Source organism: uncultured Nocardioides sp. (assembly GCF_947488025.1).
Classification (GTDB): Bacteria; Actinomycetota; Actinomycetes; order Propionibacteriales; family Nocardioidaceae; genus Nocardioides.
On sequence record NZ_CANKYS010000005.1, the window covers coordinates 54,897 to 166,744 of the forward strand.

The 111,848-nt window shown below is 72.3% G+C and carries 111 protein-coding genes and 1 tRNA gene (2 of these 112 cut by a window edge); 47 read left to right on the top strand and 65 right to left on the bottom strand.

The window, feature by feature from the left end:
* The 4 genes from recO to Q1B24_RS10345 form a co-directional block, all read right to left on the bottom strand.
* Positions 1–119, bottom strand: partial view of a DNA repair protein RecO gene (gene recO / locus Q1B24_RS10330; protein ID WP_299927415.1) — the beginning only. 610 nt of this gene lie to the left of the window's left edge; 119 of the gene's 729 nt are visible here — the first part of the coding sequence; its start codon is at positions 117–119; its stop codon lies off the left edge, out of view.
* Positions 120–173: 54 nt separating this feature from the next.
* Positions 174–1,040 (bottom strand): alpha/beta fold hydrolase, encoded by an 867-nt coding sequence (locus Q1B24_RS10335; protein ID WP_299927418.1) that lies wholly within the window; start codon positions 1,038–1,040, stop codon positions 174–176.
* A 25-nt stretch (positions 1,041–1,065) separates the two neighbouring features.
* Entirely contained in the window at positions 1,066–2,835 is a 1,770-nt protein-coding gene (leuA, locus tag Q1B24_RS10340; RefSeq protein ID WP_299927421.1) for a 2-isopropylmalate synthase, read from the bottom strand.
* Positions 2,836–3,005: 170 nt separating this feature from the next.
* Positions 3,006–3,764, bottom strand: a complete 759-nt coding sequence (locus Q1B24_RS10345; protein WP_299927423.1) for a class I SAM-dependent methyltransferase — start codon at positions 3,762–3,764, stop codon at positions 3,006–3,008.
* 46 nt (positions 3,765–3,810) lie between these two features.
* On the opposite strand from Q1B24_RS10345, the gene Q1B24_RS10350 reads away from it, so the two are divergent.
* From Q1B24_RS10350 to Q1B24_RS10360, 3 genes are read left to right on the top strand one after another with little or no spacing between them, the layout of a single operon-like run.
* Entirely contained in the window at positions 3,811–4,296 is a 486-nt protein-coding gene (locus Q1B24_RS10350) for an NAD(P)H-dependent oxidoreductase (protein WP_299927426.1), read from the top strand.
* A complete protein-coding gene (locus tag Q1B24_RS10355; protein WP_299927429.1) occupies positions 4,293–5,102 on the top strand; it encodes a septum formation family protein in 810 nt (269 codons plus the stop codon). Before Q1B24_RS10350 ends, Q1B24_RS10355 begins: the two co-directional genes overlap by 4 nt.
* 24 nt (positions 5,103–5,126) lie before the next feature.
* Complete coding sequence (locus Q1B24_RS10360) at positions 5,127–6,065, top strand: L-lactate dehydrogenase (protein WP_299927432.1); 939 nt, start codon at positions 5,127–5,129, stop codon at positions 6,063–6,065.
* A 3-nt stretch (positions 6,066–6,068) separates the two neighbouring features.
* Here the strand turns inward: Q1B24_RS10360 and era are convergent, their stop codons facing one another.
* The 9 genes from era to Q1B24_RS10405 form a co-directional block, all read right to left on the bottom strand.
* The gene (era, locus tag Q1B24_RS10365) at positions 6,069–7,076 is read right to left on the bottom strand and encodes a GTPase Era (RefSeq protein ID WP_299927435.1); all 1,008 of its coding nucleotides are present in this window, start codon (positions 7,074–7,076) and stop codon (positions 6,069–6,071) included.
* Entirely contained in the window at positions 7,069–7,845 is a 777-nt protein-coding gene (locus Q1B24_RS10370; RefSeq protein WP_299927438.1) for a siderophore-interacting protein, read from the bottom strand. Before Q1B24_RS10370 ends, era begins: the two co-directional genes overlap by 8 nt.
* A gap of 20 nt (positions 7,846–7,865) precedes the next feature.
* Positions 7,866–9,173, bottom strand: coding sequence for a class I SAM-dependent methyltransferase (locus tag Q1B24_RS10375; RefSeq protein WP_299927441.1), 1,308 nt, complete (start codon positions 9,171–9,173; stop codon positions 7,866–7,868).
* A complete protein-coding gene (locus Q1B24_RS10380) occupies positions 9,170–10,543 on the bottom strand; it encodes an FAD-binding oxidoreductase (protein WP_299927444.1) in 1,374 nt (457 codons plus the stop codon). The genes Q1B24_RS10375 and Q1B24_RS10380 overlap by 4 nt, the downstream gene beginning before the upstream one ends.
* Before the next feature lie 60 nt (positions 10,544–10,603).
* On the bottom strand, positions 10,604–10,951 hold the full coding sequence (locus Q1B24_RS10385; RefSeq protein ID WP_299927447.1) for a cytidine deaminase: 348 nt from the start codon (positions 10,949–10,951) through the stop codon (positions 10,604–10,606).
* Positions 10,952–10,960: 9 nt separating this feature from the next.
* Complete coding sequence (locus Q1B24_RS10390) at positions 10,961–12,259, bottom strand: hemolysin family protein (protein WP_299927450.1); 1,299 nt, start codon at positions 12,257–12,259, stop codon at positions 10,961–10,963.
* A 1-nt stretch (position 12,260) separates the two neighbouring features.
* On the bottom strand, positions 12,261–12,722 hold the full coding sequence (gene ybeY / locus Q1B24_RS10395; protein ID WP_299927453.1) for an rRNA maturation RNase YbeY: 462 nt from the start codon (positions 12,720–12,722) through the stop codon (positions 12,261–12,263).
* Positions 12,719–13,750, bottom strand: a complete 1,032-nt coding sequence (locus tag Q1B24_RS10400) for a PhoH family protein (RefSeq protein ID WP_299927456.1) — start codon at positions 13,748–13,750, stop codon at positions 12,719–12,721. Before Q1B24_RS10400 ends, ybeY begins: the two co-directional genes overlap by 4 nt.
* Positions 13,751–13,957: 207 nt before the next feature.
* Entirely contained in the window at positions 13,958–14,311 is a 354-nt protein-coding gene (locus Q1B24_RS10405) for an HIT domain-containing protein (RefSeq protein ID WP_299927459.1), read from the bottom strand.
* Between the two features lie 74 nt (positions 14,312–14,385).
* On the opposite strand from Q1B24_RS10405, the gene Q1B24_RS10410 reads away from it, so the two are divergent.
* Positions 14,386–15,381 carry a Gmad2 immunoglobulin-like domain-containing protein gene (locus tag Q1B24_RS10410; RefSeq protein WP_299927462.1) on the top strand — a complete coding sequence of 332 codons (996 nt, stop codon included), beginning with the start codon at positions 14,386–14,388 and terminating at the stop codon, positions 15,379–15,381.
* 10 nt (positions 15,382–15,391) lie between these two features.
* Here Q1B24_RS10410 and Q1B24_RS10415 read toward each other — a convergent pair whose 3' ends face one another.
* Genes Q1B24_RS10415 through hrcA form a run of 3 tightly spaced genes read right to left on the bottom strand, consistent with a single transcriptional unit; the run spans position 15,392 to position 18,326 of the window.
* Complete coding sequence (locus Q1B24_RS10415; RefSeq protein ID WP_299927465.1) at positions 15,392–16,132, bottom strand: 16S rRNA (uracil(1498)-N(3))-methyltransferase; 741 nt, start codon at positions 16,130–16,132, stop codon at positions 15,392–15,394.
* Between the two features lie 5 nt (positions 16,133–16,137).
* A complete protein-coding gene (gene dnaJ / locus Q1B24_RS10420; protein WP_299927468.1) occupies positions 16,138–17,307 on the bottom strand; it encodes a molecular chaperone DnaJ in 1,170 nt (389 codons plus the stop codon).
* The gene (gene hrcA, locus Q1B24_RS10425; RefSeq protein WP_299927474.1) at positions 17,304–18,326 is read right to left on the bottom strand and encodes a heat-inducible transcriptional repressor HrcA; all 1,023 of its coding nucleotides are present in this window, start codon (positions 18,324–18,326) and stop codon (positions 17,304–17,306) included. The genes dnaJ and hrcA overlap by 4 nt, the downstream gene beginning before the upstream one ends.
* Positions 18,327–18,408: 82 nt before the next feature.
* On the opposite strand from hrcA, the gene Q1B24_RS10430 reads away from it, so the two are divergent.
* The 3 genes from Q1B24_RS10430 (at position 18,409) to Q1B24_RS10440 (ending at position 20,607) form a co-directional block, all read left to right on the top strand.
* On the top strand, positions 18,409–19,272 hold the full coding sequence (locus Q1B24_RS10430) for an MBL fold metallo-hydrolase (protein WP_299927477.1): 864 nt from the start codon (positions 18,409–18,411) through the stop codon (positions 19,270–19,272).
* Positions 19,273–19,353: 81 nt separating this feature from the next.
* A complete protein-coding gene (locus Q1B24_RS10435; protein ID WP_299927482.1) occupies positions 19,354–19,674 on the top strand; it encodes a hypothetical protein in 321 nt (106 codons plus the stop codon).
* Between the two features lie 84 nt (positions 19,675–19,758).
* Positions 19,759–20,607 (top strand): DUF3097 domain-containing protein, encoded by an 849-nt coding sequence (locus tag Q1B24_RS10440; RefSeq protein WP_299927485.1) that lies wholly within the window; start codon positions 19,759–19,761, stop codon positions 20,605–20,607.
* Between the two features lie 12 nt (positions 20,608–20,619).
* On the opposite strand, the gene hemW is transcribed toward Q1B24_RS10440, so the two are convergent.
* The 3 genes from hemW to Q1B24_RS10455 form a co-directional block, all read right to left on the bottom strand.
* On the bottom strand, positions 20,620–21,837 hold the full coding sequence (gene hemW, locus Q1B24_RS10445; protein WP_299927488.1) for a radical SAM family heme chaperone HemW: 1,218 nt from the start codon (positions 21,835–21,837) through the stop codon (positions 20,620–20,622).
* Between the two features lie 83 nt (positions 21,838–21,920).
* Positions 21,921–23,741, bottom strand: coding sequence for a long-chain fatty acid--CoA ligase (locus Q1B24_RS10450; RefSeq protein ID WP_299927491.1), 1,821 nt, complete (start codon positions 23,739–23,741; stop codon positions 21,921–21,923).
* A gap of 121 nt (positions 23,742–23,862) precedes the next feature.
* A complete protein-coding gene (locus Q1B24_RS10455) occupies positions 23,863–24,795 on the bottom strand; it encodes an aminoglycoside phosphotransferase family protein (protein WP_299927493.1) in 933 nt (310 codons plus the stop codon).
* A 23-nt stretch (positions 24,796–24,818) separates the two neighbouring features.
* Between Q1B24_RS10455 and Q1B24_RS10460 the strand changes: the two genes are divergently transcribed.
* Both Q1B24_RS10460 and Q1B24_RS10465 read left to right on the top strand, forming a co-directional pair.
* Positions 24,819–25,280, top strand: a complete 462-nt coding sequence (locus Q1B24_RS10460; protein WP_299927496.1) for an XdhC family protein — start codon at positions 24,819–24,821, stop codon at positions 25,278–25,280.
* 3 nt (positions 25,281–25,283) lie between these two features.
* The gene (locus Q1B24_RS10465; protein WP_299927499.1) at positions 25,284–26,375 is read left to right on the top strand and encodes a winged helix DNA-binding domain-containing protein; all 1,092 of its coding nucleotides are present in this window, start codon (positions 25,284–25,286) and stop codon (positions 26,373–26,375) included.
* On the opposite strand, the gene Q1B24_RS10470 is transcribed toward Q1B24_RS10465, so the two are convergent.
* On the bottom strand, positions 26,356–27,228 hold the full coding sequence (locus Q1B24_RS10470) for an AraC family transcriptional regulator (RefSeq protein WP_299927501.1): 873 nt from the start codon (positions 27,226–27,228) through the stop codon (positions 26,356–26,358). The genes Q1B24_RS10465 and Q1B24_RS10470 overlap by 20 nt on opposite strands.
* Positions 27,229–27,279: 51 nt before the next feature.
* Here Q1B24_RS10470 and Q1B24_RS10475 point away from each other — a divergent pair, with 51 nt between their 5' ends.
* Positions 27,280–27,873 carry a maleylpyruvate isomerase family mycothiol-dependent enzyme gene (locus tag Q1B24_RS10475; RefSeq protein ID WP_299927504.1) on the top strand — a complete coding sequence of 198 codons (594 nt, stop codon included), beginning with the start codon at positions 27,280–27,282 and terminating at the stop codon, positions 27,871–27,873.
* Here Q1B24_RS10475 and Q1B24_RS10480 read toward each other — a convergent pair.
* A complete protein-coding gene (locus tag Q1B24_RS10480; RefSeq protein ID WP_299927507.1) occupies positions 27,866–28,384 on the bottom strand; it encodes a HutD family protein in 519 nt (172 codons plus the stop codon). The two genes, Q1B24_RS10475 and Q1B24_RS10480, sit on opposite strands and share 8 nt — an antisense overlap.
* On the bottom strand, positions 28,381–30,255 hold the full coding sequence (lepA, locus tag Q1B24_RS10485) for a translation elongation factor 4 (protein WP_299927512.1): 1,875 nt from the start codon (positions 30,253–30,255) through the stop codon (positions 28,381–28,383). Before lepA ends, Q1B24_RS10480 begins: the two co-directional genes overlap by 4 nt.
* Positions 30,256–30,365: 110 nt before the next feature.
* On the opposite strand from lepA, the gene Q1B24_RS10490 reads away from it, so the two are divergent.
* Positions 30,366–31,304 carry a DMT family transporter gene (locus Q1B24_RS10490; RefSeq protein ID WP_299927515.1) on the top strand — a complete coding sequence of 313 codons (939 nt, stop codon included), beginning with the start codon at positions 30,366–30,368 and terminating at the stop codon, positions 31,302–31,304.
* Here Q1B24_RS10490 and Q1B24_RS10495 read toward each other — a convergent pair.
* A complete protein-coding gene (locus tag Q1B24_RS10495; protein WP_299927518.1) occupies positions 31,280–31,810 on the bottom strand; it encodes a GNAT family N-acetyltransferase in 531 nt (176 codons plus the stop codon). The genes Q1B24_RS10490 and Q1B24_RS10495 overlap by 25 nt on opposite strands.
* Before the next feature lie 84 nt (positions 31,811–31,894).
* Between Q1B24_RS10495 and Q1B24_RS10500 the strand changes: the two genes are divergently transcribed.
* From Q1B24_RS10500 to rpsT, 3 genes are all read left to right on the top strand, one after another.
* Entirely contained in the window at positions 31,895–32,857 is a 963-nt protein-coding gene (locus Q1B24_RS10500) for a phosphotransferase (protein ID WP_299927521.1), read from the top strand.
* A complete protein-coding gene (locus Q1B24_RS10505) occupies positions 32,854–33,798 on the top strand; it encodes a hypothetical protein (RefSeq protein ID WP_299927524.1) in 945 nt (314 codons plus the stop codon). Before Q1B24_RS10500 ends, Q1B24_RS10505 begins: the two co-directional genes overlap by 4 nt.
* Positions 33,799–33,978: 180 nt before the next feature.
* Entirely contained in the window at positions 33,979–34,239 is a 261-nt protein-coding gene (gene rpsT / locus Q1B24_RS10510) for a 30S ribosomal protein S20 (RefSeq protein WP_299927527.1), read from the top strand.
* Positions 34,240–34,314: 75 nt separating this feature from the next.
* On the opposite strand, the gene holA is transcribed toward rpsT, so the two are convergent.
* From holA to Q1B24_RS10530, 4 genes are all read right to left on the bottom strand, one after another.
* The gene (gene holA / locus Q1B24_RS10515) at positions 34,315–35,301 is read right to left on the bottom strand and encodes a DNA polymerase III subunit delta (RefSeq protein ID WP_299927530.1); all 987 of its coding nucleotides are present in this window, start codon (positions 35,299–35,301) and stop codon (positions 34,315–34,317) included.
* A gap of 12 nt (positions 35,302–35,313) precedes the next feature.
* Positions 35,314–37,581, bottom strand: coding sequence for a ComEC/Rec2 family competence protein (locus Q1B24_RS10520; RefSeq protein ID WP_299927533.1), 2,268 nt, complete (start codon positions 37,579–37,581; stop codon positions 35,314–35,316).
* Between the two features lie 9 nt (positions 37,582–37,590).
* Positions 37,591–38,493 (bottom strand): ComEA family DNA-binding protein, encoded by a 903-nt coding sequence (locus tag Q1B24_RS10525; RefSeq protein WP_299927535.1) that lies wholly within the window; start codon positions 38,491–38,493, stop codon positions 37,591–37,593.
* A 66-nt stretch (positions 38,494–38,559) separates the two neighbouring features.
* On the bottom strand, positions 38,560–39,417 hold the full coding sequence (locus Q1B24_RS10530) for a DegV family protein (protein WP_299927538.1): 858 nt from the start codon (positions 39,415–39,417) through the stop codon (positions 38,560–38,562).
* A 96-nt stretch (positions 39,418–39,513) separates the two neighbouring features.
* Here Q1B24_RS10530 and Q1B24_RS10535 point away from each other — a divergent pair, with 96 nt between their 5' ends.
* Together Q1B24_RS10535 and Q1B24_RS10540 are read left to right on the top strand one after the other, a co-directional pair.
* Positions 39,514–40,386, top strand: coding sequence for an XRE family transcriptional regulator (locus Q1B24_RS10535; RefSeq protein WP_299927541.1), 873 nt, complete (start codon positions 39,514–39,516; stop codon positions 40,384–40,386).
* A gap of 138 nt (positions 40,387–40,524) precedes the next feature.
* Positions 40,525–42,102: a S8 family peptidase gene (locus Q1B24_RS10540; protein ID WP_299927544.1), complete on the top strand. Its 1,578-nt coding sequence runs from the start codon at positions 40,525–40,527 to the stop codon at positions 42,100–42,102.
* Between the two features lie 52 nt (positions 42,103–42,154).
* On the opposite strand, the gene leuS is transcribed toward Q1B24_RS10540, so the two are convergent.
* Positions 42,155–44,632 (bottom strand): leucine--tRNA ligase, encoded by a 2,478-nt coding sequence (gene leuS / locus Q1B24_RS10545; protein WP_299927547.1) that lies wholly within the window; start codon positions 44,630–44,632, stop codon positions 42,155–42,157.
* A 285-nt stretch (positions 44,633–44,917) separates the two neighbouring features.
* Positions 44,918–45,391 carry a DUF4870 domain-containing protein gene (locus Q1B24_RS10550; RefSeq protein WP_299927550.1) on the bottom strand — a complete coding sequence of 158 codons (474 nt, stop codon included), beginning with the start codon at positions 45,389–45,391 and terminating at the stop codon, positions 44,918–44,920.
* A 338-nt stretch (positions 45,392–45,729) separates the two neighbouring features.
* On the opposite strand from Q1B24_RS10550, the gene Q1B24_RS10555 reads away from it, so the two are divergent.
* From Q1B24_RS10555 to Q1B24_RS10570, 4 genes are read left to right on the top strand one after another with little or no spacing between them, the layout of a single operon-like run.
* Positions 45,730–46,323 carry a helix-turn-helix domain-containing protein gene (locus Q1B24_RS10555; protein WP_299927553.1) on the top strand — a complete coding sequence of 198 codons (594 nt, stop codon included), beginning with the start codon at positions 45,730–45,732 and terminating at the stop codon, positions 46,321–46,323.
* Positions 46,320–47,567, top strand: a complete 1,248-nt coding sequence (locus Q1B24_RS10560) for an MFS transporter (RefSeq protein ID WP_299927556.1) — start codon at positions 46,320–46,322, stop codon at positions 47,565–47,567. Before Q1B24_RS10555 ends, Q1B24_RS10560 begins: the two co-directional genes overlap by 4 nt.
* 9 nt (positions 47,568–47,576) lie before the next feature.
* A complete protein-coding gene (locus tag Q1B24_RS10565) occupies positions 47,577–48,338 on the top strand; it encodes a 3-oxoacyl-ACP reductase family protein (protein ID WP_299927559.1) in 762 nt (253 codons plus the stop codon).
* Between the two features lie 10 nt (positions 48,339–48,348).
* Entirely contained in the window at positions 48,349–48,648 is a 300-nt protein-coding gene (locus Q1B24_RS10570; protein ID WP_299927564.1) for an ankyrin repeat domain-containing protein, read from the top strand.
* On the opposite strand, the gene Q1B24_RS10575 is transcribed toward Q1B24_RS10570, so the two are convergent.
* From Q1B24_RS10575 to Q1B24_RS10635, 13 genes are all read right to left on the bottom strand, one after another.
* Positions 48,623–49,345, bottom strand: a complete 723-nt coding sequence (locus Q1B24_RS10575) for a VOC family protein (protein ID WP_299927567.1) — start codon at positions 49,343–49,345, stop codon at positions 48,623–48,625. The two genes, Q1B24_RS10570 and Q1B24_RS10575, sit on opposite strands and share 26 nt — an antisense overlap.
* Before the next feature lie 4 nt (positions 49,346–49,349).
* Positions 49,350–50,603 carry an ornithine--oxo-acid transaminase gene (gene rocD, locus Q1B24_RS10580; protein WP_299927570.1) on the bottom strand — a complete coding sequence of 418 codons (1,254 nt, stop codon included), beginning with the start codon at positions 50,601–50,603 and terminating at the stop codon, positions 49,350–49,352.
* A gap of 231 nt (positions 50,604–50,834) precedes the next feature.
* Positions 50,835–50,910: transfer RNA gene (locus tag Q1B24_RS10585), tRNA-Ala, on the bottom strand.
* 84 nt (positions 50,911–50,994) lie between these two features.
* Positions 50,995–51,465, bottom strand: coding sequence for a DUF4112 domain-containing protein (locus tag Q1B24_RS10590; RefSeq protein WP_299927574.1), 471 nt, complete (start codon positions 51,463–51,465; stop codon positions 50,995–50,997).
* Positions 51,462–52,049, bottom strand: coding sequence for a histidine phosphatase family protein (locus tag Q1B24_RS10595; protein WP_299927577.1), 588 nt, complete (start codon positions 52,047–52,049; stop codon positions 51,462–51,464). The genes Q1B24_RS10590 and Q1B24_RS10595 overlap by 4 nt, the downstream gene beginning before the upstream one ends.
* Positions 52,046–52,405 carry a ribosome silencing factor gene (rsfS, locus tag Q1B24_RS10600; protein ID WP_299927580.1) on the bottom strand — a complete coding sequence of 120 codons (360 nt, stop codon included), beginning with the start codon at positions 52,403–52,405 and terminating at the stop codon, positions 52,046–52,048. Before rsfS ends, Q1B24_RS10595 begins: the two co-directional genes overlap by 4 nt.
* Positions 52,402–53,070, bottom strand: a complete 669-nt coding sequence (nadD, locus tag Q1B24_RS10605) for a nicotinate-nucleotide adenylyltransferase (RefSeq protein ID WP_299927583.1) — start codon at positions 53,068–53,070, stop codon at positions 52,402–52,404. Before nadD ends, rsfS begins: the two co-directional genes overlap by 4 nt.
* Before the next feature lie 4 nt (positions 53,071–53,074).
* Complete coding sequence (locus tag Q1B24_RS10610) at positions 53,075–53,221, bottom strand: hypothetical protein (protein WP_299927586.1); 147 nt, start codon at positions 53,219–53,221, stop codon at positions 53,075–53,077.
* 30 nt (positions 53,222–53,251) lie between these two features.
* Positions 53,252–54,502, bottom strand: a complete 1,251-nt coding sequence (locus Q1B24_RS10615; protein ID WP_299927589.1) for a glutamate-5-semialdehyde dehydrogenase — start codon at positions 54,500–54,502, stop codon at positions 53,252–53,254.
* Positions 54,503–54,672: 170 nt separating this feature from the next.
* Positions 54,673–55,638 (bottom strand): electron transfer flavoprotein subunit alpha/FixB family protein, encoded by a 966-nt coding sequence (locus Q1B24_RS10620; protein ID WP_299927594.1) that lies wholly within the window; start codon positions 55,636–55,638, stop codon positions 54,673–54,675.
* Between the two features lie 13 nt (positions 55,639–55,651).
* Positions 55,652–56,434, bottom strand: a complete 783-nt coding sequence (locus tag Q1B24_RS10625; protein ID WP_299927597.1) for an electron transfer flavoprotein subunit beta/FixA family protein — start codon at positions 56,432–56,434, stop codon at positions 55,652–55,654.
* Between the two features lie 146 nt (positions 56,435–56,580).
* Positions 56,581–56,883 (bottom strand): hypothetical protein, encoded by a 303-nt coding sequence (locus tag Q1B24_RS10630; RefSeq protein ID WP_299927601.1) that lies wholly within the window; start codon positions 56,881–56,883, stop codon positions 56,581–56,583.
* 27 nt (positions 56,884–56,910) lie between these two features.
* Positions 56,911–57,687 carry an enoyl-CoA hydratase-related protein gene (locus Q1B24_RS10635; RefSeq protein ID WP_299927604.1) on the bottom strand — a complete coding sequence of 259 codons (777 nt, stop codon included), beginning with the start codon at positions 57,685–57,687 and terminating at the stop codon, positions 56,911–56,913.
* A gap of 103 nt (positions 57,688–57,790) precedes the next feature.
* On the opposite strand from Q1B24_RS10635, the gene glgX reads away from it, so the two are divergent.
* A complete protein-coding gene (gene glgX, locus Q1B24_RS10640; protein ID WP_366916469.1) occupies positions 57,791–59,965 on the top strand; it encodes a glycogen debranching protein GlgX in 2,175 nt (724 codons plus the stop codon).
* Between the two features lie 9 nt (positions 59,966–59,974).
* Here glgX and Q1B24_RS10645 read toward each other — a convergent pair whose 3' ends face one another.
* Entirely contained in the window at positions 59,975–60,442 is a 468-nt protein-coding gene (locus Q1B24_RS10645; RefSeq protein WP_299927607.1) for a MarR family transcriptional regulator, read from the bottom strand.
* 51 nt (positions 60,443–60,493) lie between these two features.
* Here Q1B24_RS10645 and Q1B24_RS10650 point away from each other — a divergent pair, with 51 nt between their 5' ends.
* The gene (locus Q1B24_RS10650) at positions 60,494–60,862 is read left to right on the top strand and encodes a hypothetical protein (RefSeq protein ID WP_299927610.1); all 369 of its coding nucleotides are present in this window, start codon (positions 60,494–60,496) and stop codon (positions 60,860–60,862) included.
* Positions 60,863–60,891: 29 nt separating this feature from the next.
* Positions 60,892–61,047, top strand: coding sequence for a hypothetical protein (locus Q1B24_RS10655; RefSeq protein ID WP_299927613.1), 156 nt, complete (start codon positions 60,892–60,894; stop codon positions 61,045–61,047).
* 24 nt (positions 61,048–61,071) lie between these two features.
* On the opposite strand, the gene Q1B24_RS10660 is transcribed toward Q1B24_RS10655, so the two are convergent.
* Both Q1B24_RS10660 and glgP read right to left on the bottom strand, forming a co-directional pair.
* Positions 61,072–61,404 (bottom strand): hypothetical protein, encoded by a 333-nt coding sequence (locus tag Q1B24_RS10660; protein ID WP_299927616.1) that lies wholly within the window; start codon positions 61,402–61,404, stop codon positions 61,072–61,074.
* Positions 61,405–61,538: 134 nt separating this feature from the next.
* Complete coding sequence (gene glgP / locus Q1B24_RS10665) at positions 61,539–64,121, bottom strand: alpha-glucan family phosphorylase (RefSeq protein ID WP_299927619.1); 2,583 nt, start codon at positions 64,119–64,121, stop codon at positions 61,539–61,541.
* A 110-nt stretch (positions 64,122–64,231) separates the two neighbouring features.
* Here glgP and Q1B24_RS10670 point away from each other — a divergent pair, with 110 nt between their 5' ends.
* The 7 genes from Q1B24_RS10670 (at position 64,232) to ppdK (ending at position 75,723) form a co-directional block, all read left to right on the top strand.
* On the top strand, positions 64,232–66,226 hold the full coding sequence (locus Q1B24_RS10670) for an alpha-1,4-glucan--maltose-1-phosphate maltosyltransferase (RefSeq protein WP_299927628.1): 1,995 nt from the start codon (positions 64,232–64,234) through the stop codon (positions 66,224–66,226).
* Positions 66,227–66,249: 23 nt separating this feature from the next.
* Entirely contained in the window at positions 66,250–67,977 is a 1,728-nt protein-coding gene (gene treS, locus Q1B24_RS10675; RefSeq protein ID WP_299928073.1) for a maltose alpha-D-glucosyltransferase, read from the top strand.
* Entirely contained in the window at positions 67,974–69,377 is a 1,404-nt protein-coding gene (locus Q1B24_RS10680; RefSeq protein ID WP_299927631.1) for a hypothetical protein, read from the top strand. Before treS ends, Q1B24_RS10680 begins: the two co-directional genes overlap by 4 nt.
* Positions 69,374–71,320, top strand: a complete 1,947-nt coding sequence (glgB, locus tag Q1B24_RS10685) for a 1,4-alpha-glucan branching protein GlgB (protein WP_299927636.1) — start codon at positions 69,374–69,376, stop codon at positions 71,318–71,320. The genes Q1B24_RS10680 and glgB overlap by 4 nt, the downstream gene beginning before the upstream one ends.
* Positions 71,321–71,596: 276 nt before the next feature.
* Entirely contained in the window at positions 71,597–72,295 is a 699-nt protein-coding gene (locus tag Q1B24_RS10690; RefSeq protein ID WP_299927641.1) for a hypothetical protein, read from the top strand.
* Positions 72,296–72,304: 9 nt separating this feature from the next.
* The gene (locus Q1B24_RS10695; protein ID WP_299927645.1) at positions 72,305–73,045 is read left to right on the top strand and encodes an NUDIX hydrolase; all 741 of its coding nucleotides are present in this window, start codon (positions 72,305–72,307) and stop codon (positions 73,043–73,045) included.
* Positions 73,046–73,059: 14 nt separating this feature from the next.
* Entirely contained in the window at positions 73,060–75,723 is a 2,664-nt protein-coding gene (gene ppdK, locus Q1B24_RS10700) for a pyruvate, phosphate dikinase (RefSeq protein WP_299927648.1), read from the top strand.
* Between the two features lie 6 nt (positions 75,724–75,729).
* On the opposite strand, the gene Q1B24_RS10705 is transcribed toward ppdK, so the two are convergent.
* Positions 75,730–76,674 carry a tetratricopeptide repeat protein gene (locus Q1B24_RS10705; RefSeq protein WP_299927651.1) on the bottom strand — a complete coding sequence of 315 codons (945 nt, stop codon included), beginning with the start codon at positions 76,672–76,674 and terminating at the stop codon, positions 75,730–75,732.
* 57 nt (positions 76,675–76,731) lie between these two features.
* Here Q1B24_RS10705 and Q1B24_RS10710 point away from each other — a divergent pair, with 57 nt between their 5' ends.
* From Q1B24_RS10710 to Q1B24_RS10720, 3 genes are all read left to right on the top strand, one after another.
* Positions 76,732–77,307: a GtrA family protein gene (locus tag Q1B24_RS10710; protein WP_299927654.1), complete on the top strand. Its 576-nt coding sequence runs from the start codon at positions 76,732–76,734 to the stop codon at positions 77,305–77,307.
* Positions 77,308–77,384: 77 nt separating this feature from the next.
* Entirely contained in the window at positions 77,385–78,113 is a 729-nt protein-coding gene (locus Q1B24_RS10715; protein ID WP_299927657.1) for an SDR family oxidoreductase, read from the top strand.
* Positions 78,114–78,272: 159 nt separating this feature from the next.
* Complete coding sequence (locus tag Q1B24_RS10720) at positions 78,273–78,761, top strand: hypothetical protein (RefSeq protein ID WP_299927660.1); 489 nt, start codon at positions 78,273–78,275, stop codon at positions 78,759–78,761.
* On the opposite strand, the gene meaB is transcribed toward Q1B24_RS10720, so the two are convergent.
* Both meaB and Q1B24_RS10730 read right to left on the bottom strand, forming a co-directional pair.
* On the bottom strand, positions 78,758–79,744 hold the full coding sequence (gene meaB, locus Q1B24_RS10725) for a methylmalonyl Co-A mutase-associated GTPase MeaB (RefSeq protein ID WP_299927663.1): 987 nt from the start codon (positions 79,742–79,744) through the stop codon (positions 78,758–78,760). The two genes, Q1B24_RS10720 and meaB, sit on opposite strands and share 4 nt — an antisense overlap.
* 7 nt (positions 79,745–79,751) lie before the next feature.
* Positions 79,752–80,957 carry an acetyl-CoA C-acetyltransferase gene (locus Q1B24_RS10730; protein ID WP_299927666.1) on the bottom strand — a complete coding sequence of 402 codons (1,206 nt, stop codon included), beginning with the start codon at positions 80,955–80,957 and terminating at the stop codon, positions 79,752–79,754.
* Positions 80,958–81,218: 261 nt separating this feature from the next.
* On the opposite strand from Q1B24_RS10730, the gene Q1B24_RS10735 reads away from it, so the two are divergent.
* Together Q1B24_RS10735 and mce are read left to right on the top strand one after the other, a co-directional pair.
* A complete protein-coding gene (locus Q1B24_RS10735; RefSeq protein WP_299927669.1) occupies positions 81,219–81,977 on the top strand; it encodes a LamG domain-containing protein in 759 nt (252 codons plus the stop codon).
* An 87-nt stretch (positions 81,978–82,064) separates the two neighbouring features.
* Entirely contained in the window at positions 82,065–82,514 is a 450-nt protein-coding gene (gene mce / locus Q1B24_RS10740) for a methylmalonyl-CoA epimerase (protein WP_299927672.1), read from the top strand.
* 18 nt (positions 82,515–82,532) lie between these two features.
* Here mce and Q1B24_RS10745 read toward each other — a convergent pair whose 3' ends face one another.
* Genes Q1B24_RS10745 through Q1B24_RS10765 form a run of 5 tightly spaced genes read right to left on the bottom strand, consistent with a single transcriptional unit; the run spans position 82,533 to position 86,854 of the window.
* Positions 82,533–83,330: a putative hydro-lyase gene (locus Q1B24_RS10745; protein WP_299927674.1), complete on the bottom strand. Its 798-nt coding sequence runs from the start codon at positions 83,328–83,330 to the stop codon at positions 82,533–82,535.
* On the bottom strand, positions 83,327–84,190 hold the full coding sequence (locus Q1B24_RS10750; RefSeq protein WP_299927677.1) for a biotin-dependent carboxyltransferase family protein: 864 nt from the start codon (positions 84,188–84,190) through the stop codon (positions 83,327–83,329). Before Q1B24_RS10750 ends, Q1B24_RS10745 begins: the two co-directional genes overlap by 4 nt.
* Entirely contained in the window at positions 84,187–84,816 is a 630-nt protein-coding gene (locus Q1B24_RS10755) for an allophanate hydrolase subunit 1 (protein ID WP_299927680.1), read from the bottom strand. The genes Q1B24_RS10750 and Q1B24_RS10755 overlap by 4 nt, the downstream gene beginning before the upstream one ends.
* The gene (locus Q1B24_RS10760; RefSeq protein ID WP_299927683.1) at positions 84,813–85,577 is read right to left on the bottom strand and encodes a 5-oxoprolinase subunit PxpA; all 765 of its coding nucleotides are present in this window, start codon (positions 85,575–85,577) and stop codon (positions 84,813–84,815) included. Before Q1B24_RS10760 ends, Q1B24_RS10755 begins: the two co-directional genes overlap by 4 nt.
* Positions 85,574–86,854, bottom strand: a complete 1,281-nt coding sequence (locus tag Q1B24_RS10765) for an NRAMP family divalent metal transporter (RefSeq protein ID WP_299927686.1) — start codon at positions 86,852–86,854, stop codon at positions 85,574–85,576. Before Q1B24_RS10765 ends, Q1B24_RS10760 begins: the two co-directional genes overlap by 4 nt.
* A gap of 71 nt (positions 86,855–86,925) precedes the next feature.
* Between Q1B24_RS10765 and Q1B24_RS10770 the strand changes: the two genes are divergently transcribed.
* The 3 genes from Q1B24_RS10770 (at position 86,926) to Q1B24_RS10780 (ending at position 90,660) form a co-directional block, all read left to right on the top strand.
* Positions 86,926–87,666: a GntR family transcriptional regulator gene (locus tag Q1B24_RS10770; RefSeq protein ID WP_299927688.1), complete on the top strand. Its 741-nt coding sequence runs from the start codon at positions 86,926–86,928 to the stop codon at positions 87,664–87,666.
* 161 nt (positions 87,667–87,827) lie between these two features.
* Positions 87,828–89,168, top strand: coding sequence for a crotonyl-CoA carboxylase/reductase (gene ccrA / locus Q1B24_RS10775; protein WP_299927691.1), 1,341 nt, complete (start codon positions 87,828–87,830; stop codon positions 89,166–89,168).
* 160 nt (positions 89,169–89,328) lie between these two features.
* Positions 89,329–90,660 (top strand): hypothetical protein, encoded by a 1,332-nt coding sequence (locus Q1B24_RS10780; protein ID WP_299927694.1) that lies wholly within the window; start codon positions 89,329–89,331, stop codon positions 90,658–90,660.
* Positions 90,661–90,722: 62 nt separating this feature from the next.
* Here the strand turns inward: Q1B24_RS10780 and Q1B24_RS10785 are convergent, their stop codons facing one another.
* A complete protein-coding gene (locus tag Q1B24_RS10785; RefSeq protein WP_299927697.1) occupies positions 90,723–90,986 on the bottom strand; it encodes a hypothetical protein in 264 nt (87 codons plus the stop codon).
* Between the two features lie 42 nt (positions 90,987–91,028).
* On the opposite strand from Q1B24_RS10785, the gene Q1B24_RS10790 reads away from it, so the two are divergent.
* On the top strand, positions 91,029–92,003 hold the full coding sequence (locus tag Q1B24_RS10790; RefSeq protein WP_299928076.1) for an AI-2E family transporter: 975 nt from the start codon (positions 91,029–91,031) through the stop codon (positions 92,001–92,003).
* On the opposite strand, the gene Q1B24_RS10795 is transcribed toward Q1B24_RS10790, so the two are convergent.
* Positions 91,981–92,991: a DMT family transporter gene (locus Q1B24_RS10795; protein WP_299927700.1), complete on the bottom strand. Its 1,011-nt coding sequence runs from the start codon at positions 92,989–92,991 to the stop codon at positions 91,981–91,983. The genes Q1B24_RS10790 and Q1B24_RS10795 overlap by 23 nt on opposite strands.
* A 38-nt stretch (positions 92,992–93,029) precedes the next feature.
* Between Q1B24_RS10795 and Q1B24_RS10800 the strand changes: the two genes are divergently transcribed.
* Complete coding sequence (locus Q1B24_RS10800) at positions 93,030–93,566, top strand: CGNR zinc finger domain-containing protein (RefSeq protein ID WP_299927703.1); 537 nt, start codon at positions 93,030–93,032, stop codon at positions 93,564–93,566.
* Positions 93,567–93,585: 19 nt separating this feature from the next.
* Here the strand turns inward: Q1B24_RS10800 and Q1B24_RS10805 are convergent, their stop codons facing one another.
* Together Q1B24_RS10805 and Q1B24_RS10810 are read right to left on the bottom strand one after the other, a co-directional pair.
* Positions 93,586–94,353: an alpha/beta fold hydrolase gene (locus Q1B24_RS10805; protein WP_299927706.1), complete on the bottom strand. Its 768-nt coding sequence runs from the start codon at positions 94,351–94,353 to the stop codon at positions 93,586–93,588.
* 62 nt (positions 94,354–94,415) lie between these two features.
* Positions 94,416–95,186 (bottom strand): hypothetical protein, encoded by a 771-nt coding sequence (locus Q1B24_RS10810; protein WP_299927709.1) that lies wholly within the window; start codon positions 95,184–95,186, stop codon positions 94,416–94,418.
* A 238-nt stretch (positions 95,187–95,424) separates the two neighbouring features.
* Between Q1B24_RS10810 and Q1B24_RS10815 the strand changes: the two genes are divergently transcribed.
* Both Q1B24_RS10815 and Q1B24_RS10820 read left to right on the top strand, forming a co-directional pair.
* Positions 95,425–97,842, top strand: a complete 2,418-nt coding sequence (locus Q1B24_RS10815; protein ID WP_299927712.1) for a LuxR C-terminal-related transcriptional regulator — start codon at positions 95,425–95,427, stop codon at positions 97,840–97,842.
* Positions 97,843–97,939: 97 nt separating this feature from the next.
* Positions 97,940–98,401 (top strand): VOC family protein, encoded by a 462-nt coding sequence (locus Q1B24_RS10820; RefSeq protein WP_299927715.1) that lies wholly within the window; start codon positions 97,940–97,942, stop codon positions 98,399–98,401.
* Between the two features lie 215 nt (positions 98,402–98,616).
* On the opposite strand, the gene Q1B24_RS10825 is transcribed toward Q1B24_RS10820, so the two are convergent.
* Together Q1B24_RS10825 and Q1B24_RS10830 are read right to left on the bottom strand one after the other, a co-directional pair.
* Complete coding sequence (locus tag Q1B24_RS10825; protein ID WP_299927718.1) at positions 98,617–100,419, bottom strand: 3-hydroxyacyl-CoA dehydrogenase family protein; 1,803 nt, start codon at positions 100,417–100,419, stop codon at positions 98,617–98,619.
* Positions 100,420–100,465: 46 nt separating this feature from the next.
* The gene (locus Q1B24_RS10830) at positions 100,466–101,560 is read right to left on the bottom strand and encodes a GNAT family N-acetyltransferase (protein WP_299927721.1); all 1,095 of its coding nucleotides are present in this window, start codon (positions 101,558–101,560) and stop codon (positions 100,466–100,468) included.
* A 24-nt stretch (positions 101,561–101,584) separates the two neighbouring features.
* On the opposite strand from Q1B24_RS10830, the gene nucS reads away from it, so the two are divergent.
* Both nucS and Q1B24_RS10840 read left to right on the top strand, forming a co-directional pair.
* Positions 101,585–102,271 carry an endonuclease NucS gene (gene nucS, locus Q1B24_RS10835; protein WP_299927724.1) on the top strand — a complete coding sequence of 229 codons (687 nt, stop codon included), beginning with the start codon at positions 101,585–101,587 and terminating at the stop codon, positions 102,269–102,271.
* A complete protein-coding gene (locus Q1B24_RS10840) occupies positions 102,271–102,714 on the top strand; it encodes a DUF952 domain-containing protein (RefSeq protein ID WP_299927727.1) in 444 nt (147 codons plus the stop codon). The genes nucS and Q1B24_RS10840 overlap by 1 nt, the downstream gene beginning before the upstream one ends.
* Here Q1B24_RS10840 and Q1B24_RS10845 read toward each other — a convergent pair.
* The 6 genes from Q1B24_RS10845 to Q1B24_RS10870 form a co-directional block, all read right to left on the bottom strand.
* Positions 102,704–103,318: a histidine phosphatase family protein gene (locus tag Q1B24_RS10845; protein ID WP_299927730.1), complete on the bottom strand. Its 615-nt coding sequence runs from the start codon at positions 103,316–103,318 to the stop codon at positions 102,704–102,706. The two genes, Q1B24_RS10840 and Q1B24_RS10845, sit on opposite strands and share 11 nt — an antisense overlap.
* On the bottom strand, positions 103,311–104,222 hold the full coding sequence (locus tag Q1B24_RS10850) for an FAD-dependent oxidoreductase (RefSeq protein WP_299927733.1): 912 nt from the start codon (positions 104,220–104,222) through the stop codon (positions 103,311–103,313). The genes Q1B24_RS10845 and Q1B24_RS10850 overlap by 8 nt, the downstream gene beginning before the upstream one ends.
* 12 nt (positions 104,223–104,234) lie before the next feature.
* Positions 104,235–104,765, bottom strand: a complete 531-nt coding sequence (locus tag Q1B24_RS10855; protein ID WP_299927736.1) for a ferritin — start codon at positions 104,763–104,765, stop codon at positions 104,235–104,237.
* Between the two features lie 47 nt (positions 104,766–104,812).
* Positions 104,813–105,052 (bottom strand): hypothetical protein, encoded by a 240-nt coding sequence (locus Q1B24_RS10860; protein ID WP_299927739.1) that lies wholly within the window; start codon positions 105,050–105,052, stop codon positions 104,813–104,815.
* A 31-nt stretch (positions 105,053–105,083) separates the two neighbouring features.
* The gene (locus tag Q1B24_RS10865; protein WP_299927742.1) at positions 105,084–107,114 is read right to left on the bottom strand and encodes a protein meaA; all 2,031 of its coding nucleotides are present in this window, start codon (positions 107,112–107,114) and stop codon (positions 105,084–105,086) included.
* Between the two features lie 88 nt (positions 107,115–107,202).
* Entirely contained in the window at positions 107,203–107,523 is a 321-nt protein-coding gene (locus Q1B24_RS10870) for an STAS domain-containing protein (RefSeq protein WP_299927745.1), read from the bottom strand.
* Positions 107,524–107,655: 132 nt separating this feature from the next.
* Between Q1B24_RS10870 and Q1B24_RS10875 the strand changes: the two genes are divergently transcribed.
* The 3 genes from Q1B24_RS10875 to Q1B24_RS10885 all read left to right on the top strand — a co-directional run.
* The gene (locus Q1B24_RS10875; protein WP_299927748.1) at positions 107,656–108,228 is read left to right on the top strand and encodes a cob(I)yrinic acid a,c-diamide adenosyltransferase; all 573 of its coding nucleotides are present in this window, start codon (positions 107,656–107,658) and stop codon (positions 108,226–108,228) included.
* A 69-nt stretch (positions 108,229–108,297) separates the two neighbouring features.
* Complete coding sequence (locus tag Q1B24_RS10880; protein ID WP_299927751.1) at positions 108,298–111,474, top strand: DEAD/DEAH box helicase; 3,177 nt, start codon at positions 108,298–108,300, stop codon at positions 111,472–111,474.
* 93 nt (positions 111,475–111,567) lie between these two features.
* Positions 111,568–111,848: the start of a GGDEF domain-containing protein gene (locus Q1B24_RS10885; RefSeq protein ID WP_299927753.1), read on the top strand. 694 nt of this gene lie beyond the right edge of the window; 281 of the gene's 975 nt are visible here — the first part of the coding sequence; it begins with the start codon at positions 111,568–111,570; the stop codon falls past the right edge of the window.

A 111,848-nucleotide genomic window follows, 5' to 3' on the forward strand; every position in this document is an offset into this window, starting at 1 on the left:
ACGCCCTTGGCGACCGCGCGCACCCGCCCGTGCTGACGGGTCAGCAGGGTGATGATGCGATCGGCCTCGCCCAGCTTGTGGGTGCGGAGCACGACCGCCTCGTCGCGGTAGAGGGGCACGGCACCATTCTCCCCCACCGACCCCGCCCGGGCCTCGAACGGGCGGCCGCGGCGTCAGCGTTTCCGGGTGCGGACCGTCGACGTCGCCGGACGCTCGCGCCAGCAGTCGAGCGCGAAGTCGGCGGCGGCGGCCGTCAGGCGCTCCGGCCGGAAGCGCCACTCGAGGATCGAGGTGGCCCGCTCGAGCCGCACGTTGGGCAGCTCGGCGGCCAGCATGTCGGCGTCGACGAACGGGTGGATGGGGTCGATCGGGTGACCGACCAGGAAGACGGGCGCCTGGATCCGGCGCCGCTGGCTGCGCGAGGGGGCGAGCCTCCCGAAGATCACGCCGTGGAGCACCGAGGCGATGGACTCGGCCCGGTGGTCGACCGTGTCGAGGCCGATGCCGACCCAGAACGGGACGATCCCGCGGGGCACCGAGCGGGAGAGCCGCTGCAGGCTGTTGGCCGTCACGGGCACGTAGCGCGCGGCCAGCATGATCGGCACGAACGCGAGGATCCCGGCGACCAGCGCGTTGTTGAGGACCGGCATCTCCACGATGAGCCCCTTGACCCGCTCGGGGGCGATGACGGCCACCTCCAGCGAGACGTTGGCCCCGAGCGACGTGCCGCCGATGACGGCCTGCTCCGCGCCGAGGTGGTCGAGCAGCGCGACCACCTGCTCGCCGAACGACGTCATCGAGTAGACCAGCGGGTCGGCGGGCTGGTCGGAGCGGCCGTGGCCCAGCAGGTCGAGGGTGACCACGTGCAGCCCCTGCGCGGCCATCGCCCGGGCGAGCGGCTGCTGCATCCGGCGCGGCATGAGCAGGCCGTGCAGCAGCACGACCCAGTCGTCGCCGGAGCCGTACTCGGTGTACTCCAGCCGGTCACGCCCGCCGTCGGACTCGACGAAGAACTGTCCGATCCGCTCGCTGACCAGCATGATCGAAATGTAGCGCTGTTGCCCGTCAGCCGCGGTTGACCGCGCTGATGACCGCCTTGAGCGACGCGGTCACGATGTTGGCGTCGAGCCCCACGCCCCACAGGACCTTCTCCCCCACCGCGCACTCGACGTACGCCGCTGCGATCGCGTCGCCGCCCGACGACAGCGCGTGCTCGTGGTAGTCGAGCACGCGGACCTCCCCGCGGGAGGCGTAGGCCGGGTTGCCCGCCGCCTGCTCGGCCTCGACGAGCTCGTTGAGCGCGTTGGTGAAGGCGGCGATCGGGCCGTTGCCCTCACCGGTCAGCTCGCGCCGCTCGCCATCGACGTACACCCCGACGGTGAGCCGGTCCTTCTCGCCCGCCGCGCTCGAGGTGTGGACGGAGTTGAGCTTGAGCGGGGCCTCGCGGTCGAGGTACTCCGCGCGGAACACCGACCAGATCTCCTCGGGCGTGATCTCCCCGCCGTCGGTGTCGGTGCGCTGCTGGACGACGCGGCTGAACTCGATCTGCGCGCGACGCGGCAGGTCGAGCTTGTGCTCGGACTTGAGGACGTAGGCCACACCGCCCTTGCCGGACTGGCTGTTGACGCGGATGACCGCCTCGTAGGTGCGGCCGACGTCCTTGGGGTCGATGGGCAGGTAGGGCGCCTCCCAGGGCAGCTCGCCCACGGGCACGCCGAGGGCCGCGGCCTTCTTGTCGAGGTCCTCCAGGCCCTTCTTGATCGCGTCCTGGTGAGAGCCGGAGAAGGCGGTGTAGACGAGGTCGCCCGCGTAGGGGTGGCGCGGGTGGACCGGCAGGTTGGTGCAGTACTCGACGGTGCGACGGACCTCGTCGATGTCGGAGAAGTCGACCTGCGGGTCGATGCCCTGGCTGAAGAGGTTCATGCCCAGCGTGACCAGGTCGACGTTGCCGGTGCGCTCGCCGTGGCCGAACAGGCAGCCCTCCACCCGGTCGGCGCCGGCCATCAGGCCGAGCTCGGTGGCGGCGACGGCGGTGCCGCGGTCGTTGTGCGGGTGCAGGCTGATCGCGGAGTGCTCGCGCCGGGTCAGGCCGCGGCCGAAGTACTCGATCTGGTCGGCGTAGGTGTTGGGCGTCGACATCTCGACGGTGGCGGGCAGGTTGAGGACGATCTCGCGGCCGGCCTCGGGCTGCCAGACGTCGGAGACCGCCTCGCACACGCTCAGCGCGAAGTCGGTGTCGGACTGGGTGAAGATCTCCGGGCTGTACTGGTAGCCGAAGTCCCCGCTGCCGACGAGGCCGCCGAGGCGCTCCTCGGCGTACTTCATCACCATCTCGGTGCCGCGCACGGCGATGTTGCGGCACTCGTCGGGGGTGACGTTGAAGACGACGCGCTGGAACAGCGGAGCGGTCGCGTTGTAGAGGTGGACGGTCGCGCGGGGAGCCCCGACCAGCGAGTCCACGGTCCGCTCGATGAGGTCCTCACGGGCCTGCGTCAGCACGGAGATCTGTACGTCGTCGGGGATGCGGTCCTCGTCGATCAGCTTGCGCACGAAGTCGAAGTCGGTCTGGCTGGCGCTGGGGAAGCCGACCTCGATCTCCTTGTAGCCCATCGAGACCAGCAGCTCGAACATCGTGAGCTTGCGGGCCGGGGTCATCGGGTCGATGAGCGCCTGGTTGCCGTCGCGCAGGTCGGTGGACAGCCAGCGCGGCGCCTTCTCGACCTTCTTCGTCGGCCAGGTGCGGTCGGGCACGTCCACGGGCACGAACGGGGTGTAGCGGGCGAACGGCATCGGGCTCGTGCCCTGCTGGTTGGCGGTGTTGCTCAGGTTGGTCATGGTGTCCTCGGTCTGCAGAAGGGGCGACCGGCACGCACCACTCTCCGCAACGAGGGGGCCGGGTCTAGGCCTCGTTGCGGCAGCGAAGAAGGAGGCTGCGCATCATGACGAGACCACGATAACCCCGTTCCCCACGACCTGGTCCCGGGCTCCCGCGGGATGAGACGCCCTCAGGGGCGGCCGCGGGCCGCGTACGCCACCGCCGACAGGTCGAACGGCCCGTCGCCGAGGCGACGGCGCAGCACCTCCTCGAGCCGACGGCGCCCGTCGGGTCCCAGCGCGGCGACCGCGTCGCCGGCCGGGCCGACGCCGTGGAGGTAGGGCTCCCACCACTCCTCGAAGCTGGGGTGGGACACCGTCACCTCGACCTCCGCCGACTCCACGTCACGGAGGCCGGCGGCCTCGAGGATCTCGACGAGGCCGGTGCGTGAGCCACCCGGAAACCCCCGCTCGCCCGGGTGCTGGGGCTCGAGCTCGGCGACCGCTTCCCACAGAGGCCACATCGGCGCCCGCGACCCGGCGAGGTCCCACACGGTCGCGCCCACCCGGCCACCGGGTCGGGTGGGCCGCCTCATCTCACCGACGCCTGCGACGGGGTCGGTCATGAAGTGGACGACGAGGCACGCCGCCGCCACGTCGCAGGTCGCGTCCTCGAAGGGCAGCGACTCCGCCGCGCCCTGCCGCACGTCGACGCCGGGGAAGCGCTCGCGGCACGCCTCGACGAAGGGCGCCGAGGGGTCGACCGCGCGCACGCTGCCGGCGCCGAGCCGCTCGACGAGCACGCGGGTCAGGGCGCCCGGACCGCAGCCCACGTCGATCGCCTCCTGGCCGGGTGCCACCTCGAGCCAGTCGGCGAAGCGCGCGGCCAGGGGCCGCGAGTAGCGACCCATGAAACGGTCGTAGGCGTCGCCCGCCACGTCGAACGTCACGCATCGACGGTACGCCGCTCGCGGAGCGGTTAGTAGCCTCGGCTCCGTGCCGCGCCTGTTGATCGTCCACCACTCGCCGACGCCGTCGGTGGCCGCGCTGACCGAGGCCGTCGTCGCCGGTGCCTCGGACGAGGCGATCACGGGTGTCGAGGTGGTCGTCCGAGCCGCGCTCGAGGCCGACGCGGACGACGTGCTGGCCGCGGACGGCTACGTCCTGGGCACGCCCGCCAACTTCGGCTACATGAGCGGCGCCCTCAAGCACTTCTTCGACTCGATCTTCCTCCAGGCCGGGGGCGCGCTCACCGACGACGGCTCGGCCGCGAGCGTCGAAGGAGGCCGCAAGCCGTTCGGCCTCTACGTCCACGGGCGCTACGACACCACCGGCGCGGTGCGGTCGGTCCAGTCGATCGTCGGTGCGCTCGCCTGGCGCCAGAGCGCACCGGTCCTCGAGGTGCTGGGCGACGTGGGCGAGGCGGACCGCGAAGCGGCGTACGAGCTGGGCGGCACGCTCGCGGCGCTGGTGATGGGATGAGGCGGCTCCTCGCCGTGGTGGCCGCGGCCGCGGTGCTGTCGGCCTGCACCTCGGCTCCGGACGCACCCGCGGACGACCCGACCACGTCCCCCTCATCGACGCCCGTCCCGGCCGCGACCGCTCCCCCGGACCCGGGACCGACGCCGGAGGTGGGCGAGTGCCACGACCTGTCCCTGCGCCAGGCGGTCGCCGTGGTGGGCCGCACGGCACCGGTCGCGTGCCGCCGACCCCACACGGCCCAGACCTACTTCGTCGGCCGGCTCGACCTCACCACCAAGTCCGGCTTCACCCGTCGGGTGGACTCGCAGGCCGCGCAGCGGCAGATGAGCCGGGCCTGCACCACCCGGCTGACGAAGCACCTCGGACGTACGCCCCGCGAGCTGAGGCTCAGCATGGTGCGGGCCGTCTGGTTCAGCCCGAGCCCCGCGCGGGCGGAGGCCGGGGCCGACTGGTTCCGCTGCGACATCGTGGCCGTGGCTTCCCCTGGCACCCTGCTGCGGCTGCCGCGGCGGACGAAGGGATGGGGCGGCCCCGCGATGTGCGCGACCGCCGCGCCCGGCACCCCCGGGTTCCGGCGGGTGACGTGCGGCGCGAAGCACGCGTGGCGGGCGGCGGCGACCGTGGACATCCCGGGCCGCAGGCTGCCTGCCCGCGACGCGGTCGCGGCACGGATGGACCCGGTCTGCCGCGACGTCGCCGCGGACGCCACCGACGACCCGCTCGACTTCACCTGGTCGCAGGAGAGCCCGACGCGCGATCAGTGGGAGGCCGGGCAGCGCTACGGGATCTGCTGGGTGCCGGCCTGACCCTCGACCTGCCAGAGTGGGTCCATGTCGAAGGTCGCGATCGTCGGTGCAGGTGCCGTGGGAACGGCCATCGCCTACGCAGCCCAGATCCGTGGCGTGTGCCGCCAGCTCGCCCTGTTCGACCTCAACGCCCAGAAGGTGCGGGCCGAGGTGCTCGACCTCAACCACGGGATGCAGTTCACCCCGATGGCCGAGATCACCGGCAGCGACGACCTCGCCGTCTGCGCAGGCGCGGACGTCGTCGTCATCACGGCCGGCGCCAAGCAGGACCCCGGCCAGAGCCGACTCGACCTCGCCGCCGCCAACGTCGCGATGTGCCGCGACCTCGTGCCGGCGCTCGTCACCCTGGCTCCCGAGGCGCTGCTGCTCGTCGTGACCAACCCGGTCGACGTGGTGACCATGGCCGCCCTGGAGTTCTCCGGGTTGCCCAGCAACCGCGTGTTCGGGTCCGGCACGGTCCTCGACTCCTCGCGGCTGCGGTTCCTCATCGCCGAGCACACCCACGTGGCCGTGCAGAACGTCCACGCCTACATCGCCGGCGAGCACGGCGACTCCGAGGTGCCGCTCTGGTCCACCGCCACGATCGGTGGCGTGCCGGTCGAGGACTGGGAGGCGCCCGGCGTCGGCCGCCTCGATGCCGACGCCCGTGCCCGGATCCACGAACGGGTGGTCACCGCGGCGTACGAGATCATCGCGGGAAAGGGCGCCACCAGCCTGGCGATCGGCCTCTCGGTGTCCCGGATGCTCGAGGCGGTCCTCCACGACGAGCACCGCGTCCTGCCTGTCACCTCGCGACTCGACGGGGTGCACGGGCTCTCCGGGGTGTGCCTCTCGATGCCGTCGGTCGTCGGCCGGTCCGGGGTCGAGAGCGTGCTCGCCACGCCCCTCAGCCCGGACGAGCGGGACCGGCTGGCGGCGTCGGCGGAGGCGGTGCGCTCGACCGCGCGGAGCCTGGGCCTCTGAGCCTCAGAAACCGAGCTTGCGCAGCTGGCGCGGGTCGCGCTGCCAGTCCTTGGCGATCTTGACCTGCAGGTCGAGGTAGACCGGCGTGCCCAGCAGGGCCTCGATCTGCTTGCGGGCGGCGGTGCCGACCGAACGCAGGCGCGAGCCCTTGTGGCCGATCATGATGCCCTTCTGGGAGTCGCGCTCGACGTAGAGGTTGGCGACGATGTCGAGCAGGGGCTTGTCGTCGGGACGCCCCTCGCGCAGTCCCATCTCCTCGACCACCACGGCGATCGAGTGCGGCAGCTCGTCGCGGACGCCCTCGAGGGCGGCCTCGCGGATCAGGTCAGCAGCGAGCGCCTCCTCCGGCGCGTCGGTCAGGTCGCCGTCGGGGTAGAGCGGCGGCCCCTCCGGCAGCAGGCCGACGAGGAGGTCGGCGAGCAGGCCGACCTGGTCGCCCGCCACCGCGGACACGGGCACGATCTCGGCCCACTCGGTGCCGGTCTCCTCGCCGAGGGCGGCGATGTCCATGAGGTGGTTCGCCAGCTGTTCGGGGGTGACCAGGTCGGTCTTGGTGGCGACCGCGATGCGCACCGTGCGGCGCACCTTGCCGAGCTCGGTGACGATGAACCGGTCACCGGGACCGATCTTCTCGTTGGCCGGGAAGCAGACGGCGACGACGTCGACCTCGGCCCAGGTCGTCCGCACCAGGTCGTTGAGGCGCTCGCCCAGCAGCGTGCGCGGGCGGTGCAGGCCCGGGGTGTCGACCAGGATCAGCTGGGCGTCGTCGCGGTGCACGATGCCGCGCACCACGTTGCGGGTGGTCTGCGGCTTGGAGGACGTGATGACGATCTTCTGGCCCACGAGCGCGTTGGTCAGGGTCGACTTGCCGGCGTTCGGTCGGCCGACGAACGACGCGAACCCGCTGCGGTAGCCCTCGGGCGCCTCGTAGAAGGCGCCCGCCGGCGCGACTCCGGAGAGGTCGAAGTCCTCGTCGAGCTCGTCGTCAAGCTCGTCGTCGTGGTCAGCCATCGGTCGTCTCCCTGGCAGCGTCGTAGTCGGCCCAGATCTGCTCGTCAGTCTTGCCTGCCGCCTTGCCCGCGCGCCAGACCGGTCCGGGGTCGACGGCCCGGGGCTGCCGGGCGGCGGTGGCGCGCCAGTAGCCCATCACGTCGTAGTGGCTGGACGGCAGCCCGACCTCGCGCATGAGGTGCTTGCGGATCGCGCGCATCTGGGCGGACTCCCCCGCCATCCAGAAGTAGCCCTCACCCTCGGGCCACTCGATGCCCTCGACGACCGTGGCCAGCGCGCTCTGCCCGGGCGCGGGTGGGGCCAGCCAGGTCACGTCGACGCCGGACGGCAGGTAGCCGGTCAGGTCGTCGGGCACCTCCGCCATGACGTACGTCGTCAGGTCGGGGCGGGTCTCGGCGATGCGGGCCATCGCCGGCATGGCCGTCAGGTCGCCGACCAGCAGGAGCCAGCGCGCCCCGGGCGGCGGCGCGAAGGACGCCTTGGGCTCGGTGACGGTGACGGTGTCGCCGACGCAGTCGCGCGTCGCCCACTCGGTGACCAGGCCGACGTCGTGGACCACGACGTCGAGGGTCAGCTCGCCGTCCCGGAAGGACCGCACGGTGTAGTAACGGCTCTGGAACTGGCCGGGCACGACGAGGCCGACCCACTCGTCGGGGACGCCGGTCGAGGTGAAGCCGTCGAGGTCGTCGAGCACGAGGCGGACGAGGTGGTCCGAGAGCGGTTCGCGGCGACGCACGGTCGCCTGGAACTGGGCTGCACGGGTGCTCACCCGTCGAGGCTATCGGTGGCTCACCAGTCGGGACGCATCGGGAAGTCGGAACGGCCGTCGTCGTGGTTGCGGGTCGCGAGCACCTGGTGCAGCTCGACCTCGTCGCGCTCGAATCCGACGCGCGAGCCGGCGATGTAGAGCCCCCACACCCGCGCGGTCCCCTCGCCGACCTCGGCCACGCACTCGTCCCAGTGCTCGACCAGGTTGCGGTTCCAGTCGCGCAACGTGGCGGCGTAGTGCAGGCGCAGGTTCTCGCTGTGCTGCACCTCGAGGTCCTGGTCCTGCGCGGCGCCGATGATCGTGCCCGAGCCGGTGAGCTCCCCGTCGGGGAAGACGTAGCGGTCGATGAAGTGCCCCGTCTCCTGGCGCCGGTTGTGCCGCCGGGTGATGGAGTGGTTGAGCAGGCGACCGCCCGGCCTGAGCCGGTCGCGGAGGTGGCGGAAGTAGGCGGGGTAGTTGCGCACACCGATGTGCTCGGTGAGCCCGATCGAGCTGACGGCGTCGAAGCCGGACTCCGAGACGTCGCGGTAGTCGAGGTGGCGCACCTCGGCGAGGTGGGCGAGTCCCTCGCGCTCGATCGCCTCCGTGGCCCACTGGGCCTGCTCGAGCGACAGCGTCACGCCCAGCGCGCGTACGCCGTGCTCCCGGGCGGCGTGGCGCACCATCGTGCCCCAGCCGCAGCCGACGTCGAGCAGCCGCTGACCGGGGCGGAGGTCGAGCTTGCGGCACACCAGGTCGAACTTCGCGGCCTGGGCCTCCTCGAGCGTCAGGTCCGGGGCCTCGTAGAGCGCACAGGTGTAGGCCATCGACGGCCCGAGCACCAGCTCGTAGAACCGGTTGGACACGTCGTAGTGGTGGGAGATGACCTCGGCGTCGCGCGTCATCGAGTGCCGCAGTCCCTCCATCGCGCGCCGCCAGCGGGGCAGGTGCTCCTGGGGCGGCGGGGCGGGTGGGCGCAGGTGGGAGAGCCCGAGGCTGCGGGCGATGTTCACCACCTCGGACGGCGCCGGCACGCGGAACTTCGTGTGGTCCTTCAGCAGCACGAGGGCGTCGTAGGGGTCGCCGGGGTGGACCCCCGACAGGCTGAGGTCGCCGCGGACGTAGGCGCGCACCATGCCGAGGTCGCCGGGAGCCGTCATCAGGTAGGCGAGCCCGCGCGCGTTGTGCAGCTGCATCCCCACGGGCGCGTCGGGAGGGCCTGCGCTGCTGCCGTCGTAGGCCGAGAAGTGCAGCGGCAGTCCGCCCCTCACCAGCGAGTCCATCGCGGCGCCGATCGTCAGGCGTGCTGCCGCGCCGCGGCCGGAGCCGGGGTCCGTGTGGAGGGTCATCGTCGTTGCACCACCTTGTCGTAGAGGGACGTCAGCCGGTCGCCGGGGTCGTGGGCGGCCTTGACCCGCGCCAGGTGGGGGCCGCCGTAGAGCCGGTCGAACTCGTCGGGCGCGTAGAAGGCCTCCGAGTAGAGGCTCTTGTGTCCGCCGAGCTCGGACACCTTGGCCTCGATCGCGCGGTTGCGCGGCGACGTGGGTGCGTCCGGGCCGACGTTGACGATGCCCCAGAACCCGACGTTGACGTAGGTCGTCGCGGCGCTGAGCGGGTAGCCGGGCCACCGCCGGTCGCCGGGCGCGTCCCCCGCGCGGCGCAGCCGCAGTGGGCACAGCCACACCGGGCGCATGCCGACCTCGCGGTCGAACCAGGCCAGGAACTCCGGCATCCGCTCGACGGGCACCTCGACGTCCTGCACGACGCGCTCGCCCTGCGGGCGGCCGGCGCGGCGGTCGAGCCGGTCCGCGACGCCGAGGCGGCGGTCGAGGGCGACGAGCTTCCAGTAGACGTCGGAGCGACGCAGCCGTCGCGGCCAGATCCTCCGGACGAGGGGGTGCTGGGCCCCGAAGGCCCGCGAGCACCAGAACCAGTCGGTGTCCCAGCGCCAGAGGTAGTCGTGCATCGTGAGCCGGTCGGTGGCACGCTGCTGCAGCGAGCGGTAGAAGACCTGCTGCCCGGTGTAGTCGCTGGTCGGGCCCGGCTCGTCGGTCCAGCGGGCCAGCGTGAGGTAGAGCTCGTCGGGCGCGAAGGCGACGCCGTCCACCGCGTCGACCCGCTCCCCCGACCAGGACCGCTCCTCGACCACGCGGGTGACGGCCTCGGCGAGCGCGGCGGCGTCGGGGAGGCGGACGTGGCGGAGGGCGACGTACGACGGCACCTGCTCGAGCTCGATGCGCAGCCGGGTGGCGTAGCCGAGCGAGCCGTAGGAGTTGGGGAAGGCGTCGAAGAGGTCGTCGCCCGGTTTGGTCGTGACGATCTCGCCGGCCCCGGTGAGCACATCCATCTCGAGCACGGACTCGTGCGGCAGGCCGTTGCGGAAGCTGGTCGACTCGATGCCGAGCCCGCTGACCGCGCCGCCGAGCGTGATCGTCCTGAGCTGCGGCACGACGAGCGGGATCCGCCCGTGCGCGAGCGTCACCTCGACGAGGTGCTCGTAGGTGCACATCCCCTGCACCTCTGCGACGTCGCCGTCGACCTCGATGACGCCCGTCAGCCCGGAGACGTCGAGGCCGGCCGCGGAGGCCGCGCGGCCACGGAAGAGGTTGCTGGTGCGCTTGGCCAGCCGCACGGGGGCGTCGGCAGGTAGGGCGGCGTAGGACTCCCTGAGCCGTGCCTCCCCGACAGCATGCTGCTCTCGACCGACAGTCGTGCGCACCCCTCCACGCTAGCGATCCCGGCCCGCGCGCGCGAGCACATCACTGGACCAGTGGCGCCGTCAGGTCGTGGTCGAGCGGGTGATCGTGCCGCGCTGGTCGCCGACGTGCACCGGCACGCCGGATCCGGCGAAGTCGTGCACCGCGTCGAGGACGGGCTCGGTGTCGGTGAGCACCACGGCTGCCTCGAGGCCGGCCGAACCGGACGAGACGGCCATGGCCACGCACACCTCGAGCGCGGACAGGTCGAGGTGCGCCAGGCGCACGCTGGCGGCGGCGTAGGTGCGTCCGTCGAGGTCGCGCACCGCCGCCCCCTCGTCGGCGCGGGCGCGGGCGCGGGTCGCGCGGGCCAGGGTGACCAGCTTGGCGTCCTCGGCGCTGGGGCCGGCAGCGTCGTCGTGGGTGCTCATGCGAGAACCCTAGAGCGGGTCGTCGTGGGACTCGTCGGACGCCGGGTCGAGCACCGTCACCAGCACGGTCCCGATCTTGTTGCGGCGCCCGGTGGCGCGCTCGGCCTCCAGCCGCAGGCCGTGGCACTCCACGACGGAGCTGGGGATCGGGACCTTGCCGAGGTGCTTGGCCATCAGCCCGCCGACGCTGTCCACGTCGTCGTCCTCGACGTCGAAGCCCACCAGCTCGTCGAGGTCGTCGACCGGGTAGCGCGAGGACACCCGGATGGCGCCGCCGTCGAGGTGCTCGACCTCGACCTCCTCGGCGTCGTACTCGTCGGTGATCTCGCCGACGATCTCCTCCAGGACGTCCTCGATCGTCACCAACCCGGCGGTGCCGCCGTACTCGTCGACCACCACCGCGATGTGCTGGCGTCGGGCCTGCAGCTCGGTGAGCAGGGCGTCGACCGGCTTGGAGTCGGGGACGTAGTGCACCGGGCGCATCACCTCGTCGACGCGCTGGGTGAACTCGACGTCGGGGGCCTCGAAGTCGCGGCGCACGATGTCCTTGAGGTAGGCCATGCCGACGATGTCGTCGAGGTTCTCGTCGATCACCGGGATCCGGGAGTAGCCGCTGCGCAGGAAGAGCGACAGCGTCTGGCGCAGGTTCTTGTGGCGCTCGACGTAGACGACGTCGGGGCGCGGGACCATCACCTCGCGGGTGATCGTGTCGCCGAGCTCGAAGACCGAGTGGATCATCCGGCGCTCACCGGACTCGATGATCGCGCCCGCCTCGGCCATGTCGACGAGCTCGCGCAGCTCGGTCTCGGTGGAGAACGGGCCCTCGCTGAAGCCCTTGCCGGGCGTGATGGCGTTGCCGAGGAGGATGAGCAGCGCGGGGATCGGGCCGAGGACGGTCGTGACGAGGGAGATCGGGCCGGCCGACGCCAGCGCCACGCGTACGTCGTGCTGGCGGCCGATGGTGCGTGGCGCGACGCCGATCACGACGAACGACACCACCAGCATCACGCCGATGGTGGTCAGGAACGTCGGGACGGGCGAGCCCTGGTAGGCGTCGCGCGCCCACGTGGCGACCAGCACGATCGCGCTGATCTCGCACAGCAGGCGCATCAGGAGGGCGGTGTTGAGGTAGCGCGCGGGGTCGTCGAGCAGCTTCACCAGTCGCGCCGCTCCTGGGCGGCCCTCCGCCTTCAGCTCCTCCGCGCGGGCACGCGAGAAGCCACCCAGGGCGGCGTCGGCGGCCGAGAAGAGGCCGGCCAGGACGACCAGCAGAGCGGCTGAGCCGAGCTGCCAGATGTCAGCGGTCATGTCAGGCGGGACCGGCGTCGGCGCGCCACTTGTCGAGCAGCTCGCCCTGCAGCCCGAACATCACCGCGTGCTCCTCCGGCTCGGCGTGGTCGTACCCGAGGAGGTGGAGGATGCCGTGGACGGTCAGCAGGTCGATCTCGGCCTCCCGTCCGTGCCCGGCCTCCTCACCCTGCCGCTCGGCGACCGACGGGGCCAGCACGAGGTCGCCGAGGACGCCCTCCTCGGGCTCCTCGTTGACCTTGCCGGGACGGAGCTCGTCCATCGGGAAGGCGAGCACGTCGGTGGGGCCGTCCTTCTCCATCCACTGGCCGTTGAGCTCGGCGATGGTGTCCTCGTCGACGGCCTTGATGCACAGCTCGGCCTGCGGGTGGACGCGCATCTGCTCCATCACGAAGCGCGCGAGCCGGGAGAGACGGCGTACGTCGAGCTCGTGGCCCGACTCGTTGAGGACCTCGATGCTCATCGCGGGCTCCGGGGGCCGCTGCTCTTCGGGCGGGCGGCCTCGGCCTCGGCGTCGAAGACGTCGTAGGCCTCCACGATCCGACCGACGAGTCGGTGGCGCACGACGTCGGTGCCGGTGAGCCGGCAGAACGTGATGTCGTCGACGCCGTCGAGGATGCCCTCCACGACGCGGAGGCCCGACTTGGTGCCCGACGGCAGGTCGACCTGGCTGGTGTCGCCGGTGACGACGATGCGCGAGCCGAAGCCGAGGCGGGTGAGGAACATCTTCATCTGCTCCGGCGTGGTGTTCTGCGCCTCGTCGAGGATGATGAAGGAGTCGTTGAGCGAGCGGCCGCGCAGGAACGCCAGCGGGGCGACCTCGATCGTGCCGGCGGCCAGCAGCTTGGGGATCGTGTCGGGGTCGACCATGTCGTGCAGCGCGTCGTAGAGCGGGCGCAGGTAGGGGTCGATCTTCTCGCTGAGCGTCCCGGGCAGGAAGCCGAGCCGCTCCCCCGCCTCGACGGCCGGACGGCTCAGGATGATCCGGTTGACCTCCTTGGCCTGGAGGGCCTGCACGGCCTTCGCCATGGCCAGGTAGGTCTTGCCGGTGCCGGCGGGGCCGATGCCGAAGGTGATCGTGCTCTTGTCGATCGACTCGACGTAGCGCTTCTGGTTGAGCGTCTTGGGCCGGATCGTGCGACCGCGGTTGGACAGGATGTTGAGGCTCAGCACGTCGGCCGGCCGCTCCTGCGTCTCGGTGCGCAGCATCTGCATGATCCGCTCGACCGTCTCGCCCGTGACGCCCTGACCGGTGCGGACCAGGCTCACGACCTCGTCGAGGAGGCGCTCTGCCATGGCGACCTCGGCCGACTCCCCGGAGAGCGTGATGCGGTTGCCGCGGACGTGGACGGTGGCGTCGAAGGCCCGCTCGATCAACCGGAGGTGCTCGTCGCCCGGGCCCAGGACGGAGACCATGTCGATGCTGTTGGGGACGACCACGGTGTGGGTCGGTCGAACCTCTGGGGTGCCTGGCTGGTTGGTGGCAGTCATGGATGCCCGTGGGGGCGGCCTTCCGGGTCGGTGGCAGAGCCCCTCCATGCTACCGAGCGCACGGCGAGCGGCCCACCTGAGAGCGCGGAGGCCGGATCAGGGGCGGGTGACCTGCAGCATCCCGAAGCACATCTCGTCGGTCGGTGTCGGCAGCACCATGGTGCTCAGCGCCTGGAGGCAAGGGCGGTGCGGGTCATGGTGATCGGCTCAGACCAGCGTCTCGGTCATGCGGGACGAGCCGCCGAGCACGTGGAGGTGGGTGTGGAACACCGTCTGCCCGGCGCCCGCGCCGGTGTTCGCGATGAGCCGGTAGTCGTCGTTGCCCGACGCCTTCGCCACCTCGTCCGCTAGCGAGACCAGGTGGCCGACGGAGGCCGGGTCCGCGGCCGCGGACGCGGCGGCGTTGTCGTGGTGGTCCGCCGAGATGACCAGCGCGTGGAACGGCGCCTGCGGGTTGAGGTCCTTGATCGAGACGGCGTGGTCGTTGCGGCCGAGCACGTCGGCCGGGACCTCGCCGGCGACGATCTTGCAGAAGATGCAGTCGGGCGCCGTCTCGCTCATGGGCCAAGCCTAGGCTCTGGCGACGCGGCGTGGGACCGGAAGCGGCGCCCACGCGTCCCACTACCGTGATGAGCATGACCTTCCCCACCACCCCTCGACCGGCTTGGCCCCACGCCGTACGACGCTGGGCGGGCGCCGCCGCGGTCGTCGTGGCGAGCAGCCTGGCCCTCGCCGGGTGCAGTGACGACACGGCGCCGGTCTCCGACGGGACGGGCACGGCGACCGAGGACACGCAGCCCTCCGGCGAGGCCTCTCCGCCCGAGTCCCCGTCCGAGTCCCCGGCCGAGTCACCCACCGAGTCACCGTCGGAGCCGTCGGAGTCGCCCTCGGAGCCGCCGGTCGCGTCCGGCACCGCGGTCCCCGTCTACTTCGCCGGCGACGGCCCCGGCGGCCGGCCCGTCCTGTTCCGCGAGTTCCAGCGCGTCGAGGGCGACCCGCTGACCGAGGCGGCCCGCCTGGTCGCCGGCGGCGGGCAGCCCGTCGACCCCGACTACCGCACGCTCTGGCCCGGGGTCGAGATCGCCTCGGTGCAGGCGACCGACGGGGTGCTCCTGGTGGAGATCCCGTCCGATGGCTTCACCGACCGGCCGGACGGGATGACGAGGCGCGACGCCAAGCTCGCCGTCCAGCAGCTCGTCCGCACGCTCCAGGGCGTGCAGCAGGAGCGCGTGCCGGTGCAGGTGCAGCGCGAGGGCAGCGCCCCGCTCTTCGGGCTGCCGACCGACACGCCGTTCGAGGCGGCTCCCGTGCTGCGCACGCTCAACCTGGTCAACATCACGTCCCCCGCCGAGGGCGACACGGTCTCGGGCGACACCGTGACCGTGACCGGTGTTGCCAACTCCTTCGAGGCCAGCGGGCCGTGCCGGCTGCTCAGGGACGGCGAGGAGGTCGCGCTCGAGGGCTACCAGTCCGAGGGCTGGATGGAGGACCGGCTCTTCCCGTTCGAGGTCGAGCTGCCTCTCGACGGCGTGAGCGGCGAGGTCGTGGTGCAGTGCGAGACCGACGACCCCTCCGGCGGCGCGGAGGGCAACGGCCCGGCGATCGACACCAAGACGATCACGGTGCAGTAGCCGCGCAGGGTCAGGCCCAGCGGGAGGTGCGCGCCAGCACGGCGGCGACGGCGACGACACCGGCGGTGGACGTGCGGAGCACCTCGGCGCCGAGGCGTACGGCGTGGGCGCCGGCGTCGGTCAGCGCGGCGAGCTCGTCAGGGCTGATCCCGCCCTCGGGACCCACCACGAGGACGATCCGCCCGGCCTCCGGGACCTCCAGCGCCCCCAGCGGCAGCGTGGCGTCCTCGTGCAGGACGAGCGCGAGGTCGGCCTCCGCGACGACCGCCGCGAGGTCGGCGGTCGACGCCAGCGGGGTGACGGTCGGCAGCCACGAGCGTCGCGACTGCTTGGCCGCCTCGCGGGCGGTGGCCTGCCACTTCGCGTGCGACTTCGCTGCGCGCTCGCCCTTCCACACCGCCACCGAGCGCGAGGCCGCCCACGGCACGATGTGGTCGACGCCGACCTCGGTGAGCACCTCGACCGCGAGCTCGCCGCGATCGCCCTTGGGCAGGGCCTGCACCACCGTGATCGCCGGCTCGGGCCTGGGGTCCTGCGCGACGGATGCGACGGTCACGGAGAAGACCCGCTTGCCGGTCGAGGTCACCGACCCCGTGACCGAGGTGCCCCGGCCGTCGGTCAGCACGACCTGCTCACCCTCGCGGAGGCGTCGTACGGCGACGGCGTGGTGCGCCTCGTCACCCGTCACCTCGACGACGGACCCGGGCGCTGCTCCGGCCAGGGACTCGACGAGGTGGACCGGGAGCGACACCCGGCTCAGCCCTGGAAGGCGTCGCGGAGCCGGCCGAACATCGACTTGTGCGGTGCCTCGTTGTTGCCGTCGGGCTGCTCCTCGCCACGGATCGCCGCGAGCTCGCGCAGCAGCTCCTCCTGCCGCGGGTCGAGGCGGGTGGGCGTCTCGACGGCGATGCTGACGACGAGGTCGCCGCGACCGCCGCGCAGGCTCGGCACGCCGAAGCCGCGGACCACCTGTTCGCTGCCCGACTGCGTGCCGGGGCGGATGTCGAGGTCGTACGTCGTCACGGTCTCCGAGGACTCCTCGGACGAGGCGGGCAGGTCGGCCTCGAGCAGCGGCAGCGTGAGCTGGGTGCCGAGGGCGGCCGCCGACATCGGCAGCGAGATGGTGGTGTGGAGGTCGTTGCCGTGGCGGGTGAAGGTCGGGTGCGGCTCGACGTGGATCTCGACGTAGAGGTCGCCGGCCGGGCCACCGCCGGGGCCGACCTCGCCTTGGCCGGTGAGCTGGACGCGGGTGCCGTGGTCGACGCCGGCGGGGATCTTGACGGTCAGGGTCCGACGCGAGCGCACCCGGCCGTCGCCGGAGCACTCCCGGCAGGGGTCGGGGATGATCGAGCCGTAGCCGCGGCAGGCGGCGCACGGGCGCAGGGTGCGGATCTCGCCGAGGAACGAGCGCTGCACCACCGCGACCTCGCCCTGGCCGTGGCAGGTCTCGCAGGTCACCGGCTTGGTGCCGGGCGCCGTGCCCTGCCCCTCGCACGCCTCGCAGCGCAACGCCGTGTCGACCTTGAGGTCGCGGGTGACGCCGAAGGCGGCCTCGGCCAGCTCGACGTCGAGCCGGATGAGCGCGTCCTGGCCGCGGCGGGCGCGCGAGCGGGGGCCGCGGGTCTGCGCACCGCCGGCGGCTCCGCCACCGAAGAACGCGTCCATGATGTCGGTGAAGCTGAAGCCCTGCCCGGCGCCACCGAAGCCCTGGCTGAACGCGTCACCGCCGCGGTCGTAGGCGGCGCGCTTGCCGGGGTCGCTCAGCACCTCGTAGGCGCGCGAGACGTCCTTGAACCGCTCCTGGGTCTCCGGGTCGGGGTTGACGTCGGGGTGGAGCTGCCGCGCGAGCTTGCGGTAGGCCTTCTTGACGTCGTCTGCGCTGGCGTCGCGGGAGACGCCGAGGATCTCGTAGGGGTCCTGGGTCACTGGTTTCCTTCATCGAGGATCCGGGAGACGTAGCGCGCGACGGCGCGCACGGCTGCCATGGATCCGGGGTAGTCCATGCGGGTGGGGCCGACGACGCCGAGGGAGCCGAGGTGGAACTCCTGCGGGCCGTAGCCGGTGGCCACGACGCTCGTGGCCGCGAGCTCGGAGTAGGGGCCTTCGTGGCCGATGCGCACGGTGAGTGCGTCGGTCCCCGACTCCCCCAGCAGCTTGAGCAGCACGACGTGCTCCTCCAGCGCCTCCAGCAGTGGCCGGACGGCGGTGTCGAAGTCGCCGTAGCGGGCCAGGTTGGCGGTGCCGCCGACCGCGACCCGCTCGTCGCTGCGGTGGTCGGACATCGCCTCGGTGAGCACGCCCACGATCGCGCGGGCCGAGTCGGCCTGCTCGGGGCGTACGCCGTCGGGCAGGTCGGCGAGGGCAGCGGCCGCGGCGGCGATCTGCACGCCGGCGCTGGTCTGGTTGACCGCGACGCGCAGCTCGGCGAGGTCGGTGTCGACCACCGGGGCGTCGAGCTCGACGAGGCGCTGCTCGACCCGGCCGGTGCTGAGGATCAGGATCACCATCACCCGGGTCGGGGTCAGCGACACCAGCTCGATGTGGCGGACCGTCGAGCGGGAGAGCGTCGGGTACTGGACGATCGCGACCTGCCGGGTCAGCTGGCTGAGCAGGCGGACCGAGCGCTGCACGACGTCGTCGAGGTCCACGGCGCCGTCGAGCAGCGTCGCGATGGCCCGCCGCTCCGCCACGCTCATCGGCTTGAGCGTGGCGAGCTTGTCGACGAAGAGCCGGTAGCCCTTGTCGGTGGGCACGCGTCCGGCACTGGTGTGGGGCTGGTGGATGTAGCCCTCGTCCTCCAGCGCCGCCATGTCGTTGCGGACCGTCGCCGGGGAGACGCCGAGCCCGTGCCGCTCGACGAGGGCCTTCGAGCCGACCGGCTCCTCGGTCGCGACGTAGTCCTCCACGATCGCGCGCAGCACGTCGAGCTTGCGGTCGTCGACCACGTCAGCCCTCCTCTGCACGTCGGTTTCTGGCACTCGGATAATCGGAGTGCCAACTCTACTAGGAGTACGTAGGCTCGCCGACATGCCCGACACCGCCCCCCGCTTCACCGAGGTCGCACCCCAGGTCTGGGTGGCGCACTACGACTGGATGCACGTCAACATCACCCTGGTCGGCGGGTCCGACGGCCTGCTCATGATCGACACGCACGGGTCCGCCGCCGAGGCGCGGGTGGTCGCCGACGACGTACGCCGACTGGGCGCGGGTCCGCTGACCGGGCTGGTCAACACCCACGAGCACTGGGACCACCACTTCGGCAACGCCACCATGGTCGAGCAGTTCGGCGACCTGCCGGTCCACGCGACCGACTGGGCGGCGGAGCACATGGAGGAGTCCGCCCGTCACACCTTCGCCGGCTACGAGGCGGACACCGAGCACCCGCGGCGCGACGAGGTCCTCGCCACCACGCTCCACCTGCCCACCCGCACCTTCTCCTCCGCGGTCCAGCTCGACCTGGGCGACCGGGCCGTCGAGCTGATCCACCCCGGCCGCGGGCACACGGCCGGCGACCTCGTCGTACGCGTGCCGGACGCCGACGTGCTCGTGGGCGGCGACCTCGTCGAGGAGTCCGACCCGCCGTCCATCGGCGACGACTCGTGGCCGCTGGAGTGGCCGCTGACCCTCGACCTGGTCCTCGGCCTGATGAGCGACACCACGGTGGTCGTGCCCGGGCACGGGAAGGTCGTCGACAAGGAGTTCGTCCAGGACCAGCGTGCCGAGCTCGGTGTCATCGCCGAGACCATCCGCGACCTCGCCTCGCGCGGCGTACCGCAGTCCGAGGCCCTCGCCTCCGGCGAGTGGCCGTGGGACCCCGAGCTGCTCGAGAGCGCCGTCCGGCTGGGCTACGAGCACCTGCCCCGCAGCCAGAAGCGGCTGCCCCTGATCTAGGCGCCTTGCCGGCTTTCCTTCCTGGCTTCCCCCACCCCCCGGGGGCTGGTCCAGGAGAGGCCGGCCCAGTAGGACTGGGGCATGACCGAGAACAGCGAGTCCCAGACCGACAATCCCGAGTCGACCGACACGCCGAAGGCGGGCAGCGGCACGAGCCCGGCCGACTCCGACCACTCCGGCGGCACGGCCTCGCCCGACGACGCCACGCTGGGCGGCATCTCCGACGACCAGCTGCCCGAGGACCTGCAGCCCGGTGAGGACAACCCGCTGGCCGAGCCGCTCGACCCGGACGACGAGGCGACCAAGAGCCGCGAGGAGCTCGAGATGGACGCCACCCAGGACGAGGACCAGGACGAGGACAGCGGCGACGGCGCCGAGGGCGCCGGCATCACCGGGGGCTGACCTGCGGCAGGCCCCGGTCGGTGTGATCCGCGTCGCACGGCGTGCCACCGCGTCCGCGTGGAGTCGGACGCCTAACGTGGACCGGTGACCCGCGATCGCTACGGAACCGACGTCCTCTCCGGCGACTGGCGTGCGCCGAGGAACGGCCGCGCCACCGAGGTGCCGACCGAGATCGGGATGGTCGTCGAGGAGGTCACCACCGACTGGTGCGGCGAGGTCGTCGCCGTCGACCGTGACATCGACACGCTGACGCTGGAGGACCGCCGCGGCAAGCGGCGTACGTTCCCCCTCGGTCCGGGCTTCCTGCTCGAGGGCAGGCCGGTGATCCTCACCCGCCCGGTGCGCGCAGCCGCACCCGCGGCTCCCACGCGTACGGCGTCCGGGTCCGTCGCGTTGCCCAACGCGCGCGCCCGCGTGGCCCGCGCCAGCCGGATCTTCGTCGAGGGCCGGCACGACGCCGAGCTCGTCGAGAAGGTCTGGGGCGACGACCTCCGCATCGAGGGCGTGGTGGTCGAGTACCTCGGCGGCGTCGACGACCTCGCCGAGCACCTGCGCGACTTCAAGCCCGGCCCGCAGCGCCGGGTCGGCGTCCTGGTCGACCACCTGGTCGCCGGGTCGAAGGAGGCGCGCATCGCCCAGGGCATCGCCCGCTCCCCCATCGGCAAGCACGTCCTGGTCGTCGGGCACCCGTTCATCGACATCTGGCAGGCGGTCAAGCCCGACCGGCTGGGGATCGCCCGCTGGCCCCACGTCCCCAAGGGCATCGACTGGAAGACCGGCACCTGCCAGCAGCTCGGCTGGCCGCACCGCGACCAGGCCGACATCGCCCGGGCCTGGAAGCACATCCTCGGCCGGGTCACGTCCTTCGCCGACCTCGAGCCCGCCCTCCTCGGCCGGGTCGAGGAGCTGATCGACTTCACCACCGCCCCCTGAGCGCTGGTCGGGTCAGTCCACCAGGTCGCGGACGATCGCGTCGGCGAGCAGCCGACCGCGCTGAGTGAGCACGAGCCGCTCGGTGGCGAGCTCGACGAGGCCGTCGGCCACGAGGCGGGCGACGTGGGAGCGGCCGGTCGCCTCGAGGGCGGTGACCGGCAGCCCCTCGACCAGGCGGATCTCCAGCAGGATCCGCTCGACGCGCCGGTCGTGGTAGCCGAGCACCTCGCGGGCCAGCGCCGGTGAGACGCCGCGGGCGAGCCGCTCGGCGTACGCCGCCGGGTGCTTGACGTTCCACCAGCGCACGCCGCCGACGTGCGAGTGCGCGCCGGGGCCCACGCCCCACCAGTGCCCGCCGGTCCAGTAGAGCAGGTTGTGACGGCACCAGTGGTCGGGCGACGTCGCCCAGTTGGACACCTCGTACCAGCTCATCCCGGCGGCGGAGAGCTTCTCGTCGGCGAGGTGGTACTTGTCGGCCAGGTCGTCCTCGTCGGGCATCGGCAGCTCGCCGCGCCTGACCTGGCGGCCCATCGCGGTGCCCTCCTCCACGATGAGGGAGTAGGCCGACACATGGTCGGGCCGGCAGGCCAGCGCGACGTCGACCGAGGTCTCCCAGTCGGCCAGCGACTCCCCCGGCGTGCCGTAGATCAGGTCGAGGCTGACGTCGTCGAACCCGGCCTGGCGGGCCCACTCCACGGCCGCCGGCACCCGCATCGGGTCGTGCGTGCGGTCGAGGGTGCGCAGGACGTGGTCGACGGCGGACTGCATGCCGAAGCTGATCCGGTTGAAGCCGGCGGTGCGCAGCTCCTCGAGGTCCCACGCGGCGACGCTGTCGGGGTTGGCCTCGGTGGTGATCTCGACGTCGTCGACCAGCCCGAACTCGGCCGCGGCGCTGGCGACGATGGCGCCGAGGTCCGCCGGCTTCAGCAGCGTGGGGGTGCCCCCGCCGAAGAAGATCGTCTCGATGGGGACGTCACGGTGGCCCAGGACCTGGCGCGCGAAGCGGATCTCGCGGATCGCGGCCTCGGCGTACGACGAGCGGCTCGCGCCGACCTCGTCGCCGAGCTCCTGCGCGGTGTAGGTGTTGAAGTCGCAGTAGCCGCAGCGCACCGAGCAGAACGGGACGTGCACGTAGAGGCCGAACGGCTTGCTGCCGAACTCCGCCCACGCCTCGTCGGGCAGCAGGCCGTCCTCGGGGGCGACGTCGCCGTCGGGCTGGGCGGGGGGCACGCGGGTATCCAACCACGTGCCGGACGTGCGAACGGGTGCCAGTGGTCTCCCACCGGCACCCGTCCCGAAGCAGCCTCGCTGGGCTAGGCGTACATCTGGTCGATGAGCGCCTGGTTGTTCTCCTGAACGACGTTGCGCTTGACCTTCATCGAGGGGGTGAGCTCACCCGACTCGACGGTGAGGTCGTGGTCGAGGAGCTTCCACTTCTTGATGGTCTCCCAGCGGTTCAGGTGGCTGTTGAGCTCGTCGACGTAGTCGCCGACCATCTTCTGCACCTCGTCGGACTGCACGATCTCGGTGTAGGACCTGCCGCCCATGCCGTTCTCCTCGGCCCAGCCCGCCATCGCGTCGGGGTCGAGGGTGACCAGTGCGACGCAGTAGTTGCGCTCGTCGCCGAAGACCATGAACTGGCTGGCGTAGGGGCAGACGGCCTTGAACTTCGACTCGATCGCCGGCGGCGCGATGTACTTGCCGCCGGAGGTCTTGAACAGCTCCTTGATGCGGCCGGTGATGACCAGGTGGCCGTCCGCGTCGAGGGCGCCCTTGTCACCGGTGTGCAGCCAGCCGTCGGAGGTCAGCGTCTTGGCCGTCTCCTCGGGGAGGTTGTGGTAGCCGTCCATCACGCCGGGACCCTTGATCATGATCTCGTCGTTGTCGCCGAGCTTGACCTCGCTGCCCGGGAAGACCGGCCCCACGGTGCCGAACTTGTTGCGGTCGGGGTGGTTGACGAAGGAGCCCGCCGAGGTCTCGGTGAGGCCGTAGCCCTCGAGGATCTTGATGCCGGCCACGCCGAACCACTCGGCGATGTCGCGGTTGAGCGCCGCGGCACCGGAGATGAAGAAGCGGACGTTGCCACCGAAGCGGTCGCGGATCTTCGAGAAGACCAGCTTGTCGAAGAGGCCGTGCTGGACCTTGAGACCGATCGGCACGGACTGGCCCTCGCGCTTGCGGCGCTCGACCTCGAGGCCGACGTCGAAGGCCTTCTTGAAGATCTTCTCCTTGGCCCCGCCCTCGGCCGCCTGCATGGTGACGATCCGGCCGTGTGCCTTCTCGAAGATGCGCGGTGCGGCGCCCATGAAGGTCGGCTTGACCACGCCGAGGTTGTCGACGATCTTCTCGACGCGACCGTCGATCGCCGCGGCGAAGCCACAGGCCATCTGCGTCGACATCAGCACCTTGCCGAAGGAGTGCGCCATCGGCAGCCAGCGGAACTCGAGGTCGCTCTCGGAGAGGATGCCCTGCGCGCGGATGGCCTCGCCCTCGTAGACCCACGAGGAGTGCCGCAGCCGCACGCCCTTGGGGCGGCCGGTGGTGCCGGAGGTGTAGATGAGGGTGGCCAGCTGGTCGGGGCGGATCGCCTGCGACGTCGTACGCACCACGTCGGGCTGCTCGGCGAGCCTCTCGGCGCCCAGCGCGGCGAGGTCCTCCAGCGAGATGATCCAGTCGCCGTCGGTCGCTCCCTCGAAGGTGATGACCTTGCTCACGTGGGGCAGCTCGGAGCGGTGGGCGGTGAGCTTGGCGACCTGCTCGTCGTCCTCGGCGAAGACGATGCGGCTCTCGGAGTCGCCCAGGATGTAGACCGTGTCCTCGGCGTTGGTGGTCGGGTAGACGGTGGTGGTCGCACCGGCCGCACACATGATCGCGAGGTCGGCGAGGATCCACTCGTAGCGCGTGCCCGACGCGATGCCGACGCGCTGCTCGGGCTCGACCCCCAGCGCGATGAGACCCGCGGCGAGCGCCTCGACCTTGTCGCCGGCCTGCTTCCAGGTGACGGACTCCCACGCCTCGCCACGCGGGAATCGGAAGGCCTCGGCGTCGGGGGTGGCGGTGACGCGGTCGAAGAACTGGACGGCGACGTTGGGTGGCATGGTGTCGAGGAAGGTCGTGTCGATGGTGGTCGGCATCTGGTACCTGCTCATTCGTCGGGGCGGGGGCTGACTTGGGCTGTAACCTAGATCACTGGGTTTACCCAGCGGTAGCAAACACGGCGAATCTTCCGCCAGACGGCCGACTTTGCGACTTTCGTCAGTCCTGCACGGCCTTGGTGAGAGCGATGCAGCGCGTGATCCAGTCCTGCTCCTCGCCGGTCAGGCGGCGGCCGGCGCGCTGCGCGTCCTGCACCGCCCAGCCCGCGTTGAGCACCATCCGGACCACCACCCAGTCCCGGGCGCGCGCCTCGTCGAGCCCGGCGGCGTCGACGAGTGCGTGGAAGCGGCGGCGCAACCCGTCGCGCACCGAGCCGACCGCCCCCGGACCGCTGAGCTCCGCCATCCGGTTCCAGAGCATCGGCGCCGGCTCGTAGTGCGGGTCGCCGGCCATCGGCTTGGGGTCGATGGCCAGCCACTCCCCCGCCTCGTCGGCGAGCACGTTGGCGTAGTGGAGGTCGCCGTGCACGACCACGGGCGCCGTCTCGTCGGCCAGCAGGTCGGGCCCGAGCGAGAGGGCCTGCTCGACGTAGCGGCGCGGGACCGGGAGGTCGCGGCCCAGCTCGCCGAGCTCGCGCAGCCACTGCTCGACGTACGACGCCACGGTGGCGAGCTGCGGCATCGCTGGGACGTGGAGCCGGCCGTAGAGCGCCCCGACGGTCTCGCAGGCCTCGACGTCCCAGGCGTCGCCGAGGTCCGGCCCGGGCAGCCAGTCCAGCAGCAGCGCCCGCCTGCGCGGGTCGGCCCGCTGCAGTCGTACGGCGCCCCTCCCGCCCCAGTGCTGGAGCGCGAGTCCCTCGTGGAGCGACTCGTCGTCGCCGTCGAAGCCGACCTTCAGCGCACCGGCCGTGCCGTCGGCGTCGACGACCGGCAGCACCAGCGAGCAGAAGCCGTGCAGGGAGGGCCCGGTCGCGCGCAGCCCCCACTCGTCGAGCAGGTCAGCGGTCAGCCTCGGCAGCCGGTCGAGCCAGCGTCCCCAGTCGTCGCCGAGCGCCCGCTGGGAGAGCAGCCCCGCAGGGATGGTGACGGGCATGCCGCGAGCCTAGGGTGGTCGGCATGACGGAGAAGGCCGCGCGGCAGCAGCCGTGGTCGGACGACGAGGTCCGGCACGGCCGGATCCTGGTCCTCAGCGACAACCCGATCTCGCGGTCGATCGCCGCGATCGCGTCGACGGCCGGGCGCACCGTGGTGGTCGAGCCGGCCGACGACGGCGGGCCCGGTCTGGACCCGCAGCCGGGTGACGCCGTGGTCCTGTGCGACCACGACGCCCCGGACGCACCCGCCGTGCTGCGGGCCGCGCTGGCCTCGGACGCGGCCTACGTCGCGATGATGGCCAGCCGCGGGCGATCGGCCGGCCTCCTGGCGGACCTGACCGACGAGGGGGTCGACACCACCCGGCTCCACGTGCCGGCCGGCCTCGACCTCGGCGGCAAGGGGCCGGGCGAGATCGCCCTCTCCGTGGTGGCCGAGATCGTCGCCGGGTCCTACGGCCGTCCCGGCGGCCCGATGCGCGGCTGAGCGGTGGCGCTGACGTGGGACGACCTGTCCGCCGCGTCCGTGGCCCGGCAGTTCCCCGACACCCCGGGCACGGTGGCGGAGCGGGTGCATGCCATCGGTGACCTGCAGACCCAGACGGCCCGCTCCGCGTTCATCGGGCTCGGCGCTCGCTTCCCGGGCGTGAGCCGGGCAGAGATCGTCGCCGCCTACGAGGACGGTGGGATCGTCCGCGGCAGCACGGTCCGCGGCACCGTCCACACGGCCTCGCCCGAGGCGTACACCGTGCTGGCGGAGGCCACTCGCGTCGGACAGCACGGACGGTGGGCACGCCTGCTGGGCATCACCGAGGAACAGATGGCCGGTCTCTGGGCCTCCGTCGAGGACCATGCCCGCGAGTGGCGCACGCCCGACGAGCTGCGTGCCCATGTCGCCGACTGGCTGACCCGCCACGCGCCCGCCTCGCTGGAGGCCGCCGCCGCCGGCCCGGGCCGCTACCTCGGCTTCGCCCACGGTGCCCTCGTCCGCCGTCCGGCCTCGGGCAACCGCTGGGAGGGGCAGGGCAAGCCGGTCTACGCAACCTTCGAGCGCACCGGCCCGGCCACGATCGCCGACGTCGTACGCCTCCACCTCCGCGCCCACGGACCCTCGTCGCGGCAGGACGTCGCCTGGTGGGCCGGCATCCCGCTCGCGGCGGTCGAGGACGGGCTCGCCGAGCTGGACGTCGTCGAGCAGGCCGGGCCGGAGGGCAGGGCGTACGTCGACCTGCCGGACGCGCCGGCGCCGCGGGACCTGCCGGGCGTGCGCCTGCTGCCGGAGTTCGACGCGCTGCTGTGCGGCTACGACTCCCGGGCCCGCGACCGCTTCGTGACGTCCGAGCACCACCGGCGGCTCTGGAACGAGTCCAACGGGATGCTGCTCCCGCCGCTGCTCGTCGACGGTCGCATCACCGGCTTCTGGCGAGCGGCGGGGACCGCGCGCCGCCGACCGCTGGAGGTGACGTGGTTCGCGCGGACGAGGCGGCCGCGCCGGGCCGAGCTCGACGAGCCGGTGGCCGCGCTCGAGACCGCGCTCGACATCACCGTGACCGAGGTGACGCTCACCCGCGAGGCGGTCTGACGGTCCGGTCCCTCGGCTGGTCCCTGAGGTAGTCCCCCGGCGTCATCCCGGTGACGGTGCGGAAGTCGTGGGTGAAGTGGGCCTGGTCGGCGTAGCCCAGGTCGGCGGCCACCTCCGCCAGCGTGCCGCGTCCGGCCTTGAGGGCCTCGACCGCGTCGTGCAGGCGGCGTCGCTGCAGGAGCCACTTGGGGCTCAGCCCGATGCGCTGCTCCACCAGCCGCTGCAGGCTGCGCTCGGACAGTCCCGCCTCGCGGGCCAGCTCGTCGACCCGGGTGACCTCCGGGTGCTCGGCGAGCCAGGACACCAGCCGGTTGACCAGCAGGCCGGAGGCGTCCACGGGCAGGCGGGTGGCCAGCCACGACTCCATGCGTGCGATCGATGCGAGGTGGGCGGCGGGGTCGTGCGGGTCGTCCTGCATCGCGGCGCGCACGTCGTCGACCAGGGCACCCCCCGACCGACCGTCGGGCAGGAGGTCGGCCAGCTCGATCCACGTGTCGGTGACCTCGGCGACCGACCGGCCCAGCACCAGCCGGCCGGCGGCCGGGCTGAGCATCGTGCCGACCGCCCAGCCGTCACCCTCCAGCGTCACGCTCGACCGCCCGCGGGTGACGCCGTAGAAGCGGGCGTAGGTGTTGCTGACGACCACCAGGCAGACCGGGTGCTGGAGGGTGCTCTGCGTCGACGGCTCGGTCAACGACCAGACCGGGACCCAGTAGCGCTCGACCAGGTCGACGAGGTGGCTGCTCGGGGCGTAGCGGTGGATCGGCGGCGAGGGACGGCTCACCCCGGTCAGGTGGGCCCGGTCGATCGGGTCCACCGGCTGCGGTCCGCCCGCCCCCGTCCGGCTGGTCATGTGTCGGATTATCACAATCCCCACCGACACCCGCGCGGCGAGAGTGGAGCCATGACGCAGACGACCCTCACCACCGACCACCACCTCTCCCTCTTCCAGCAGCGCGCCGACCGGTTCGCCGAGGTCCTCGACGCCGTCGATGGCTCCGGCGGCCACTGGGACGTGCCCTCGCCGTGCGAGGGCTGGAGCGCCCGCGACGTCGTCGCCCACGTGCTGGAGACCCAGCGCGCCTTCCTGGACCGGCAGGGCCTGGACGCGGGCCCCGAGCCCGACCTCTCCGACCCGGCCGCCGCGTGGCGGGCGCAGCGCGCGCACGTCACCTCGGTCCTCGGGGACGACGGCGTGGCCGCCCGGGAGTACGACGGCTACTTCGGCCCGACGACGATCGCCGCCACGATCGCCGACTTCTACGGCTGGGACCTCGTCGTCCACGGGTCCGACGTCGCGCGTGCCACCGGCCAGGCGTGGTCCGTCAGCGAGGCCGAGGCCGCCGCCCTGCACGCCACGGCCGACGGCTGGGGACCGGCGTTGCACTCCGAGGGCGTGTGCGCCGACGCGGTCCAGGTCGGCGACGACGCCTCGGTGACCGACCGGCTGCTCGCCCGGCTCGGCCGCGACCCGCGCTGGCAGCCGCCGGTCAGCTGACCCGATCGAGCGTGACCACGGCGACGGTGCACCGGCCGGCGACCTCGCCGGGGCCCAGGACGAGGCTGCCGGTCTCGAGGCCGTCGCGGGCGCCGGAGACGACGTACGCCGCCTGGTCCGCCGCGACCGGGAGGGTCGAGGACCGCCCCAGCTCCAGGACGGTGACGTGGGGCCGGACGCGCGCCGGGTCGACGACGACGTTCAGCACGCGTACGGGCCCCTCCGGCACGGACGCCACGGTGGACGCGTCGCCCGAGAAGGCGAACGGCCGCTGCGGCTCGACGACCTGCGCGTCGCCGTCCACCTGCAGGTCCAGCACCGGACCTTCGACGACGGTCAGCAGGCGCTGCCGGCCGGCGAACGTCGAGAACGGCCCGTCGCGGTCGACGTCGGCGAGGCTGATCCGCCACGCGCCGTCGTCGGCGACCGCGAGCTCGCGCGTCGTGCCGCCGCCGTTGGCCCACGGCCGGGGACGCACGTCGGCGGCACGGACCGTCCGGGCGCCGGTCACTTCTTGCCGGACTTCTCCGCCGGCTGCGAGGTGGACAGCGCGGCGACGAACGCCTCCGGCGGCACCTCGACCGAGCCGATGTTCTTCATCCGCTTCTTGCCGGCCTTCTGCTTCTCGAGCAGCTTGCGCTTGCGGCTGATGTCACCGCCGTAGCACTTGGCCAGCACGTCCTTGCGGATCGCGCGGATGGTCTCGCGGGCGATCACGCGGGCGCCGATGGCGGCCTGGATCGGCACCTCGAACTGCTGGCGCGGGATCAGGTCCTTGAGCTTGCCGGCCATCATCACGCCGTAGGAGTAGGCGGCGTCGCGGTGGATGATCGCGCTGAAGGCGTCCACCGGCTCGCCCTGCAGCAGGATGTCGACCTTGACCAGGTCGGCGGCCTGCTCGCCGGAGCGCTCGTAGTCGAGGGAGGCGTAGCCCTTCGTCCGCGACTTGAGCTGGTCGAAGAAGTCGAAGACGATCTCGCCCATCGGCAGCGTGTAGCGCATCTCGACGCGGTCCTCGGAGAGGTAGTCCATCCCCTGCAGGCTGCCGCGCTTGAGCTGGCACAGCTCCATGATCGTGCCGATGTAGTCGGCCGGCGCGAGGATCGTGGCCTTCACGACGGGCTCGCGGACCTCGGCGACCTTGCCGTCGGGGTACTCGCTCGGGTTGGTCACCTCGACCTCGGTGCCGTCGTCGAGGGCGACCTCGTAGACCACGTTGGGCGCGGTCGAGATCAGGTCGAGGTCGAACTCGCGCTCGAGCCGGTCGCGGGTGATCTCCATGTGCAGCAGGCCGAGGAAGCCGCAGCGGAAGCCGAAGCCCAGCGCACCGGAGGTCTCGGGCTCGTAGGTCAGTGCCGCGTCGTTGAGCTGCAGCTTCTCCAGCGCGTCGCGCAGACCCGGGTAGTCGTCGCCGTCGATCGGGTAGAGACCGGCGTAGACCATCGGGTTGGGGTGCTTGTAGCCGCCGAGCGACTCGGTGGCGCCGTGGTGCTGCGAGGTGACCGTGTCACCGACGCGCGACTGGCGCACGTCCTTCACGCCGGTGATCAGGTAGCCGACCTCGCCGACCCCGATCTCGCGCGCCTTCACCGGCTCAGGGCTGATCACGCCGACCTCGAGCATCTCGTGGACCGCGTTGGTCGACATCATCTTGATCCGGTCGCGGTGGCTGAGCTTGCCGTCGACGACCCGGACGTAGGTGACCACGCCGCGGTAGGTGTCGTAGACCGAGTCGAAGATCAGGGCGCGTGCCGGGGCGTCCGCGTCGCCCACCGGTGCAGGGGTCTGCTTCACGATCTCGTTGAGCAGCGCCTCGACGCCGACGCCGGTCTTGGCGCTGGTGAGCAGCACCTCCTCGGGCTCGCAGCCGACCAGCCCGGCGAGCTCGGCGGCGTACTTCTCCACGTTGGCGCTCGGCAGGTCGATCTTGTTGAGCACCGGGATGATGTGGAGGTCGGCGCCCATCGCGAGGTAGAGGTTGGCCAGCGTCTGCGCCTCGATGCCCTGGGCGGCGTCGACCAGCAGGACCGCCGCCTCGCACGCCTCGAGCGAGCGGGACACCTCGTAGGTGAAGTCGACGTGGCCCGGGGTGTCGATCATGTTGAGCACGTAGGTGCCGGGCTCGGCGGCCTCGACGTTGCCGGCGGGGACGGTCCACGGCATCCGCACGGCCTGCGACTTGATGGTGATCCCGCGCTCGCGCTCGATGTCCATCCGGTCGAGGTACTGCGCGCGCGACGCCCGCTCGTCGACGACCCCGGTGAGCTGCAGCATGCGGTCGGCCAGCGTCGACTTGCCGTGGTCGATGTGCGCGATGATGCAGAAGTTGCGGATGATCGACGGGTCGGTCGAGCCAGGCTGCGGCGCGTTCTTGAGGCTCACGGACTGCTTTCAGGAGTACGACGGCGGGGTCGGGTCATTCTTCCACGCGGGCCGCGGCCCGCCGAACCGGCGACGTGGGAGCAGGTGCAGCCGGACGCTAGCGTGCAGCGGTGACCTCTCGGACCGGAACGACCCTTCCCCTGGTCCCGGCAGCGGCATTCGTGCTCGTGTGGTCGTCCGGCTACATCTCCGGACCCGCCGCTGTCGACGCGGCGGGCCCCTTCTCGGTGCTCGGGTGGCGGTTCGTCCTGGCGGCGCTCCTCGCCGCGGGACTGGCGGTGGCGCTGCGGAGGCCCACCCGGATGGACCGGGACACGCTGCGACGGGTCGCCGCCGTCGGCTTCGTGATGAACGCCGTCCAGTTCGGCCTGATGTACGTCGCGTTCGACCTCGGGCTCGGCGCGACACTGGCCTCGCTCCTCCACGCCCTCAGCCCCGTCCTGACCGCCCTGCTGGCGGCGGCGATCCTGGGCGAACGGGTCTCCCCGCTCCAGGTCGCCGGCTTCGCGATCGGCGTCGTGGGGGTGTTGCTCGTGCTCGGGGCGGACCTCGGCCACGCCGGTGGCCCGGTCGCGGTGCTCGTCGGGTGCCTCAGCATGCTCACCCTCAGCCTCGGCACCCTCGGCCAGCGCTGGATCGGTGCGCAGCCCGACCTGCTGTGGTCCGCCGCGGTGCAGTTCGCCGTGTCCGCTCCCCCGCTGCTGGCGCTCGGGTGGATCACCGAGGGCGTCTGGCCGGTCACCGACACCCGCCAGGCGGTGGTCTCGGTGCTGTACCTGGCGGTCGTGAACTCGATCGTCGGCCTGGTGCTGCTGGCCGTGCTCGTGCTGCGCGGCGGATCGGGCGCGGCGGCCAGCCTCTTCTTCCTGAGCCCGCCGGTCACCGCCGTCCTCGCCTGGCTGGTGCTCGACGAGACGCTCTCGCCCACCCAGCTCGTCGGCCTCGTGGTCGCGGTGGTGGGGGTGGGCGCGGCCACCCGCACCCGTCGTACGCCGGTGCCGGTCCCCGCGTCCCAGCAGGACCCTCAGGACCCGGTCGGCACCCAGTAGCGCCGCTTCACCCCGCGCACGTCCTCGAGCACGCCGCCCGCCGCCTCGATGACCCGGACCGAGCCGACGTTGTCGTCGTCGCAGGTGACCAGGGCCGGGTCGATGCCGAGCCCGCGCGCCCACGGCAGCGCGTGCTGCAGCATCGCGGTCGCGTGGCCCTCGCGCCGCCGCGTCGGGCGCACGTCGTAGCCGATGTGCCCGCCCACGTCGAGCAGGAAGTCGTTGAGCCGGTGCCGGATCGCGATCCGGCCCAGGTAGTCCTCGCCGTCGACCCACCACAGCGTCGTGCACGGCACGTGCCACTCGGGGCGCGGGGTGTCCTCGGCGGCGTCGGCGCGCACGGCCGCGGCGAAGGCGGCGAAGGCTTCGGGGTCCTTCCATCCGGGCGCGTGGTGCTCGATCCACGCGGCCGTCTGGGTGGACTCCGCACCCTCGGCGACGAACTCGTCCATCGCCTCCAGGAACGACTCGCGGACAGTGGTGGTCGGCAGCACGAGCTCAGGCATGGCACCAGTCTTGCGGGCCGCCCGCCCGGGCCTCCACCCGATATCCGGTCGTGGCGCGCAGCAGGCGTGAGGAAGGATGCCGCCATGGCCCGCTCCTCCTCGATCGCCCCCTACCCCGCCCCGCACGGGAAGACCGCCCGCCGGCTCGAGTGGTCCTTCCTGCCGCCCCACCTGCGGGCCTGGATCGAGCGCAGGTGCGGGTCGCCCGTCGTCTCGGCGATCTCCCAGACGAGCGGCTTCACGCCGGGCTTCGCGTCCGTGCTGGTGTGCGAGGACGGGTCGCGCCACTTCGTGAAGGCGGCCTCGGTCAAGGCGCAGCGGATGTTCGCCGACTCCTACCGCGAGGAGGCGCGCAAGCTCGCCGCCCTGCCGGCGGACGTCCCCGCCCCGCGCCTGCGGTGGCACCTCGACGACGACTGGGTGGTCCTCGGCATCGAGTACGTCGCCGCCCGCGCGCCGCACCGACCGTGGCGAGCCGACGACCTCGACGCGCTGCTCGACTCCCTCGAGGTCGTCGCCGACGTGGTGACGCCGCCCCCTGCGGGGCTGGAGCTCGACACCGCGGCGAAGGACTTCGCGCCGCTCCTCGAGGGCTGGCCGGCGCTGCGCGAACGGCGTACGGACCTCGGCGTGGAACGGCTCGCGGAGGCCGAGGCCCTGGCACACCGCTACGCCGACGTCGTCGGCGGGGACACCCTGGTCCACACCGACGTCCGCTCCGACAACGTCCTCATCGACCCCGAGGGCCGGGCCCTGGTCTGCGACTGGAACTGGCCGGTGCGCGGAGCCGCGTGGTTCGACTCCTTCGCCGCGCTGATCGGGCCGCGGGGCGAGGGACTCGACGTCGAGGCCGTGATCGCCGGGCGTCGGCTGCTGCGCGACGTCGACCCGGAGGCGTTCGACGTCAACCTCGCGCTCTACGTCGGCTACTTCCTCACCCAGTGCGAGCTGCCGGTGCCGCCGTCGTCGCCGCACATCCGCGACCACCAGCGCTGGCAGGGCGAGGTGTGCTGGGACTGGCTGGCCGAGCGGCGGGGCTGGGTGTGACCGCCCCGCGCGCGGTCGGCGTCCGCCTCACCTACGACGCCGTCCCCGCCGCGGTGCGCGCCTGGGTCGAGGACCGGCTCGGCTCGCCGGTCGTCGGCACGGCCGAGCAGGTCGGCGGGATGTCGCCGGGGTGTGCGACGCGGGTGACCTGCGCCGACGGCACCCGCGCCTTCGTCAAGGCGGTCGGCGCCGAGCTCAACCCCGACACGCCCGGCCTGTTCCGGCGGGAGATCGGCGTGCTCCGCCACCTCGGCGAGCACGAGCTGTGGGCGCGGCTGCTGGCGTCGTACGACGACGGAGCCTGGGTCGCGCTGCTGATCGAGGACGTCGAGGGGCGCCACCCCGACTTCACCGACGACGCGGAGCTCGAGGCCGTGCTCACCGGGGTCGACCGGCTCGCCGATGTGCTGCAGCACCGCGACGTCCCGTCGTCGGTGGACCTCGTCGACGTCGCACACGTCCTCGGGAAGTGGGCGGACTCCCTCGCCACGCTCGACAGTGCTCCACCCTCGACGCCGGTGCCGGACTGGTTGCGCGCCGACCCCGAGGGCTGGGCCGGGGTGCTGCGCGAGCAGGCCGCGCTCCCGATGCCTCACGTCGTGCACTGGGACATCCGCATCGACAACCTGCTGCGCCGTCCGGGCGGCGAGATCGTCTTCCTCGACTGGGGCACCACGGCGCGGGGACCCGCGTGGGCCGACCCGGTCCTGGCCCGGCTCGAGCGGGTCGACGACCCGTGGTTCGACACCTCCACCGCGTCGTCCCCCACGCTCGCGGAGGCCGGTGACGAGGTCGTCACCGCCTTCCTCGCCGGCTTCGGCGCGCACCTCGCGGTGCGCTCGGTGGTCGCGGTCGACCTCAACCTCCCCACGCTCAACGATTTCCGCATCCGTGAGTCGCGCAGGATGCTGGAGGCCGTCGCCCGACGCAGCGGGCGCTGACACGTCGCCCCGGCGCCCAGGCGATTTGGGCGCTCACGAGGCGTGACGGTAGTGTTCCTCACTGCATGTCCGGCGCCCGACCCTCTCCGTCTTGCGGGGAGGGGTCGCCAGGCAGCCGACAAGCACCAGACTTTCCCATTCCGGTCCAGCCCTTCCGGTCGAGCACTCAAGGATCCACACGTGGCGAACATCAAGTCCCAGATCAAGCGCAACAAGCAGAACGAGAAGGCGCGCCAGCGCAACCAGGCTGTGAAGTCGCGCCTGAAGACCGCTGTGCGCCGGTTCCGCGAGCTGTCCGAGGCCGGCGACAAGGACGCCGCCACGGCTGCCGGTCGCGACGCGATGAAGGCCCTCGACAAGGCCGCCTCCAAGGGCGTCATCCACGCCAACCAGGCCGCCAACCGCAAGTCGTCGATCGCCAAGAAGGCCGCCTCGCTCTGACGCGGACCTTCACCTGCGACACCCGCCCCTCGTGGCGGGTGTTCTGCATTTCCGGGGGTGGTCCCCTGAGTCCGCTCAGCGCCCGTCGCGCAGCCCCGCGACGGTGAGCACGAGCCGCTCGAGCGTGTAGGACGCGTCGTGGGCCTGGCCCTTGATGTCGGCGTCGGCGTGCGCGACGGCCCGGACCGCGGCGGCGATGCCCTCGGGACTCCACGAGCGTGACTGGTCGCGGACGGTGCGGACCTTCCAGGGCGGTACGCCGAGGTCGCGGGCGAGGTCGCCGTCGCGGGCGCCGCGCGGGGCGCCGAGGTAGCGCGCGAGGCTGCGCGCGGACGCCGCCATCGCCGAGGTGACCAGCACCGGGGAGGTCCCGGAGTCGAGCGCCCAGCGCAGCTCCTCGAGGGCCGCGGCGCGACGGCCGGCGAAGGCGGCGTCGGCGACGGTGAACGACTTGGCCTCGGCGCGGCCGCCGAAGTAGCGCTGGACCTTGTCGACGGTGAGCGGCTCGCCGTGGAAGTCGTTGGTCAGCTGGTCGGCCGCGGCCGCCAGCGAGCGCAGGTCGGTGCCGACGGCCTGCACCAGGAACGCGGCCGCGTCGGAGTCGATCCGAGCGCCGTGCGAGGCGACCTCGGAGGTCACGAAGCCGACCATCTCGCTCGGCCTGACCTCCTCCGACTTCACCTCGGTCACCGGCGACAGCTTGCGGAGCCTGGTCAGCACGCCGCTGCCCTTCTGCCCACCCGAGTGCACGAGCACGAGCGCCACGTCGTCGGCCGGGGCCGCGCAGTAGTCGAGCAGCCCGTCGACGGACTCGTCAGGCAGGTCCTCCAGGCCGCGGACGATGACGCACCGGATGGAGGAGAAGAGCGACGGTGCCGACATCTCGCCCAAGGAGGCCAGGGTCAGGTCGGAGGCCGCCGACTCGGCCATCTCGGCCTCCGCGTCGTGGGCCCGGACGGCGTCGCGGACCGAGGCGACGGTGCGCGCGGAGAGGTATTCCTCCTTGCCCGTCACGAGGACGACGTGGCCGAGGACCTGCGCGGCGGAGGGAGTGCGAGCCATGGTGCGACCACCTTAGTCGCGGGCGACGACACCGAGCTCGCCGTCCCGGACCACCACGACGACGTCGCCGGCGACGTCGGTGCGCCACACGCCCGCGCCGGCCGCTGAGAGGGCGGCCAGCAGGTCGGGAGCGGGGTGTCCGTAGTCGTTGCCCTCCCCCACCGACACGAGCGCCAGCCGCGCGCCGAGCGAGGTCAGCCAGTCGAGGTCCTGGTGCCGGCTGCCGTGGTGGGGCACCTTCAGCACGTCGACCCGCAGCCCGGCGAGGTCGCGCCCCAGCGCCGACTGGGCCGACGGCTCGACGTCTCCGGTCAGCAGCACCCGTACCCCGGCGACCTCGGCGACGAGGACGACGCTGGCATTGTTGGGCGCGCTCTCCCCGGGGTCGGTCGGTCCGGCGCCCGGCCGGGGCCACACCGTCTGGAGCGTCACCTCCCCGACCCGGCGCGTGAGTCCGTACGCCGCCGGCGCCGGGTCGCGACCGACCGCACGCCCGACGTCCCGCGCGCCGTCGGGCGGGTCGAGCAGCCCCGTGCCCTCGACGGCCTCCACGTCGCGGTCGTCGAGCACGCCGGCCACCCCGCCCACGTGGTCGGCGTGGAAGTGCGTCAGCACCAGGAGGGGCACGGAGTCGACCTCGAGCCGGTCGAGGCAGGCATCGGTGGCTTCCGGCTCGGGGCCGGCGTCGACGACCACCGCGGACGCGGGACCCGCGCGGAGCACGAGGGCGTCCCCCTGCCCGACGTCGCACATCGCGAGCACCCAGCCGTCCGGCGGCCAGGCGGGTGACGGCGGCCGGACCAGCATCACCACCACCAGCAGCCCGGTGCAGGCCAGCGTCGAGCCCGGTCGGCCGAGCACCCTCGGGCCGAGCGGCACCGCGAGCAGGCACAGCAGCGTGAGCAGCCCGAGCGCGACGGGCCCGGTGCCCCAGTCGACCGCCGCCGTCGGGATGCCCGCGCCCCAGCGGGCCACCGCGATGATCCAGCCCGCCGACCACGCCGCCGGGGCCGCCACCGCGACGCCGAGCGGGTCCCACACGAGGCCCAGCAGGCCGCCGGACAGCCCGAGCACGGTCGCCGGGGCGACCGCAGGAGCAGCCAGCAGGTTGGCGCCCACCGCGACCAGGCTGACCTGCCCCGAGAGTGCTGCCACCACTGGCGTGCAGGCCACCTGGGCCGCGAGCGGCACTGACACCGCCTCGGCCACCCAGCGCGGCGTCCACCTCATCAGGGCGTCGCGCCAGACCGGGGCCAGCAGCAGGATCCCCGCCGTCGCCAGGGCGGACAGCGCGAACCCCGCCGTCACGGCAAGCCGCGGCCAGACCAGGAGCAGTCCGAGCACCGCGACCCCCAGGCCCCGCACGCCCCGTGACCGGCCGTTGCGGCCCATCCCCACCAGGGCCACCGAGCCCATCGCGGCAGCGCGTACGACGCTCGGCTCGGCGCGGGCCGTCAGCACGAACCCGACGATCCCGAGCACGCCCAGGGCGTAGAGCCAGGGCCCGCGCACACCGGCCCAGCGACCGAGGACCAGCAGGAACCCCACCACCAGTGTCAGGTTGGTGCCGCTCACCGCCAGGAGGTGGGTCAGTCCGGTGGTCCGGAAGTCGTCGGCGAGGTCGGGGTCGAGGCCACCGTCGTCCCCGACCACGAGGGCCGGGACCAGCTCGCGCGCGTCGGCGTCGCGGCCGGCGACAGCAGCGCGCACCGATCGTCGTACGGCTGCGGCTGCGTCCCACCACACGTCCGGCTCCGCGACGACCGTCGGCTCCCCGGTGGGACGTACGAGCGCGGCGACGTCGCCGTCCCCCGGCACCAGCCGGGCCGTCGTCGCCACCGTGGTGCCGAGCGGCAGCCGGGGCCAGTCGGCGTCGGCCATCACCACCACCGGCGCGGCGAGGGACCACGCGCGTCCGCGCCCCTCCGCGCGGGCCACGGTGGCCCGGACGACCTGGAGGTCGCCGTACTGCCCGCTGACGACCCGCACGTCCGAGGTCAGCTCGAGCTCGAGGTCCACGACCGCACCGTCGTCGGCGAGCGCGACGAGGGGCGACGTCGTGAGCAGGGCGTGCTGGAGCGCGGCGACGCCCGCGACCGCCACGAACGCTCCGAGCGGACCGAGCCACGCGAGGGACCACCACCGGCGGACGACGCCCGTCCCGCCGGCCACGACCGCCGCGGCGACCGTCCCGAGAGCCGGCCACCCCGGGAGGACCAGCACGACGAGCGCCCCCACCCAGGCGCCGAGGCCGAGCGCGACCGCGCGCAGGTCGGGCACGGTCGCCGGTCAGAGCGTGACGAGCGGTGCGAGGTCGGCGAGGGTGGCCTCCCCGATGCCGTCGACCTCGAGGAGCTCGTCGACGGAGGTGAACGCACCGTTGGTGTCGCGCCAGGAGAGGATCGCGTCGGCCGTCACCGGCCCGACGCCGGGCAGGGTGTCGAGCGCCGCCTGGTCGGCGGTGTTGAGGTTGACCAGCGTCGACCCCTCGGGCCCCGGCGCGGCGAGCGTGCCGGCCACGCCCGCGGCCGGGGCGACGCCCACGAGGATCTGCTCCCCGTCGACGACCGGTCGAGCGAGGTTGAGCGCGGTCAGGTCGACACCGCGCCGGGCACCACCTGCCGCCTCGAGCGCGTCGACGACCCGCGACCCGGCCGGCAGCACCGCGATGCCGGGCCGGCGCACCTTGCCCGCGACGTCGACCACCAGCTCCTCGCCCGCGGACGCCGAGCCGGAGGCACCGGACGTGCCCGGCGTGCCGGGGACGACGTCCGACGACACGACGGGGGCCAGCGGCTCGCTGGATCCGGCTGACTCGCCTGCGGTCTCGCCGGCGGGCGGCGCGACCGGCACGGCGCGGGCCTGGTCACGCACCGCCCACCACGCCGCCAGCCCGACCGCCAGGGCCGCGAGCACCGCCACGACGGCGACGTGCACAGGCCCGAGCTGCAGCCCGCCGACCCGCAGCCGGCGCGAGGCGTGGCGCCCGGGCACCGGCGGGACGATCGGGACGGCCGCGGGCACCGGGACCGCGTCGGGACGCTCCCGGACCCGCGTGTGACCCCACGCCGGGTCGGCCGGGCCAGCCGGGTCGGTCGGCTCGCCGCGCACGGCGGCGAGCTCGGCGCTCAGCGTCGCCAGCCTCCGCGACACCGCCTCGGCGTGCTCGGAGGACGACTGGGATCGGCGCATGCCTCCACGCTAGGAACGCCCGGGCCCGCTCGACAGGGGCGACCGGCAATCTGTGGACAGCGGTCGTCAGGGACGTGGAGCGACGCAGACGGCCACCATGCCCGGGCCGACGTGCGCGCCCAGCACGGCACCGAGCTCGCCGCACATCACCTCGCGCCCCTCCAGCCCGTCGGCGAGCCGGTCGGTCAGCACGGCCGTGAGCTCCTCGGCGCGACCGGAGTTGGCGAGGTGCGACACGCACACGTCGACCGGCTGGTCGCCTGCCGCCTCGACGGCGAGCTCGGCCAGCCGGGCGAGCGCACGCGACGCCGTACGCACCCGCTCGCGCGGTGCGACCCTGCCCTCGGCGATCTCGAGCAGGGGCTTCACCGACAGCGCGCTGCCGAAGATCGCGGCGGCGGCGCCGATGCGCCCGCCCCGTCGCAGGTACTCCAGCGTGTCGACGTAGAACAGCGACGTGGCTGCCCGGCCGCGGGCGAGCGCCGCCTGGGCGGCCTCCTCCGCCGTCCCGCCGGCGTCGAGCGCATCGGCTGCCGTGAGCGCGGCGTAACCGGTCGCGATGCCGACCTGACCGGAGTCCACGACGTGCACGGGGACGTCGACCTCGAGGGCGGCGAGCTGGGCGGACTCGAAGGTGCCGCTCATCTCGCCCGAGAGGTGCACCGACACGACCTCCTCGGCACCCTCGGCCGCCAGCGAGCGGTAGAGCTCGGCGAACAACGCCGGAGCCGGCCGTGAGGTGCTGACCGGCACGAAGTCCCGCAGTGCCTCGGCGACCACGTCGGGTGTGGCGCCTTCAGGCCCCTCGTCGAGCACGCGGGCGCCGATCACCACCTGCAGCGGCACGACCCGGATGCCGCGCTCCTGCGCCAGCTCGGCGGGCAGGCTCGCGGTCGAGTCGGTGACGATGACGGTGCCGGACACATCCCGAAGCCTAGTGACTCCCGACGCACGGACGGACTCCTGCTCGGCGTCCGCCCCGTCCTTGCGGGCCGTGGTGGCCTCCGGTTGGATGTCCGGATGCCCGACCGGCCCGAGCGCTTCGCCGACGCACTCCAGACCGCCATCGAGGCCCGCGGCCTGGGCCTGGACCGGATCACCGAGCACCTCGCCCAGCGCGGGGTGTCGGTCAGCGCAGCGACGCTGAGCTACTGGCGCTCCGGCCGCAGCGAGCCCGGTCGGCGGTCGTCGCTGGCGGCCCTGCCGCACCTCGAGGACGTCCTCGACCTGCCCTCCGGCAGCCTCACCGCGACCCTCCCCAGCACGCGCGAGCGCACCCCGCGCCGGGCCGTGCGCGGCCTCGACGTCCTGTGGCCCGAGGAGCCGCACTCGGCCGTCCTCGGGCGGCTCGACACCAGCTGGGACACCGATCTGGCACGCGTCTCGGTGCACGACATCCTGCGCCTCGGCCCCGACCGCCGGCAGGTCCGCCTCACCGTGCGGCAGGCGATGCGGGCGCGCGCCGACGGACCCGACCGCCGCGTCGTGATGCACTCGCAGGACGACCTGGGCGCCGGCCTGCCCGAGATCCGGCCGTTGCGCGGCTGCGCGCTGGGCCGCGTGGAGCGCGACCCCGAGGCGGGCGTGGTGGGCGCGGAGCTGCTCTTCTTCCGGCCGCTGCGCCGCGGCGAGACCGTGATCGTGAAGTACGACGTCATCTCCCCCGCCCCCGGCCCGTGCGAGCGCGAGTACACCCGCCGCCTGCGCCTGCCGATGCGCGAGTACCTGCTCGAGGTGGCGTTCGACCGGCGGGCGCTCCCCGCGAGCGTGGCCGCCTTCACCGAGGGGCGCGAGCAGCCGATCGCGCTGGACGAGGACCGGCGGGCGCACCTGGTCCACACCGACACCGCTCCCGGCACGACCGGGATCCGCTGGAGCTGGCCGAGCAGCTGACGCCGGGGCACGCGGCCGAGCCCGTCGGACGGTCCGGCCGGGCGTGAGTTAAGTGTTAAGCGACGCCTGCCCCTTGCCCGGGACCGCGTCGGCCGGTCAGGGTCGGCCTCGTCCATCTGTCTCGGGAAGGATCCATCGATGAACCATGCACGCCCTCGACTGGCGGCAGGCCTGATCGCCTCGCTCGCCGGTGCCGCCCTCGCCATCACCCCGGCCGCCACCCACGCGGCCGACACGGAGAAGCCCCAGGAGGCCCCCCAGGCCTCGATCGCCGACGACGGCCTCGCGCCCGTCCTCGGCACCGCCGCCGACGACCGCTACATCGTCGTGCTCGACAAGGAGGCGCCCGGCAAGAGCCTCAGCGCCGCCAAGGCCGACGTACGCGCCCAGGGCGCGAGCATCAGCCACACCTACACCTCGGTGCTCGACGGCTTCGCCGCCAGGCTCAACGACAAGGCGCTCGCCGCCCTGCGCAAGAACCCGAACGTCGCCTACATCGAGGCCGACAAGCCGGTGCAGCTCGACGCGACCCAGTCCCCCGCCACGTGGGGCCTGGACCGCGTCGACCAGCGCGACCTCCCGCTGAACAACTCCTACACCTACGACGCCACCGGCGCGGGCGTGACGGCGTACGTCATCGACACCGGCATCCTGACCACCCACACCCAGTTCGGCGGCCGCGCGGTCTCGGGCTACACCGCGATCAACGACGGCCGCGGCACCTCCGACTGCAACGGCCACGGCACCCACGTCGCCGGCACCGTCGGCGGCTCGACCTACGGCGTGGCCAAGGGCGTACGCCTCGTGGCCGTGCGCGTCCTCGACTGCGCCGGCAGCGGCTCCAACTCCGGCGTCATCGCCGGCGTCGACTGGGTGACGCAGAACCACACCGCCGGCTCGCCCGCGGTCGCCAACATGAGCCTCGGCGGCGGCATCTCGAGCGCCGTCGACACCGCGGTGAGCAACTCGATCGCCGACGGCGTGACCTACGCGCTGGCCGCCGGCAACGACTCCGGCGCCAACGCGTGCAACAGCTCGCCCGCCCGCGTCGCGGCCGGCCTGACCATCGGCTCCACCACCAGCACCGACGCGCGCTCGAGCTTCAGCAACATCGGCTCGTGCCTCGACATGTTCGCCCCCGGCTCCAACATCACCTCGGCCTGGCACACCGGCACCTCGGCGACCAACACCATCAGCGGTACGTCGATGGCGACCCCGCACGTCGCCGGCGCGGCGGCGCTCTACCTGCAGGGCAGCCCGTCGGCGTCCCCGGCCACCGTCAGCAGCGCGCTGATCGCGGCCGCGACGCCCAACAAGGTCACCAACGCCGGGACCAGCTCGCCCAACCGCCTGCTCTTCGTCGGCACCGGTGGCACCACCCCGCCGCCGGACCCGACGCCGACCACCTGCAGCACCATGCCGGAGACCGAGTCCGGTTCGCTGGGCTCCGGCGGCGTCTCCTACCACCCCGGCACGAGCGACTACTACAGCTCGGCCGCGGGCACGCACGTGGGCTGCATCTCCGGCCCTTCGGGCACCGACTTCGACCTCTACCTCGAGAAGTGGAACGGCTCCACCTGGGTGGTCGTGGCGCAGGGCGTGAGCAGCACCTCGGAGGAGAAGATCACCTACACCGGCACCTCGGGCTACTACTCGTGGCGCGTGGAGTCCTACTCCGGTTCGGGCAGCTACACCTTCGGCCTCGACCGGCCGTGACCTGACGTTCGGCCCCGCGGCTGGTGCCGCGGGGCCGAACGTCGTACGCACCTCAGACGACGATGTTGACCAGCTTGGGCGCGCGGACGATCACCTTGCGCACCGTCGCGCCGTCGATGGCCCGCTGCACGCCGGCGTCGGCCAGTGCCGCGGCCTCCAGGTCCGCCTCGGAGATGTCCGGTGCGACCTCCAGCCGGGCGCGGACCTTGCCCTTGACCTGCACGACCGCGGTGACGGAGTCCTCGACCAGCAGCGCCTCGTCGACCTCGGGCCACCCGACGCGGACGACGGTGGGCTCGTGGCCCAGCCGCTCCCACATCTCCTCGGCCGTGTAGGGCGCGACCAGGGACAGCAGGATCGCCACCGCCTCGGTGGCCTCGCGCACCGCCGGGTCGGCAGGTCCCACGCCCGAGTCGATCGCCTTGCGGGTCGCGTTGACCAGCTCCATGACCCGGGCGACCATCACGTTGAAGCGATAGGCCTCGACCAGCGTGGCCGCCTCGTGCACGGTCCGCGCCGTCGTACGCCGCAGCGCCAGGTCGCCGGTCGTCACGTCGGCACCGGGGGCCGAGGTGACGTCCCCGGACAGCCGCCAGGCGCGCTGCAGGAAGCGCAGCGACCCGTCGGGCGACATGTTGGCCCAGTCGATGTCGTCCTCGGGCGGACCCGCGAAGACCAGCGTCAGACGCACGGCGTCGACACCGAAGGCGGTCAGCTGCTCACCCAGGTTCACGCCGTTGCCCAGCGACTTGCTCATCTTCTTGCCCTGGTTGATCACGAAGCCCTGGTTGAGCTGGGCCGACCAGGGCTCGCGGAAGCCGACCAGGCCCATGTCGTTGAGGACCTTGGTGAAGAAACGCCCGTAGAGCAGGTGCAGCACGGCGTGCTCGACACCGCCGACGTAGAGGTTGGCGGGCATCCACGCGTCGACCTTCTCGCTGTCGAACGGCCGGGTGTCCTCGTGCGGCGAGCAGTAGCGGAACATGTACCACGACGAGTCCACGAAGGTGTCCATCGTGTCGGTGTCGCGGGTCGCCGGGCCACCGCACGTCGGGCAGGTGGTGTTCACCCACTCGCTCGCCCCGCCCAGCGGCGAGGTGCCCTTCGGCTTCAGGTCCGCGCCCTTCAGCATCGGCAGCCTGACGGGCAGCTGGTCCTCGGGCACCGGGACCTCGCCGTCCACCGGGCAGTGGATGATCGGGATCGGCGCGCCCCAGTAGCGCTGGCGGCTCAGCAGCCAGTCGCGCAGGCGGAAGTTGACCGTGCCGCGACCCAGGCCCTGGCCCTCCAGGTAGGCGATCGTCGTGGTCTTGGCCTCGGCGACACCCATCCCCGACAGGTCGATCTCGTCGTTGGCGGAGTTGATCGCCGGACCGTCGCCCGTGAAGGCCTCCCCCTCCCAGCCCTCGGGCGGCTGGACCGTGCGGATCACCGGCAGGTCGAACGCCTCGGCGAACTCCCAGTCGCGCTGGTCCTGACCGGGGACGGCCATGATGGCGCCGGTGCCGTAGTCGGCCAGCACGTAGTCGGCGGCGTACACCGGGATCCGGGTGCCGGTCAGCGGGTTGGTCGCGTGGACGCCCAGGAAGACGCCGGTCTTGGGGCGGTCGGTGGCCAACCGGTTGATCTCGGTCTCCTTGCGGACCTCGACCAGGTAGTCCTCCAGCGCTGGTCGCTGCTCGTCTGTGACCAGCTCGGCGGCCAGGGACGCGTCGGCGGCCACCACCATGAAGGTCGCTCCGAACAGCGTGTCGGGCCGCGTCGTGTAGACGGTGACCGGCTCCTCACGACCGTCGATGGCGAAGTCGACGTGCGCACCCTCGGAGCGGCCGATCCAGTTGCGCTGCGCGGTGACCACCCGGTCGGGCCAGGTGTCCTCCAGCTCGTCGAGGCCGTCCAGCAGCTCCTGGGCGTAGTCGGTGATCTTGAAGTACCACTGGGTCAGCTCCTTCTTGGTCACCTCCGCCCCGCACCGCTCGCAGGCACCCGCCACGACCTGCTCGTTCGCCAGCACGGTCTGGTCGTTGGGGCACCAGTTGACGGCGCTGTTCTTGCGGTAGGCCAGGCCCCGCTTGAAGAACTCCAGGAACAGCCACTGCGTCCAGCGGTAGTAGTCCGGGTCGGACGTGTTGAACGTGCGCGACCAGTCGAAGGAGGCGGCGTACTTCTTGCACGACTCGATCGACTTGGCGATGTTGGCGCGGGTGTAGGTGTCGGGGTGCTCGTCGTTGCGGATGGCCGCGTTCTCAGCCGGCAGGCCGAAGGAGTCGAAGCCCATCGGGTTGAGCACCTCGTAGCCGCGCTGCCACCAGTAGCGTGCCACCACGTCGTGCAGCGCGAACACCTCCGCGTGGCCCATGTGCAGGTCGCCGCTGGGGTAGGGGAACATCGTCAGCGCGTAGCGCTTCTCGCGCGGGCTGTCGTCGTCGGCCCGGAACGGGTCGAGCTCCTCCCACACCCGCTGCCACTTCGTCTCGGTGGCCGCGATGTCGTAGGTGGTCTCGCCGTGGGTGCTCTGCTCGGGATTCATCTCTCTCGCTCCTGTGTGTCCTTGCTCCCGACATGAAAAAACCCCTCACGCATGGAGGGGTGCCGCGTTGACTGCCTGATCGGTAGGTCAGCGCGGCTGTCGAAGAAGCAGGATCTGCGACCGCATGCCCCCATGGTAGCGCTTCGCGCGTCGCACGCTCATCCCCTGCCCCCGGGGCACGGCCGAGCAGCGGTAGGTGCCGCTGCCCGGGCCGGACCTGTGGACCGGGCCCGGGCAGCGATCGCCTGGCAGGACGAGCTCCTGCGGGAGCTCAGCTGACAGTGCTCACTTCACGAAGGCGGGGGTGAGCGGCGGGTTCCACCACTCGCCGTTGTAGGCCTTGACGGCACAGACGACGTGCAGGATGCCGGCCACGACCGGCGGCACGAGGAAGACCGGCAGGAACACGACGAAGCCGATGCCGAGGGTGATCACGCCCAGGACGACGTAGAGCACCGCGGCGACGACGAGCCAGATGAACATCGAGATCTGGACGTTGATCGAGTTGGCGGCGTGCGCGCGGACGAAGGGCCCGCGGTCCTTGTAGATGACGTAGACCGCGATGGAGGCCAGGAACCCGAGGAAGCCGGCGGAGCAGATCATCGCGACCACGGCGCCGGCGTGGCTGATCGCGCCCCAGGTGCGCTCGTCCTGGGGCGACATCGTCGCCGGAGCGGCGCGGTAGGTGCTCGCCGGCTGCTGGCCGTAGGCCTGCGTCGGCTCGCCCGCCTGCGGGTCGGTGGGGTACTGGTCGGACATCTCACTCACTCCTCGGGCGGGCCGGGTGCCCGCTCCCTCGTCTGGTGACAAGCCAAGCACGCCGACCGGCCGGAATCATCCCCTTCCGGGGTCGAGTCAGGGTGGCCTCAGGGTCGGTCGCGGGCTTTCGTCCAGGCCCCCGCCGGGGTAGTCCAGTGGGAACTGGCTGCCGCGCCCGGTAGTCCAGTGGGAAGTGGTCGTCGTACGCCGCCGAACACGACCACAACCCACTGGACTACCCCGGGCCGGCGCGACGTCGCACCGACCGCCCAAGAAGTGTTTGACAGTCACGGCAACCGTCGTGCACGCTGCTCCCCAAGAACTCTTGGAGGGTGGACGTGGACGAGACCGATCCCGAGGCGGTGGCCCGGCTTCGCGCGACAGCACACCCGGTCCGGCTGCGCATCCTGTCGCTGCTCACGGCCGAGGCGATGAGCGCCGCAGAGGTCGCCCGGGCGCTCGACCTCACGCACGCGAACGCGTCCTACCACCTGCGCCAGCTGCACGACGTCGGCGAGCTCGTGGTGGAGAGCGAGGAGAAGATCCGCGGCGGGGTCGCCAAGCGCTACCGGTACGACGCGTCGCGGGAGGTCGCGGACCGCTCGAGCGCGGTCGACGACCGGATCGCCTACGCGCGCGCCAACGGGCTCGAGGTCGAGCGCCGGTTGCGCGACGCGGGGCGCGGCTCCGGCTCGTCGAGCGACCTCGAGGCGTGGGTCCCGGTCGAGGCCTGGCGTCGCGCCCTCGACCTGCTGCACGAGGCCTCCCACCTGCTCCACGCCGAGGCCCGGTCCGCCGGCACGCCCGAGACCGTGCACGTCAGCTTCACGACCAACGCCTTCACGATGACCGGCGGGCTCGAGGGCGACGCCGCCCGCTGGGTGCCGGGCCGGGACACGGGCCAGGACGCGGGGCAGGAGACGGGCCGATGACCTGGGCTGACGCGCTCTCCCCGCTGCGCAACCGCAGCTTCGCGTGGTACTTCGCCTCCCGCACCACCAGCACCCTCGGCACGACGATGGCCAACGTCGCCCTCGTCTTCGCGGTCCTGGACCTCGAGGACTCGGCCTCCGCCGTGGGACAGGTGCTGGCCGCGCACACCATCCCCATGATCCTGCTGCTGCTCTGGGGCGGCGTCATCTCCGACCGCTTCCCCCGCGCCGTCGTGCTCCAGGTCTCCAACGTGATGTCCGCCGTGACGCAGGGCGCCATCGCCGCGCTGGTCCTGACCGGGAGGGCCGAGCTGTGGATGATCCTGGTGCTGGCCGCCGTCCACGGCGCCGTCTCGGCGGTGTCGATGCCGGCCATGGCCGGGATGGTGCCGCAGCTCGTGCCTCGCGGGCAGCTCCAGCCGGCCAACGCGCTGCTGTCGCTGACCCGCAACGGGCTCACCGTCCTCGGGCCCACCATCGGCGCGCTCCTGGTGGTCACGGTCGGCTCCGGGTGGGCGCTCGCCGTCGACGCCTTCACCTGGTTGCTCGCCGCGCTCTTCCTGGCGCCGGTCCGGATCCCTCCCCGGGAGGCCAGCACCTCCGACAGCACGATCGCCGAGCTCCGCGAGGGGTGGACCTTCTTCCGGCGCACCACGTGGCTGTGGGTCGTCGTGCTCGGCTTCGGCTTCCTCAACATGATCCACGTCGGCGCGATCTCCACGCTGGGCCCGGTGGTCGCCGAGGACACGATCGGGCGCCAGGGCTGGGGCTTCGTGCTCTCTGCGGAGGCCGCCGGTCTGCTGGTGATGACGGTGATCCTGCTGCGGTTCCGCCTCGAGCGTCCCCTCGTGTGGGGCATGGCCTCGTGCTCCGCGATGGCAGTGCCGATCCTCATGCTCGGGCTCGACCCGACCCTCGCCCTGCTGGTCGTCGCCGCCTTCGTCGGGGGCATGGGGGTCGAGGTCTTCGGCATGGGGTGGAACCTGGCGATGCAGGAGAACATCGACGACGCGATGCTGTCGCGCGCCTACTCCTACGACATGCTCGGCTCGTACGTGGCCATGCCGATCGGCCAGCTCGCCTGGGGGCCCCTGGGCCTGGCATTCGGCAACGAGACGGTGCTCGTGGCGTCCGGCATCGCGTACGCCGTCATCTGCGGGCTGGTGCTCTGCTCACGCTCGGTCCGGCAGCTGCCCCGCAGCGCACCCACCCCGGTCGCGACGGTGACGAGCGGCACGTCCTAGGGTCCGAGCATGAGCGTCATGGATCTCTTCCGCCTCGACGGCAAGGTCGTCATCGTCACCGGCGCCTCGAGCGGGCTGGGTGTCGCGTTCGCGCACTGCTTCGCAGAAGCAGGCGCCGACGTGGTGCTGGGTGCGCGTCGGGTCGACAAGCTCGAGCGGGTCGCCGACTCCGTCCGCTCGACCGGACGCAGGGTGCTCGCGGTCGCGACCGACGTCGCCGACCCCGACCAGTGCCAGCGGCTCGTCGACGAGGCGATGGCGAAGTTCGGCCGCGTCGACGTGCTCGTCAACAACGCAGGCGTCGGCACCGCCGTGCCCGCCACCCACGAGACGCCCGAGCAGTTCCGCTCGGTCATCGACGTCAACCTCAACGGCTGCTACTGGATGGCCCAGGCGTGCGGCCGCGTGATGCAGCCCGGCTCGAGCATCGTCAACATCTCCTCGATCCTCGGCATCACCACCGGCGGCCTGCCGCAGGCGGCGTACTCCGCCTCGAAGGCCGGGCTCGGCGGGCTCACCCGCGACCTCGCCCAGCAGTGGATGGGCCGCAAGGGCATCCGGGTCAACGCGCTCGCGCCGGGCTTCTTCTCCTCGGAGATGACCGCCACCTACCCCGACGGCTACCTCGACACCGTGATGACCCGCGTTCCGGCCGGCCGCAAGGGTGACCCGCGCGAGCTGGCCGCGACCGCCGTGTGGCTCGCCTCCGACGCCGCGGGCTACGTCACCGGGCAGATGATCCCGGTCGACGGCGGACTCACCATCGCGTGAGGGGGGCCTGATGTCCCACGGGGACTACAAGGCGTTCTTCGCCGCGACCTGCGCCGGCTACGTCGAGCTCGTCCGCCACCACCTCGACGCCGGGGTGGACGTCGACTTCGTCCATCCCGAGCTGCAGTCGACCGCTCTGGTCGCAGCCCTCGAGGAGGGTCGTGAGGACGTGGCGCTCCTCCTGCTCGACCACGGGGCGTCCCCGACGCTCCTCTCCCCGCTCGAGGGGGCCACTCCCCTGCAGGCAGCTCGTGCGGCGGGCCTCGACCGGGTGGCGGCCCGGCTCAGCCGGGCCTCGCCGGCCACCTGACGACCGCGACCCCGTCGAGGACCACGGCAGGTACGGCGTCCGCCTCCCGCACCGCGAGCTCGAGCGTCACGGCCGGCACGGAGCCGTCGTCGTCCCAGACCATCGACCAGCGCGCCGTGCCGCCGACCGCCGACTCGTCGACCACCAGGCCCAGGCTCTCGTCGTGCCGGACGGGGTCGAGCCCGAGCGCGACCAGCATCTCGGCGACCCGGTCGGGGTCGGTCGGCGTCCAGACCACGGTCGCCACCACGGGGCCGTCGGCCGGACCCGCCACCATCGGCGTCGTCCACTCGATCAGGAACGGGAGCGAGCCGTCGTACGGCCCCGGGCCCACGTCGCACACGCGCCACTCGAGCAGGTCGCCGGCCGGGGTGCGGCGCGAGCCGGGTACGGGCGGGTCGGGCTCGAACCCGGCCGCCTCCAACGCCGTACGCGCCTCGTCGAGGTCGTCGACAGCGACGGCCCACGAGATCGGGCCGCGCGCCGACCGGATGCGGTCGAGCCACGGGTTGGACTCGTCCGAACCGGCCGCGATCAGCTCGACGTACGCCGGTCCGGGTCCGCGGACCAGCACGTTCTCCGTGCCGACGGGGTGCGCTCCCCCGCGCTCGGCGGGCAGCCCGGCCGCGCGCCAGCGGGCGGCCGCCTCGTCGAGGTCCGCGACGGCGACGACGAGGTGGTCGAAGCGCGCGCCCATCGGATCAGGAACGCGCCGCGGCGAGGATCTCCGTGACGGCGGTGACGAGGCCGGCGATGTCCTCGTCGCTGGCGACCAGCGGCGGGGCGAAGCGGACCGTCGAGCCGTGGGTGTCCTTGGCGAGGATGCCGCGGGCCATGAGCGCCTCCGACATCTGACGACCCGACATCAGGGACGGGTCGATGTCGATGCCGGCCCAGGCGCCGCGGACGCGGACGTCGGAGAGGCCCTGGCCGACGAGCGACCCGAAGCCTGCCTGCAGCTGGGCGCCGATCTCGGTCGAGCGGGCCTGGAAGGTGCCCTCCTCGAGCATCGCGACGACCTCGGTGCCGATGGCGGCGGCGAGCGGGTTGCCGCCGAAGGTCGAGCCGTGGGAGCCGGGGGTGATGACGTCCATGACCTCGTGGTCGGCCGCGATGGCGGAGACGGGGTAGATGCCGCCGCCGAGCGCCTTGCCCATGATGTAGATGTCGGGGACGACGTCCTCGTGGTCGCACGCGAACGTCGTGCCGGAGCGGGCCAGGCCGGACTGGATCTCGTCGGCCACCATCAGCACGTTGCGCTCGGTGCACAACGCGCGCAGGTCGCGCAGGAAGCCCTCGGGCGGCATGACCACGCCACCCTCGCCCTGGATCGGCTCGAAGAGCACGGCGACCGTGGTCTCGTCGATGGCGGAGGCGATCGCCTCGACGTCGCCGTACTTCACGCCGCGGAAGCCGGTGGTGAACGGGGCGTAGCCCGAGGTCGCCACGTCGTCGTCGGAGAAGCTGACGATGGTGGTCGTGCGGCCGTGGAAGTTGCCCTCCATCGTGATGATGGTGGCCTGACCGGCGGGCACGCCCTTGACCTCGTAGCCCCACTTGCGGCTCACCTTGATGGCGGTCTCGACGGCCTCGGCACCGGAGTTCATCGGCAGGATCATGTCCTTGCCGGTCAGCCGGCACAGCGCCTCGGCGAAGCCGCTCAGCTTGTCGTTGAAGAACGCGCGGCTGGTCAGCGTGAGCCGGCCGAGCTGCTCGCGCGCGACTGCGACGAGGCGCTCGTTGGAGTGGCCGAAGTTGAGCGCCGAGTAGCCGGCGAGGCAGTCGAGGTAGCGCTTGCCGTCGACGTCGATGACCCATGCGCCGTCGCCCTCGGCGAGCACCACGGGCAGCGGGTGGTAGTTGTGCGCGGCGTAGCGCTCGGTCGCCTCGATGTGGGCGGCGGTGCGCTCGGAGACGGCCGGGGTGGCGCTGGCGGAGACGTCGGTCGCGGTCATGAGCACATGGTGCCACCGGGTCCGTCCGAACGCCGATTCGCTCCGTATCCGGTACGGACCGACCCGCGCCGATGAACTTCCACGCGCTGAGGTGGATCTTCAGGAGCATGCACGCTCACGGCCGCAGAAGTCAGACGAATTTCCACGCGTACGCGTGGAAGTTCAGCCGCGGCCCGAGACGCGGCGCCCGAAACGACAGGAGTCCGGCGCTCTCGCGCCGGACTCCTGAGTTGGTGGAGCTGAGGGGACTCGAACCCCTGACCCTCTGCATGCCATGCAGATGCGCTACCAGCTGCGCCACAGCCCCAACATCGTCCTTCCGTGGAGCCGGAAGGACAACGCGCAGAACATTAGCCGACACCTGACCGGCAGGTGAAATCGGGGTCCGGGCTCAGGTCAACCAACGCCAGAGGAGCCAGAACCCGAGCGCCGCGACGACCAGCCCGGCGAGCACCGGGACCGCCATCAGCGCGACCGCGCCGACGACGTACGCCGTGCTCGGGGGCTCGCGCAGCGGCTGGCGCTCGACCTCGCGGAGCAGCAGGCGAAGGTTCTTGCGGTTGGCCCGGTGGGCGACGTCGAGGAGGTCGCCGACGCCCGGGACGAGGCCCAGCACCGCGTCGACGACGAGGTTGAGGCCCATCCACGCCAGCACCGCCATCGGGACGCGCGCCCGGATGGCGTCGCGGACGATGACGCCGGACAGGGCGCTGCCCACGAAGTCGCCGATCCCCGGCACGAGCCCGATGACGGCATCCAGGCCGAGCCCGATGCGGGTGCCGGGCACGGTGACGGCGTCGTCCATCACCTTCGCCAGCTGCCTGCTGAGGGCGAGGTCGACCTCACGAGCCCGGTCGCTCAACCGACGACCCGGTTCCAGGCCAGCAGCGACCAGGAGCCTCCCCGGTGCACGAGCTCGGCCCAACCGCAGTTGTCGAGCCCGTGGAGTGCCGTCGGGGACGCACCCACCAGGGACGTGACAGCCATCCTGATCGCCCACCCGTGGGAGATCGCGACGGCCGTTCCGTGCGTACTGCTGCTCTGCCCGAGGTCACGCAGCGCCGCGACCATCCGCGCCTCGACCTCCTGCTCGCTCTCGGTGTCGAGCGGCGCGCCGCCGGAGAAGAAGTCCTCGGCCTCGACCGGGTGTGCGGTCCGGATCTCGTCGGCCGTCATCCCGCTGAAGATGCCGACGCGGCGCTCACGCAGGCGCGGGTCGGCGAGCGCGGGCAGGCCGCACGCCTCGGCGACGTGCGCGGCCGTGGCGGCTGCTCGCGCGAGGTCGGACGTCCACAGGGCCACCGGTCGCATCGCGGCGATCGCGGGCGCGACGGCCTGCGCCTGCGCGACCCCGGTCTCCGAGAGCGTGACGTCCGCGTGGCCCTGGTAGCGGCCGACGGCGTTCCAGTCAGTGAGCCCGTGGCGGAGCAGGACCAGGCGCCTCACGCGAGGGTCAGCGGGATGAGCGGGCAGTCGCTCCAGAGTCGCTCGAGGGCGTAGAAGGACCGCTCCTCCTCGTGCTGCACGTGGACCACGATCTCGCCGTAGTCGAGGAGCACCCAGCGCCCCTCCTTGTGGCCCTCGCGACGGATCGGCTTCGCGCCGACCTCGCGGAGCTTGTCCTCCACCTCGTCGACGATCGCGCCGACGGCCCGCTCGTTGTTGGCACTGGCGATCACGAAGGCGTCGGTGATGGCGAGCTGGTCGCTGACGTCGAAGGCCAGGACCTGGTCGGCCTTCTTGTCGTGTGCGGCCTGGGCCGCGACGGCGACGAGCTCGAGGGCGTGGTCGGTGGCAGTCATGCGGAGTCCTTGCTGGTGGTGGCGCTGGAGCCGGTGGTGGTGCTGGTCGGGGTGCTGGTGGAGGTGTAGAGGTGGTGCTTGGCGATGTACTGGACGACTCCGTCGGGCACGAGGTACCAGACGGGCTCGCCGCGCCGCTTGCGGTCGCGGCAGTCGGTGGAGGAGATCGCCAGGGCGGGGATCTCGACCATGGTGACGCGGTCGGCGGGGATCTTGGCGAGCGCCTGCGGGTCCATCTCGTAGCCGGGCCGCGTGCAGCCGACGAAGTTGGCCAGCTCGAAGAGCTCCTCGACGTCGCGCCAGGTGAAGATGTCGGCGAGGGCGTCGGCGCCGGTGATGAAGAACAGCTCCGCGTCGGGCATCTCGGCCTTGAGGTCGCGCAGCGTGTCGATCGTGTAGGTCTTGCCCGCGCGGTCGATGTCCACCCGGGAGACGTTGAAGCGCGGGTTGGCCGCGGTCGCGACCACGGTCATCAGGTAGCGGTGCTCGGCGGTGGTGACCTGCCGGTCGCTCTTCTGCCACGGGTCGCCGGTGGGCACGAAGACGACCTCGTCGAGGTCGAACCAGGCCTGCACCTCGGACGCGGCCACGAGGTGGCCGTGGTGGATGGGGTCGAAGGTGCCGCCCATCACCCCGACGCGGCGCTGCCCCACGGGACCGGTCACCGGATCAGCTGTGCTCGCGACCGCCACCGAAGGAGACCACGGCGAGCAGCAGGACGAGCAGCAGCGCCAGGGCGATGGCACCCACGACGTAGGGGTGGACGGCAGGCTCGCTCTCGGCCTCGACGGCCAGCGTGATGACGGTGCTCAGCATGGCGCTCACCCTACCGGCACGGCCGCCGCGTCACCGGACGTGGCCCTCGCCGACCACGACGTACTTGCTCGAGGTCATCTCGGGCAGGCCCATCGGGCCACGTGCGTGCAGCTTCTGCGTGGAGATGCCGATCTCGGCACCGAAGCCGAACTCCCCGCCGTCGGTGAAGCGGGTGGACGCGTTGACCATCACCGCGGCCGAGTCGACCGCGGCCACGAAGCGCCGGATGGTCGCCTGGTCACGGGCGAGGATCGCCTCGGTGTGGCCGGAGGACCAGCGGCGGATGTGCGCGATGGCTCCCTCGACGTCGGTCACCACGGCGGCGGAGATCTCCAGCGCCAGGAACTCGGCCGCGTGGTCCTCGTCGGTCACCGGCACCACGTCGTCGTACTCCGCGAAGGCGCTGTCACCGTGGATCAGCACGCCGGCGTCCTGGAGCGCCTCGACCGCCAGCGGCAGGAACTCGTCGGCGACGTCCTCGTGCACGAGCAGCGACTCGGCGGCGTTGCAGACGCTGGTGCGGTGGGTCTTGGAGTTGAGCACGATCGCGAGTGCCTGCTCCAGGTCGGCCGAGGCGTCGACGTAGACGTGGCAGTTGCCCACACCGGTCTCGATGACGGGCACGGTCGACTCCTCCACGACGCGTCGGATCAGGCCCGCTCCACCGCGCGGGATGAGCACGTCGACGAGTCCGCGGGCCCGCATCAGCGCCTTCACGCTGTCGTGGGTCTCCCCCGGCACGAGCTGTACGACGTCCTCCGGGAGGCCGCTGCCCGCCAGCGCGCCGCGCATCGCGGTGACGATCGCGGCGTTGCTCGACCGGGCGCTCGACGAGCCGCGCAGCAGCACCGCGTTGCCGGCCTTGAGGCAGATCCCGGCGGCGTCGGCGGTGACGTTGGGACGGGCCTCGTAGATCATCCCGACCACCCCGAACGGCACCCGCACCTGGCGCAGCTCGAGCCCGTTGGCCAGCGTGCTGCCGCGCAGCACCTCGCCCACGGGGTCGGGCAGGGCGGCGACGTCGCGCAGGCCCTGCGCCATCGCCGCGAGGCGGGAGTCGTCGAGCCGGAGGCGGTCGACGATGTTGGCGGGCGTGCCGCCGGACTCGGCGCGCGCGACGTCCTCGGCGTTGGCGGCCAGGACCTCCGGCGCAGAGGTGAGGAGCGCGTCGGCCATCGCGTGCAGGGCGGCGTCCTTGGTGGCCCGCGTCGCCGTAGCCAGGTCGTGGCTCGCGGCCCGGGCGCGACCGGCGACCGCGCGCACGTCCTCCTCGCTGCTCATGCTGGCCAGCGTAGGGCGAGCGAGCCCAGGGTGGCGCCATGTCTCGCATCACGGGGTGATCGCCTTGGCGACGGCAGCGGCTGTCCTGACCGCTCGACCGTGGGCGCCGCGTACGACGGACGCCCCCGACCGCGCGGTCGGGGGCGTTCGTCGTACAGGGGGGCGAGGGCTCAGCCCTTGCGCTCCTTGACCTTCTCGGTGGCGGCGGGCAGGACCGTGTGGAGGTCGCCCACGACGCCGAAGTCGACGAGCTCGAAGATCGGGGCCTCGGGGTCCTTGTTGACCGCGACGATCGTCTTCGAGGTCTGCATGCCGGCGCGGTGCTGGATCGCACCCGAGATGCCGTTGGCGACGTAGAGCTGCGGCGAGACCGTCTTGCCGGTCTGGCCGACCTGGAACGCGTGCGGCATCCAGCCCGAGTCGACCGCGGCACGCGAAGCACCCACGGCCGCGCCGAGCGAGTCGGCGAAGCCCTCGACGGGCTCGAAGTTGCCGCCGGTGCCACGACCACCGGAGACCACGATCGCGGCCTCGGTGAGCTCGGGGCGACCCGTCGACTGGCGCGGCTGGGTGGCCACGACCTGGGCGGTCTTCGCGACGTCGCTGATGGTCGCGGCGAACGCCTCGACCGCGGCGGCACCCTCGGCCTCCTCGGGGGCCGCCGAGTTGGGCTTGACCGTGATGATCGGCGTGCCGGTGGTGACCTTCGCCTGCACGGTGTAGTTGCCGGCGAACACCGACTGCGTGGTCAGGCCGCCCTCGGCCACGTCGACGGCGTCGGTGATCAGCCCCGAGCCGAGCTTGATCGCCAGGCGACCAGCGACCTCCTTGTTCTCGAACGTCGAGGGCAGCAGGACCGCAGCCGGGCTGGTCTTCTCGGCCAGCTGCTTCACCAACTGTTCGAGGGCCTCGGCCTTTGGCGCGACGAGGTAGCCCTTGATCTGGGCGTCGTCGATCACGTAGACCTTCGCGGCGCCGTACTTCTTCACCTTCTCGGCCACGGCGTCGCCCTGATCGGGGGAACCGAAGAACACCGCGGCGGGCTCGCCGAGGCGGCGCGCGATGGTCAGCAGCTCGTAGGTCGGCTTCTTGACCTCGCCGTCGGCGTGGTCGATGACAACAAGAACCTCAGACATCTCTGGCAGCTCCTCAGATGAACTTCTTGGACGCGAGGAAGTCGACCAGCGCGCCGGCGCCCGAGCCGTCCTCGTCGGTGACGATCTCGCCGGCGGTGCGCGGCGGGCGGGCGGTGGTGTCCTCGACCTGGGTGTAGGCCACGGACAGTCCGACCTGGTCGGCGTCGAGGCCGAGGTCGGTCAGCGACCACGTCTCGAGCGGCTTCTTCTTCGCCGCCATGATGCCCTTGAACGACGGGTAGCGGGCCTCGCCCGACTGGTCGGTCACCGAGAGCACGATCGGCAGCGTCGCGCCGATGACCTCGGTCGAGCCCTCGTTGTCGCGCTTGATGCGGACCTGGTCGCCCTGCGACTCCACGACGGACGCGAGGGTCACCTGGGGCATGCCGAGGCGCTCGGCCAGCATGGCCGGGACGACCGAGCCGGAGGCGTCGGTGGACGCCATGCCGCAGACCACGAGGTCGGCGCCGGTGTCGGCCTTGATCTTCTCGATGGCCTTGGCCAGGACCAGGGAGGTGCCGAGGTAGTCGGAGCCGGCGATGGCGTCGTCGACCACGTGGACGCCCGCGTCCGCGCCCATCTGCAGCGACTTGCGCACCGCGTCGACGGCCTTCTCCGGACCGACGGTCAGCGCGGTGACGGTGATCTCCTCACCCTCACGCTTCTCCCGGAACTGGAGCGCCTGCTCCACGGCGTACTCATCGAGCTCGGACAGCAGGCCGTCGACGCCAACGCGGTCGACGGTGTTGTCGTCCTCGAACTTGCGGTCGGCCGTCGCGTCCGGCACGTACTTCACACAGACAACAATGTTCATGGTGGTGTGGCCTCGCGGCCCCTCCTGTGCACTCGGATGTGGCTATGAGGTTACTGGTCGGTCAATGTCGACCGGAATGGCGATCCGGGTGCGGTCGCTCACAGTGACGCGGCCGCACCCCTGGCCCGTCAGGGCTTGATGATGCGTTCGAGGACCCGCCCGACCACGAGCCAGGCGATCGCGGCGAGGCCCCAGTTGAACAGTGCGTTCTTGACCTCCGCGCCCTCGCCGGTGAACTGCTTGATGCCGTCCCGGCGGGAGAAGATCCCCAGGTCGGCCCACGAGGCGCCCCTGAGGATCGCCTGGACCAGCTCGTTGGACTTGTTGGCGTCCAGGGCGATCAGCAGCGCCCCCACCGCGAGCAGCAGTGCGGCGAACGCGCACGCGAGCCACACCAGCTGGGCGAGCGTCGCCCGGATCTTCGTCGTCACGTGGTGTTCCTCTCGGTCCCGGACCGCTCAGCGGCCCACGAAGGTTGCCTTGCCCGGTCCGTTCTCAACGAACGAGGTGATGCCGCGGGTACGGTCCTCGGTCGCGAAGACCCCGGCGAACTGCTGACGCTCGATCTCCAGCCCGGTGTCGAGGTCGACCTCGCTGCCCCGGTCGATGCACTCCTTGGCCGCCCGGATCGCCAGCGCGGCCGCGTTGCTGAACTGGGCGGCGTACGCCGTCGCCTCCTCCAGCACGCGGTCCGCGGAGACGACCCGGTCGACCATCCCGATGCGCAGCGCCTCGTCGGCCTTCACGAACCGGCCGGTGAAGATGATGTCCTTGGCCTTCGCGGTGCCGACCAGGCGGGTCAGGCGCTGGGTGCCGCCGGCGCCGGGGATGATCCCGAGCAGGACCTCGGGCTGGCCGAGGACGGCGTCCTCGGCGGCGAACCGCAGGTCAGCCGCCAGCGCCAGCTCGCAGCCGCCGCCCAGGGCGTAGCCGTTGACGGCGGCGATGACGGGCTTGGGGATCCGGGCGATCGCGGTCGTCGCCGCGCTGACCGAGGTGGAGGCCTTCACCATGTCGGAGTAGGTCCAGTCGGCCATCTCCTTGACGTCGTTGCCGGCGGCGAAGACGCGCTCGCCTCCCCACAGCACCACGGCGCGTACGTCGTCGCGCTCGGTGAGCTCGGCCGCGGCCTCGCGCAGGTCGGCCTGCACCTGGACGCTGATCGCGTTCATCTTCGGGCGGTCGAGCCGCAGGACCGCGACCCCGTCGGTCACGTCGATCGAGACGAACTCCATGGTGGCTCCTTGTCACGTGGGACGGCGCGCGGACGCTGCCGTGGTTGGCCGCGGTGCGAGCCGCATTGTGCCGTGCCCCTCCGATGCGACCACAATGGCCCGCGTGACACCCCCCTGGAGGACCACTGCCTGGCAGCACGACGGCGAGACCATGTCGGTCTGGCCCGGTCGCAACCACCCCCTGGGGGCGACGTGGTCCTGGGAGTCGACCAACTTCGCCGTGTACGCCCCCGAGGCGCGTGCGATGTGGGTCTGCCTGTTCGACGACGCCGGCGTCGAGACCCGGCACCGGCTCACCGAGCTCTCGCTGGGCGTCTGGCACGGCGCCGTCCCGGGCGTCGCCCGCGGCGCGCTCTACGGCTACCGCGCCGACGGACCGTGGGACCCCGAGGCCGGCCTGCGGTTCAACCCGGCCAAGCTGCTCCTCGACCCCTACGGGAAGGCCGTCTCGGGAGACCTCGTCGTCGACAAGGCGATCTTCGGCTACGTGATGGACGACCCCGCGACGCGCAGCGACCTCGACTCGGCGCCCTACGTCCCGCGCAGCGTGGTGGTGCACGACGACTTCCAGTGGGGCCCCGACACCTCGCCGCACCGGCGGTGGCGCGACACCGTGATCTACGAGATGCACGTCAAGGGCATGACCGCGCTGCACGACCGGGTGCCCGAGGAGCTCCGGGGGACGTACGCCGGCCTGGCGACGCCGGCGGTGACCGACTACCTCAAGGACCTCGGCGTGACGGCGGTCGAGCTGCTGCCCGTGCACCAGTTCTTCTCCGAGCCCGCCCTCGCCGAGCGCGGGCTGACCAACTACTGGGGCTACAACTCGCTGTGCTTCTTCGCCCCGCACAACGCGTACTCGTCCGCCGGCGACCGCGGCCAGCAGGTCACCGAGTTCAAGCAGATGGTCAAGGACTTCCACCTCGCCGGGCTCGAGGTCATCCTCGACGTGGTCTACAACCACACCGCCGAGGCCGGCCCCCGCGGGCCGACCCTGAGCTTCCGCGGCCTCGACGACCGCGGCTACTACCAGCGGGTCGTGCCGCCCGCCGCGAAGCCGGGCCAGAAGCCCGAGCCCGTGCGCTACTGGGACGTCACCGGCTGCGGCAACACCGTCGACGCCACCCACACCCAGAGCCTGCGGATGATCCTCGACTCCCTGCGCTACTGGGTCACCGAGATGCACGTCGACGGCTTCCGCTTCGACCTGATGAGCGCGCTGACCCGCACCGACCAGGTCGTCGACATGGGCTCGCACCTGCTCACCGCGATCGGCCAGGACCCGGTGCTGCGCCACGTGAAGCTCGTCGCCGAGCCGTGGGACGCGTCGATGGACGGCTACCGGGTCGGGCAGTTCCCGCCGCCGTGGGTCGAGTGGAACGACCAGTTCCGCGACACCGTGCGCGACTTCTGGCGCGGTCACTCCGGCGGCGTACGCACCGTGGCGACGCGGCTGGCCGGGTCGAGCGACCTGTACGCCGACGACGGTCGCTCGCCCTACGCCTCGGTCAACTTCATCACCGCCCACGACGGCTTCACCCTGCGCGACCTGGTGTCGTACAACGACAAGCACAACGAGGCCAACGGCGAGGACAACCGCGACGGCACCGACAACAACCGGTCGTGGAACTGTGGCGTCGAGGGCGAGACCGACGACCCGGAGGTCGTCGCGCTGCGACGTCGGCAGGCAGCCAACCTGATGGCGACGCTGTGCTTCTCCAGCGGCGTGCCGATGCTCACGGCGGGCGACGAGCGCGGCCGCACCCAGGGCGGCAACAACAACGCCTACGGCCAGGACAACGAGACGTCCTGGATCGACTGGCGCCCCGACGACGCCTGGCTCGACGTCTACGAGATCACCAAGACCGCCCTGCGCCTGCGGCGCGAGCACCCGGCGCTGCGGCAGCGGCACTGGTTCGAGGGACGCCCGACGATCAAGGGCGGCATCAAGGACCTCGTCTGGGTGCACCCGAGCGGTCGTGAGATGACCGTCCACGACTGGAACGACGACAGCATCCGCACCATCGGGATGTTCCTCAACGGAGCTCCCCTGCGCTCCCCAGGCCCGCGCGGCGAGCAGGTGCACGACCGGTCGTTCATGATCTGGCTCAACTCCGGCGTCGACGACGTCGAGCTGGTGCTTCCGGCCAACCAGTGGGTCCACCATGGCGAGGTGGTGCTGTCGACCAACACCGACATCGCCGTCGGGACACCGGTGGTCGCGGGCGCGTCGATGGAGCTGCAGGCACGCTCGGTGCTGGTGCTGCGCCAGACCTGACGCCGGCGCTCAGGCCGGTCGCGCCTCGGTCGCGGTCTTCGCGGCCGCGATGACCCCGGTGAGTCGGTCGCGGAGCTCCATCAGCTCGTCGAGGTCCATCCCCAGGCGCCGGAGGATCGTGCCCGGCACCTCGAGGGCCTGCGTCCGCAGGTCGCGCCCGCGGGACGTCAGCGCCACGGCGAGGCTGCGCTCGTCCGCGGGGTTGCGGTCGCGCCGCACCAGGTCGGCCGCCTCGAGCCGCCTCAGCAGCCGCGAGAGCGTGGCCGGGTCGACCTCGAGCCGCCGGCTGAGCTCGGTCACCGACAGCGGCTCCTCGCCCCAGAGCGCCAGCATCACGAGGTACTGCGGGTGGGTCAGTCCCATCGGCTCCAGCACCGGGCGGTAGACCGAGATGACCGTGCGGGACGCCACGGCCAGGGCGAAGCAGACCTGACGCTCGAGGGCCAGGGGATCATCGATTCGGCTGGGCGCGGACATTCCGTTAGCCTAGCAATCGTTGTCACAGCAAACGATTCGAGAGAGGCTCGCATGGCCGGCAGCGTTCCCGCCCGACGTACGGAGAAGGGTCGCGGCCACCTGCTCGACCTCGACGCCCCACGGCGGATCGTCGCGGACCCCGAGAAGGACGCCCGTGACCTCGCCCGCGTGCAGCGCTGGGTGATGTCGACCCTGGCCGTGACCACGATCCTGCACCTGGTGGTCGGCCTCGTCGTCGCTGCCGTGATGCTGGACGACTCCCCCACCTCGTCCAAGGTCGGGCTCAACGTCATTGCCGGCATCTTCGCCGCGATGGCCGTCGCCGTCGGTCGCGCCATCCACGGCAAGCGCATCCTCTCGCCGTGGCTGCTGCTGGCCGTGGTCCCCACCGCCGTCGGGCTCTGGCTGACCTTCGGCTGAGGCAGCCGTCCCGGGTCTACAGCCGTGTCATGGGAGCACCGGACGACCCACGCGACTCGCGCTTCACGACCCTGCCCGTCGGCGTGCGGGCCGAGGACACGGTCGCGGGTCTGGACACCGGCCACGCCCCCGACCCCGACGACGTACGCAACGTCGACCAGCACGCCGCACTGCGCGACGACTGACCGCCGCCCTCGTCGGCGGTCGCGTCAGAGCCCGAGCACCTGCACGGTCACGAGGTACGTCCCGCGCACTCCGTCGGGGTCGTGGAGGGCCGGGTCGTCGTCGGCCACCCCGGCCGCGCGGGCGCGCACGGCTGCGCCCGGGTCCACGGCCGTGAGGTCGGCAGCGAGGGCGGCGACCACCTGCGGCAGGTCGTGGTCGTCGAGGTGGTCGAGCACCAGACCGTCGTGCAGCATGCCCGCCGCCTCTGCCATCAGCGCGCGGGCGGTCTCCGCGTCCACGTCGGACCGCGACGAGGCAGCGGAGTCGGCAGCCGCGAGGAAGGGCTCGAGGATGCCGGGCGGAGCGGTCGAGGGCATGGAGCGATCGTCCTCGGATCGGGCCCACCCGACAACCGCCCACCGAGCCGGTCCCTGAACTTCTCAGGCCGTGCACGGGCCGACATCTTCAGCGATCCCCGGACGGCCGGGGATCGCTGAAGTTGTCAGGCAGTTCAGGCGGGCTCGGCAACCAGCCCGAGCTCGGCGACCGAGGCCAGCGACTCGTTGCGCGGGACGACGCGGACGGTGTAGCCGAACGGGCCGGAGACGGCGAGCGGCACGGCGGCGTCGAAGCGGTGGCGGTTGCCGTCGTAGGACTCCCCCACCAGCATCGGCGTGACCGAGGTCGAGGTGAGGACGTCGTCGGAGCCGATCCGGCCGTGCACGACCTGCACCTCGACGTCGTCGGGCGAGAGCGAGCCGAGGGCCACCCAGGCGCGGACGGCGAGCGTCGCACCCACCACGGCCTGGTCGCCGACGCCCTCGGAGTCGACGTGCTCGACGCGGACGCCCGGCCACGCGGCGCGGACCTCGTGCTTCCAGCCCGACAGGGTGCGGGCCCCGGCGTAGTCGGAGTTGAGCGCGCGCGCGGTGTGCGCGGCGGGGGCGTAGAGCTCGCGGACGTAGTCGCGCACCTGGCGGGTGGCGAGCACCTTGGGGCCGAGCGACTTCAGCGTGTGGCGGACCATCTCCAGCCAGCGCGGCGGCACGCCCTCGTCGTTGGTCTCGTAGAAGCGCGGCACGACATCGGTCTCGAGCAGGTCGTAGAGCGCATTGGCCTCGAGGTCGTCACGCCGGTCGGCGTCGTCGATGCCGTCGGCCGACGGGATCGCCCAGCCGTTGTTGCCGTCGTACCACTCGTCCCACCAGCCGTCGAGGATCGAGAGGTTGAGACCGCCGTTGAGCGCGGCCTTCATGCCGGAGGTGCCGCACGCCTCGTAGGGGCGCAGCGGGTTGTTGAGCCACACGTCGCAGCCGGGATAGAGCGGCTGCGCCATCGCGATGTCGTAGTTGGGCAGGAACGCGATGCGGTGCCGGACCTCCGGGTCGTCGGCGAAGCGCACCATCTCCTGGATGAGCCGCTTGCCGGTCTCGTCGGCCGGGTGCGCCTTGCCGGCGATGACCAGCTGGATGGGGCGCTCGGGGTCGAGCAGCAGCTTCTTGAGACGGGCCGGGTCGCGCAGCATCAGCGTGAGCCGCTTGTACGTCGGCACGCGGCGTGCGAAGCCGATGGTCAGCACGTCGGGGTCGAGCGCGCTGTCGATCCAGGTGGTCTCGGCAGCGGCGTAGCCCCGCTTGGTCGCCGAGCGACGCATGCGGTCGCGGGCGTCGTCGACGAAGCGGGTGCGCAGCGTGCGCTTGAGGTCCCAGATCTCGCGGTCGCTGATCTGGTCGACGAGTGGCCACAGGGCGTCGGTGTCGTCGCTGTCGACGTCGGCGCCGCGGCTCGCGGCCAGCTCGATGACCTCGCGGGCGATCCAGGTCGGGCCGTGGACGCCGTTGGTGATCGACGTGATCGGCACCTCGGCTTCGTCGAAGGCCGGCCAGAGGCCGTTGAACATGCCCCGGGAGACGTGTCCGTGCAGCTCGGAGACGCCGTTGGCGCGCTGGGCGAGGCGGAAGCCCATGACCGCCATGTTGAAGACGCCGGCGTCGCCGCCCTCGTAGTCCTCGGCGCCGAGCGCGAGGATCCGGTCGACCGGGACACCCGGCGTCGGCGAGTTGCCGCCGAAGTACTGCGAGACGAGCTCGCGCGGGAACCGGTCGATGCCTGCGGGCACCGGCGTGTGGGTGGTGAAGACCGTGCCGGCGCGGGTGATCTCGAGCGCGGTGTCGACGTCGAGGCGTGGGCCGGCCTCGTCGACGGTGAGCTCGCGGATGCGCTCGATGCCGAGGAAGCCGGCGTGGCCCTCGTTGGCGTGGAACACCTCCGGCGCCGGGGCGCCGGTGATGCGCGACCACACCCGCAGGGCGCGTACGCCGCCGACGCCGAGGAGCAGCTCCTGGCGCAGCCGGTGCTCGGAGTTGCCGCCGTAGAGCCGGTCGGTCACGTCTCGGTAGTGGGCGCTGTTCTCCTCGATGTCGGTGTCGAGGAGCAGCAGCGGCACGCGACCGACGTGGGCGACGAGGATCCGGGCGACCAGGTCGGGGCCGTCGGGGAGGGCGATCGAGACCGTCGCCCGGGTGCCGTCGGCCTCGCGCAGCACGCTCAGCGGCAGCTCGTCGGGGTCGAGGACGGGGTAGCTCTCCTGCTGCCAGCCGTCACGGTCGAGCGCCTGCTTGAAGTAGCCGTGGCGGTAGAACAGGCCCACGCCCACCAGCGGGATGCCGAGGTCGGAGGACGCCTTGAGGTGGTCGCCGGCCAGGATGCCGAGGCCGCCGGAGTACTGCGGCAGCACCGAGGTGATGCCGAACTCGGAGGAGAAGTACGCGATGGCGCGGGGCGCGTCGTCGCCGGCCTTGCGGGCGTACCAGCGGTCCTCGGAGAGGTAGCGCTGCAGGTCGGCGTGGGCCGCGTCGAGGCGGCTGCGGAAGTCGCCGTCCTCGACGAGCTCGTCGAGCCGCTCTCGGCCGACCGCGCCGAGGAAGCGCACCGGGTCGCACTTGACCTGGCGCCACAGCTCGGGGTCGATCGATGAGAACACGTCCTGGGTGGGCGGGTGCCAGGACCAGCGCAGGTTGCCGGCCAGGACGGACAGCGCCCCCAGGGGCTCGGGCAGGACAGGACGGACGGTGAATCGTCGGAACGCTCGCACGGACCAGCACGCTAGGCCATTTCTTGGAACGATCCAACCTTCGAGCCAAAGGGGTGAGACCGAAGGGGTCCCGGCTTGCGTGCGGGGTCGGGGTTCGCAAGTGTGGGGCCATGGTTGGACGGATACCCGTGATGGATGTCTCTCCCGTGGTCGACCTGGGTCGACAGTCGGCCAAGGCCACCGTCGGCGAGCCGATGCCGGTGCGCGCGTCGGTGTTCCGCGAGGGCCACGACCAGCTCGCCGCGGAGGTGGTGGCCACCGACCCGGCGGGACGTACGCGCGACCCGGTGCGGATGCGACCCGACGGTGAGGCGCCCAACCGCTACGTCGCCCACGTGACGCCCGACGTCGAGGGCGAGTGGACCTTCGAGATCCACTCGTGGTCGGACCCCGTCGCGACCTGGGAGCACGACGCGGGCATCAAGATCCCCGCCGGGGTCGACGTGGAGCTGATGTTCACCGAGGCACGGCTGCTGCTGGAGCGGGTGGCCGCGGGGACGGGCAAGGACGCCCTCGACGAGCGGTCGGCCGCCGTCGTCTCGGGTGCGGTCTCGGCCGCGACCGACACCGACCGTCCCGTCGCTGCGCGCCTGGCCGCCCTCCAGGACCCCGAGCTCGAGGCCGTGCTCCTCGCCCACCCGCTGCGCGAGCTGCTCACCGTCACCGGGCCGTTCCGGTTCCGCGCCGACCGCACCCGCGCGCTCTTCGGCAGCTGGTACGAGTTCTTCCCGCGCTCGGAGGGCGCGACGCGCGACGAGAAGACCGGCAAGGTCACCAGCGGCAACTTCCGCACGGCCACCAAGCGGCTCGACCGGGTGGCCGAGATGGGCTTCGACGTCCTCTACCTGCCGCCGATCCACCCGATCGGCGAGGTCAACCGCAAGGGCCCCAACAACACCCTGACCCCCGGTCCCGACGACACCGGCTCGCCGTGGGCGATCGGCAGCAAGGACGGCGGCCACGACGCGATCCACCCCGACCTCGGGACGTTCGAGGACTTCGACGCCTTCGTGGCGCGTGCTCGTGAGCTCGACATCGAGGTGGCCCTCGACCTCGCGCTGCAGGCGGCGCCCGACCACCCGTGGGTGACCACGCACCCGCAGTTCTTCACCACGCGTGCGGACGGGACCATCGCCTACGCCGAGAACCCGCCGAAGAAGTACCAGGACATCTACCCGATGAACTTCGACAACGACCCGGCCGGCATCTGCCGCGAGGTGCTGCGGGTCGTGAAGCTCTGGATGTCGCACGGGGTGCGGATCTTCCGCGTCGACAACCCCCACACCAAGCCGCTCGCCTTCTGGGAGTGGCTGCTGGCGGAGGTACGGCGTACGGACCCGGACGTGCTCTTCCTGTCCGAGGCCTTCACCAAGCCGGCGATGATGCACGGGCTCGGTGCGGTCGGCTACCACCAGAGCTACACCTACTTCACCTGGCGCACGGGCAAGCGCGAGATCGAGGACTACCTCGTCGAGGTCGCGCACGAGTCCGACCACCTGATGCGGCCCAACTTCTTCGTCAACACCCCCGACATCCTCCACGCCTACCTGCAGTACGGCGGCCCGGCGGCGTTCAAGGTGCGCGCCGCGCTCGCCGCGACGGGGTCGCCCAGCTGGGGCGTGTACGCCGGCTACGAGCTGTTCGAGCACGTCGCCGTCAAGCCGGGCTCGGAGGAGTACCTCGACTCCGAGAAGTACCAGATCCGCGTCCGCGACTGGGAGAAGCGGGACGCCGAGGGCACGACGCTGGCGCCCTACCTGACCCGGCTCAACGAGATCCGGCGTCACCACCCGGCCCTCCAGCTGCTGCGCAACGTGACCATCCACTCCGCCGACGACGACCACGTGCTGGTCTTCTCGAAGAAGCAGGCCCTCCCTGATGGGCAGAGCGACGTCGTCATCTCGGTGATCAACCTCGACCCGCACGGCACGCGCGAGACCATGGTCCACCTCGACATGCCGGCGCTCGGCATGGAGTGGCACGACTCGTTCGTCGCCCACGACGAGATCACCGGTGAGGACTGGAGCTGGACCGCCCACAACTACGTCCGGCTCGACCCCGGCTACGAACCTGCCCACGTGATCGCCGTCAGGAGGACCCGTTGACCGAGCACCCCACGTCGGCCCAGATGCCGACGGACGCGACCCGCGCGACCGCCGTGCTCAACGCGGAACCCGAGTGGTTCCGCACGGCGGTCTTCTACGAGGTGCTGGTGCGGTCTTTCCGGGACTCCAACGGTGACGGGACCGGCGACTTCAAGGGCCTGATCGAGAAGCTCGACTACCTCGAGTGGCTGGGCGTGGACTGCCTGTGGGTCCCGCCGTTCTTCACCTCGCCCCTGCGCGACGGCGGCTACGACGTGGCCGACTACAACAACATCCTCCCCGAGTGCGGCACCGTCGAGGACTTCCACGAGTTCCTCGACGCCTGCCACCAGCGCGGCATCCGGGTGATCATCGACTTCGTCATGAACCACACCAGTGACGCCCACCCGTGGTTCCAGGCCAGCCGCAGCGACCCCGACGGCCCCTACGGCGACTTCTACGTGTGGTCCGACACCGACGAGCTCTACCAGGAGGCCCGGGTCATCTTCGTCGACACCGAGCCGTCCAACTGGACGTGGGACCCGGTGCGCCAGCAGTACTTCTGGCACCGGTTCTTCCACCACCAGCCCGACCTCAACTTCGACAACCCGAAGGTCCACGACGCGATGCTGGACGCGATGGCGTTCTGGCTCGACATGGGCCTCGACGGCTTCCGGCTCGACGCGGTGCCCTACCTCTACGAGCGCCCCGGCACCAACGGCGAGAACCTCCCCGAGACGCACGACTTCCTCAAGAAGTGCCGCCGCTTCGTCGACGAGCACTACCCCGGACGCGTACTGCTCTGCGAGGCCAACCAGTGGCCCGCCGACGTGGTCGAGTACTTCGGCCCGGAGGAGACCGAGGACGGCCGGTGGATCGGCACCGAGTGCCACATGGCCTTCCACTTCCCCGTCATGCCCCGCATCTTCATGGCGGTGCGCCGTGAGTCGCGCTTCCCGATCTCGGAGATCCTCGAGCAGACGCCGGCGATCCCCGACGGCTGCCAGTGGGGCATCTTCCTGCGCAACCACGACGAGCTCACCCTCGAGATGGTGACCGACGAGGACCGCGACTACATGTGGTCGGAGTACGCCCACGACCCGCGCATGAAGGCCAACATCGGCATCCGCCGCCGGCTCGCGCCCCTGCTCGACAACGACGTCAACCGCATGGAGCTCTTCACCGCGCTCCTGCTGTCGCTGCCCGGCTCGCCCGTCCTCTACTACGGCGACGAGATCGGGATGGGCGACAACATCTGGCTCGGCGACCGCGACGGCGTGCGTACGCCGATGCAGTGGACGCCCGACCGCAACGCGGGCTTCTCCAACGCCACGCCCGGCAAGCTCCACCTGCCGGCGATCCAGGACCCGGTCTACGGCTACCAGTCGGTCAACGTCGAGGCTCAGCTGGAGAACACGTCCTCGCTGCTGCACTGGACGCGACGGCTGGTCCACGCGCGGCGCCGTCACCCGGCCTTCGGGCTCGGCGACTTCGTGGACCTCGGCGGCTCCAACCCGAGCGTCCTGTCCTACATCCGCGAGCACCGCGGCGACGAGGATCGCGACGTGATCCTCTGCGTCAACAACCTGTCCCGCTTCCCGCAGCCCGTCGAGCTCGACCTGCGGCAGTGGGAGGGCATGGTCCCCGTCGAGCTGCTGGGCGGCGTGCCGTTCCCCGCCGTCGGCGAGCTGCCCTACCTGCTGACCCTGGGCGGCTACGGCTTCCTGTGGCTGCGGTTGACGGATCCGAGCAGCACGGGAGGGGAACCGTGAGCAGCACCGAGATCAAGGCCTGGATCGACCAGGCGCGCTGGTTCGGCGGCAAGGGGCGCGACTGGGAGCTCGGCGGCGTACGCCGGGTGGGCCGGCTGCCCGACGCGCCCGACTGGCTGCACGTCACCATCGAGCTCGCCGAGGTCGCCTACGCCGACGGGTCGAGCGACCTCTACCAGCTGCCGCTCGCCTTCTACACCGAGCCGCAGGAGCGGATCGCGCACGCGCTCATCGGCGAGTGGGAGGACGACGAGCTCGGCCCCTCCTTCGTCTACGACGCGCTGCACGACCGCCAGGCGATGGCGCTGTGGCTGGCGGCGTTCGCCCGGCACGGTGTCGAGCCCAGGCCGCCCTCCGACGTGCGCGACGACCTCATGTTCCACCGGCTGCCGGGGCACGACCTCGACATCGAGGCCCACTCCACGCTCTTCTCCGGCGAGCAGTCCAACTCGTCGGTGGCCTTCGGCGAGGACGCGCTGATGAAGGTCTTCCGCAAGGTGACCCCGGGGGTCAACCCCGACATCGCGATCCACCAGGTCCTCACCGAGGCCGGGTCGACGCACGTCGCCGCGCTCTACGGGTGGCTCGACCTCGTCGACGACGACACCAACACGACGATCCAGCTCGCGATGCTGCAGCAGTTCCTCCGCACGGCGAGCGACGGCTGGGACCTGGCCCTGGCCAGCGTGCGCAACCTCTTCGCCGAGGCCGACCTGCACGCCGACGAGGTCGGCGGCGACTTCGCCGGCGAGGCCGCGCGGCTCGGGATCGCGCTGGCCGAGGTGCACGCCGACCTCGCCGCGCACTTCCCGGTCGAGCGGCGCGAGGCCGGCGCCCTGGGCGAGCTGGCCGGCGTGATGGAGGGCCGGCTCGTCGCCGCGCTCGACGTCGTACCCGACCTGGCGCCGTACGAGGCCGGGCTGCGCGAGACGTTCGCCCGGCTGCGCGAGCTCGACGGCGTCGACGTGCAGCAGGTCCACGGCGACCTGCACCTCGGTCAGACGCTGCGCACCGTCAGGGGCTGGAAGATCGTCGACTTCGAGGGCGAGCCGGCCAAGCCGCTCGCCGAGCGGCTCAAGCCCGACTCGGTCTGGCGCGACGTGGCGGGCATGATCCGCTCCTTCGACTACGCCCCGCGCGTGGTGGCCATGACCGGTGGCGCCGACGTGGGCGGCGAGGCCGAGCAGCGCGCCTACCGCGCCTCGGAGTGGGCCGCGCGCAACCGCGCAGCGTTCCTCGATGCCTACACCGACAAGCGCGGCGAGGCGCTCGACGGCGCCAACGAGGCGCTGCTCGACGCCTACCTCGCGGACAAGGTCGTCTACGAGGCGGTCTACGAAGCACGCAACCGTCCGGGATGGCTCTCCATCCCCCTCGCCGCGCTGGAGGAGACATCATGAGCAACCCCGTCAGCAAGCCTGTGAGCACCACCGGGAGCACCACCGGGAACAACACCGGGAGCGAGACCGTGGACACCCACGCCCCCGGCGAGCTCGACCTGCACCTGATCGGCGAGGGCCGCCACGAGCAGCTCTGGACCGTGCTCGGCGCACAGGCCGGACCGGACGGCACGTCGTTCCGCGTCTGGGCCCCCAACGCCATGGAGGTCCAGGTCGCCGGCGAGTGGGCCGGCTGGGACGGCTCGGCGCACCCGATGACGCGCCTCGACGGCTCGGGCGTCTGGCACGCCCATGTCGCGGACGCCGGTGTCGGGTCGCAGTACAAGTACCGCATCCGCGGCGCCGACGGCCAGTGGGTCGACCGCGCCGACCCCCTCGCGCAGTACGCCGAGAAGCCGCCGAGCTCCGCCTCGAAGGTGTGGCGCTCGCAGCACGAGTGGAACGACGACGCGTGGCTCGCGGCTCGTGCCTCGAAGAACCCGGTCGACGAGGCGATGTCGACCTACGAGGTGCACCTGGCCTCGTGGCGCAAGCACTACAGCGGCGAGCTCTACTCGTGGGACGAGATCGCCGACGCGCTGGTGCCGTACGTCTCCGACCTCGGCTTCACCCACGTCGAGCTGATGCCGGTGATGCAGCACCCGTTCGGCGGGTCGTGGGGCTACCACGTCACCTCCTACTTCGCCCCGGACTCGCGCTTCGGCGACCCCGACGGGCTCAAGCGCCTCATCGACCGGCTGCACCAGGCCGGTGTGGGCGTCATCCTCGACTGGGTGCCCGGGCACTTCGCCACCGACGAGTGGGCGCTCGCGCGCTTCGACGGCACCCCGCTCTACGAGGACCCCAACCCCCAGCGAGGCTGGCACAAGGAGTGGGGCTCCCACATCTTCAACTTCGGCCGCAACGAGGTGCGCAACTTCCTCTACGCCAACGCGGTCTACTGGCTCGAGGAGTACCACGCCGACGGGCTGCGGGTGGACGGCGTCGCGTCGATGATCTACCTCGACTACGCCCGCGAGCACGGCGAGTGGTCCCCCAACAAGCACGGCGGCCGCGAGAACCTCGAGGCCGTCCAGTTCCTCCAGGAGATGAACGCCACCGTCTACAAGCGAGTCCCCGGCATCGTGACGATCGCCGAGGAGTCCACCGCCTGGCCCGGCGTCACCGGCCCCACCAGTGACGGCGGCCTCGGCTTCGGCTTCAAGTGGAACATGGGCTGGATGCACGACTCGCTCAACTACGTCTCCCAGGACCCGCTCTACCGCAGCCACCACCACGGCCAGATGACGTTCTCGCTGGTCTACGCGTTCGCGGAGAACTACGTGCTGCCGATCAGCCACGACGAGGTCGTGCACGGCAAGGGCTCGCTTCTCCGCAAGATGCCCGGTGACCGCTGGCAGCAGCTGGCCAACCTGCGCGCCTACCTCGCCTACATGTGGGCCCACCCCGGCAAGCAGCTGCTCTTCATGGGCTGCGAGTTCGGCCAGGAGTCCGAGTGGGCCGAGAGCCGCGAGCTCGACTGGTGGCTCCTCGAGCACCCGGAGCACGCGGGCGTCCACGCCATGGTGCGCGACATGAACCGCGCCTACGCGGAGACCGCCGCACTGTGGGGTCGCGACAACGACCCGGCCGGCTTCCAGTGGATCGACGCCAACGACGCGGGCGCCAACACCTTCTCGTTCGTACGCCGCTCCCCCGGCGAGCCCGACCTGGTGTGCGTGGCCAACTTCGCCGGCAACCCGCACGAGGGCTACCGGCTCGGCCTGCCGTCGGCCGGCACCTGGACCGAGGTCCTCAACACCGATGCGGAGTCCTACCACGGCTCCGGTGTGGGCAACCTCGGCTCGATCACCGCGGTCGCGGGCGAGCACCACGGTCAGCCGGCCCACGCCGACATCGTGGTGCCGCCCCTGGCCACGGTCTGGTTCCGGGCCGCCGACTGACAGCGTCCCGGTGTCCTGCCTGCCGGCAGCACCCAGGCCGGGTCAGGGCCTTCGTCGCGCTTCGACGTCGTCCCCTGAAGTGACACGGTCCCGACCGCCTCTCGCGAGGACGATCCACCGGTTGCGGCGCACCCTGTGCCGCAACCCGGAGCTCACGACGTCGTGAGACGACACCACGTGTGACGGAACGGCGTGAGCGCCGGGCGGGGAGCCGACCCGGTCCGTGCCTGTGGAGAACGGCTCGCGGATCGCGCGCCCGCTTGCTGCAATGGGCGAGTGCCCAAGCTCGTCGACTACGCCGGACGGTTCGCCTGCTTCGAGCTGGCCAGCTTCACGCTCGTGCGCGACCACGGCGTCGACCGTCTCAGCCGGCATGCGATGGCTCGTGTGCTGGCCACCTCGATCAGCACGATCCGGCGCCTGCTCGACCCGGAGGCCGACCTGCGTCGCCTCGCCCTCAACGAGGTGGCCTACCGGCGCAGGCGGCGGCTCACGCCGGCTACCCGTGCCACGGGTGCCGACGCCGGTGCGCGCCTGCTGTTGCCCCTCATCCCATCGGTGCCGGAGCAGGTCGCCGAGGAGCTGGTGTGGTGGCGGCTCGTCATCGCCGCTCCGACGACGGCGGCCGTGCCGTCCGACGCGGACATCGATGACGAGGACGAGGACGGCGGACCAGTGCACCACCGCTTTGTGATCGCGAACCACGGCTACGTCCCGCCCGACGTGCTGCATGCCAGCATCGAGCCTCCGCGCTCTGCGACATCGCCCGGGGGCGAGGTCGACGTCGTGGTGGCCGCGAGGCAGCAGCACGATGACGATCTCGCCGCCGCAGCGGTCGCGCACCACGCGCAGGTGCTGCAGGTGGTGGTGGACGGGCTCGGGCTGGCGGTGAGCGTCGGGCGGCTCCGCCCGGACGAGGCGGCGAGTCTCGCCCGGGCACACGTGGCGAGGTTGACGCTGACAGCGCCTCGCTAGGGTGAGGGAGTGCCCAGCCCCATCTCCGTGACGTCCGGCGACGGCGTCGCCCGCCTGGCGTGGGAGGGCGAGGTCAGCACCGATGAGCTGCGGCGCGAGGTCGCTGCAGCCCTCGTCGACCACAGCCGGGTCGAGGTCCACGTGGACGCCGCCGACACCGGCGCCCAGCGGGCCGCCACGTGGGCGGGCATGCACCGCGAGGGCGTACGACGCGAGCTCGGCCAGGACGGCGAGCAGGCCGACCGCGTGGTCTACGCGCGGCTGGTCACCGACACGCCGGTGCAGGAGCCGGGCGGCTTCCGGTCGCTGCTCAACTCCTTCCTCCCCCGCAAGCGCGCCATCTCGCAGATGCTCGTGCGCGACCGCGAGGGCCGGGTACTGCTGTGCCAGCTGACCTACAAGCGCGACTGGGACCTGCCCGGCGGCGTGGTCGAGGTCGGGGAGTCGCCGCGCGTGGCCGTCCAGCGCGAGGTGGAGGAGGAGCTCGGCCTCGCGATCGAGCCCGGCGCGCTCGTGCTCACCGACTGGTTGCCCGCGTGGGGCGGCTGGGACGACGCCGTGTGCCTGGTCTTCGACGGCGGCACGCACGGGCCCGAGGTGCTGGCCGGGGTGGTCATGCAGGAGCGCGAGATCCGCGACGTGCGCTTCTGCACGCTGGAGGAGGTCGAGGAGCTGGCCGCCGACTTCACCTCTCGGAGGGTGCGCGCCGCGGTCGAGGGCGATCAGCCGTATACGGAGTCCGGTCGCTGAGGCAGGATGCCTCCATGACCTGGGTGTACGACTTCGCAGAGGGCAGCAAGGACCAGAAGGATCTCCTGGGCGGCAAGGGCGCCAACCTGGCCGAGATGACCAACCTCGGCCTGCCGGTCCCGCCGGGCTTCACGATCTCCACCGAGACCTGCCGCGCCTACCTCGCCGAGGGCGGCGAGCCGGAGGGGCTGGACGAGGAGGTCACCGAGCACCTCGCGGCGCTCGAGGAGGCCATGGGCAAGAAGCTCGGCGACGCCGACGACCCGCTGCTGGTGTCGGTGCGCTCGGGCGCCAAGTTCTCCATGCCCGGCATGATGGAGACGGTCCTCAACGTCGGCCTCAACGACACCTCGGTCGGTGGGCTCGCCGCCAGGAGCGAGTCCGACCGGTTCGCCCAGGACTCCTACCGCCGGCTGCTGCAGATGTTCGGCGGCACGGTGCTCCACGTCGACTCCGAGCTGTTCTCCGAGGCCCTCGACGAGGCCAAGCGGGCCAAGGGCACCGACTCCGACCTCGACCTCGACGCCGACGACCTGCGCGGCGTGGTGGAGACGTTCAAGGCGATCATCAAGGAGCAGACCGGCCGCGACTTCCCGCAGGACCCGCGCGAGCAGATGGACCTCGCCATCTGCGCCGTCTTCGACTCCTGGAACACCGACCGTGCCCGCCTCTACCGCCGCCAGGAGCGGATCCCCGAGGACCTCGGCACCGCCGTCAACGTGCAGGCGATGGTGTTCGGCAACTTCGGCATGGACTCCGGCTCCGGCGTCGCCTTCACCCGCGACCCCGCCAGCGGTGCACAGGGCCAGTACGGCGACTACCTCCAGAACGCGCAGGGCGAGGACGTCGTCGCCGGCATCCGCAACACGGTGCCGCTGGCCGACATGGCCGAGATCGACCGGAAGTCCCACGACGACCTGCTCGACATCATGACGCGCCTCGAGCGCCACTACCGCGACATGTGCGACATCGAGTTCACCGTCGAGCGCGGCAAGCTGTGGATGCTGCAGACCCGCGTCGGCAAGCGCACGCCCGAGGCGGCGTTCCGCATCGCCGTCCACATGGTCGACGAAGGCCTGATCCAGATGGACGAGGCCGTCCTCCGTGTCACGGGCGACCAGCTCGCGCAGCTCATGTTCCCGCGCTTCGACGAGTCCGCCGCGCGCTCGCTGCTCGCGACCGGCATGAACGCCTCCCCCGGTGCTGCCGTCGGCAAGGCCGTCTTCGACTCCGACACCGCCGTGGAGTGGGCCGAGCGCGGGGAGGACGTCATCCTGGTCCGCAAGGAGACCAACCCCGACGACCTGCGCGGCATGGTCGCCGCCCGCGGCATCCTCACCAGTCGGGGCGGCAAGACCTCCCACGCGGCCGTCGTCGCCCGCGGCATGGGACGTACGTGCGTGTGCGGCGCCGAGTCGCTCGACGTCGACACCCGGGCCAAGGAGTTCCGCGTCCGCGACGGCGAGACCGTCCGCGAGGGCGACGTGATCTCGATCGACGGCACCACCGGCGAGGTCTTCGCCGGCGCCGTGCCCGTCGCGGACTCGGTGGTCGTGCGCCACTTCGAGGGCGAGAAGCTCGACGCCGACCTGGCCCACGCCGTCGCCCGCATCATGGCCCACGCCGACGGTGCCCGCCGGCTCCGCGTGCGCACCAACGCCGACACCCCCGACGACGCGGCCCGGGCCCGGCGCTTCGGCGCCCAGGGCATCGGGCTGTGCCGGACCGAGCACATGTTCCTCGGCGAGCGCCGCGAGCTCGTCGAGAAGCTCATCGTCGCGCAGGACGAGGAGGGCGTGGAGGCCGCGCTCGCCGAGCTGTTGCCGCTGCAGCGCCAGGACTTCACCGAGATCCTCGAGGCGATGGACGGGCTGCCGGTGACGATCCGGCTGCTCGACCCGCCGCTCCACGAGTTCCTGCCCGACATCACCGAGCTCAGCGTGGAGGTGGCGATCGCGGAGGAGCGCGGGGAGGTCGACGAGCGCGCCTCGACCCTCCTCACCCACGTCCGGCGGCTGCACGAGCAGAACCCGATGCTCGGCCTCCGCGGGGTGCGCCTCGGCATCCAGATCCCCGGGCTGTTCCGGATGCAGGCACGGGCCATCGCCGAGGCCGCCGCCGACCGGCAGCAGGTCCACGGTGCACCCCGCCCCGAGATCATGGTGCCGCTCGTGGCCAGCGTGCGTGAGCTGGCGATCGTCCGCGCCGAGATCGACCGGGTGATCGCCGAGGTCCAGGAGGACCGCGGCATGAAGCTGGACATCGCGATCGGGACGATGATCGAGCTGCCGCGTGCGGCCTTCCTGGCCGACCGGATCGCGAAGTCGGCGGACTTCTTCTCCTTCGGCACCAACGACCTCACGCAGATGGCCTGGGGCTTCTCGCGCGACGACGTGGAGTCGGCGTTCTTCTCCCGCTACTTCGAGCACGGCATCTTCGACGTCTCGCCGTTCGAGTCGCTCGACCAGCTCGGCGTCGGTGGCATGGTCGAGATGGGGACCACGAAGGGCCGCGAGGTCAAGCCCGCTCTCAAGGTCGGGGTGTGCGGAGAGCACGGCGGCGACCCGCTGTCGGTCCACTTCTTCGACACCGTGGGACTCGACTACGTCTCGTGCTCCCCGTTCCGGGTGCCCGTGGCGCGGCTGGAGGCCGGCCGCGCGGTGCTCAAGCGGCGCTGACCCCGGTCAGAAGAGGGCGGACGCCAGGTTGCGGCGCGCCGCGAGCACCCGCGGGTCGTCGTTGCCGACCGCGGCGAAGAGGCCGAGGAGGTGGTCGCGCGCCTGCTCCCGGTCCTTGTCGGAGGTGCGTGCGACCAGGTTGACCAACCGGGTGAAGGCGTCGTCGACGTGCCCGCCGAGCATGTCGAGGTCGGCCACCATGGTCTGGGCGTCGACGTCGTCGGGGGCGTCGGCCGCAGCGGCACGCGCGGCGTTGAGGTCGACGCCCTGCGTGCGCTGCATGACCTTGGCGATGGCGAGCCCACCGGCTGCCTCCACGTCGGCCGGGTTGGCGTCGACCAGCTTCTGGTACTCCGCGACCGCGGCGTCGACGTCACCTGCGGCGAGCGCGTCCTGGGCGGGCGCGTAGCGCGGGTCGACGACCTCCTCCTCGCCCTCGGCCGCGGGAGCTCCCCCGGACCGTGGCTGGTGGCGGCCAGTGATGCCCTGGGCGGTGAGCTGCTGGCCGACCTGGGTGAGGGCGGTGCGCAGCTCGTCGATGGGGAGCGGGTCCTGCAGCAGCGGCATCGGGCGACCGTCGACCACGGCGACGACCAGCGGGATCGACGGGATCTGCATCGCCTGGGCGATCTGCGGCACCGCGTCGATGTCGACGAGGCCGAGCAGGTAGCGGCCCTCGTGCTCCTCCACCACGGTCGCGAGGTCGTCGGCGAGCTGCCCGCTCTCCGGCATCCGGGTCCGGGAGTAGAAGGCGAGGAGCACCGGAGCGGTCGTCGACTGCTCGAGGAGGGCCTGGAAGCCCTGCTCGTCCACGACCACGCTGTAGGAACGGGCGTCGGCGGGCGCGCCCGGGGCGGCCGGGCCGGGGGCGGGCGCGCCGGCCGGGGCGGCGGGCCGGCCGAGACCGGAGAGGTCGATGGCTCCTGGGCGGCTGAACGGCTGCTGCGTCATGGCTCAATCCTAGGGAGACGCGCCACGTCGGGGAGAGGGGGTCGGTAGCCTCGGGGCATGGGAATCCGGGCAGCCGCCCTGATGACGCGCCACCGGCGCAACGTCGGCCTCCTCGTCCGCTTCGGCATCGTGGGCGCATCCGGCGTGCTGGTCAACCTGCTGACCCTGGTGGTCCTGCGCCGGTTCGGACCGCACTTCGACGAGGCGGTCGTCGCGCTCGGCTCCACCGGGTTCAACCTGCGCTGGTACCACGTGTACTCGACGATCGCCTTCCTGGTGGCCAACCTGTCGAACTTCCAGCTCAACCGCACGTGGACGTTCAAGAGCAACCTCGCCGCCCGGTGGTGGCGCGAGTACTGGCCGTTCCTGGTGGTGGGCCTCGTCGGCCAGGTGATCGGTCTGGCCCTCCTCACGCTCCTCATGCATCCCGGCTCCCCCCTCAGCCTGCCGCGTGACGTCTTCGACGACTCCTCCGGTCTCCGCAACCGCCTCTACTGGTCCCAGCTGATCGTGATCACCCTGGTGACGCCGCTGGCGTTCGTGCTCAACAAGCTGTGGACCTTCGCGGCCGTGCGCAGCGCCCGGCTCGGCCTCGTCGAGGAACCCCAGCGCGACGACGTACCCGTGCCCTGAGGCGCGTCGGCACCTGTCGCCGGACTGCTACCGCGTGGTAGAACATGCCGGGGTTTCGACGGGGAGGGCGCCACGCCATGACGACTGCGGGGTCGTACGACTTCAACGGCTACCAGGTGCTGGTCATCGGTGGCACGCGGGGCGAGGGACACAGCATCGCCTCGGCCTTCGCCTCCTCCGGCGCGTCGGTGACCGTCACGGGCACGATGATGCTGCGCTCCCTCTACGACAACGACCTCTCCGCCTTCGACTACGAGTCGGTCAACCTCGCCCGGCAGGAGTCGATCGACCACCTCGTCGGCACGGTCAACCACATCGACGTCCTCGTGCTCGCAGCCTCCTGCCACCTGCCCTACGGCCTGCCGCCCGGCGAGCAGGCGTTCATCGCCCACGCCGCCCGCTCGGGGCTGCTGGGACCGACGTTCCTGACGACCCGGCTCCGGCTCAAGCTCGGGCAGAGCCCCGCCCTCGGCGGTGGGTGCGTCGTCAACACCGGTGCCGTGACCAGCTGGTTGCAGCTGTCCAGCACGCCGGAGGCCGCCCGGCGTGAGCTGGCCGAGTCGACCGCCCGCGCCGGGCGCAACTGGGCCGGCCTCGGCGTCCGCGTCAACTCCGTGCTGCAGGAGAGCCGTTCCGTGCTCCCCCGGCAGTTCGCCCCCAGCGCCCCGGTCGGCGGCAGCCGGGTCGCCGGCGGGACCTTGGTCCGCTCCCAGCCCCGGGTGGGTGACGCCGTCACCGACGCCGCCCTGTTCCTCGCGAGCAGCGCCGCCGCCCGCATCACCGGGCAGACCCTGCGGATCAGCTGAGCGGACCGACTAGCCCGTGCGCGTCACGGTCAAGATCGGCGAATCACCTCGAGCGACCGCCGGGCGAGGTTACATTTCACCCACACGGAAGCAACGCGGGATCCACAGAGTCCCTCGCCGTCTCGGGTCGGCAGCTCCCTCGCTCGGAAGGACGTCTCCTTGACTGCAGACCTGGTCTCCCCCCACCCGCTCGCGCGGGGCGTCTCCCGGCCCGGGCGCGTCCCACGCCGGGGACGCGAGAAGCTCGTCGAGCAGTCGCCGGGACCCGGCTCGCCGGTCGCTCCCCTGTGGGCGTCGCTCGTCGACGTGCTCGGGGCCATCGACGGTCCGACGTCGGCGCTGCTCGCCACGGCGGACGGCGACGCGGTGGCCGTCCACGGCCTCACCCAGGACGACATCGCCCGGGTCGCGCGCCAGAGCAGGGCGGCGTTCGCGGCGCGTGCCGCCGGCGGACCGGATCCGGAGCACGCGGTCGACACGGTCGAGCTCACGGTGGGGATGTGCCACACCGTGATCGCGTCCGTGCCATCGGCAGGTGAGCGCCACCTGCTCACCGTCAGCGCGCAGGGTGTGAGCGTGCAGGTGCTCGAGGCCTGGACCCGCCGGCTCGCCGACGACATCCACCTGGCCCTGACGGGTCCCGCCTAGCCCGGCGCCCGGCGCTCGTCGTCGAGCAGCTCGTCGGCAGCGGCGTAGGGGTCCACCTCGCCCGCGACCACCCGCCCGGCGAGCGCGTCGAGGTCGGCGCCGGAGCCGGCACGGCCCCACCGCTCGCGCAGCGCCGCCAGGGCGATCGCCTCGACCTCGCGGCGGGCCCGGAGCGTACGCCGGCGGGCGAGCTCGCCCGACTCGCGCAGCCAGGCCGCGTGCCGGTCGACCTCCGCCAGCAGGTCCTCGATGCCCGCTCCCGTGCTGGCCACCGTCTGGACGACGGGCGGACGCCACGCACCGTCTCGACGCTCCGCCATCGCGAGCATCGTCCGGAGCTCGCGCCGCGTGCGGTCGGCTCCCTCGCGGTCGGCCTTGTTGACGGCGTACACGTCCCCGATCTCGAGGATCCCCGCCTTGGCGGCCTGGATGCCGTCACCCATCCCGGGTGCCAGGAGCACCAAGGTGGTGTCGGCCAGCCCCGCGACCTCGACCTCGCTCTGGCCGACGCCGACGGTCTCCACCACGACCACGTCGCACCCGGCGGCGTCGAGGACCCGCACCGCCTGGGGCGTCGACCACGCCAGGCCGCCGAGGTGGCCGCGCGCGCCCATCGAGCGGATGTAGACGTCACGGTCGAGGGCGTGGTCGCCCATGCGCACCCGGTCACCGAGCAGGGCACCGCCGGAGAAGGGCGAGGAGGGATCGATCGCCAGCACGCCGACGCGCTTGCCCGCGCGTCTCATCGCCGCGACGAGGGCGTTGGTCGAGGTGGACTTCCCGACGCCGGGGGCACCCGTGATGCCCAGCACGTGGGCGCGGCCGGCGTCGGGACCGAGAGCCGCCATCACCTCGCGCAGGAGCGGCGAGGCGTCCTCGACGAGGCTGATCAGCCGGGCGACGGCAGCCGGGTCACCCTGACGTGCCCGCGCGACGAGGTCGGGGACCGCGTGGGCTCCCCGCCTCGCGACGCCGGACGTCACCCGTTCCTCACGCAGACGGGACGCGGACGATCAGGGCGTCGCCCTGGCCGCCGCCACCGCAGAGCGCAGCCGCGCCGACACCGCCGCCGCGACGCTGCAGCTCGAGGGCGAGCGTGAGCACGACCCGGGTGCCGGACATGCCGACCGGGTGCCCGAGCGCGATGGCACCACCGTTGACGTTGACCTTGGCGTCCTCGATGCCCAGCTCGCGCGCCGACGCGATGCCGACGGCGGCGAACGCCTCGTTGAACTCGACCAGGTCGAGGTCGGTGGGCGAGATCCCCTCCTTCTCGCACGCCTTCGCGGTCGCGGCTGCAGGCTGGAGCTGCAGGGTCGAGTCGGGACCGGCCACCTGGCCGTGCGCGCCGATCTCGGCGAGCCACGTCAGGCCCAGCTCCTCGGCCTTGGCCTTGCTCATCACGACCACCGCGGCGGCGCCGTCGGAGATCTGCGAGGCCGAGCCGGCGGTGACGGTGCCGTCCTTGCTGAAGGCGGGGCGGAGCTTGCCGAGGGACTCCACGGTGGTGTCGCCGCGGACGCCCTCGTCCTCGCTCACCACGACCGGGTCGCCCTTGCGCTGCGGGATCTCCACGGGGACCACCTCGTCGGCGAACACGCCGTTCTTCCAGGCGACCGCGGCCTTCTGGTGCGAGTACGCCGCGAAGGTGTCCTGCTCCTCGCGCGTCAGGTTGGCACCGGCCGCGTTGCACTCCTCGGTGAGCAGGCCCATCGCCTGCGAGGTGAACTGGTCGAAGAGCGCGTCGTACGCCATCGAGTCGACCAGCTTCACGTCTCCGAACTTCACGCCCTCGCGCGACTTCGGCAGGAAGTGCGGGGCCTGGGTCATCGACTCCATGCCGCCGGCCACGACGATCTCGCACTCCCCGGCCCGCACGAGCTGGTCGGCCAGCGCGATCGCGTTGAGGCCGGAGAGGCACACCTTGTTGATCGTGATGGAGGGCACCGACATCGGGATGCCACCCTTCACCGCGGCGGTCCGGGCCGGGTTCTGCCCGGCGCCGGCCTGGATGACCTGGCCCATGATCACGTAGTCGACCTGGTCGCCGGCGACGCCCGCCTTGTCGAGGGCGCCCTTGATGGCGACGCCACCCAGGTCGGCGGCCGTCTGGTCCTTGAGGCCGCCGAGCAGGCGGCCGATCGGGGTGCGAGCCCCCGAGACGATGACCGAGATTGAGTGGGCCGAGTCGGACATGACGGTGCCTCCAGCGATCGGTTCGAGATTCGGGGGTCGTGCTCCTTCGGACACTACCCACCGCGCCACCCCCGCCGGGAGGGTGTCCCCTCCGGCCCGGGTGAGGCGCTCGTCACAGGGAGGGGCCCCTCGGACCGTGAGTCACCAAAATGTGGGAGCCCCTCCCGCCGCACACCCCTACGGGTGGCTGACCGTGATGGGCTGGTCTCAGTCGCGGTCCTCGGGGAATCGCCTTCACCCCCCACCACCGAGGAGTGCCCGATGATCCGGTTCCGCCGTACCTCCACCTCCGTCGCGGCCGTGGCCACGGCCGCCGCACTCGCCGTGACGCTGGCCGCCCCGCCCGCCGGCGCGCGTACCGACGACCTGGCCGGTCTGTGGCTGCTCAACGAGGGGTCCGGACAGGTGGCGAACGACCTCTCCTTCAGCGGCAACCGCGGCCAGCTCGGCTCGACGTCGAGCGCGGACGCGCAGGACCCGGAGTGGATCTCCCTGCCCCGCCTGTTCCTCCTCAAGCGGGCCGCACTCCGCTTCTCCGGATCCCAGACCGTCCGGATGCCCGACGCCCCGTCGCTCGAGCCGGACGGCGTCACCGTCCTGGCGCGGGTGCGCAGCACCGGTCCCGGCGCGTTCCGCTACGTGATGTCCAAGGGCGCCCTCCAGTGCGACCGAGCGTCCTACGGCCTCTACACCGGCGAGGACGGCGGACTCCAGTTCTACGTCTCCGACGGGACGCAGGCCCACCTGTCGGCCGACGCCGGGTCCGCGCTGTGGGACGGCGCGTGGCACACCGTCCGGGGCGCGTTCGACGGCCAGGAGCTGCGGTTGTACGTCGACGGCGCCCAGGTCGGCGCGCCGGTGGCTGCCCCGGTGAGCATCTCCTACGGCATGCCCGACGGTGACGACTTCTTCCTCGGCGACTACGCCGGCCCGTGCGCCAGCCCGCTCGGCTTCATCGGTGACATCGACGCCGCAGCCGTCATCGGCCACTACGACGACGACGCCGGCCTGGCCCAGTAGGCCTGCAGCGACGCCGGCCCGGGGCCTCGGGAGTGGCGACCGTCACACACCCTCGCCCCGGCGCCCGGCGTCGTACAGCATGACCCCATGACCCCCGAGCTGAGCGACGTCCGGCACCTCTTCACCGCCATCGACCACGTGGGCATCGCCGTGCCCGACCTCGACGCGGCGACGGCCTTCTACCGCGAGGCCTACGGCATGGAGGTCCTCCACGAGGAGGTCAACGAGGAGCAAGGGGTCCGTGAGGCCATGGTCGGGGTGGGTGACTCCGGCTCGTGCATCCAGCTCCTGGCGCCGCTCACCCCCGAGTCGACCATCGCCAAGTTCCTCGAGCGCAACGGCCAGGGGATCCAGCAGCTCGCCTTCCGCGTCGACGACGTCGAGCACGTGGCCGAGGTGCTGCGCGGGCGCGGCCTGCGCCTGCTCTACGACGCGCCAAGGCGCGGCACGTCCGACAGCCGCGTCAACTTCATCCACCCCAAGGACGCCGGCGGCGTGCTGGTCGAGCTCGTCGAGCCCGCCCGCCACGCACACTGATTCCGATCGCCCCAGGGCTCACGGCACCAGGTAGTCGCTGTCGCGCGCGTCGGTGACGAGCATGTGGCCGGGGGCGTGGGCGATCGCGAGCGGGGGTCGCGACTCCATGACCGCGGCCTGCGGGGTCACGCCGCAGGCCCAGAACACCGGCACCTCGCCGGGACGTACGTCGACCGGGTCGCCGAAGTCGGGCACGCCCAGGTCACCGATCCCCAGCGCCGCGGGGTCCCCCACGTGGACCGGCGCCCCGTGGACCGCGGGGTAGCGCGAGGTGATGCGGACGGCGTCGGCGACCTGCGCGGCCGGGACCGGGCGCATCGAGACCACCAGCGGCCCGGAGATCGCCCCGGCAGCGCGGCACCGGCGGTCGGTGACGTACATCGGGACGTTGACCCCCTGCTCCACGTGCCGGACCGGCACGGCGCCCTCGGCCAGCGCGGACTCGAAGGTGAAGCTGCAGCCGATGAGGAACGACACCAGGTCGTCGCGCCACCACGCCGACACGTCGGCGGTCTCCTCGGCGAGCTCGCCGTCGACGTACACGCGGTAGGCGGGCAGGTCGGTGCGGACGTCGCCGTCGAGCAACGGGCCCGCGACCTGGCCCGCCTCGAGGACGTCCAGCACCGGGCACGGCTTGGGGTTGCGCTGGGCGAAGACCAGGAAGTCGAGCGCGAGGTCGCGCGGCAGCACCATCAGGTTGGCCTGGGTCCAGCCCTTGCTCCAGCCGGCGGTGGGCGTCACCAGGCCGTCGCGGAAGAGTCGGCGTGCCGCGCCCGGGGCGAGCGCGGCACGGTCGTCGGTCGGTCGAGCAGTCATGGGGCCTCCACCCATCGGAAGCGCACCGGGTCCCCGGGGCGCAGCTGTGCGGCACGGTCGACGTCGGCGTCGACGACGACCGCCACCACCGGATAGCCGCCGGTGACCGGGTGGTCGGCGAGGAAGAGCACCGGCTCGCCGCTCGGCGGCACCTGGACGGCGCCGCGCCAGGCGCCCTCGCTCGGCAGCTCCTGGTCGCGGGCCGGACGCAGGGCGTGCCCGCCGAGCCGCATGCCGACCCGGTTGCTGCGCTCGGTCACCGACCACGGGGTGGCCACCAGCGCGTCGACGTCGTCGACCCAGCCGTCGCGGGGGCCGCGCACGGCGCGCAGCACCACCTCCCCGGCGAGGTCGGGAGCGGTGACTGAGTCGACGTGCGGGAAGCGGTCGGCGGGCACGCCGACCGGCAGCACGTCGCCGACCTCGAGCGGCGGCGGGCCGAGACCGGAGAGGACGTCGCTGGAGCGCGAGCCGAGCACCTCGCCGGGAGCGACCCCGCCGCGGACGCCGAGGTAGGACCGCAGGCCCGCACCCGGTCGGCCCAGCACGATGCGGGCGCCCGGCTCGGCGAAGAACACCGCGTGCGAGCCGACGTCGCGCCCGTCCACCTGCACCGCGCACGCGGCGCCGGTGACGCAGCACCACACCCCCTCGTCGAGCACCGCCACCTCCAGGCCGCCGAACGTCGCCTCGACGGCAGCGGCGTGCTCGGGGTTGGCGAGCGCACGGTTGGCCTGGCGCAGTGCACCCCGGTCGGCCGCGCCCGAGCGACCGACGCCGACGCCGGACAGCCCGCTGCGCCCGAGGTCCTGCACCAGCGCCAGCGGCCCGGTCGCGTGCACGCGCATGGCCCGGGTCATCGCGGCACCTGCACGAAACGCACGCGCACGCCCGGGGCGAGCAGGGCCGGCGGGTCCCGCTCGATGTCCCACAAGGTGGCGTCGGTCCGCCCGAGGAGCTGCCACCCGCCGGGCGAGGCGCGCGGGTAGATCCCGGAGTACTCCCCCGCCAGCCCGACCGCACCGGCCGGCACCCGCGTCCTGGACTCCGCACGGCGGGGCACGTGCAGGCGGTCGTCCTCGCCGATCAGGTAGCCGAAGCCGGGCGCGAAGCCGCCGAAGGCCACCTGCCACGTCTGACCGGTGTGGGCGGCGACGACCTCCTCGACCGAGAGGCCGGTCAGCTCCGCGACGTCGGCGAGGTCGTCGCCGTCGTAGACGACCGGCACCTCGACCAGGGGGGTGTCGTCCGCGTCGACACTGCCGGCAGCCGGGCAGACGCCCGCGAGGACCTGGCGCAGGTCGGAGACCGCAGCGCCCTCGCCCGCGACGGCGAGGACCGTGCGCGCGGCAGGGACGATCTCGCCGACCGCGTCCGCGCCGAGGGCGCGCAGGGCGGCGGCGTAGGCCACGGCCTCGCCCGTCGAGCCCAGCTCGACCAGCAGCGCGCGGTCACCGTAGGGCAGCAGCCGCACCCCGCCCGTCATGCGAAGGCCCCCAGTGCGACACCCTCCGCGGCGAGCCCGTCGCGGACGGCCTCGGCCATCGCGACGGCGCCGGGGCTGTCACCGTGGACGCACACCGAGTCGGCCTCCACCCGCACGCTCGAGCCGTCGATCGCGACCAGCGTGCCGTCGGTGACCAGGCGCACGACCCGCTCGGCGACCGCCACGGCGTCGGTGAGCACCGACCCCGGCTCCGACCGCGCGACGAGGGTGCCCTCCGGGGTGTAGGCCCGGTCGGCGAACGCCTCGCGGACCGTGCGCAACCCGGCCTCCTCGGCCACGGCCAGCAGCCGCGACCCGGGCAGCCCGAGCACCGGCAGGGACGGGTCGTAGGCCCGCACGGCTGCCACGACCGCCCGCGCCTGCACGTCGTGGTGCACGGTCGCGTTGTAGAGCGCCCCGTGCGGCTTGACGTAGGCGACGCGGGTCCCGGCGACCCGGGCGAGCGCCTCGAGCGCACCGATCTGGTAGATCACCTCGTCAGCCAGCTCGACGGGGTGGTAGTCGACGAACCGGCGACCGAAGCCGGCCAGGTCGCGGTATCCCACCTGCGCCCCGACGACCACGCCGTGACGCGCCGCCGTCTCGCAGCACTGCCGCAGCGTCGAGGCGTCACCGGCGTGGAAGCCGCAGGCCACGTTGGCACTCGTGACGACCTGGAGCACCTGCTCGTCGTCACCGAGCTCCCAGCGACCGAACGACTCGCCGACGTCGCTGTTGAGGTCGATCCGCGGGGCGCTCACAGGTCACCCAGCATCAGCAGCGCGTTGTAGCCGAGGTAGAGCGTCAGCAGCCAGGCGAGCGCGCCGACGACCAGCAGCCACGCCGGGTAGCGGTAGCCGTTGAGCAGGTCGCGACGGCGCCAGGCGACCCACAGCAGCACCCCGAACCCGATCGGGAGGATCAGCCCGTTGAAGGTGCCGGCGAAGATCAGCAGCTGGGTGGGTGCCTGCTCGATGACCAGGTAGACCACCGCGCAGAAGGCGATGAAGGCGACGGTTATCAGGTTGCGGGTGCGCTCGGCCGTCGCCGACGTGGTCACGAACGACACGGACGTGTACGCCGCACCGATGACCGACGTGAGCGCCGCCGACCACAGGATCACCCCGAAGACGCGCAGGCCCGCCTCGCCCGCCGCGGCGCTGAAGGCGGAGCCCGCGGGCCCGCCGACCGCGTCCTGCGAGAGCACCGCGCCGCCCGCGACGACGCCCAGGATCGCCAGGAAGAGCAGGATCCGCATCAAGCCGGTCACCAGGATGGACACGACCGAGCTGCGGGTGATGTCGCGGACGTGCTCGGGACCGGACAGCCCGGAGTCGAGCAACCGGTGGGCGCCGGCGTAGGTGATGTAGCCGCCGACGGTGCCGCCGATGATGGTGGTGGTCGCCACGAAGTCGAACGTGTCCGGCGCGACGACACTGACCAGCGCCTCCCCGACCGGCGGTGACGTGGTGATGGCGATCACCAGGGTGGCCACGATCATCAGCAGGCCGAGGAGCACCACGATCCGGTCGAGCGCCACACCGGCACGTCGGCTCAGGAAGATCCCCACCGCGATGGCGGCCGACGCCGCACCGCCGACGCGGGGGTCCACGCCCAGCATGGCGTTGGCGCCGAGCCCGGCACCGGCGATGTTGCCGATGTTGAAGACCACGCCGCCGGCGAACACCAGCGCGGCGAGCAGGAAGCCGACCCCCGGCACGACCGCGTTGCCGAGCTGGTGGGCGCGCAGGCCGGAGACGCCGATCACGCGCCACACGTTCATCTGGACGGCGATGTCGACGACGATCGAGATCGCGATCGCGCAGGCGAAGGCCGCGCCCAGGGTGATCGTGAAGTTGGCCGTCTGGGTGATGAAGCCCGGCCCGATGGCGCTGGTCGCCATGAGGAAGACGGCGCCCATCACGGCCGTCCGGTTGAATCCGGACTCCCCCGCGGTCCCGGTCCCGGTCCCGGCGCTGGTGCCGGTGCTGGCCGCCGGTGATCCGGCGGGGGTCTCGCCTGGTGTGTTCTGGGTCATACCGGGACCCTAAGGATTGTTCAACAATTCTTCAATACCCCGAACCTGACAACTCCCCTACGCTGTGACACATGGGCACCACCGACCCCGCGAGCCCCATGGGCCGCGGACACACCGACCTCGACGTGGTGCTCGACGAGGTCCTCGCGGCGCGCCGGGCGGAGCGCACGGTCATGAGCACCTCCGCGGACCGCGCCGCCCGGGTGGTGCGCGAGCAGGTGGTCGAAGGCCATCTCCGCTCGGGCACCCGCCTTCCCGAGGAGCGCCTCGCCGCCGCGCTCGGCGTCTCCCGCAACACCCTGCGCGAGGCACTGAGCCAGCTGGTCGCCGAGCGCATCCTCGTGCGCGAGCCGCACCGCGGCGTGGTCGTGGCCACCCCCGAGGTCGCCGACGTCGAGGACGTCTACCGCGTACGCCGCCTCGTCGAGCCGGCCGCGCTCGCCCACGGCACCGGCCACACGCCTGCGCGGGTCGCCGCCGTGGCTGCCGCCGTGACCGAGGGCCGCGAGGCCGGCGCGCGCGGCGACTGGGACGCGGTCGCGTCGGCCAACCAGCACTTCCACCGGGCCGTCGTGGCGCTGGCCGGCAGCCCCCGCCTCGACGCCCAGATGCACCTGCTGCTCGCCGAGATGCGCCTGTTCTTCCACCAGATGGGCGAGCCCCGGCGCTTCCACCAGCCCTACCTCGAGGAGAACGCCACCATCGCCGACCTGCTCGGCGCGGGTGACCGCCAGGGCGCGGCGGACCGTCTCGACACCTACCTGACGGCTGCCCAGACGCAGCTCGTCGCGGCGTTCCGCGACCGCGCCTGAGCACGCCTCGGGGCCCGGTCGCACCCCCTCGGAATGGACTGGATCGATCCAACGAGCCGGGGGCCGCGGCGTAGGTCACACTCGGGTGACACGACATATACCCGTCGGTACCTTTCACGCACCCGAGCCCCCGACGCCCCCGACGCCCCAGGAGCCAGCCCGTGCACACCATCCTCGAAGCGATCCAGTCCGACAGCGCGACCTCGGAGGACTTCGCCGGTCTCGAGCTCCCGGAGTCCTACCGCGCCGCCTTCGTGAAGAAGGACGAGGTGGACATGTTCGAGGGCCTGACGGCGAAGGAGAAGGACCCCCGCAAGTCCCTCCACGTCGACCAGGTCCCGCTGCCCGAGCTCGGCCCCGGCGAGGCCTTCGTGGCCGTGATGGCCAGCGCGATCAACTACAACACCGTGTGGACCTCGATCTTCGAGCCGGTGTCCACCTTCGGCTTCCTCGAGCGCTACGGCCGCAACAGCGAGCTGACCAAGCGCCACGACCTGCCGTACCACGTCGTCGGCTCCGACCTGTCCGGCGTCGTGCTCAAGACCGGCCCCGGCGTCACGAAGTGGAAGCCGGGCGACCGCGTCGTGGCGCACTGCCTCTCGGTCGAGCTCGAGGGCCCCGACGGCCACAACGACACGATGCTCGACACCGAGCAGCGCATCTGGGGCTTCGAGACCAACTTCGGTGGTCTTGCCGACGTCGCGATGGTCAAGGCCAACCAGCTGATGCCCAAGCCCGAGCACCTCACCTGGGAGGAGGCCGCCTCCCCCGGCCTCGTCAACTGCACGGCGTACCGCCAGCTGGTCAGCAAGAACGGTGGCGACATGAAGCAGGGCGACAACGTCCTCATCTGGGGTGCGTCCGGCGGCCTCGGCGGCTTCGCCACGCAGTACGCCCTCAACGGCGGCGCCACCCCCGTGTGCGTGGTCTCCAACGAGGAGAAGGCCCAGATCGCCCGCAGCATGGGCGCGGAGCTGATCATCAACCGCTCCGAGGAGGGCTACAGGTTCTGGAACGACGAGGGCACCGCGCAGGACCCCAAGGAGTGGAAGCGCTTCGGCGCCCGCATCCGTGAGCTCACCGGCGGCGAGGACATCGACATCGTCTTCGAGCACCCCGGCCGCGAGACGTTCGGCGCGAGCGTGTTCGTCACCCGCAAGGGCGGCACCATCACCACCTGCGCGTCGACCTCGGGCTACATGCACGAGTACGACAACCGCTACCTGTGGATGAACCTCAAGCGCATCATCTCCAGCCACTTCGCCAACTACCGCGAGTCGTGGGAGGCCAACCGCCTCATCGCCAAGGGCAAGATCCACCCGACCCTCTCGAAGACCTACACGCTCGAGGAGGTCGGCCAGGCCTCGCTCGACGTCCACCAGAACGCCCATCAGGGCAAGGTCGGCGTGCTCTGCCTCGCCCCTGAGGAGGGTCTCGGCGTCCTCGACCACGAGATGCGCGCCCAGCACGAGAGCGCCATCAACCGGTTCCGCGGGGTCTGATCCCGCCTGGGGTCTCGGCCCCGAGACCGGCCTGAGACCTTTCACACCCCGGTTCGCGCGACTCGTACGAAGTCGCCCGCGAGCCGGGGTGTGTCTTTCGAGGGGCATCGGAGAGACTGGCACCGACGCAGTCCGTACGACGTGAGAGAGGTGCCTCACCATGGCTTCCGACCAGGGCCTGTCCATCTTCGACGAGCCGGATTCCGCCGACGGCAAGGCCTCCCCCGGCCCTGCCACGGGCGAGACCGCCGGGGAGGAGACCCAGGTGCTGCCGGTCACGCCGAAGGACGAACCGCGCACCGACCCGAAGGCAGGCCCCGCGAAGCCGGCTCCCCGGCCGGCCGCGGAGACCTCCCGCCCGACGCCCCCGCCCTCCCCCGCCTCCCCCGCCCCGGCTGCTCCTGCCGCCCGGGCCGCGGCTCCGTCCGAGCCCGAGGCGACCCGACGCTCGCCGGTCGTCCCCGCGGCTGCGCCGCGTCCGCCGGTGCCCGCCACCGCCGCCGCACCGCTCCCGGTGGTGCGTCGCGGCGGCTACGACAAGGCGGCCGTCGACCAGCGCGTCGGCCAGCTCCAGAGCGAGAAGACCGGCCTGGCCACGAGCCTCGCCGACAGCGAGGGGCGGGTCATCGAGCTCGAGGCCGAGCTCGAGCGACTGCGCCAGGAGGTCGCGGAGAACACCAACCCGACCTATGCCGGGCTCGGCGGACGCGCCACCTCCATGCTCAAGATGGCCGAGGACGAGGCGGCCGACGTGCGCACCGCCGCCCGCCGCGAGGCCGACGAGATCCGCACCCAGGCCGAGCGCGACGCCCACAGCATCCGTGCCGACGCCGCGCGCGAGGCCGACGACATGCGCATGGTGCAGCTCAAGGAGCTCGACGAGATGCGTGCGCGGCTGACCGCCGACGCCGAGACCGAGCGCGGCCTCGCCAAGGCCGAGGCCGAGGACCTCCTCGCCTCCGCCCGCCGTGAGTCCGACCAGGTCCGGCTCGCCGCCCAGCAGGAGACCAACGAGATGCGGGTGACCGCGACCCGCGAGGCCGAGCAGGCGCGCGCCGCGGCCGACCGCGAGGTCCAGGAGGCGCGGCGCACCCTCGCCGTCGAGAAGGAGCGGCTCACCCGCGAGGCCGCCGAGCACCACAGCAACGCCACCGCCGAGACGCAGCGGCTGGTCGCCGAGGCCGAAGCGCGTGCGAACGCCGCCGAGCAGCGGGCGCGCGAGGCGACGGCCCAGGCCAACGCCCACCGCCAGCAGGCGCAGAGCGAGTCCGAGGGCCTGCTCACCCGGGCCCGGCGTGAGGCCGAGCAGATCGTCGCCTCGGCCCGCACCCAGGCCGACTCGATCGGGGCCACCCGGGTGGCCGAGGCCGAGCGCGAGCTGGCCAACATCCAGGCCGAGGTCGACCGCGCCGCCAAGCGCCGCGACGCCATCACCGCCCAGCTCGGTGCCCTGCGCGACGTGGTCGCCGGCTTCGGCGAGGACGAGTCCTGAGCTGGCGCGACCGCCTCCGGGAGCGCGTCACCTCCGCTCCCGGAGACTCGGCCGACCCACGCTCAGCCTCCGACGCGGCGGTCGCGCTGCGCCGGGCCGCCGACGACCCCGCCGAGCTCCCCCAGGCGCTCGAGGAGGTCGTCGACCAGGTCACCGACGACGCCGACCGCGCCGAGGCCGCAGCGGACGCGGCCGAGGAGTCGGCCCGCTCCGCCTCCGTCATCGCCGAGAAGATCGACGACGCCACCGACCTGGTCGTCGACGAGGCCACACCGGCGCCCTACGTCCCCGCCGACCCGGCGCCGGCTCCGCTGCTGCTGCGGCACTCCCCGTTCAACATCGGCTTCTTCGGTGCCCTCGGGGCGCTGATCGCGGTCTTCCTGAGCGAGCAGCTGCTCAGCATCTCCTCGATCCTGGTGCTGCTGGTGATGTCGATGTTCCTCGCGATCGGGCTCAACCCGACCGTGGAGCTCTTCATGCGTCGCGGCCTGCGGCGCGGGCTCTCGGTGCTCCTGGTGCTCGTCGTGGTGATCAGCGTGCTGGCGCTCTTCGTCGTGGCCATCGCGCCGGTGATCAGTGAGCAGATCGCCGCCATCACGCGCAATGCTCCTGGCTGGCTCGACGACCTGCAGTCCAACGCGCAGGTGCAGAAGCTCGACGACCGCTACGACGTCATCGCCAAGGCGCGCGACTACGTCCAGAACGGCGACTTCGGCGAGAGGGTCTTCGGCGGCGCGCTCGGCGTCGGCCTCCGGGTGCTCTCCGCCGTGGCCAACAGCTTCATCGTGGTCGTGCTGATGATCTACTTCCTCGCCTCGCTCCCGAGCATCAAGCACGCCGGCTACTCCCTCGCGCCCGCCTCGAAGCGGCCGCGGGTCAGCGAGCTGGGCGACAAGATCATCCGGTCCACCGGTGCCTACGTCGCCGGTGCGTTCCTCGTCGCGGTCTGCGCGGGCCTGAGCACGCTGATCTTCTCGTTCGTCGTCGGGCTCGGTGACTACGCCTTCGCGCTCGCCTTCGTCGTCGGGCTGTTCTCCCTCATCCCGGTCGTGGGTGCGTTCGTGTCAGGAGCACTCATGACGCTCCTGGCCCTGACGGTCTCCCCGACCGTCGCGCTGATCGCGCTGATCTACTACATCGCCTACCAGCAGGTGGAGTCCTACTTCATCTACCCGCGGATCATGAAGAAGTCCGTCGACATCCCGGGATCGGTGACCGTCGTCGCAGCTCTCGTGGGCGGGTCGTTGATGGGCATCGTCGGTGCCCTCCTGGCCGTGCCGGTGGCCGCTGCCCTGCTGCTGCTGCACCGCGAGGTGTTCCTCAAGCGGCAGGACGCCCGCTGAGGTCACGATCCAGGTCACGCTCGGGCTCGGGGTCCGGCAGGGGCTCCACCGTGAGTGGCGCACGCCCCTCGCCCAGCTTGACCACGACCACGCCGGCCAGCACCAGCAGACCGCCGGCCAGCTGGACCGGGCGGGGCAGCTCACCGAGCAGCAGCCAGGCCCAGACGACGGCCGCGAGCACCTCGCCGAGGGCGACGAAGGACGCCAGTCGGCTCCCGAGGCGGCGTCCGGCCTCGATGCCGGTGACGTAGGCGAAGGCGGCGGTGGCCAGCCCGAGCAGCACGACCGTGACCCACCACGGCAGCGTGAAGCCGTCGTACGCCGCGTCCGCGGTCGACGCGTGGAACGGCAGGACACCGACCGCCCCGGCCGTCCCGAGCACGACGCTCGCCACGAAGAGACCGCCGGCAGCCAGGCTGATGCCCGGCAGGCCGTTGCCCTCGTCGGCGGAGATGATGAAGTAGCTCGCCGCACCGACCATCGCGCCCAGCGCCCACAGCACTCCCACCGTGCTCAGCTCGGCGCCTGAGACGACGTCGAGCACGAGCACCAGCCCACCCGCGGCCAGCGCTGCCCCCAGCACCGTCAGCCCGGACGGGCGGTGTCCGTGGCGCACCCAGAGCCAGACGACCACCGCGACCGGCGCGGTGTACTCCAGCAGCAGCGCCACGCTGACCTGCATGTAGGTGACCGCGTAGAAGTAGCAGAGCTGGGCGCCCGCGACCGCCGTGAGGCCGTAGACGGTGACGAGGCCGGCGTTGGCGCGCAGCAGGTGCATCCGACCGCGCAGCGCCAGCAGGCCGGGCACGAGGAGGACGAGGGCCGCGATCACGGTGCGGAGCGTGACGGCCGCGCCGGCGCTCCAGCCGGTGTCGAGCAGTCCACGCGCCAGCGCCCCGGACATGCCGAAGGTGACGGCGGACGCCACGGCCAGCACGAGTCCGGCCGCCGTCCGCGACGATCGAGTGTCATGGGTCAAAGCCGTCACGGTCATGACCGTAGGCGCGGTCCCTGTAATGTGTCAACATGCTTTTCACGGATGACACGGACGCGGCGCTGCAGGCAGCCGTCGCACTGGTCAACTCCACCGACGAGCCCGGCCAGCCGCTGGGATCGGTCGACGACCTGTCGGCGTTCCTCGCCTCCTGGCCCTACACCGGACGGCACGACGCGACCCCCGCCGAGCTCGAGTCCGTACGCCGCCTCCGCCCGGCGCTGCGTGCGCTGCTGCTCGCCGAGCGCGACGAGGCGGCGGCCATCGTCAACGACATGCTCGCGCGCGCCAGGGCGCTCCCCCAGCTGCAGCGCCACCACCACTGGGACTGGCACCTCCACGCCGTCGACCCCGACCGCCCGCTCGACGAGCGCGTGGTGGTGGAGACCGCGATGGCGATGGTCGACGTCATCCGGTCCGGCGAGATGTCGCGCCTCGACACCTGCGCGGCCGACGACTGCGACGACGTCGTGCTCGACCTGTCGCGCAACCGGTCGCGGCGCTACTGCTCGACCACGTGCGGCAACCGCGAGGCCGTCGCGGCCTACCGGGCGCGCCAGCGCACCTGACCAGCGCCGCCCGCCTGACTCAGGGCAGGAAGCGCCGCAGCACCTCGAGGAAGACCTCCGGCTGCTCGGAGTGGACCCAGTGGCCGGCGTCCTTCACGAGCACGCGGCGGTTGCGGGGGAAGCGGCGGTCCATCTCCGGGGCGTAGTCGTCGGAGATGTAGTCGGAGCGGGCGCCACCGACCCACAGCACCGGGCCGTCGTACGACGCGTCACCGAGCTCCTCGCCGGGCCAGCCGACGAGTGCGGCCATCTCCTCGCCGAGCAGGTCGAGGTTGACCTGCCAGTGCCAGCCGTCGTCGGTGCGGCGGAGGTTCTGGAGCAGGAAGCTGCGCACCACGCGGTTGGGCACCGCCTCCTCGAGCGCCGCCTCCGCCTCGCCGCGGCTCTCCAGGGAGTCCAGGTCGAGGCCACGCATGGTCTCGATGTAGCCGACGAACTCCCGCCCGCTCTCGTAGGCCGCCGGGGCGATGTCGACCACGACCAGCCGCTCGACCAGCTCGGGGTGTCGCAGGGCGAGGCACATCGCGATCTTGCCGCCCATCGAGTGCCCGACGAGGGCGACCGGCTCGTCGCCGAGCTCGGCAGCGACCAGGTCGGCCAGCTCGAGGAAGTCGAAGGACTCGGTCCAGGGCGAGCGCCCGTGGTTGGGCATGTCGAGGAGCATGACCCGGTGGTCGGTGCTGAGGGCCTTCGCCGCCTGCGTCCAGTTCTTGCCCTGTCCGAAGAGTCCGTGGCAGAAGACGACGCGGGGCCCGGACTCGCCGAGCTCGGTGCGGTGCAGGCTCACCCGACCATCCTCCCGCAGCCCGGTCAGGTGGCGGCCACCGACCCGTCCCGGAGCGACGTGCGTCAGAAGTCGAAGCCGTCGAAGCCGTCGAACATGCCGCCGATGCCGTCGCCTATGCCCCCGAACATGTCGCCGAGGCCCTCGCCGATCGCCCCGATGCCCTCGCCGAGACCGTCGAAGCCGCCGCCGAAGAGCATGCCCATGAACATCCAGTCCATCGGCGAGAAGGCCCCGAAGTAGCCCTGCGCGTAGGGCTGGTAGGCCCGGCCGCCCTGCCAGTAGGGCACCCGGCGCGAGCCGACCATCACCTTGCGGATGTCGGGCTCGGCGCCGGCACGCACCCGCTCGACGTCGAGCGCGCACGCAGGGACGTCGCGCTGAGCGCCGCTCGGCGGGGTCCACGGCACGTCGGCGACCGACAGGCCGTGCCGGGGGTCGAAGAAGCACGGCGGGCGGCGCTGCGGCAGCGGCTCACCCGCCACCCGCGCCCGCACGCACGCCATCGCGTAGCGACCGTCCTCGAGGATCTCGGTGACGTGCTTGACGTCCTCGGGACGCGTGAGCGCGGCGGCGGCCGTCTTGGCGGACTCGTAGGCGTCGAGGGCGCGCTGGTAGTCGGCGTTGGCGCCCGCGTCGAGCGGGTGCCCGGCCAGGTCGATGTCGAGGTCCTGCAGCTCCACGCCGAGGGCGGTGACGTCCTCCTCGGCCAGCTTCTTCACCGGTGCGACCTCGGCGTCGGCCCGCGCCAGCTCCCGCTTCTTGCCCGTCTTTCCCGCGCCGACGGCGACGGCGACGAGGCCGCCGATGACGACCAGCAGGAGCACGAGTTCCATGGCCCCAGAATACGCAGCGGCAGCAAGGTCGTGCGCTCGGCTGCGGACCTGCAAGAGCAGGCCGCCCATCGACCCCCGACGATGTGCGACCTGCTCCGACAAGCGGCCGGTGGGCAGCGGGGCCATCCCCTCGCGCGGCCTCGATGCCCTCGGCGTACGAGAAGACTCCCGCGAAGCGTGCGGTCCCGGCATCCGTAGTCCTACGTAACTCCTGCTGCAGGAGCGATAGATTCCTTGCGTGCTGTCCCCCTGTCTCGGTCGTGACGACGTCCAGCGCGCGCTGCACGAAGCACTGGAGGAGTCCCGGTGGGTCACCGTCGTCGGCCCGCCCGGCAGCGGCAAGACGCTGCTCGTGCGCCACGTCGCCGCGACTTCGGCCGCCTCGTGGGTCGATGCGCGCAACCTGCGCACGATCGACGACGTGCTGGTCGCGGCCCTCGAGAGCCTCGACGCGGAGACCGCACCCGGGGACTCGCTGGCGGGCGCCCTCAGCCGGGCGGTCGACGGCCGCGCGTGCCTGCTCGTGCTCGACGGTCTCGACCTCGACACGACCGCCGCCGGGCCGGTCCTCCAGTCCGTGCTCGAGGCCACCAACGACGCCCGCGTGGTGGTGACGGCACTGACCACGGCCGGCCAGCGGGCGGAGTCCGTCGTACGCGTCGGACCGCTGCCGGTGCCCTCCCACCGCGCTCCGCTCGAGGGCCCCGCCGTCGAGATCTTCCTGCGCCGCATCCGCGCCGCCGGCGGGCAGCCGGTCGACCTGGCGGAGCAGGCGCACGAGGTACGCCGCCTGCTGCGCGCCACCGGTGGGCTGCCGCTGCTCATCGAGCAGGTCGCCGTGCAGTCCGCGCTCGTCGGGCTGAGCAACGCGATGTCGGCGGTCAGCCTCGACCAGGCGGTCGACTCCGCCCACGACCTCCTCGACGAGGCCAGCGCCACCGCCCTGCGGCGCATCGGGCTGCTCGACTTCCAGGTCGGGCTCGGGGTGCTCGCCCAGGTCCTCGACGTCACCGTCCGCGAAGCAGCCGACGTCGCCGGCAACCTGGTCCGCCGCAGCCTCCTCGAGCTCGACCCGCAGGGGCACTTCGACATGCTGTCACCGATCCGGGGTCGCGCCCGCGCCCTCGCCACGCCCGAGGACGAGGCAGCGGTCCGCGCCGGTCTGCTCGCCTGGTCGCAGGCCCACGCACCGACGCACGACAACTACGGAGCCGCCGACGCCGAGTGGCTCAGCGACCTGCCGGCCATGCGCCACGCCGTGCTGACCGCGTGCGCGGACCCGGCCACGCGAGCGGAGGGCTACTCCGTCGCCAACCGGATCTTCTCCTCGCTCTACACCTCGATGCGCGCCCGCGAGGCCGTCGAGATCCTCGAGGGTGCGCTCGCCAGCGGGGACGGGCCGGCCGCCATCGGCGCCCAGATCGCGCGACGCGCCGGCATCGCGGCCTCGGAGATGCGCGGCACCTACGAGGGGCTGTGGCTCCTCGCGCGCTCCGACGAGCACGCCTCCGCCGCACCGATCCCCGAGGAGCAGCTGTCCAAGACGGCGTCCATCCGCGCCGAGATGCACCTCGACGCGGGCGACCTGGCCAGCGCCGAGGCGGAGGCCCGGCGAGCGATCGACCTCGACCCCGACGGCTCGATCACCCGCCAGGCGACCCGCACGCTGGCCGACGTCTACACCTCGCAGGGCCGCTTCGCCGAGGCCGCGGAGGCCGCCGCCGCCGCGATGCCCGCCCGCACGACCGGGGACGAGCGCTGGATCGACCTGTCGCTGCGCACCCTGCTGGCCCGGATCGCGCTCGAGCAGGGGCGCATCGCCGAGGCGGTCGCCGCCACCCGGGCCGTGGTGGTGGAGGCCCGCGAGCTGGCGGAGGACCGGGTCGGGCTGCTCGCGGAGACCCTCCTGCGCGACCTCGACCCGACCTGGGTCGCCACCGACGTCGTCCGCGAGACCTTGCCGTGGGCCGTCCGCCTGCCGGTGCTCGCGCAGGACGGGCGGGACCTCCTGGTGCGGGGCGATGCCCGGCGGGCGGCGGGGCTGGCTGCCGACGTGGTGGCCCTCGCCGACTCCGCGCGGCTGGGACGCGACGGCGTCGACGCCCGCCTGCTCCTCGGCCGCGCGCTCGTCGACCTCGGCGACCTCGACCAGGCCACCACCACCTACCTCACCGCCCTCGACCACTGCCGCACGATGCGGCTGCCACTGCGGGCCGCCGACGTGCTCGACGGCCTCGCCGGGGTCGCCCGGGTGCGTGACCTGCCGGAGTCACGCGAGCTGGCCGCGGCGGCCTTCGCGCTGCGCACGCCGCGCAAGGCGGTGCGCTGGGGCTACTCCGCCGACTACGACGTGGTGCCGGCCGGCCGCGCGCCCCAGGAGTGGCTCGACGGCGACGACCTCTCGGCCGACGCGGTCGGCCTGATCACGGCCGTCCTCAGCCGCACGGCCTCCGCCCGCCCCTCGGTGCTCGACGCCCTCACCGCCGCCGAGCGACAGGTCGCCGAGCGGGTCGCGCACGGACTGACGAGCCGGCAGATCGCCGAGGAGCTCTACGTCTCACCGCGCACCGTCGACGCGCACCTCACCCACATCTACCGCAAGCTCGACATCAACACCCGCGCCCGGCTCGCCGCGCTCGTGGTCGACAACCGCTGACCGGGCACTTCCTGCCCGTCCTGCGTCCTGACCGGGCACTTCCTGCCCGTCCTGCGCGTGCTGGCCGCCTGTCGGTGGACCGCTGCAGGATGACCCCATGAGCCGAACCATCCAGGTGACCTTCGACGCCCACGACCCCGAGTCGCTGTCCCGCTTCTGGGCCGACGCCATGGGCTACGTCAACCCACCCCCGCCCGGGCGCGAGCTCGCGCCGGGCCAGGACCCCTTCGACGCGTGGCACGACTTCCTGCACGAGGTCGGTGTGCCGGAGTCGGAGTGGAACTCCGCGTCCGCGGCGCAGGATCCCGACGGCGACGGGCCCCGCCTGTTCTTCCAGCGGGTCCCGGAGGACAAGTCGGCGAAGAACCGGGTCCACCTCGACCTACGCGCGGCGCCGGGGCTCGAGGGCGAGGAGCGGATGGCCGCCCTCGAGGCCGAGTGCGAGCGCCTGGTCGCCCTCGGCGCGACCCGGGTCGAGCGGCACGAGCCCGCTCCACCCATGACCGCCGGCCACCTCGTGATGGCCGACCCGGAGGGCAACGAGTTCTGCCTCGACTGACCCGCGCGTACGACCGACCGCGCCGTCGTCGTCGTACGGAATCGGCCGACGCCTCAGCGTCATACGACCCCGCACCTATCGGTTCCGGCCCGTATGACGTCGCGCTGCCCGGCACCCCAGCGTCAGACGAACCCGCACCCGTGAGTGCCGGTTCGTATGACGCTGGCCGCCCCGGGAGCCGAGCGGACAGCAGCCGAGCGGACGGCAGCCGGGGGCTACCGCGCGCTGTAGTCGCGGAAGCCGCGACCGGCCTTGCGGCCGAGGTAGCCGGCGGTCACCAGGTGCTCGAGCAGCGGTGCCGGGGCGAACCCCGGCTCGCGGAACTCGAGGTAGAGCTCGCGCTGGATGGCCAGCGACACGTCGTTGCCGACCACGTCGAGCAGCTCGAACGGCCCCATCGGGAGGGCGCAGCCCTGCTTCATGGCGGTGTCGATGTCGTCGGCGGTCGCGTAGTGCGCCTCGAGCATCTTCACCGCGTCGTTGAGGTAGGGGAAGAGCAGCGCGTTGACGATGAAGCCGGAGCGGTCACCGCACCGCACCGCCACCTTGCCGACCTTCTCGCACAGCGCCAGCACGGTCTCGGTGACGGCCTCGTCGGTGGCGACGGTGGAGACGACCTCGACCAGCTTCATGATCGCGGCGGGGTTGAAGAAGTGCATCCCGATGACGTCCTGCGGGCGCTTCGTCACCCTGGCCATCGAGATGATCGGCAGCGACGAGGTGGTGGTCGCCAGGATGGCGCCGGCGCCACCTCGACCACCCGTGCAGATCTCGTCGAGGTTCTCGAACAGCGTGGTCTTGATGGCGAGGTCCTCGGCGATCGCCTCGACGACGAGGTCGACGTCCCTGAGGTCGTCGAGCGAGGTCGTGCCGCGCACGCGACCGAGGACCTCGGCCTTCTGCTCCTCGGTGGCCCGCCCGCGCTGGATCTGCTTGTCGAAGCTCTTCGTGATGGCGGCCACGACGCCGTCCACCTTGTCCTGTCCCCGGCCGGTGAAGACCACGTCGTAGCCCGCCTTGGCGAACACCTCGACGATCCCCGACGCCATCGTGCCGGTGCCCACGACGCCCACCAGCGCGATGTCGTGGCGCAGCTGCGGCTTGTCCTCGGCGCTCGGGGTGTGGGCGTCGGCGACGACGACCGGGCTGTCGGGCGCCTCGTAGGTGTAGAAGCCGCGGCCCGACTTGCGGCCGAGCAGACCGGCGGTGACGTACTGCTTGAGGATCGGCGCCGGGGCGTGCAGCCGGTCGCGGCCCTGCTTGTACATCGTGTCGAGGATCTCGTACGCCGTGTCGAGGCCGATCAGGTCGAGCAGTGCGAGCGGGCCCATGGGGTAGCCGCAGCCGAAGCGCATGGCGGCGTCGATGTCCTCGCGGGAGGCGTACCTGCCCTCGTACATCGCGACCGCGTGGTTGAGGTAGCCGAACAGGAGCGTGTTGGCGATGAAGCCGGCCTTGTCGCCGCAGACGACCGGGTTCTTGCCGAGGTCGACCAGGAGCGCCTGGACCGAGGCGAGCACGTCGGGCTCGGTGACGACGGTGCGGATGATCTCGACGAGGTTCTGCACGGGCGCCGGGTTGAAGAAGTGGACGCCCACGACCCGCCCGGGGCGGGCGTTGGCGGTGGAGATCTCGGTGACGCTGAGCGAGGAGGTGTTGGTCGCCAGCACGGCGTCGGGGCGGACGATGCCGTCCAGCGTCCGGAAGATCGACTTCTTGACCTCGAGCGACTCGACCACGGCCTCGACGACCAGGTCGGCGTCGGCGAGGTCGTGCATGTCGGTGGTGAGCGTGATCCGGCCGAGCAGCTCGTCGGCCTGCTCCTGCGTCATCTTCTCGCGCTTCACCGCGCGCCCGGTGGAGTGCTCGAGGTGCTCGCGTCCACGCTGCACGGCCGCCTCGTTGACCTCGACGCCGATGACCGCGTAGCCGTTGCGGGCGAAGACCTCGGCGATGCCGGCGCCCATGGTGCCGAGGCCGATCACGCCGACCGTGGTGAACGCAGGTGTCTCAGTCATGGACGCATGCTCCCATGCTGTCCGGGCATCACGGATGTGGGAAGCGTCACGCCGGTGGGGCCGCGGGCGGCCGGACGACGCGGACCTCGTCGCCCGGTCGGACCGGACCGGGGCGCACGACCCTGGCACAGAGCCCGCGCAGCCGGCGGGGCTTTCCCTCGGGTCCGTTGACGAAGGCCAGCGCGTCCTTCCCGAAGCGGGCGATGAACTTGCCGCAGCCGTTGTGCGGCTGGTCGGTGACCACGATGACCGCGCCGTCGGGGCCGCCGATGTGCAGCTCGCTCCACGCCGGCAGGTGGGCATGGGACAGGTCGAGGTCGACGAACATCTGGTCGCCCGCGAGCTGCTCGCGCGCGGGGTCCTGGGCGAGGAACTCGACCAGGCGGTGGTTCATCAGGTTGAGCTGCATGTCGGGGTGCGGCGAGCCGTCCGGCGTCCGGCGACTCCCCCGCTCGGACCACGTGTCACCCACCAGCCCCTCGGTGACGTCGAGGTGACCGACGTCGAGCACCTCCCGCCCGCCCGGTCCCGGTCGGCGTACGACCGCACGGAGCGTCCCGACGTCGCGCGGGCTCGCGTCGATCGTGGGCAGGAAGCCGGCGATCTCGTCCGTGGTGCGGTGGGGCCGGAGCACCCGCCGCATCCAGATCCGCCGACCGTGTCGCGAGAGCCCGAGCCGTTCCTCCTCCTCCGAGATCGCGAGCTGGGACGCCGTGCGGGGGTCGTCCTCGGCGAACTCGACGAAGCCGTGACGGGCGTAGAAGGGGGCGTTCCACGCGATGTCGGCGTACGTCGTCAGGGTCAGCGAGCCGTGCCCCTTGAGCGTCGCGCGTTGGGCGGCCGCCTCCAGCAGCGCAGCCCCGACACCTCGACGGGCATGGTCGGGGTGCACCGAGACCTGGTCCAGGTGGGCGTGCGACTCGAGGTCGCGGACGTGCGCGAAGCCGACCGCGGGGTCCCCCGCGACGAGGAGGAAGCCCGGCCCGGCCGCGCGGACGTGCCCGCTCACCGCCGGGGAGGCCAGTGCGTCGCCGGCGAGGTCTCCCAGGACCGCCTCGAACATCGCGAGCCCGGAGTCCTCAATGGCCGCGAGCAGAGGGAGGTCGCGCGCCCGCGCGGGGCGTACTGCGTGGTCGGTCACGAGGTCACTGTAGATTCGCCCGTCGTGAGGATCGTCGTCGCACGCTGCCAGGTGGACTACGCCGGACGGCTCTCGGCCCACCTGCCGCTCGCCACCCGCGTCCTGATGCTGAAGTCGGACGGGTCGGTCCTGATCCACTCCGACGGCGGCTCCTACAAGCCGCTCAACTGGATGTCGCCGCCGTGCACCGTGCGCGAGGGCGTCTCCGAGGACGGCCAGGCCGAGTGGCTGGTGACCGCGACGAAGTCAGACGACACCCTGCGCATCCTCATCGACGAGGTGCTGCACGACACCTCGCACGACCTGGGCGTCGACCCGGGGCTGCAGAAGGACGGCGTGGAGAAGCACCTGCAGGAGCTCCTCGCGGAGCACCCGGCCAGTCTTGCCGACGGCCTCACCCTCGTGCGCCGGGAGTACATGACCGCCATCGGCCCGGTCGACCTGATGTGCCGCGACGCCGACGGCCTCTCGGTCGCGGTGGAGATCAAGCGGCGCGGTGAGATCGACGGCGTCGAGCAGCTCACCCGCTACCTCGAGCTCCTCAACCGCGACCCGCTGCTCACCACGAGGGGGCCGGTCCGCGGGATCTACGCCGCCCAGGAGATCAAGCCCCAGGCCCGCGTGCTCGCCACCGACCGCGGCATCGCCTGCGCCCTCGTCGACTACGACGCCCTCCGCGGGATGGACGACGCCGAGCACCGGCTCTTCTGATGGTGCCCGAGCGCATCTTCCACATCGCCACGGACGCGGACTGGCGGCGGACGCTCCAGACCGGGACCTACACCACCTCGACCATGGGGCGCAGCCTCGACGAGGAGGGCTTCATCCACGCCAGCCGGCGTGACCAGGTGCCGGGCGTCTTCGACCGCTACTACCGCGGCGCCGGCGAGCACCTCGTGCTGCTCACCATCGACCCGGCCCGGCTCACCGGCGCCGAGGTACGGGTCGAGCCCGTCGGCGACGACACCTACCCCCACGTCTACGGACCGATCGACCGCGGAGCCGTTGTCGACGTGACGCCGCTCGACCGGCACGGCCGGCCCGAGACGCTCACGTCGCTGTGGGTGAAGGGGATGGCCGTACGCATGGGCGTGGCGCTCGTCGTGATGCTCGGGCTCGCGGCCCTGCTGTGGGCCCTCGGCGTCACCCGCTGACCGACTGACCTGCCCACGAGCGCGCCACCCACCCGTCGGCGTCGGCCTCCAGCGCGACCACGCCGCAGTTGGGCAGGGGCAGGTCGCGGGTGTGGTCGGGCGCCAGGTTGCGCGCCAGCAGCGGCAGCACCATGCACATCACCCCGCCGTGGCTGACGACCAGCACGGACTCGCCGCGGTGCGCGTCGGCGACCTCCTCGAGGACGGCCCGGTACCGCGCGAGCACCTCGAGCCCGCTCTCGCCCCCGGGGATGCGCGCGGAGAGGTCACCGCCCAGCCAGGCGGCGAAGGTCGCCGCGAAGGGGTCGGGGTCGCCCGTGGTCCCGGCGGCGTCGCCGACGCCGAACTCGCGCAGCCCGGTGCGTACGACGACGTCGACGCCGAGCCGCGCGGCGACGATCTCCGCCGTCTGCACCGCCCGCGACATGTCGCTCGTCCAGACCCGGTCGATGCGTTCGCCCCGGAGGCTCTCACCCAGCTCGTGCGACTGGGCACGCCCGAGGGAGCTCAGCCAGCCGCCGGCGTCGCTGAGCAGCTCGCTCTCGTAGTCGGCCGCGCCGTGCCGGGCCACGATGATCCGGGCGGCGCACTGCAGGTCACCCATCGGCCAGGCCCACCACGTCGTCGGCACAGCCCCAGCTCACGGTCACACCGCAGCCGCCGTGGCCGTAGCAGTGGACGACCTCGCCGACCCGCTCGAGGCGCACCGACGGGCGACCGGGCCGCAGCCCGACCTTGTGACGCAGCACGCGGGCGCCGGCCAGGCGCGGCTCGATCCGCGCTGCCCGCTCGAGGATCGACGCGGCCACCGCCGGGTCGGGGGTCCGACTCCACTCCCCCTCGACCGCCGTCCCGCCCAGCACGACGTCGTGGGCGCGCGGGACCACGTACGACGGGGTCTCGGCGTCGATCCACCAGCGGTCGATCCCCACCTGCTCCACCAGCACGACCTGACCACGCACGGGCGACACCGTGTGGTCACCGCCCAGGAGGCGCGCCCCGATGCCGCTGGCGTTGACGACCAGGGCGTCCCCCGTGGGCAGCGCGGACAGGTTCATCCGGGTGACGGTGCCGCCGAGCTGCTCGACCCGGGCGGAGAGCCAGCGGAGGTAGACCGGCATCTCGATCACCGGAGTGCGCATCGTCAGGCCGGACGCATACCCCGCGGGCAGGCTGGTCTCGCGGTCGGGTCCGGCGCCCGGGGGCAGGGCGTCGCGCCACCACAGGTCGCCGGACGACTCGCGGAAGAGCTCGGTGCCGGTGCGCATGACCACGCCGGCCGACTCGTCGTCGCACAGCTCCGCGAAGGCGTCGTACGCCGCCCGCGCCCACCTGACGACGTGCTCCTGCGGCCTGGAGTAGGGCGACCAGACAGCCGCAGCGACCGACGACGTCGTCTCCAGCGGCAGGTCGCGCCCGACCACGTCGACTCGGTGTCCCGCCTCGAGCAGACGCACGGCGCAGGACAGGCCGATCACGCCGGCCCCCACCACGATCACGCGTCGCATGGGAGCAGTCTGTCAGCCTCCGGCGCCGGCTTGGCGCGGAGCCGTGGGGTCCTCGCCCTCGCCGCCGTGCTCGCGGGCGACGTACTCCTCGATGTCCTCGATGTCGTCGCGGTTGCGGCTGGCGACGGCCAGCAGGTCGCTCATCGTGGCGACCTCCTCGACCTGCTCCTTGATGAACCACTGCATGAACTGCTCCGAGGCGAAGTCGCCCTCGTCACGCGCGGTGCGCAGCAGGCCGTTGATCTGGTCGGTGACCCGACGCTCCTGGGCCAGGGCGAGCTCGACCGGTGCCACGAGGTCGGGAAAGACCGACGTGGGTGCGTCAACGGCCGGGATGACGACGTCGGCGTCGGTGTCGACGAGGTACTGCACCATCATCATCGCGTGCCCGCGCTCCTCGAGCGCCTGCTCGTAGAAGAAGGCCGCCATGCGGGGCATCGTCAGCGCGTCGTAGTAGATGGCGCAGGCGAGGTACTGGTTGTGGGCGGCGAGCTCGTTGCCGATCTGGGCGTTGAGCTGCTCGACGAAGCGGGCGGCGGGCACGGGGGGCTCCTCGGTGGGGTGCGGGGGTCGAGCGTCGGCCGAGGGCGTCAGGCGGCCTTGGCGAGCTTCTTCTTGGTGACCTTCTTGCCGTCGAGCCGCACCAGCTTGCGCTTGTGGACGGTGTAGCCGGCCGGAAGGGTGCCTTCCTTGAGCATGCGGAGGGGGCAGCGCTGGCAGCGCTTCTTGGCCACGCAGCACTCCGTCTTGGGGAGCTTGCGCACCGTCAGACGGACCGAGGTCGTGTCCTTGGCCCGCGCCTTCTTGTCCTTCTTGTCGTGCTTGCCCACGCCGGGAGGGTATCAGAGAGTTAGGCGAGCCTTACCTGTCCTCGTCCAAGCCGTGGGCAGCACGGATCACGTCCACGAAGCCCCCCATGATCTCGGTCAGTCCGAAGTCCTTGGGCGTGTAGACCGCGGCCACCCCGCGCTCGATGAGCGCCCGGGCGTCGGAGCTCGGGATGATCCCGCCGACGATGACCGGGACGTCGCCGAGGCCTGCGGCCCTGAGCCCGTCGAGCACGTCGGGGACCAGCTCCATGTGCGAGCCGGAGAGGATCGAGAGGCCGACGAGGTGGACGTCCTCGGCCACGGCCGCGGCGACGATCTGCTCGGGCGTGAGCCGGATGCCCTGGTAGATCACCTCGAAGCCGGCGTCGCGCGCGCGTACGGCGACCTGCTCGGCCCCGTTGGAGTGGCCGTCGAGTCCTGGCTTGCCGACCAGCACCCGCAGCCGACCGCCCAGCTCCTCGCCGGTCGCCCTCACCCGCTCGCGCACGGCGGACAGCTCGGCGCCGGCGTCTGCGACACCGACGGCGCCGCTGACGCCCGTGGGCGCCCGGAACTCGCCGAAGACCTCGCGCAGCGTGCCGGCCCACTCCCCCGTCGTCGCGCCGGCCCGGGCCGCGACCAGCGTGGGCTTCATCAGGTTGGCGTCGGTCCGCGCGGCCTCGGCCAGCGCCGCCAGCGCCTCGGCGACCGCGGTCTCGTCGCGCTGCGCCTTCCAGGCCGCGACGGAGTCGAGGGCGGACTTCTCCGCCTCGGGGTCGGCGGCCATGATGGCGCCGTCGAGGTCGGCGGTCAGCGGGGACGGCTCGGTGGTCTCGAACCGGTTGACCCCGACGATGACCTCCTCGCCGGACTCGATGCGGGCGCGCCGGGCGGCGTGGGCGGACACCAGGTTCTGCTTCATGTAGCCCGACTCCACGGCGGCGATCGCCCCGCCCATCCCCTGGACCCGGTCGATCTCGGCCCGGGCGCCCTCGACGAGCTCGGCGACCTTGGCCTCGATGACGTGGCTGCCGGCGAAGATGTCGTCGTACTCGAGCAGGTCGGACTCGAAGGCTAGCACCTGCTGGAAGCGCAGCGACCACTGCTGGTCCCACGGCCTCGGCAGGCCGAGCGCCTCGTTCCACGCGGGCAGCTGGACGGCCCGGGCGCGGGCGTCCTTGGACAGCGTCACGCCGAGCATCTCGAGCACGATGCGCTGGACGTTGTTCTCCGGCTGCGCCTCGGTGAGACCGAGCGAGTTGACCTGCACGCCGTAGCGGAAGCGGCGCATCTTCGGGTCCTGAACCCCGTAGCGCTCCCGGGTGATCTCGTCCCACAGCTGCACGAAGGCCCGCATCTTGCAGGTCTCCTCGACGAACCGGACGCCGGCGTTGACGAAGAAGGAGATGCGACCGACGACCTTCTCGAAGTCGTCCTCGGAGACCTGGCCCGAGCTCCGCACCTGGTCGAGGACCGCGATCGCGGTGCACAGCGCGTAGGCGACCTCCTGCACGGGCGTCGCGCCGGCCTCCTGCAGGTGGTAGCTGCAGATGTTGATCGGGTTCCACTTCGGGATCTCGTGGACCGTGTAGGCGATCATGTCGGCGATCAGGCGCAGCGATGGCTCCGGCCCGAAGACGTAGGTGCCCCGGGACAGGTACTCCTTGATGATGTCGTTCTGCGTCGTGCCGGCGAGCAGGTGGGCGACCTCGTCGGGCGAGAGGTCGGGGTTCTGCTCCTCGGCGACCACCTGGTACATCGCGAGCAGCCACATGGCCGTCGCGTTGATCGTCATCGACGTGTTCATCTCGGTGAGCGGGATGTCGCGGAACAGCTTGCGCATCTCGCCCAGGTGCGGGACCGGTACGCCGACCTTGCCGACCTCGCCGCGGCTGAGCGGGCTGTCGGGGTCGTAGCCGGTCTGCGTCGGGAGGTCGAAGGCCACGCTCAGGCCGGTCTGCCCCTTGGCCAGGTTGGTGCGGTAGAGCGCGTTGGACGCCTCGGCCGTGGAGTGGCCGGCGTAGGTGCGCATCACCCAGGGCCGATCCTTGACAGGGCGGTCCGTCTCACCAGTCTCGGTCATGGTCGACAGGGTAGGGCGGCGGTTACCCGGCAGTCACCGGGCAGGACGTGTGACGGATGCCTCAGCGCCCCGCGCTGTCTGCGCGGCCTCAGGCGGTCGCGGCGACCCGCTCGACCTCGATCGCGTGGGCGAGCCGCGCCAGGTGCACCATCCGGCGCACGGCCGGGCCGGGGTTGCGGACCGTGAGGTGGTGGCCGGCGAGCCACGCGTGGCGGGTGGCGACCGCGAGGAGGCGCAGGGCCGTGAGGTCGATCGTGGACACGCCGGTCATGTCGATGACGACGTCCTCGTCGAGGACGTCGATGCACTCGTAGATGGCGTTGCGGACCTCCCACGTGCTGCGCACGTCGAAGTCCCCCTGCAGGACGAGCACGTGTGCATCCACGACGACGTCCGAGACGATGTCCATCCGGTGCTCCTCACCGGCGTCCCCCGACGCCTGGGTCGTGACCTCTGTCACTCCTACTGACGTAGTTGTACCCCGTTCGGTTGCATCGATGCCTCACCTTTTCCGGCGCGTCCCGGCGGTTAGGCTCCGCCCATGGTCAACCTGACGCGCATCTACACCCGCACCGGCGACGCCGGACGCACCCGCCTCGGCGACATGAGCGAGACCTCGAAGACCGACGCGCGCCTCGAGGCGTACGCCTGCGTCGACGAGGGCAACGCCCACATCGGCGTCGCGCTGGCCCACGGCGGCCTCGACGACGACGTCGTCGCGGTCCTCACCCGTGTGCAGAACGACCTCTTCGACGTGGGTGCCGACTTCTGCACCCCGGTCGTCGCGGACCCGGAGTACCCCCCGCTGCGGATCGAGCAGGACTACGTCGACCGTCTCGAGGCGTGGTGCGACCACTACAACGAGGACCTGCCCGCGCTGCGGTCGTTCATCCTCAACGGTGGCACCACCGCGGCGGCCCACCTGCACGTCGCGCGCACCGTCGTACGCCGTGCCGAGCGGGCCGGGTGGGCGGCCTGGGCCGAGCACGAGGACACCATGAACGTCCTCGCGATCACCTACCTCAACCGCCTCTCCGACCTGCTCTTCATCCTCGCCCGCCACGCCAACCGCGCGAACGGTGACGTGCTGTGGGTGCCCGGCGGCGAGCGCTGACCGCCATTGCCGGCGGCCTGTGGAGAGCCGCAGCCGGCTGTCGGCCCGCGGTGACACGATGAGCCCGCCATGGACATCCGCCGCGCGCTCACCGACGCCTACCTCGCCGGGTTCTTCGACCCCGGCACGCTGACGCGCGCCCGGCACTACCTCGACGCGGTCGAGGAGGTCGAGGTCGTCCACGAGACCGACAGCTCCTTGACCGCCACCGCGACGGTCCTGGGCACCGCCCCGGTCCCCTACCGGGTCCAGTTCCATGCCGAGGTCGACGACACGGCCGACTGGGTCTTCAGCGCCTGCTCGTGCCCCGTGGCGCGGATGTGCAAGCACGGCGCGGCCGTCGCGCTGACGCTGCGCTCCCCCGCGCCGGCGGTCACCGGTTCGGCCTGGCGCCACCAGCTCGGCCGGCTCACGGGCGACCTCGAGGCCCGGGCGCGCTCGACGCTGACCGGCCAGCGCCTCGGGCTCGAGCTCAGCAGGCGCCCGGCGTCACGCTGGTCCCGGGGGACGGCCGGCGAGCTCTCGATGCGTCCGGTGCGGCCCGGGGCGCGACGGGGGTGGGCGCGCAGCGGGGCGGAGTGGAGCGACATCGCCGGGCCGGTGGCGACCTCGCGCTTCGTGCCCGCGCAGGTCGACGCCCTGCGTGCCCTCCACCGCGGCCTGGTCGCGCGCCACGCCTACGTCGTGGCGGGCGCGCCCTCCGCCCTGGAGGACTACGGCGACCGCCTGGTGCCGACGCTGCGCCATGCGGTCTCCCAGGGGGTGACCCTCGTCCCCGGCGCCGGGCTCGCGTCGGTCGGCGTCGCCCCGGAGCCGGCGGAGGTCGTCGCCGACCTCGTCGAGGTCGACGACGAGCTGCGCCTCGAGGTCGCGGTGCGACTGCAGGGTCGACGCTGGCGCGCGGGCGCGGTGGTCCCCCTCGGTCGCCCGGCCACCTCGGTGGCCCTGTTCGAGGACGACGACGTGGTCCTCGCCGAGCTGTCGGAGCCGTGCCACGACGCGCTGATGGACCTCGTCCTCGACCGCGGGGGCGTGGTCGTCCCGCGTGACGAGCGCGACGCCTTCCTGGAGGCGCTCGCGCCCCTGGCGCGCAGCCTGGTGGTCGAGTCGTCCGACGGCTCGGTGGAGGTGCCGGCGCCGCCGCGCCCCCGGCTCTCGCTGACGGTCACCTGGCAGTCGTCGTCCTCGGCCGCCCTGCGCTGGCAGTGGGTCTACGGTGACCGGCGCTGCGACGTCGACGCGACCGACCCGCTCGACGGCCTGCGAGACCCCGCGGTCGAGCGCTCGGTCCTCGCCACGTTGCCCGACTCGCTCGCCCCTTCCGGTGCGACGACCGGGACCGTGCCGGACTCGGTGTCCGGGGGCGACGCCCTCGCGTTCGCCCTGCACGAGCTCCCGCACCTGCGCACCCTCCCCGACCTCGACGTCGACGAGCGCACGCCTCCCGACTTCCGTGAGTCGACCGAGGACCCCGAGATCGCCTTCGTGCTCGCTGACGCCCAGCCCGACCACACCGACTGGCTCGACCTGGAGGTACGGGTGAGCGTCGACGGCGAGCAGGTGCCGCTGCCCGACGTGCTGGCGGCGCTCACGCACGAGGAGGAGTTCCTGGTGCTGCCCAGCGGCCTCTACGTCACGCTCGACCGGCCCGAGTTCGCCCGGCTGCACGAGCTGGTGGCCCTGGCGGCCCAGCTGCGCGAGTCGGAGGCCGACCGCCTCAGCGTGGGCTCCCACGACGTGGCCGTGTGGGCCGAGCTGGCCGACCTCGGGGTCGTCGACGAGCGGGCTGCGGCGTGGGTCGAGCGGGCGACCGCCCTGCGCGCCGTCACCGACCTGCCGCGCCCCGACCCGCCGCCGGGCCTGACCACCGAGCTCCGCCCCTACCAGCGCGACGGCTTCTGGTGGCTGGCCTTCCTGCACGACCACGGACTCGGCGGCATCCTCGCCGACGACATGGGCCTCGGGAAGACGCTGCAGGTGCTCGCGCTCGTCGAGCACGTACGGTCCTCCGGGCTCGAGGCGCCCTTCCTCGTGGTCGCTCCGACGAGCGTGGTCACGGCGTGGCGCCAGCAGGCGGTCACCCACGCGCCGGGCCTGCGCGTGGGCGTCGTACGCCGTCGCACCGACGACGTGGCGCGGACCGCCGCGACCCACGACGTGGTGGTCACCACCTACGCCATGCTGCGCCTCGAGCACGAGCAGTTCGCCGCACGACGGTGGAGCGGACTGGTGCTCGACGAGGCGCAGCAGGTCAAGAACCACCTCGGCAAGACCTACGCCGCCGTCCGCTCGATCGACTCCGACTTCCGCCTCGCCGTCACCGGCACCCCCTTCGAGAACCGGCTGATGGAGCTCTGGGCGCTGCTCTCGATCACCGCGCCCGGCCTCTACCCCACCTCGCGGCGCTTCCGCGACGTCGTGGTCGGACCGGTCGAGAAGGACGGCGACGAAGCGTCGCTCCGGCGCTTCCGCACCCGCATCCGTCCCTTCGTGCTCCGGCGCACCAAGGACCTCGTCGCCGCCGACCTGCCGCCCAAGCAGGAGCAGGTCCTCGAGGTCGAGCTCGAGCCGCGGCACCGCCGGATCTACGACACCCACCTCGCCAAGGAGCGCCAGAAGATCCTGGGACTCGTGGACGACTTCGACCGCAACCGGATGGCGATCTTCGGTGCGCTCACCCGCCTGCGGCAGCTCGCCCTCGACCCCGCGCTCGTCGACCCCGCCCACGACCGGGTCGGCTCGGCGAAGACCCAGCTGCTCGCCGAGCACCTCGTCGAGATCACCGCCGAGGGCCACCGCTCGCTGGTGTTCAGCACGTTCACCTCCTATCTGCGCCGGGTGCGCGACCGGCTCACCGAGGAGGGCGTCGCGACCGTCTACCTCGACGGCTCGACGCGCGACCGCGAGGAGGTCATCGAGGCCTTCCGTCGCGGCGAGGCGCCGGTGTTCCTGATCAGCCTCAAGGCGGGCGGCACCGGCCTGACCCTCACCGAGGCCGACTACGTCTTCCTGCTCGACCCGTGGTGGAACCCCGCCGCCGAGGCGCAGGCGGTGGACCGCGCGCACCGGATCGGGCAGGACAAGCACGTCCTCGTCTACCGCATGGTGGCCACCGACACCATCGAGGAGAAGGTGACGGCCCTCAAGGCCCGCAAGGCCGAGCTGTTCGCCAAGGTGGTCGACGGCGGCGGCGCGACGTCGACCGGCATCACCGCCGACGACATCCGCGGACTGTTCGAGGACTGAACCCGCGCGCCTTTCGCTCGCATGCGCCTGCGCGGACGACCGCCTCGAGGCGACAATGCTCCGGACCGTCGCCCACACGCTCCGAGGAGAGACGTGCCCCTGCAGAGCTCCATCCCCGCACCGCCGCCGGCGCTGGCCACGATGACGAGCTTCGAGGACGCCTCCCGCCTGGTCCTCGACCACCTGCAGGCCCACGTGCCGATGGGATTCTGGACCGTGTCGCGGGTGATCGACGGTCGACAGGTCTACCTCGACGTAACCCCCGACAACGCGTTCGGGCTCGACGTGGGCGACGGGCCTGCCTGGGAGGACTCCCTGTGCCACGCGATGTGGGTCACCGGGGCTCCCAGCGTCGCTCCCGACATCACCCGCGT

Excerpts from the sequence above, each read along its gene's own strand:
- Q1B24_RS10710 (WP_299927654.1), top strand. The coding sequence starts at position 76,732 with ATGGGAATCCGGGCAGCCGCCCTGATGACGCGCCACCGGCGCAACGTC.
- Q1B24_RS10850 (WP_299927733.1), bottom strand. The coding sequence starts at position 104,222 with ATGCGACGCGTGATCGTGGTGGGGGCCGGCGTGATCGGCCTGTCCTGC.
- Q1B24_RS10780 (WP_299927694.1), top strand. The coding sequence starts at position 89,329 with ATGGCTTCCGACCAGGGCCTGTCCATCTTCGACGAGCCGGATTCCGCC.
- Q1B24_RS10475 (WP_299927504.1), top strand. The coding sequence starts at position 27,280 with ATGACGCAGACGACCCTCACCACCGACCACCACCTCTCCCTCTTCCAG.
- Q1B24_RS10450 (WP_299927491.1), bottom strand. The coding sequence starts at position 23,741 with ATGCCGACCACCATCGACACGACCTTCCTCGACACCATGCCACCCAAC.
- mce (WP_299927672.1), top strand. The coding sequence starts at position 82,065 with ATGACCCCCGAGCTGAGCGACGTCCGGCACCTCTTCACCGCCATCGAC.
- Q1B24_RS10410 (WP_299927462.1), top strand. The coding sequence starts at position 14,386 with ATGACCTTCCCCACCACCCCTCGACCGGCTTGGCCCCACGCCGTACGA.
- Q1B24_RS10550 (WP_299927550.1), bottom strand. The coding sequence starts at position 45,391 with ATGTCCGACCAGTACCCCACCGACCCGCAGGCGGGCGAGCCGACGCAG.
- Q1B24_RS10645 (WP_299927607.1), bottom strand. The coding sequence starts at position 60,442 with ATGTCCGCGCCCAGCCGAATCGATGATCCCCTGGCCCTCGAGCGTCAG.
- Q1B24_RS10575 (WP_299927567.1), bottom strand. The coding sequence starts at position 49,345 with ATGGGCGCGCGCTTCGACCACCTCGTCGTCGCCGTCGCGGACCTCGAC.
- Q1B24_RS10500 (WP_299927521.1), top strand. The coding sequence starts at position 31,895 with ATGGCCCGCTCCTCCTCGATCGCCCCCTACCCCGCCCCGCACGGGAAG.
- Q1B24_RS10715 (WP_299927657.1), top strand. The coding sequence starts at position 77,385 with ATGACGACTGCGGGGTCGTACGACTTCAACGGCTACCAGGTGCTGGTC.
- Q1B24_RS10735 (WP_299927669.1), top strand. The coding sequence starts at position 81,219 with ATGATCCGGTTCCGCCGTACCTCCACCTCCGTCGCGGCCGTGGCCACG.
- Q1B24_RS10840 (WP_299927727.1), top strand. The coding sequence starts at position 102,271 with ATGGTGCCCGAGCGCATCTTCCACATCGCCACGGACGCGGACTGGCGG.
- Q1B24_RS10570 (WP_299927564.1), top strand. The coding sequence starts at position 48,349 with ATGTCCCACGGGGACTACAAGGCGTTCTTCGCCGCGACCTGCGCCGGC.
- Q1B24_RS10875 (WP_299927748.1), top strand. The coding sequence starts at position 107,656 with ATGGTCAACCTGACGCGCATCTACACCCGCACCGGCGACGCCGGACGC.
- Q1B24_RS10355 (WP_299927429.1), top strand. The coding sequence starts at position 4,293 with ATGAGGCGGCTCCTCGCCGTGGTGGCCGCGGCCGCGGTGCTGTCGGCC.
- Q1B24_RS10755 (WP_299927680.1), bottom strand. The coding sequence starts at position 84,816 with ATGACGGGCGGGGTGCGGCTGCTGCCCTACGGTGACCGCGCGCTGCTG.
- rsfS (WP_299927580.1), bottom strand. The coding sequence starts at position 52,405 with ATGACTGCCACCGACCACGCCCTCGAGCTCGTCGCCGTCGCGGCCCAG.
- Q1B24_RS10430 (WP_299927477.1), top strand. The coding sequence starts at position 18,409 with ATGCCCGACACCGCCCCCCGCTTCACCGAGGTCGCACCCCAGGTCTGG.
- Q1B24_RS10865 (WP_299927742.1), bottom strand. The coding sequence starts at position 107,114 with ATGACCGAGACTGGTGAGACGGACCGCCCTGTCAAGGATCGGCCCTGG.
- Q1B24_RS10495 (WP_299927518.1), bottom strand. The coding sequence starts at position 31,810 with ATGCCTGAGCTCGTGCTGCCGACCACCACTGTCCGCGAGTCGTTCCTG.
- Q1B24_RS10390 (WP_299927450.1), bottom strand. The coding sequence starts at position 12,259 with ATGACCGCTGACATCTGGCAGCTCGGCTCAGCCGCTCTGCTGGTCGTC.
- Q1B24_RS10880 (WP_299927751.1), top strand. The coding sequence starts at position 108,298 with ATGGACATCCGCCGCGCGCTCACCGACGCCTACCTCGCCGGGTTCTTC.
- Q1B24_RS10560 (WP_299927556.1), top strand. The coding sequence starts at position 46,320 with ATGACCTGGGCTGACGCGCTCTCCCCGCTGCGCAACCGCAGCTTCGCG.
- Q1B24_RS10705 (WP_299927651.1), bottom strand. The coding sequence starts at position 76,674 with ATGACGCAGCAGCCGTTCAGCCGCCCAGGAGCCATCGACCTCTCCGGT.
- glgB (WP_299927636.1), top strand. The coding sequence starts at position 69,374 with ATGAGCAACCCCGTCAGCAAGCCTGTGAGCACCACCGGGAGCACCACC.
- leuA (WP_299927421.1), bottom strand. The coding sequence starts at position 2,835 with ATGACCAACCTGAGCAACACCGCCAACCAGCAGGGCACGAGCCCGATG.
- Q1B24_RS10360 (WP_299927432.1), top strand. The coding sequence starts at position 5,127 with ATGTCGAAGGTCGCGATCGTCGGTGCAGGTGCCGTGGGAACGGCCATC.
- Q1B24_RS10615 (WP_299927589.1), bottom strand. The coding sequence starts at position 54,502 with ATGAGCAGCGAGGAGGACGTGCGCGCGGTCGCCGGTCGCGCCCGGGCC.
- rocD (WP_299927570.1), bottom strand. The coding sequence starts at position 50,603 with ATGACCGCGACCGACGTCTCCGCCAGCGCCACCCCGGCCGTCTCCGAG.
- Q1B24_RS10635 (WP_299927604.1), bottom strand. The coding sequence starts at position 57,687 with ATGGAGTTCGTCTCGATCGACGTGACCGACGGGGTCGCGGTCCTGCGG.
- Q1B24_RS10565 (WP_299927559.1), top strand. The coding sequence starts at position 47,577 with ATGAGCGTCATGGATCTCTTCCGCCTCGACGGCAAGGTCGTCATCGTC.
- Q1B24_RS10400 (WP_299927456.1), bottom strand. The coding sequence starts at position 13,750 with ATGACTGCCACCAACCAGCCAGGCACCCCAGAGGTTCGACCGACCCAC.
- Q1B24_RS10375 (WP_299927441.1), bottom strand. The coding sequence starts at position 9,173 with ATGACCCTCCACACGGACCCCGGCTCCGGCCGCGGCGCGGCAGCACGC.
- Q1B24_RS10540 (WP_299927544.1), top strand. The coding sequence starts at position 40,525 with ATGAACCATGCACGCCCTCGACTGGCGGCAGGCCTGATCGCCTCGCTC.
- era (WP_299927435.1), bottom strand. The coding sequence starts at position 7,076 with ATGGCTGACCACGACGACGAGCTTGACGACGAGCTCGACGAGGACTTC.
- holA (WP_299927530.1), bottom strand. The coding sequence starts at position 35,301 with ATGGCTCGCACTCCCTCCGCCGCGCAGGTCCTCGGCCACGTCGTCCTC.
- Q1B24_RS10535 (WP_299927541.1), top strand. The coding sequence starts at position 39,514 with ATGCCCGACCGGCCCGAGCGCTTCGCCGACGCACTCCAGACCGCCATC.
- Q1B24_RS10730 (WP_299927666.1), bottom strand. The coding sequence starts at position 80,957 with ATGTCCGACTCGGCCCACTCAATCTCGGTCATCGTCTCGGGGGCTCGC.
- Q1B24_RS10745 (WP_299927674.1), bottom strand. The coding sequence starts at position 83,330 with ATGACTGCTCGACCGACCGACGACCGTGCCGCGCTCGCCCCGGGCGCG.
- Q1B24_RS10525 (WP_299927535.1), bottom strand. The coding sequence starts at position 38,493 with ATGCGCCGATCCCAGTCGTCCTCCGAGCACGCCGAGGCGGTGTCGCGG.
- Q1B24_RS10620 (WP_299927594.1), bottom strand. The coding sequence starts at position 55,638 with ATGTCTGAGGTTCTTGTTGTCATCGACCACGCCGACGGCGAGGTCAAG.
- Q1B24_RS10455 (WP_299927493.1), bottom strand. The coding sequence starts at position 24,795 with ATGCCCGTCACCATCCCTGCGGGGCTGCTCTCCCAGCGGGCGCTCGGC.
- Q1B24_RS10435 (WP_299927482.1), top strand. The coding sequence starts at position 19,354 with ATGACCGAGAACAGCGAGTCCCAGACCGACAATCCCGAGTCGACCGAC.
- Q1B24_RS10820 (WP_299927715.1), top strand. The coding sequence starts at position 97,940 with ATGAGCCGAACCATCCAGGTGACCTTCGACGCCCACGACCCCGAGTCG.
- Q1B24_RS10650 (WP_299927610.1), top strand. The coding sequence starts at position 60,494 with ATGGCCGGCAGCGTTCCCGCCCGACGTACGGAGAAGGGTCGCGGCCAC.
- Q1B24_RS10810 (WP_299927709.1), bottom strand. The coding sequence starts at position 95,186 with ATGGAACTCGTGCTCCTGCTGGTCGTCATCGGCGGCCTCGTCGCCGTC.
- Q1B24_RS10660 (WP_299927616.1), bottom strand. The coding sequence starts at position 61,404 with ATGCCCTCGACCGCTCCGCCCGGCATCCTCGAGCCCTTCCTCGCGGCT.
- Q1B24_RS10460 (WP_299927496.1), top strand. The coding sequence starts at position 24,819 with ATGACGGAGAAGGCCGCGCGGCAGCAGCCGTGGTCGGACGACGAGGTC.
- Q1B24_RS10770 (WP_299927688.1), top strand. The coding sequence starts at position 86,926 with ATGGGCACCACCGACCCCGCGAGCCCCATGGGCCGCGGACACACCGAC.
- Q1B24_RS10765 (WP_299927686.1), bottom strand. The coding sequence starts at position 86,854 with ATGACCCAGAACACACCAGGCGAGACCCCCGCCGGATCACCGGCGGCC.
- Q1B24_RS10750 (WP_299927677.1), bottom strand. The coding sequence starts at position 84,190 with ATGACCCGGGCCATGCGCGTGCACGCGACCGGGCCGCTGGCGCTGGTG.
- Q1B24_RS10385 (WP_299927447.1), bottom strand. The coding sequence starts at position 10,951 with ATGAGCACCCACGACGACGCTGCCGGCCCCAGCGCCGAGGACGCCAAG.
- treS (WP_299928073.1), top strand. The coding sequence starts at position 66,250 with ATGCCGACGGACGCGACCCGCGCGACCGCCGTGCTCAACGCGGAACCC.
- Q1B24_RS10405 (WP_299927459.1), bottom strand. The coding sequence starts at position 14,311 with ATGAGCGAGACGGCGCCCGACTGCATCTTCTGCAAGATCGTCGCCGGC.
- Q1B24_RS10670 (WP_299927628.1), top strand. The coding sequence starts at position 64,232 with ATGGTTGGACGGATACCCGTGATGGATGTCTCTCCCGTGGTCGACCTG.
- ybeY (WP_299927453.1), bottom strand. The coding sequence starts at position 12,722 with ATGAGCATCGAGGTCCTCAACGAGTCGGGCCACGAGCTCGACGTACGC.
- Q1B24_RS10825 (WP_299927718.1), bottom strand. The coding sequence starts at position 100,419 with ATGACTGAGACACCTGCGTTCACCACGGTCGGCGTGATCGGCCTCGGC.
- Q1B24_RS10610 (WP_299927586.1), bottom strand. The coding sequence starts at position 53,221 with ATGCTGAGCACCGTCATCACGCTGGCCGTCGAGGCCGAGAGCGAGCCT.
- Q1B24_RS10800 (WP_299927703.1), top strand. The coding sequence starts at position 93,030 with ATGCTTTTCACGGATGACACGGACGCGGCGCTGCAGGCAGCCGTCGCA.
- Q1B24_RS10845 (WP_299927730.1), bottom strand. The coding sequence starts at position 103,318 with ATGGGTGACCTGCAGTGCGCCGCCCGGATCATCGTGGCCCGGCACGGC.
- Q1B24_RS10870 (WP_299927745.1), bottom strand. The coding sequence starts at position 107,523 with ATGGACATCGTCTCGGACGTCGTCGTGGATGCACACGTGCTCGTCCTG.
- Q1B24_RS10470 (WP_299927501.1), bottom strand. The coding sequence starts at position 27,228 with ATGACCAGCCGGACGGGGGCGGGCGGACCGCAGCCGGTGGACCCGATC.
- Q1B24_RS10335 (WP_299927418.1), bottom strand. The coding sequence starts at position 1,040 with ATGCTGGTCAGCGAGCGGATCGGACAGTTCTTCGTCGAGTCCGACGGC.
- leuS (WP_299927547.1), bottom strand. The coding sequence starts at position 44,632 with ATGAATCCCGAGCAGAGCACCCACGGCGAGACCACCTACGACATCGCG.
- ppdK (WP_299927648.1), top strand. The coding sequence starts at position 73,060 with ATGACCTGGGTGTACGACTTCGCAGAGGGCAGCAAGGACCAGAAGGAT.
- Q1B24_RS10655 (WP_299927613.1), top strand. The coding sequence starts at position 60,892 with ATGGGAGCACCGGACGACCCACGCGACTCGCGCTTCACGACCCTGCCC.